Source organism: Sporofaciens sp. SGI.106 (assembly GCF_050314255.1).
Classification (GTDB): Bacteria; Bacillota; Clostridia; order Lachnospirales; family Lachnospiraceae; genus Claveliimonas.
This window is the reverse complement of sequence record NZ_JBNPMZ010000011.1, coordinates 1-105,621: the sequence shown is the minus strand read 5'-3', so window position 1 is coordinate 105,621 and position 105,621 is coordinate 1. Positions and strand designations below refer to the sequence as shown.

Annotated in this window: 91 protein-coding genes; 82 read left to right on the top strand and 9 right to left on the bottom strand. The window is 42.7% G+C overall.

Translation table 11 applies throughout. The features are described 5' to 3' along the window. Nucleotides 1-255 precede the first annotated feature (255 nt). The 9 genes from ACQRCC_RS09710 to ACQRCC_RS09670 all read left to right on the top strand — a co-directional run bounded on the left by ACQRCC_RS09710 (nucleotide 256) and on the right by ACQRCC_RS09670 (nucleotide 6,303). Nucleotides 256-1,545 (top strand): ATP-binding protein, encoded by a 1,290-nt coding sequence (locus ACQRCC_RS09710; RefSeq protein WP_427850620.1) that lies wholly within the window; start codon nucleotides 256-258, stop codon nucleotides 1,543-1,545. A gap of 156 nt (nucleotides 1,546-1,701) precedes the next feature. After that, nucleotides 1,702-2,514 carry an acyltransferase domain-containing protein gene (locus ACQRCC_RS09705; protein WP_427850619.1) on the top strand — a complete coding sequence of 271 codons (813 nt, stop codon included), beginning with the start codon at nucleotides 1,702-1,704 and terminating at the stop codon, nucleotides 2,512-2,514. A gap of 155 nt (nucleotides 2,515-2,669) precedes the next feature. After that, nucleotides 2,670-2,849, top strand: a complete 180-nt coding sequence (locus ACQRCC_RS09700) for a hypothetical protein (protein ID WP_427850618.1) — start codon at nucleotides 2,670-2,672, stop codon at nucleotides 2,847-2,849. A gap of 363 nt (nucleotides 2,850-3,212) precedes the next feature. Beyond that, a complete protein-coding gene (locus tag ACQRCC_RS09695) occupies nucleotides 3,213-3,548 on the top strand; it encodes a DUF6442 family protein (RefSeq protein ID WP_427850617.1) in 336 nt (111 codons plus the stop codon). An 8-nt stretch (nucleotides 3,549-3,556) separates the two neighbouring features. Next, complete coding sequence (locus ACQRCC_RS09690; RefSeq protein WP_427850616.1) at nucleotides 3,557-3,766, top strand: helix-turn-helix transcriptional regulator; 210 nt, start codon at nucleotides 3,557-3,559, stop codon at nucleotides 3,764-3,766. A gap of 57 nt (nucleotides 3,767-3,823) precedes the next feature. Continuing rightward, nucleotides 3,824-4,273, top strand: a complete 450-nt coding sequence (locus ACQRCC_RS09685) for a GNAT family N-acetyltransferase (RefSeq protein ID WP_427850615.1) — start codon at nucleotides 3,824-3,826, stop codon at nucleotides 4,271-4,273. A gap of 119 nt (nucleotides 4,274-4,392) precedes the next feature. After that, a complete protein-coding gene (locus ACQRCC_RS09680) occupies nucleotides 4,393-5,055 on the top strand; it encodes a phosphatase PAP2 family protein (RefSeq protein ID WP_427850614.1) in 663 nt (220 codons plus the stop codon). Between the two features lie 15 nt (nucleotides 5,056-5,070). Beyond that, the gene (locus tag ACQRCC_RS09675) at nucleotides 5,071-5,688 is read left to right on the top strand and encodes a helix-turn-helix domain-containing protein (RefSeq protein ID WP_427850613.1); all 618 of its coding nucleotides are present in this window, start codon (nucleotides 5,071-5,073) and stop codon (nucleotides 5,686-5,688) included. A gap of 126 nt (nucleotides 5,689-5,814) precedes the next feature. Continuing rightward, complete coding sequence (locus tag ACQRCC_RS09670) at nucleotides 5,815-6,303, top strand: hypothetical protein (RefSeq protein WP_427850612.1); 489 nt, start codon at nucleotides 5,815-5,817, stop codon at nucleotides 6,301-6,303. Here the strand turns inward: ACQRCC_RS09670 and ACQRCC_RS09665 are convergent. After that, a complete protein-coding gene (locus ACQRCC_RS09665; protein ID WP_427850611.1) occupies nucleotides 6,300-7,178 on the bottom strand; it encodes a DUF2877 domain-containing protein in 879 nt (292 codons plus the stop codon). The genes ACQRCC_RS09670 and ACQRCC_RS09665 overlap by 4 nt on opposite strands. A gap of 373 nt (nucleotides 7,179-7,551) precedes the next feature. Here ACQRCC_RS09665 and allB (ACQRCC_RS09660) point away from each other — a divergent pair, with 373 nt between their 5' ends. The 4 genes from allB (ACQRCC_RS09660) to ACQRCC_RS09645 are packed head-to-tail and all read left to right on the top strand — an operon-like array spanning nucleotide 7,552 to nucleotide 13,127. After that, the gene (gene allB / locus ACQRCC_RS09660; RefSeq protein WP_427850610.1) at nucleotides 7,552-8,955 is read left to right on the top strand and encodes an allantoinase AllB; all 1,404 of its coding nucleotides are present in this window, start codon (nucleotides 7,552-7,554) and stop codon (nucleotides 8,953-8,955) included. Between the two features lie 31 nt (nucleotides 8,956-8,986). Continuing rightward, nucleotides 8,987-10,342 (top strand): NCS1 family transporter, encoded by a 1,356-nt coding sequence (locus ACQRCC_RS09655; RefSeq protein WP_427850609.1) that lies wholly within the window; start codon nucleotides 8,987-8,989, stop codon nucleotides 10,340-10,342. 20 nt (nucleotides 10,343-10,362) lie between these two features. Further along, nucleotides 10,363-11,736 carry an allantoinase AllB gene (allB, locus tag ACQRCC_RS09650; protein ID WP_427850608.1) on the top strand — a complete coding sequence of 458 codons (1,374 nt, stop codon included), beginning with the start codon at nucleotides 10,363-10,365 and terminating at the stop codon, nucleotides 11,734-11,736. A 29-nt stretch (nucleotides 11,737-11,765) separates the two neighbouring features. After that, nucleotides 11,766-13,127: an NCS1 family transporter gene (locus tag ACQRCC_RS09645; RefSeq protein WP_427850607.1), complete on the top strand. Its 1,362-nt coding sequence runs from the start codon at nucleotides 11,766-11,768 to the stop codon at nucleotides 13,125-13,127. 114 nt (nucleotides 13,128-13,241) lie between these two features. On the opposite strand, the gene ACQRCC_RS09640 is transcribed toward ACQRCC_RS09645, so the two are convergent. Beyond that, nucleotides 13,242-14,126: an alpha/beta hydrolase gene (locus ACQRCC_RS09640; protein WP_427850606.1), complete on the bottom strand. Its 885-nt coding sequence runs from the start codon at nucleotides 14,124-14,126 to the stop codon at nucleotides 13,242-13,244. Between the two features lie 314 nt (nucleotides 14,127-14,440). On the opposite strand from ACQRCC_RS09640, the gene allE reads away from it, so the two are divergent. The 8 genes from allE to ACQRCC_RS09600 all read left to right on the top strand — a co-directional run bounded on the left by allE (nucleotide 14,441) and on the right by ACQRCC_RS09600 (nucleotide 24,595). Next, entirely contained in the window at nucleotides 14,441-15,235 is a 795-nt protein-coding gene (gene allE / locus ACQRCC_RS09635) for a (S)-ureidoglycine aminohydrolase (RefSeq protein ID WP_427850605.1), read from the top strand. A 64-nt stretch (nucleotides 15,236-15,299) separates the two neighbouring features. Next, nucleotides 15,300-16,352, top strand: a complete 1,053-nt coding sequence (gene allD / locus ACQRCC_RS09630; RefSeq protein WP_427850604.1) for an ureidoglycolate dehydrogenase — start codon at nucleotides 15,300-15,302, stop codon at nucleotides 16,350-16,352. Between the two features lie 27 nt (nucleotides 16,353-16,379). Beyond that, nucleotides 16,380-19,388 carry an acyl-CoA synthetase FdrA gene (fdrA, locus tag ACQRCC_RS09625; protein WP_427850603.1) on the top strand — a complete coding sequence of 1,003 codons (3,009 nt, stop codon included), beginning with the start codon at nucleotides 16,380-16,382 and terminating at the stop codon, nucleotides 19,386-19,388. Between the two features lie 20 nt (nucleotides 19,389-19,408). Continuing rightward, nucleotides 19,409-20,344, top strand: coding sequence for a carbamate kinase (gene arcC / locus ACQRCC_RS09620; protein WP_427850602.1), 936 nt, complete (start codon nucleotides 19,409-19,411; stop codon nucleotides 20,342-20,344). A gap of 28 nt (nucleotides 20,345-20,372) precedes the next feature. After that, nucleotides 20,373-21,986, top strand: coding sequence for an L-lactate permease (locus ACQRCC_RS09615; protein WP_427850601.1), 1,614 nt, complete (start codon nucleotides 20,373-20,375; stop codon nucleotides 21,984-21,986). Between the two features lie 57 nt (nucleotides 21,987-22,043). Next, on the top strand, nucleotides 22,044-22,235 hold the full coding sequence (locus ACQRCC_RS09610) for a hypothetical protein (RefSeq protein WP_427850600.1): 192 nt from the start codon (nucleotides 22,044-22,046) through the stop codon (nucleotides 22,233-22,235). A gap of 71 nt (nucleotides 22,236-22,306) precedes the next feature. Beyond that, nucleotides 22,307-23,548: a M20 family metallo-hydrolase gene (locus tag ACQRCC_RS09605; RefSeq protein WP_427850599.1), complete on the top strand. Its 1,242-nt coding sequence runs from the start codon at nucleotides 22,307-22,309 to the stop codon at nucleotides 23,546-23,548. Between the two features lie 42 nt (nucleotides 23,549-23,590). Then, the gene (locus ACQRCC_RS09600) at nucleotides 23,591-24,595 is read left to right on the top strand and encodes a FadR/GntR family transcriptional regulator (protein ID WP_427850598.1); all 1,005 of its coding nucleotides are present in this window, start codon (nucleotides 23,591-23,593) and stop codon (nucleotides 24,593-24,595) included. A 51-nt stretch (nucleotides 24,596-24,646) separates the two neighbouring features. On the opposite strand, the gene ACQRCC_RS09595 is transcribed toward ACQRCC_RS09600, so the two are convergent. Continuing rightward, on the bottom strand, nucleotides 24,647-26,176 hold the full coding sequence (locus ACQRCC_RS09595; protein ID WP_427850597.1) for a hypothetical protein: 1,530 nt from the start codon (nucleotides 26,174-26,176) through the stop codon (nucleotides 24,647-24,649). Nucleotides 26,177-26,387: 211 nt separating this feature from the next. Here ACQRCC_RS09595 and ACQRCC_RS09590 point away from each other — a divergent pair, with 211 nt between their 5' ends. After that, nucleotides 26,388-29,534: an ATP-binding protein gene (locus ACQRCC_RS09590; protein WP_427850596.1), complete on the top strand. Its 3,147-nt coding sequence runs from the start codon at nucleotides 26,388-26,390 to the stop codon at nucleotides 29,532-29,534. Between the two features lie 44 nt (nucleotides 29,535-29,578). Here ACQRCC_RS09590 and ACQRCC_RS09585 read toward each other — a convergent pair whose 3' ends face one another. The 4 genes from ACQRCC_RS09585 to ACQRCC_RS09570 all read right to left on the bottom strand — a co-directional run bounded on the left by ACQRCC_RS09585 (nucleotide 29,579) and on the right by ACQRCC_RS09570 (nucleotide 33,599). Continuing rightward, nucleotides 29,579-30,802, bottom strand: coding sequence for a pyridoxal-phosphate-dependent aminotransferase family protein (locus tag ACQRCC_RS09585; RefSeq protein WP_427850595.1), 1,224 nt, complete (start codon nucleotides 30,800-30,802; stop codon nucleotides 29,579-29,581). Between the two features lie 205 nt (nucleotides 30,803-31,007). Then, a complete protein-coding gene (locus tag ACQRCC_RS09580) occupies nucleotides 31,008-31,520 on the bottom strand; it encodes a DUF4364 family protein (RefSeq protein WP_427850594.1) in 513 nt (170 codons plus the stop codon). After that, the gene (locus ACQRCC_RS09575) at nucleotides 31,495-32,451 is read right to left on the bottom strand and encodes a TIGR01212 family radical SAM protein (protein WP_427850593.1); all 957 of its coding nucleotides are present in this window, start codon (nucleotides 32,449-32,451) and stop codon (nucleotides 31,495-31,497) included. The genes ACQRCC_RS09580 and ACQRCC_RS09575 overlap by 26 nt, the downstream gene beginning before the upstream one ends. Next, a complete protein-coding gene (locus ACQRCC_RS09570; RefSeq protein WP_427850592.1) occupies nucleotides 32,451-33,599 on the bottom strand; it encodes an NAD(P)-dependent malic enzyme in 1,149 nt (382 codons plus the stop codon). Before ACQRCC_RS09570 ends, ACQRCC_RS09575 begins: the two co-directional genes overlap by 1 nt. 226 nt (nucleotides 33,600-33,825) lie before the next feature. On the opposite strand from ACQRCC_RS09570, the gene rho reads away from it, so the two are divergent. The 19 genes from rho (at nucleotide 33,826) to ACQRCC_RS09475 (ending at nucleotide 54,363) form a co-directional block, all read left to right on the top strand. Further along, nucleotides 33,826-35,139 (top strand): transcription termination factor Rho, encoded by a 1,314-nt coding sequence (gene rho / locus ACQRCC_RS09565; protein ID WP_427850591.1) that lies wholly within the window; start codon nucleotides 33,826-33,828, stop codon nucleotides 35,137-35,139. A gap of 96 nt (nucleotides 35,140-35,235) precedes the next feature. Continuing rightward, nucleotides 35,236-35,439: a 50S ribosomal protein L31 gene (rpmE, locus tag ACQRCC_RS09560; RefSeq protein ID WP_427850590.1), complete on the top strand. Its 204-nt coding sequence runs from the start codon at nucleotides 35,236-35,238 to the stop codon at nucleotides 35,437-35,439. Between the two features lie 78 nt (nucleotides 35,440-35,517). Then, the gene (locus ACQRCC_RS09555; RefSeq protein WP_427850589.1) at nucleotides 35,518-36,504 is read left to right on the top strand and encodes a DUF1385 domain-containing protein; all 987 of its coding nucleotides are present in this window, start codon (nucleotides 35,518-35,520) and stop codon (nucleotides 36,502-36,504) included. Further along, nucleotides 36,446-37,309: a peptide chain release factor N(5)-glutamine methyltransferase gene (gene prmC, locus ACQRCC_RS09550; protein ID WP_427850588.1), complete on the top strand. Its 864-nt coding sequence runs from the start codon at nucleotides 36,446-36,448 to the stop codon at nucleotides 37,307-37,309. Before ACQRCC_RS09555 ends, prmC begins: the two co-directional genes overlap by 59 nt. Before the next feature lie 41 nt (nucleotides 37,310-37,350). Next, a complete protein-coding gene (prfA, locus tag ACQRCC_RS09545; protein ID WP_427850587.1) occupies nucleotides 37,351-38,424 on the top strand; it encodes a peptide chain release factor 1 in 1,074 nt (357 codons plus the stop codon). Between the two features lie 119 nt (nucleotides 38,425-38,543). Next, complete coding sequence (locus tag ACQRCC_RS09540) at nucleotides 38,544-39,449, top strand: DUF2156 domain-containing protein (protein WP_427850586.1); 906 nt, start codon at nucleotides 38,544-38,546, stop codon at nucleotides 39,447-39,449. Between the two features lie 32 nt (nucleotides 39,450-39,481). Further along, nucleotides 39,482-40,675, top strand: coding sequence for a pyridoxal phosphate-dependent aminotransferase (locus ACQRCC_RS09535; protein ID WP_427850585.1), 1,194 nt, complete (start codon nucleotides 39,482-39,484; stop codon nucleotides 40,673-40,675). 33 nt (nucleotides 40,676-40,708) lie between these two features. Next, complete coding sequence (hisC, locus tag ACQRCC_RS09530; protein WP_427850584.1) at nucleotides 40,709-41,767, top strand: histidinol-phosphate transaminase; 1,059 nt, start codon at nucleotides 40,709-40,711, stop codon at nucleotides 41,765-41,767. Nucleotides 41,768-41,783: 16 nt separating this feature from the next. After that, nucleotides 41,784-42,296, top strand: coding sequence for a COG2426 family protein (locus ACQRCC_RS09525; protein ID WP_427850583.1), 513 nt, complete (start codon nucleotides 41,784-41,786; stop codon nucleotides 42,294-42,296). Nucleotides 42,297-42,327: 31 nt separating this feature from the next. Further along, a complete protein-coding gene (locus tag ACQRCC_RS09520) occupies nucleotides 42,328-43,176 on the top strand; it encodes an AraC family transcriptional regulator (protein WP_427850582.1) in 849 nt (282 codons plus the stop codon). A 95-nt stretch (nucleotides 43,177-43,271) separates the two neighbouring features. Further along, the gene (locus tag ACQRCC_RS09515; RefSeq protein WP_427850581.1) at nucleotides 43,272-44,756 is read left to right on the top strand and encodes an L-fucose/L-arabinose isomerase family protein; all 1,485 of its coding nucleotides are present in this window, start codon (nucleotides 43,272-43,274) and stop codon (nucleotides 44,754-44,756) included. Between the two features lie 23 nt (nucleotides 44,757-44,779). Beyond that, complete coding sequence (xylB, locus tag ACQRCC_RS09510) at nucleotides 44,780-46,237, top strand: xylulokinase (RefSeq protein WP_427850580.1); 1,458 nt, start codon at nucleotides 44,780-44,782, stop codon at nucleotides 46,235-46,237. A gap of 163 nt (nucleotides 46,238-46,400) precedes the next feature. Next, nucleotides 46,401-46,985: a 50S ribosomal protein L25 gene (locus ACQRCC_RS09505; protein WP_427850579.1), complete on the top strand. Its 585-nt coding sequence runs from the start codon at nucleotides 46,401-46,403 to the stop codon at nucleotides 46,983-46,985. 149 nt (nucleotides 46,986-47,134) lie between these two features. Next, on the top strand, nucleotides 47,135-48,766 hold the full coding sequence (locus ACQRCC_RS09500) for a diguanylate cyclase (RefSeq protein WP_427850578.1): 1,632 nt from the start codon (nucleotides 47,135-47,137) through the stop codon (nucleotides 48,764-48,766). Nucleotides 48,767-48,967: 201 nt separating this feature from the next. After that, nucleotides 48,968-50,290: a TrkH family potassium uptake protein gene (locus tag ACQRCC_RS09495; RefSeq protein ID WP_427850577.1), complete on the top strand. Its 1,323-nt coding sequence runs from the start codon at nucleotides 48,968-48,970 to the stop codon at nucleotides 50,288-50,290. Nucleotides 50,291-50,302: 12 nt separating this feature from the next. Next, complete coding sequence (locus ACQRCC_RS09490; protein WP_427850576.1) at nucleotides 50,303-50,950, top strand: potassium channel family protein; 648 nt, start codon at nucleotides 50,303-50,305, stop codon at nucleotides 50,948-50,950. Between the two features lie 24 nt (nucleotides 50,951-50,974). After that, nucleotides 50,975-53,107, top strand: a complete 2,133-nt coding sequence (locus ACQRCC_RS09485) for an ATP-binding protein (RefSeq protein WP_427850575.1) — start codon at nucleotides 50,975-50,977, stop codon at nucleotides 53,105-53,107. Continuing rightward, nucleotides 53,100-53,798 carry a response regulator gene (locus ACQRCC_RS09480; protein ID WP_427850574.1) on the top strand — a complete coding sequence of 233 codons (699 nt, stop codon included), beginning with the start codon at nucleotides 53,100-53,102 and terminating at the stop codon, nucleotides 53,796-53,798. The genes ACQRCC_RS09485 and ACQRCC_RS09480 overlap by 8 nt, the downstream gene beginning before the upstream one ends. A gap of 82 nt (nucleotides 53,799-53,880) precedes the next feature. Continuing rightward, nucleotides 53,881-54,363: a superoxide dismutase family protein gene (locus ACQRCC_RS09475; RefSeq protein ID WP_427850573.1), complete on the top strand. Its 483-nt coding sequence runs from the start codon at nucleotides 53,881-53,883 to the stop codon at nucleotides 54,361-54,363. A gap of 47 nt (nucleotides 54,364-54,410) precedes the next feature. Here the strand turns inward: ACQRCC_RS09475 and ACQRCC_RS09470 are convergent, their stop codons facing one another. Further along, nucleotides 54,411-55,118: a hypothetical protein gene (locus ACQRCC_RS09470; RefSeq protein ID WP_427850572.1), complete on the bottom strand. Its 708-nt coding sequence runs from the start codon at nucleotides 55,116-55,118 to the stop codon at nucleotides 54,411-54,413. Nucleotides 55,119-55,350: 232 nt separating this feature from the next. Here ACQRCC_RS09470 and ACQRCC_RS09465 point away from each other — a divergent pair, with 232 nt between their 5' ends. From ACQRCC_RS09465 to ACQRCC_RS09350, 24 genes are all read left to right on the top strand, one after another. After that, complete coding sequence (locus ACQRCC_RS09465) at nucleotides 55,351-62,748, top strand: InlB B-repeat-containing protein (RefSeq protein ID WP_427850571.1); 7,398 nt, start codon at nucleotides 55,351-55,353, stop codon at nucleotides 62,746-62,748. Nucleotides 62,749-62,752: 4 nt separating this feature from the next. Next, complete coding sequence (locus ACQRCC_RS09460; protein ID WP_427850570.1) at nucleotides 62,753-63,220, top strand: hypothetical protein; 468 nt, start codon at nucleotides 62,753-62,755, stop codon at nucleotides 63,218-63,220. A gap of 19 nt (nucleotides 63,221-63,239) precedes the next feature. Further along, nucleotides 63,240-63,863 carry a hypothetical protein gene (locus tag ACQRCC_RS09455; protein ID WP_427850569.1) on the top strand — a complete coding sequence of 208 codons (624 nt, stop codon included), beginning with the start codon at nucleotides 63,240-63,242 and terminating at the stop codon, nucleotides 63,861-63,863. After that, nucleotides 63,853-64,170 (top strand): hypothetical protein, encoded by a 318-nt coding sequence (locus ACQRCC_RS09450; RefSeq protein ID WP_427850568.1) that lies wholly within the window; start codon nucleotides 63,853-63,855, stop codon nucleotides 64,168-64,170. The genes ACQRCC_RS09455 and ACQRCC_RS09450 overlap by 11 nt, the downstream gene beginning before the upstream one ends. A 251-nt stretch (nucleotides 64,171-64,421) precedes the next feature. After that, nucleotides 64,422-64,835, top strand: coding sequence for an EamA family transporter (locus ACQRCC_RS09445; protein WP_427850567.1), 414 nt, complete (start codon nucleotides 64,422-64,424; stop codon nucleotides 64,833-64,835). Nucleotides 64,836-65,087: 252 nt separating this feature from the next. Continuing rightward, complete coding sequence (locus tag ACQRCC_RS09440) at nucleotides 65,088-67,580, top strand: ATP-binding response regulator (RefSeq protein WP_427850566.1); 2,493 nt, start codon at nucleotides 65,088-65,090, stop codon at nucleotides 67,578-67,580. Between the two features lie 41 nt (nucleotides 67,581-67,621). Continuing rightward, nucleotides 67,622-69,463 (top strand): extracellular solute-binding protein, encoded by a 1,842-nt coding sequence (locus ACQRCC_RS09435; RefSeq protein WP_427850565.1) that lies wholly within the window; start codon nucleotides 67,622-67,624, stop codon nucleotides 69,461-69,463. A 68-nt stretch (nucleotides 69,464-69,531) separates the two neighbouring features. Then, the gene (locus ACQRCC_RS09430; RefSeq protein WP_427850564.1) at nucleotides 69,532-72,444 is read left to right on the top strand and encodes a response regulator; all 2,913 of its coding nucleotides are present in this window, start codon (nucleotides 69,532-69,534) and stop codon (nucleotides 72,442-72,444) included. A gap of 25 nt (nucleotides 72,445-72,469) precedes the next feature. Then, a complete protein-coding gene (locus tag ACQRCC_RS09425) occupies nucleotides 72,470-73,735 on the top strand; it encodes a cation:proton antiporter (protein ID WP_427850563.1) in 1,266 nt (421 codons plus the stop codon). Beyond that, the gene (locus ACQRCC_RS09420) at nucleotides 73,736-74,968 is read left to right on the top strand and encodes a helix-turn-helix domain-containing protein (RefSeq protein WP_427850562.1); all 1,233 of its coding nucleotides are present in this window, start codon (nucleotides 73,736-73,738) and stop codon (nucleotides 74,966-74,968) included. Nucleotides 74,969-75,271: 303 nt separating this feature from the next. Continuing rightward, entirely contained in the window at nucleotides 75,272-76,558 is a 1,287-nt protein-coding gene (locus tag ACQRCC_RS09415) for a sugar ABC transporter substrate-binding protein (RefSeq protein WP_427850561.1), read from the top strand. A gap of 17 nt (nucleotides 76,559-76,575) precedes the next feature. Beyond that, nucleotides 76,576-77,442, top strand: coding sequence for a carbohydrate ABC transporter permease (locus ACQRCC_RS09410; protein WP_427850560.1), 867 nt, complete (start codon nucleotides 76,576-76,578; stop codon nucleotides 77,440-77,442). Then, nucleotides 77,442-78,275 carry a carbohydrate ABC transporter permease gene (locus tag ACQRCC_RS09405; RefSeq protein ID WP_427850559.1) on the top strand — a complete coding sequence of 278 codons (834 nt, stop codon included), beginning with the start codon at nucleotides 77,442-77,444 and terminating at the stop codon, nucleotides 78,273-78,275. The genes ACQRCC_RS09410 and ACQRCC_RS09405 overlap by 1 nt, the downstream gene beginning before the upstream one ends. Nucleotides 78,276-78,422: 147 nt before the next feature. After that, the gene (gene dinD, locus ACQRCC_RS09400; protein ID WP_427850558.1) at nucleotides 78,423-79,274 is read left to right on the top strand and encodes a DNA damage-inducible protein D; all 852 of its coding nucleotides are present in this window, start codon (nucleotides 78,423-78,425) and stop codon (nucleotides 79,272-79,274) included. Between the two features lie 43 nt (nucleotides 79,275-79,317). Next, nucleotides 79,318-80,022: an SDR family oxidoreductase gene (locus tag ACQRCC_RS09395; protein WP_427850557.1), complete on the top strand. Its 705-nt coding sequence runs from the start codon at nucleotides 79,318-79,320 to the stop codon at nucleotides 80,020-80,022. 163 nt (nucleotides 80,023-80,185) lie between these two features. Further along, nucleotides 80,186-81,703, top strand: coding sequence for an IS1182 family transposase (locus ACQRCC_RS09390; RefSeq protein ID WP_427850556.1), 1,518 nt, complete (start codon nucleotides 80,186-80,188; stop codon nucleotides 81,701-81,703). Between the two features lie 235 nt (nucleotides 81,704-81,938). Beyond that, on the top strand, nucleotides 81,939-82,172 hold the full coding sequence (locus tag ACQRCC_RS09385) for a hypothetical protein (protein WP_427850555.1): 234 nt from the start codon (nucleotides 81,939-81,941) through the stop codon (nucleotides 82,170-82,172). Beyond that, the gene (locus ACQRCC_RS09380; protein ID WP_427850554.1) at nucleotides 82,165-83,535 is read left to right on the top strand and encodes an MATE family efflux transporter; all 1,371 of its coding nucleotides are present in this window, start codon (nucleotides 82,165-82,167) and stop codon (nucleotides 83,533-83,535) included. The genes ACQRCC_RS09385 and ACQRCC_RS09380 overlap by 8 nt, the downstream gene beginning before the upstream one ends. Next, complete coding sequence (locus tag ACQRCC_RS09375) at nucleotides 83,532-85,325, top strand: ABC transporter ATP-binding protein (protein ID WP_427850553.1); 1,794 nt, start codon at nucleotides 83,532-83,534, stop codon at nucleotides 85,323-85,325. Before ACQRCC_RS09380 ends, ACQRCC_RS09375 begins: the two co-directional genes overlap by 4 nt. Next, nucleotides 85,300-87,120, top strand: a complete 1,821-nt coding sequence (locus ACQRCC_RS09370) for an ABC transporter ATP-binding protein (RefSeq protein WP_427850552.1) — start codon at nucleotides 85,300-85,302, stop codon at nucleotides 87,118-87,120. The genes ACQRCC_RS09375 and ACQRCC_RS09370 overlap by 26 nt, the downstream gene beginning before the upstream one ends. A gap of 33 nt (nucleotides 87,121-87,153) precedes the next feature. Next, a complete protein-coding gene (locus tag ACQRCC_RS09365; protein ID WP_427850551.1) occupies nucleotides 87,154-89,772 on the top strand; it encodes an FtsX-like permease family protein in 2,619 nt (872 codons plus the stop codon). Then, nucleotides 89,769-90,479: an ABC transporter ATP-binding protein gene (locus tag ACQRCC_RS09360; protein WP_427850550.1), complete on the top strand. Its 711-nt coding sequence runs from the start codon at nucleotides 89,769-89,771 to the stop codon at nucleotides 90,477-90,479. The genes ACQRCC_RS09365 and ACQRCC_RS09360 overlap by 4 nt, the downstream gene beginning before the upstream one ends. Beyond that, the gene (locus ACQRCC_RS09355) at nucleotides 90,479-91,138 is read left to right on the top strand and encodes a YczE/YyaS/YitT family protein (protein WP_427850549.1); all 660 of its coding nucleotides are present in this window, start codon (nucleotides 90,479-90,481) and stop codon (nucleotides 91,136-91,138) included. Before ACQRCC_RS09360 ends, ACQRCC_RS09355 begins: the two co-directional genes overlap by 1 nt. Nucleotides 91,139-91,283: 145 nt before the next feature. Then, nucleotides 91,284-91,700, top strand: coding sequence for a YjdF family protein (locus ACQRCC_RS09350; protein WP_427850548.1), 417 nt, complete (start codon nucleotides 91,284-91,286; stop codon nucleotides 91,698-91,700). 31 nt (nucleotides 91,701-91,731) lie between these two features. Here the strand turns inward: ACQRCC_RS09350 and ACQRCC_RS09345 are convergent, their stop codons facing one another. After that, nucleotides 91,732-91,941 carry a hypothetical protein gene (locus ACQRCC_RS09345; protein ID WP_427850547.1) on the bottom strand — a complete coding sequence of 70 codons (210 nt, stop codon included), beginning with the start codon at nucleotides 91,939-91,941 and terminating at the stop codon, nucleotides 91,732-91,734. Nucleotides 91,942-91,984: 43 nt separating this feature from the next. Between ACQRCC_RS09345 and ACQRCC_RS09340 the strand changes: the two genes are divergently transcribed. The 17 genes from ACQRCC_RS09340 to tnpA form a co-directional block, all read left to right on the top strand. After that, entirely contained in the window at nucleotides 91,985-92,809 is an 825-nt protein-coding gene (locus ACQRCC_RS09340) for an aldo/keto reductase (RefSeq protein WP_427850546.1), read from the top strand. Nucleotides 92,810-92,927: 118 nt separating this feature from the next. Beyond that, nucleotides 92,928-93,104 carry an endonuclease NucS domain-containing protein gene (locus ACQRCC_RS09335; protein ID WP_427850545.1) on the top strand — a complete coding sequence of 59 codons (177 nt, stop codon included), beginning with the start codon at nucleotides 92,928-92,930 and terminating at the stop codon, nucleotides 93,102-93,104. Nucleotides 93,105-93,243: 139 nt separating this feature from the next. Then, nucleotides 93,244-93,708, top strand: a complete 465-nt coding sequence (locus ACQRCC_RS09330; RefSeq protein ID WP_427850544.1) for a hypothetical protein — start codon at nucleotides 93,244-93,246, stop codon at nucleotides 93,706-93,708. Between the two features lie 52 nt (nucleotides 93,709-93,760). Continuing rightward, nucleotides 93,761-94,138 carry a M48 family metallopeptidase gene (locus ACQRCC_RS09325; RefSeq protein ID WP_427850543.1) on the top strand — a complete coding sequence of 126 codons (378 nt, stop codon included), beginning with the start codon at nucleotides 93,761-93,763 and terminating at the stop codon, nucleotides 94,136-94,138. Between the two features lie 222 nt (nucleotides 94,139-94,360). After that, nucleotides 94,361-95,215: a HipA domain-containing protein gene (locus ACQRCC_RS09320; RefSeq protein ID WP_427850542.1), complete on the top strand. Its 855-nt coding sequence runs from the start codon at nucleotides 94,361-94,363 to the stop codon at nucleotides 95,213-95,215. A gap of 14 nt (nucleotides 95,216-95,229) precedes the next feature. Beyond that, nucleotides 95,230-96,123 carry a recombinase family protein gene (locus tag ACQRCC_RS09315; RefSeq protein WP_427850541.1) on the top strand — a complete coding sequence of 298 codons (894 nt, stop codon included), beginning with the start codon at nucleotides 95,230-95,232 and terminating at the stop codon, nucleotides 96,121-96,123. A 63-nt stretch (nucleotides 96,124-96,186) separates the two neighbouring features. Next, nucleotides 96,187-96,744: a M48 family metallopeptidase gene (locus tag ACQRCC_RS09310; RefSeq protein ID WP_427850540.1), complete on the top strand. Its 558-nt coding sequence runs from the start codon at nucleotides 96,187-96,189 to the stop codon at nucleotides 96,742-96,744. 33 nt (nucleotides 96,745-96,777) lie between these two features. Further along, complete coding sequence (locus ACQRCC_RS09305) at nucleotides 96,778-97,317, top strand: histidine phosphatase family protein (RefSeq protein WP_427850539.1); 540 nt, start codon at nucleotides 96,778-96,780, stop codon at nucleotides 97,315-97,317. Nucleotides 97,318-97,527: 210 nt separating this feature from the next. Continuing rightward, on the top strand, nucleotides 97,528-98,997 hold the full coding sequence (locus tag ACQRCC_RS09300; protein WP_427850622.1) for a PTS transporter subunit EIIC: 1,470 nt from the start codon (nucleotides 97,528-97,530) through the stop codon (nucleotides 98,995-98,997). Between the two features lie 124 nt (nucleotides 98,998-99,121). After that, nucleotides 99,122-99,649: a PTS sugar transporter subunit IIA gene (locus ACQRCC_RS09295; protein ID WP_427850538.1), complete on the top strand. Its 528-nt coding sequence runs from the start codon at nucleotides 99,122-99,124 to the stop codon at nucleotides 99,647-99,649. Between the two features lie 227 nt (nucleotides 99,650-99,876). Further along, nucleotides 99,877-101,562 carry an HD domain-containing phosphohydrolase gene (locus ACQRCC_RS09290; protein ID WP_427850537.1) on the top strand — a complete coding sequence of 562 codons (1,686 nt, stop codon included), beginning with the start codon at nucleotides 99,877-99,879 and terminating at the stop codon, nucleotides 101,560-101,562. Between the two features lie 172 nt (nucleotides 101,563-101,734). Then, entirely contained in the window at nucleotides 101,735-102,331 is a 597-nt protein-coding gene (locus tag ACQRCC_RS09285) for a TetR/AcrR family transcriptional regulator (protein ID WP_427850621.1), read from the top strand. A 119-nt stretch (nucleotides 102,332-102,450) separates the two neighbouring features. Further along, the gene (locus ACQRCC_RS09280) at nucleotides 102,451-103,275 is read left to right on the top strand and encodes a C39 family peptidase (RefSeq protein WP_427850536.1); all 825 of its coding nucleotides are present in this window, start codon (nucleotides 102,451-102,453) and stop codon (nucleotides 103,273-103,275) included. 216 nt (nucleotides 103,276-103,491) lie between these two features. Further along, nucleotides 103,492-104,403: a helix-turn-helix transcriptional regulator gene (locus tag ACQRCC_RS09275; protein WP_427850535.1), complete on the top strand. Its 912-nt coding sequence runs from the start codon at nucleotides 103,492-103,494 to the stop codon at nucleotides 104,401-104,403. 3 nt (nucleotides 104,404-104,406) lie between these two features. Continuing rightward, entirely contained in the window at nucleotides 104,407-104,757 is a 351-nt protein-coding gene (locus ACQRCC_RS09270) for a TIGR04076 family protein (protein WP_427850534.1), read from the top strand. A 7-nt stretch (nucleotides 104,758-104,764) separates the two neighbouring features. Beyond that, nucleotides 104,765-105,091 carry a TfoX/Sxy family protein gene (locus tag ACQRCC_RS09265; RefSeq protein WP_427850533.1) on the top strand — a complete coding sequence of 109 codons (327 nt, stop codon included), beginning with the start codon at nucleotides 104,765-104,767 and terminating at the stop codon, nucleotides 105,089-105,091. 164 nt (nucleotides 105,092-105,255) lie between these two features. After that, a partial coding sequence (gene tnpA / locus ACQRCC_RS09260) for an IS200/IS605 family transposase (RefSeq protein ID WP_427850532.1) occupies nucleotides 105,256-105,621 on the top strand: 366 nt, incomplete at its 3' end.

Below are 105,621 nucleotides of genomic sequence, written 5' to 3'. Positions count from 1 at the left end.
ATTAGAATCTCAAATTAACTTCATGTATATATTGTTACGACGAAGAGTCATCTTTTTAACACTATGCGCGTTCTCGTGGGTTCGGTCAAAATGAGCGATCGCATTATCAGAGAAATGATGGGATTTTAGTGAAAACTTAGGTGTAAATGCACCTAAGTTTTAAGTGATTGTTTGATATTTTGCAAAAACGGTGGTATACTATACTTGAAAGTTGGGGTAAAATACCCATAAGTTTTAAGTGATCGGAGGACTACTATGCAGAATATTATTAAGCGTGACGAATATCTTTGCAGAATTATTGACAGAAAGGAAAACGGACTGATTAAGGTTATTACCGGTATCAGAAGATGCGGAAAGAGCTTTCTCCTGTTTAATCTGTTTTATGATTATCTGATCGAAAGCGGAGTAAAAGAAGAACAGATTATTACGATTGCCCTGGATGATGATACCTTTGTAAAGTACCGTGATCCTGATGAATTGTCAAAATATATTCGCGGGAAAATCGTTAACTCGGACATGTACTATGTTCTCATTGATGAGGTGCAGTACGCAATCACAAAAGATGAACTTAAAAATCCTGAGAACATCAGGCTTTACAATGTACTCAACGGTCTTATGCGGCTTCGCAATGTTGATATTTATGTAACTGGAAGCAACTCCAAAATGCTTACGAAAGATGTATTGACCGCCTTTCGTGGCAGAGGTGACGAGGTAAAGATTTACCCAATCTCTTTCAAAGAGTATTATTCCTTTGTGGGCGGAGATAAATCCGACGCCTATGAAGAATACGCTCTGTACGGCGGTATGCCGCTTGTTTTAGCAAAAAAGAGCGACGCAGATAAGATGAACTATTTGCAAACTCTTTTCACCGAAGTATATTTCAAAGACATTGTGGAGCGTTACGATATAGAATTGCCAGATGTACTCAGCGAATTAACGGATGACCTGTGTTCTTCCGTTGGTTCACTTACTAATGCAAGTAAAATTTCAAATACCTTGCAGACGGTAAAAAACATTAAGGTTTCAGGTACAACCGTTTCAAACTATCTGAATTATCTGATTGAATCGTTCCTGTTCAGCAATGCGAAACGATATGATGTAAAAGGAAAGAAGTATTTTGAGTATCCGTCAAAGTATTACTGTGCCGACATCGGACTTCGCAACGCAAGACTTAATTTCAGGCAGCAGGAAGAGACTCACATAATGGAGAACATCATTTATAATGAGCTTCTGTGCCGTGAGTATTCCGTTGATGTTGGTGTTGTAGAGATTGTGGAAACCACCGCTGGGAAAAGATCAAAAAAGCAGTGTGAGATAGATTTTGTAGTAAACAAAGGTTCTAAAAAATACTATATCCAATCTGCACTGAATGTTTCGGAACCGTCAAAGCTTGAAACCGAACTCAGACCTTTGAAGAATACCAAAGATTTCTTCAAAAAGATTATAATCAGTAAAACCTCAATGAAGCCCTGGACCGATGAGGACGGAATTCTTCATCTCGGACTTTATGAGTTCTTGCTGAATGAAAATTCCCTTGAGTTATAAAATGAATAAAATCACCTATAAGATTGTCATCTGAAAAGGATGACGATTTTTTATACAGTATTTTCATGAAATTTTGTTAAAGCGGTTGATTATGGTGTTTTATAAAGTCGTGTGTTAGAATGATACTAGAAAACGTAATTGTAGAGGTAATGGAAAATGAATATATCTACATTGTGCGACAAAATAGAATTGCAACCTTATGTTAAAAAGCGTGTTTTATCGTTTGTGGAGGATTTTGATTTTCGATCAGTAGATGAGCTGCAAAAGGGTTATCTTATCTACAAAAATATGAATGAAGCATTAACTCAGACCCAGGCTATACTTGATAAAGATACGGATGGCATCAAGATTCTTTCTTGTATGCTCAAAGCCTCTTTGGACGCCTATGAGGTATATCAGGAGAAGGAGATTCCTGACGATATATATTTTGCTACTATGAGGTGCTTCACGCGTTTTATTGATGAAACTTACAAAATGACAGGAAGATTTTGTTTTGACCGCTATTGGTGGACAACTCGACAAGTGGGCTGTCATTTGTTTAGGATTGGTGAGTTGGAATATGAGATTAAACATATAGATAAAAATGTCGTTATAGGCATACATATTCCGTCGAATGCAGATTTTTCGCCACTTACTGTTGAAAAATCTTTGCAGGATGCACATAGGTTTTTTGTGAAGTATTATCCTTCATTGAGTGGCGCAGAGTACCGTTGTCATTCTTGGCTTTTAGATAGTCAGCTAAAGGGTATGCTTGGTAATAATTCTAATATTATCGATTTTCAAAATAGGTTTGAAATATTTGATGAAGGCGAAGCTGAAACTGAATTTATTGAGTGGGTATATAATACAAAGTCAACCGATTATAGTACCTTGCCTGAAAATACCTCTTTGCAAATTAATGTAAAAAAACATCTTTTGGCAGGTGGAGTAATTAGGAACGCTTATGGTAGAATAAAAGAAAAACGTTGACAAATTGAAATGATTTTATGTCTGTTTCTTTTTACTGCCTGCGGAGCGAAGCAATCTTTTTAGCAGTAATATGGATGACTATTTCGACGAAGAAGATGCGAAATTTGTGGCGATGAAATAGATATAACTTGGTTTTAGCAGATTGAGGTGATTTTATGTGTGATGTAAAAAAATACAATGAAATATATAAGGATATAGTATCATTGCAGCCAGAGGATACATTACAGTTAGTGTTAGAAGCTGAGACGGAGGAAGAAAAGATTTTTTATGAATTGATTGGAGATTTTCTTCTTCAGATGAAGCAGAAGCAGGTGATTGAAAGTAATTTGTTTTAAGTGTCCTTTCGTCCATCTAAAACCCCACAGGCTGCTATCGCTCAGAAGTAGTGCAACGATGGTGATAGATATAAGCAAATAATTAAATTTTAAGGAAACTCCCATTGCATTTATCGTGTGAGGGGAGTTTTTTTGCCATGCATACACAAAAATGGTTTAGTGCCCCCTTTTTTGCGGTGTGACCGGCGGCACAGAGCGAATTTATTAGATAAATTCACGGCTACATACTGGAAAAGTTATTTTTCAGCCGCGATGATAGAAATGTGGGCGGATGAATTATCGGATAAATCTATTGACAAGTTAACTTGGCGGTGCGATAATATAATTGCAAATAAAACTTGGCAATTGTTGGGAGGTTTTACCATGAACAAAGAGGAAATACTCGAAAGAAGCAGAAAAGAAAACAAGAATCAGGATGTCTATGAGAAAGAGGTCATCGTTCAGGGGAATCGGTATGCATGCATTGCGGCTGCTGTACTTGCAACGATATTTTTTGTGATTCAGATTTTTGTTGGAGAAGGAATAGATTACGGATTATATGCTGTTGTGTTCTCTATGCCAATGGCCGGATTTTGGGTGAAATATAAAAAACTACATAAAAAGCACGAATTGTTTGTCGCTGTTTGCTATACAATCGGAGTTCTCTCATTCTCTGTTGCACATATTTATGAGGTAGTTTCTGCATCGCAGATTTTATAAGGTGGCTTATGGAACAAGAATTAATACTTAAAAACCGATTAAAAGAAATCAGAACTGAACAGGGCTTATCTCAGGCAAAGCTTGCGGAAATCGTAGGCGTATCAAGAAATACGATTAGTTCCATTGAAACAGGTCAGTTCAGTCCGACGGCAAAACTTGCACTGGTGTTATGTATAGCACTGGACAAAAAGTTTGAAGATATTTTCTATTTTGACTAAGGAATAGAAAATATAGTTTTTATGCGAAAGTTAATTTTGAATTGGGAGTGAAGAATTATGGAAGTAATTAATTATTTTTCAAGCGATCGGCAGGGGCACTGGCTTGCTGAGATTGGAAAATGTGATTGGGGTGCCGGTCAATTTTTGTATAAGTTGCTGAAGAACGGAGAACTGCAGGACTATGTAGGCGAAAATCCGAAAGTGTTGCTCCTTGTAAATGATGATGAATTGGTGTCATTTTGTACATATGCAGAGAAAGATGATATTCAGCCAACTGATTTGACACCCTGGATTGGATGGGTTTATACATTTCCGCAGAGAAGAGGGCACTATTATGTGGGGCAACTATTCGCGGAGATTGAAAGGATTGCAAAGTCTGAAAATGTTAGTGAAGTTTTTATTTCAACGAATCATGAAGGATTGTATGAAAAATATGGATGTGAATTCTATCAAATGATGAATGATATTAATGGAGAACCATCACGTGTATACAGAAAATGCTTCTAAATTGAGAATGATACGATTCGTGTCACGCATGTGACAGTGCGATTCTTTCTGTTTTTTGCGTCTTTTGCTACTTTCGAATTAGCCTACGGGCAAAAGAGGAAGAGAAAGGACATAGAAAAATGAAAAAGAATGGAAAAAGATTATTGATTATAGGGATTATGTTGGTTGCAGCATTTGCTGTTTGGACATTATTAATACAGATTGTAGATGTGCAGCCTGTTGGACAAAACGGAACTGATATCGGTTTTGCGACATTTAACTGCTGGTTTCACAAATTAACAGGTGTGCATATGACAATCTATACCATCACTGACTGGCTGGGGCTTGTACCATTATTCATCTGCATGGTGTTCGGTGGAGTGGGATTTGTTCAATTGGTTAAGAGAAGAAGTCTTTTTAAAGTGGACTACGATATTATTTTCCTGGGAATATATTACGTTATGGTAATATTTGGTTATTTTATCTTCGAGATGATTCCCATCAATTACAGACCAATACTTATCGATGGATTTATGGAGTCTTCGTATCCATCCTCAACAACACTTCTTGTATTAAGTGTTATGCCAACGCTTATTTATCAGGTTAATCGCAGGCTGGAAAATGTTGCGGTTAAAAAAGTTGTTAGTATTCTTGCAATCATCTTTTCTGCATTTATGGTAATAGGACGACTGGTTTCGGGAGTTCATTGGTTTACAGATATTTTGGGTTCTATAATGCTGAGTGCAGGATTATTTTGTATCTATAAAGCAGCTGTTATGCTATGTTACAAAGAAGAAAACTAATATGGAGGTTCTGCTGTGGAATTTCATGAAAAACTTCAGGAGTTGAGAAAAAATAGAGGGCTTACACAGGAAGAATTAGCGGAGGCTTTATTTGTATCCAGAACTGCCATTTCAAAATGGGAATCAGGAAGAGGATATCCAAGTATCGACTCGTTAAAGGAAATATCCAATTATTTTGGGGTAACAATTGATGATTTGTTATCGGGAGATAGATTGCTGTCTATAGCTGAGAAGGAAAACAAATCAAATATTCGAAATATGTGCGACTTGTTGTTCGGAATTGTAGATTTATTATCCTTTACACTTATCGTTCTGCCGCTTTATCCAAACCCGGTTGATGGATATGTTTTCTCGGTAAATCTGTTTTCGTACACGGAAACAACATCATTTAATCGCTTAGTATACTGGATTATGTTTGTTGCCCTTATTGTGATTGGAGTTGTGAAAATTCTGCTGACACAACTCAAAATTGAAAAAGGACATAAAATTATGACGGGTAGTTCGATGGGGCTAAGCATTTTGACGGTGCTGTTTTTGGCAATGGCAACAGAACCCTACGCTATAACCGTGGCATTTCTGCTATTGATCATAAAAGGGGTACTGCTTTTAAAATATATAAAGGCAAGCAATTAAGTGCAGGCTCCCTTATGTAAGTGAAAACAGGGCGAATTCGCTCTGTTTTTTGCTGGAATTTTGCACTTTTGTAGCACTGTATAAGGTATAATATTAACAAACATGATAGAAGAAAGGAAAAAGGTTATGAAAAGATTAGCAGTGTTATTATGTGGATTGTGCCTGACAGGTGCATTGACAGCCTGTGGAGCAGCCCAGGGAGAGTCTGGCAGCGAAGGGCAGGATGAGACGGAAAATGTGATGATGATGGATCAGGATGACAGCTGGTATGAACTTACGGAAGAGACTGGCACAATTACGGTCAGAATTCCGATGGACAGTACTGCTCCATACGAATGGGATTTTTCCGTCGGAAATGACGGATCTGTGGAATTGCTCACACAGGAGGTTGTGGAAAATGATCAGGGTGAAGATGGAGAGAATGACAGTCTCTGGGTTGCTTCATTCAGAAGCATCAGTACACAGGAGGAAGAAGTTTCGTTATCATTTGCCTATTCTTATGAGGATCAGTTAAAGGAGATTCGTAACCTGCAGCTTAAGCTGAGTGCGGATGGAAAGATTACAGAGGTTACAGGAAATGCTGTGATTGGAATAGATTTAGCTGAGGAGAATTAAGTCTCCTCAGTCAGAGAAAGTGCCCAGAGGATACCACACAGGGTGTCGGTGCCGGAGGAGTGACCGATGGCAAGGAAGTCCTTCAGAATCTTCCCGGCATCCGGAAGACTGGTCAGAGAATTGACGGCAGCACTGAATTGCCCGTCCAGGGCGCATAGAAGAAATGCTGCACTGATCGCGTTGGTATCGGTCAGGTGTTCGGCAATCTGAGTATGCAGGGCCTGAGAAAATGTTTCCTCCTCTTTTCCGGTTAGAATCAGGCCGGCAAGAACGCCGCACAGAAAATCATCACCGCATGGCGTAAGACCGGTGCCAAGGCCGATCAGACCGCAAAGATCTCTGGCAGCCGGAATCATCTGGCTGTCTTTATAATGTGCATGGGCAGCAGTCATTCGTTTGTCTGCTGCCTGGAGCATGAGATTCTCCAGGGAATCCTCAGGATCACTGATTAACATGGAAAAACCTCCTGTGGAAGTTCTCCGTAGTGCCTGGTGGATTTCTCTGGCTAAATTGCTAATGCTTTCCCGTGTCAAATGGGCAGAGAGCCCGAGATCGCGGGTGAGAGCGTTATCAAAGCTAAAGACTGCCGCTGGTTCAATTGACGAAGCGTTTTCGTAAATCCCAAGAAGAGAGTGCGCCGGATCAACCCGTACCACCATCGCTGAAGTGACACCAAGGGATGCCATTTCTTCCTGAGAAAGATCTGTAATCAGGCTGATGGGAGACAGAGGAGAATGGATGGCCTGAAGAGCCATCAATTGTCCGTTTATCTGTATATTAATTGTTTTTCGATAAACAGAGTGAACCGTGCCCGAGCCATCTGTCTGTAAAAAATTTCGGGCAAAATCTGAGGTATGTAAAATAGGAAAAATCATGGTGATAACTCCTTCTGTTTATGATATAGTGTTGTAAAATCCATCATAGCAGAAAACGAAGAAACATACAACTGAACAGATATTATAAGCTGGTTTTATTAAAAAAATAAAATAAAGAAACCGGTTTTTAGATTTTAAGTGTAAAATGGTGGGTTTTCCACCATTTTTTTTGCTTATTTTCGACAAAATGTTCAAAAAATCAAAATTATGAATAAAAAAACCGCTTTAATTATCCAATATATACAAAAAAATGACAAAATATTTTATTTAAAAGGGTATTGTGCTTTGGGTATTTTTTCAGTAAAATACAGACAAGGAATTAAAATATGGTTGACCAGTACCAAAAAAACAAATTTACAAGGAGGAAAAAGCAATGTATGATTTAGTGATTAAGAATGGTAAGCTTGTAACACCGGACCGCATTTTTGAAGCAGATGTAGCCATTAAAGATGGTAAATATGCGGCATTTGTTACACCGGGAACAGAAGTAGAGGCAGAAGAGACCATTGATGCGAAAGGAAATTATGTATTTCCGGGAATCATTGACTGTCATGCACATTTAAACGAGCCTGGATTTGAGTATCGCGAAGATTTTGAAACGGGTTCACGCGCAGCTGCAGTAGCAGGATGTACGACTCTGATTGATATGCCGTTAAATAATGACCCATCTCTTATGAATAAAGAAATTTTTGACCTGAAGATGGGAAAAATCAGCAAGCACTCCGTTGTTGACTACGCTTTGTGGGGAGGAATCGTAGGAGACTATGATGACCAGCCGGGTTCTGTTAAGAATAATATGAATGATCTGGTAGATCTTCATAACTGTGGAGTTGCTGCATTTAAAGGATTTACATGTCCGAATGGAGACCTGTTCCCGACAGTAAATATGGGAAATGTTCGTAAGGCACTGGAAATTCTGAAACCATATGGTGCACTGTGCGGATTCCATTGCGAAGAATTTGGACAGGTTCTTGAGAGAGAAAAAGAAGCAAAGGCAAAAGAAGGAAGAACCAATGATGAAAAGATTCGTGACTTCCTGGATGCACATGATGTATGGACAGAGTATGTTGCTACAAAGAATGTCATTGATATGGCAAGAGCAACAGGCGGCCGCGTACATATTTGCCATGTCAGCCACCCGATGGTAGCTCAGGTTGTGAAAGATGCCATCCATGAAGGACTTCCGATTACAGCTGAGACATGTCCTCACTATCTTGGATTTACAGAGGACTTCGTATTTGAAAAAGGTGCTCCGGCAAAATGTACTCCTCCGATGCGCAAGAAAGAGGATATGGAGAAGCTTTGGGACTATGTTCTGGACGGAACTTTATCCTGTGTCGGCAGTGACCACTCTCCGGCAGCAGATGAAGAAAAAGATAACGCAACCAAAGATATCTGGCATGCATGGGGCGGACTTAATGCAATTCAGTTCTTCCTGCCAATGATGTTCGATATGGTAGTTAATAAGAAGGGCTTAAGCCCAAGCCTGATCGCTAAGGTTATGGATTACAATCCGGCAAAAGTGTTCGGACTGTATGGACGCAAAGGTGCGTTTGAACTTGGTTTCGACGGTGATATCGTTATTCTTGATCCGGAAAAAGCATGGAAATGTGAGCAGGAGAAGTTATTGACCAAAGGTCATGTGTCATGTTTCGATGGTCTGGAAGGAAAGGGAGCTCCGGTATGTACAATTATCAGAGGAAAGGTTGTAGCCGCTGATGGAATGTACAAAGAAGAGGCTATTGGCTATGGAGAGTACGTTACACCGGTGAAATAATACAACGCTTTAAGAAAAAAGGAGAGAGATTATGAGTGATGTAAACAACGAAAAGAAACAGGCCAGCTCATTGGCTCCAATCGCGCCAAAAGATCGTATCATGAGCTGGGGATCCAACACCATGCTCTGGCTTGGTGGATGTATTTCCATCGGAACTCTGACAATGGGTTCAGCTCAGCTGGAAAAGGGTCTTAATCTGGTGCAGCTGTTCATGGCAGTATTTCTCGGATCACTGATCCTGATTATCGGTATTGCAATGAACGACCAGTTCAGTTACAAAACAGGTGCTCCGTATGCAATTCAGCTGAAGAGTGCATTCGGTACAAAGGGAAGCACAATTCCTGTACTTCTCCGTGGACTTCCGGCTATCGTATGGTATGGTTTCCAGACATGGCTTGGAGGAGCAGCACTTAACAATATTTCCATTGTGTTCTTTGGATTTGATAATATCTGGGTATTCTTCATTTTATTCCAGATTATTCAGATTCTCCTGTCAATCAAGGGATTCCAGGGAGCAAAATGGGTAGGAAATGTCGGCGGTGTCGTTATTTCCATAGCTATGATCTATCTGCTTTACATCTGCCTTACACAGTACGGTGATGTAATCGGTGATAAGCTTATGAGCCACAGCGGAACATGGGGAATGCCATTCATCGGTGCTGTTATTGCTTTCTTCGGAAACAGTACAACAGTTATGCTGAATGCCGGTGACTATTCCCGTGAGGTGAAGGCAGGATATTCTTCCGTACAGCGTGGAGCATCCTACTTCCTGGCTATGGTTCCTGCAACAGTATTACTTGGTCTGATCGGTGCTATGGCTTCCACAGCTACAGGTATCGCTAACCCGATCAATGCATTTGCACAGATGGTAGATAACAAGGTAGTTCTTCTTGTAACATTAGGATTCATTATCTTTGCACAGTTATCAACCAACCTTGCAAGTAACGTTATTCCGCCTGCATATGCATTTATGGATGTATTTAAGATTAAGCACAGAACAGCAGTTATCCTGGTAGGTATCCTGGCAGTATGTACATGTCCGTGGATCCTGACAAATGACAGCTCAGCAGCAGGACTTGACCTGTTTGTTAAGATTTACTCTGCATTCTTTGCACCGATCTTTGCAGTACTGATCACAGACTTCTTCATTCTTCATAAGAGAAATATTACAAAAGAAGTTCTGGATGATCTGTATGATGAAAAAGGAAATCACGCAGGTGTGAACTGGGCAGCAATCATCGCTATCGCAGTCGGCGCTGTTATCGGTCTGATCAATGTAAACGTATCATTCTTTACAGCAACCATTCCTACAGGACTTATCTTCTACTTCCTGATGAAGAAGATGCCATCCTGTGAGCGTTTCAGAAAAGGAACAACATTAGAGTAAGATGTTAGGAGGATTCCTCTATGTATGATTTATTAATTAAAAATGGAAAAATTGTTACTGCTGATGCAGTATCAGAAGGAAATATCGCAGTAAAAGACGGTAAGATCGCAGCAGTTCTTGCAAAAGGAGAGGAGCCGGAAGCAGCAAAAGTCATTGATGCAGCAGGCAAATATGTATTCCCTGGAGCAATTGATACCCACGCACATCTGAATGATCCGGGATTTGAGTGGCGTGAAGATTATGAGCACGGCACAGCGGCAGCTGCATTGGGCGGATATACAACCGTTATTGATATGCCACTTCAGAATGATCCATGTATGACAAATGCAGAAGCTTTTGATTTCAAAGAGAAGAAAGTTTCTCCGAATGCATACGTAGACTACTGCTTCTGGGGCGGACTTACAAGCTATAATTTCAATGACTTAAAAGATCTGGATGAAAAGGGATGCGTATCCTTCAAGTCCTTTATCGGACCGGTATCTCCGGACTATGAGTCACTGAATTATGGACAGGCTTTAGAGGCTATGGACATTATTAAACAGTTTGACGGACGTGCTGGATTCCACTGCGAAGACTATGCGATCATTAAGAATCAGGAGAAGAGAATGAAGGAAGCCGGACGCAATGACTGGAAGGCATTCCTTGAGTCCCGTCCGGTAGTGGCTGAGATCGTTGCTACTGACGCGATCATTGAGATTGCAAAGGCTACAGGATGTAAGGCTCACATCTGCCACGTATCTCACCCGGCAGTTGCTAAGAAGATCAAGGCAGCTCAGGATGAAGGATATGATATCACAGCTGAGACATGTACACATTACCTGACATTCTCCAGTGATGATGTAATCGAAAAAGGACCTCTGTACAAATGTGCACCGATTCTTCAGCCGAAAGAAGCTGTAGAAGAGATGTGGGAGTATGTAAAGGCAGGAGTATTCAGCGGTATCGCTTCCGACCATTCTCCATGTTCTTATGATGAGAAGTACAACGAGATCCTTGGAAATAAGATCGAAACTGTATTTGATGTATGGGGCGGATGCTCCGGTATCCAGAGCGGTTTCCAGGCAACTTTCAGTGAAGGTGTTGTAAAACGTGGCGTATGCCCGACAGTAATTGCCAATGCAATGTCCGTACTGCCGGCTAAGGCTTTCGGAATTTACGGCAAGAAGGGTGATATCAAAGCAGGCTTTGACGCAGACCTCTTAATCGTAGATCCAGACAAAGAGTGGGAGATCACCAGCGATTCCCTCCTCTATGTAAATAAGATTTCAGCCTTCGTTGGTCTGAAAGGCAAAGGACTTCCGGTTGTGACTCTGGTTCGTGGTAATGTGATTGCAGAAGATGGCAAGATCGTTGCTGAGAAAGGTGTAGGAGAACTGGTTAAGAAAATTAAATAAGTATCGAAAGAGAAAGAGAGAGTAAAAGTATGAGTATGGTTGAAAACATGAAGCTGAATCCGGAACTCGTAAAAGATGTAGACCCGGATCTTCAGCCGACACAAAAACGTATCATGGGTACGCTGTCTTATACAGCAAGCTTTATGGGAGGATGTGTATCTATCGGTACATTCTCCATGGGTGCCAGCCTGATCGGTGTTCTGACTGTAACACAGGCCGTTATCGCTATGGCAATCGGATGTCTGGTTATCGCCATTGCACTGGCAATCATCGGTAACTGCGGACACAAATATGGTATTCCGTTCACTGTACAGCTTCGAAGCAGTTTTGGTACAACAGGTGTTAAGATTCCTGGTGTCCTGCGTGGACTTCCGGCTATCGTATGGTTTGGATTCCAGAGCTGGGTAGGTGCAGGAGCAATCAACAGCTGTTTCAAGATGCTGTTTGGATTTGACAATCTGCCTGTAGTATATGTACTGTTTACCATCCTTCAGGTTGCACTTGCAATCAAAGGATTCGAAGGAATCAAATGGCTGGAGAACATTTCATGTATCTTCATCATTGCAATCCTGATCTACATGCTGTATGTAGTAAATACACAGTTCTCAACAGAGATCGGTGATGTATTCTCGGGAATTAAAGGAACATGGGGCATGCCATTCTGGGCAGCAACAACCTCCTTCCTTGGAATTTATTCTACAATGATTATCAATGCATCTGACTATGCACGTAATGCAACAGATGATATTAAGCCGGTAAAAGCAGCAAGCATTTACACAATCGCAATCCTGCCTGTAACACTGTTCATGGGTCTGATCGGACTTCTTGTAACAGCAGCAACAGGAAACAGTGACCCGGTAGCAGTATTCTCTACAACAATGGACAGCAAATTCCTTACAATCGTAACACTGCTCTTCATTGCATTTGCACAGGTTACAACAAACGTACTGAACAACATCGTTCCTCCGTCATACGTACTGATGGAATCCTTCCACATGAAATGGTCACATGCAACCATCCTGGTAGGAATTCTCTCCATCTGCGTAATGCCGTGGAAACTGGTTACAGCTGAGTCTGCAGCAGGACTGAATCTCTTTACACAGTTCTACTCCGCATTCCTTGGACCAATCTTTGCGGTTATGGCAGTGGATTACTATATCCTTCGTAAGAAGAAACTGGATATCAACGATATGTACGACAAGCAGGGTGCATTTAAGGGAATTAACTGGGCAGCAGTTATTGCCATCATCTTTGGTTCTCTGTGTTCACTGCTGGTAATGCAGCTGTCATGGTATGTAAGTTTGATTCCTACAGGAGTTGCTTACTACTTGCTGATGAAGGTTATGCCATCATCAAAACCGTTCTGCAAAGGAACAATTTTCGACAAATAAGATATTATCATTCGTTTTTGTTGCCATGAAAAACGGGGCTGGGTGTAAGGTACAACCAGCCCCGTCAAAAAATTAACAGGGGACGTAGTAAAATGCATTTTACTACGTCCCCTGTTAATTTTTTCTCGAATCCGCAATTTTACTATATTTCGGCAGTTTCTCATCCAGAAATCGCACGGTTGCTTCCAGAAGTCTCCTGGTATAAGGACTTTCCGGATCGCGGTCGAAGTCGTGTTCGCTTGAAGCTGCGATAAATCTCTGGCAGGAATAGCGACCGCAGAGCTCCAGGAATTCTGAATAAGGTACGTCCGTGTCATTGATACTGTGTGCGCAGAACAGAGGACACGGGAATGAAGCACATGTCCGAAGGGAATAATCCAGGAAAAAGAATTTGTCACGCCCTTCATAAAAGAGGTCTTTCCAGGTTCCGGTCTGTCTTGCATATACATAGATGCTGTAGTGGGTATCCAGGCTTCCTTTTGCATGAATCTTATCCGGGATTCCTTTCAGGCAGGATTCGCCGACTGGCGGCAGCTTGCAGTAGAATTTGCTGGGAGCGTTATACCATCCGTCGCAGAGAAAACCATATCCGTAATAAGACAGGATTCCGGCGGGCGCTGTTTTCAGTTTCCCGCTGGCGGCGGCAATCAGGCACAGATATGCTCCGGCAGAACGTCCCCAGAGAAAATAGGGGATTCGGCTCTCTACGTAAGTAATGCTGTTCTCACAGTAGTCGTTAATGGATGCGCAGACATCCTCCAGGATCAGTTCAAGTTTGGCTGCGGGAGCCAGAGGATAATCGAAAGCAGCGATGGCATAGCCGGCCTGAGTCAGTGTGTGAAGATGTCCCTCGGGCAGGTCGTTTCGTGATCCGTACAGGAGTCCGCCTCCGTGAAAATAGAGGATGCAGGCCTTGGGCCGGGTATTGGATTCGGTGTAAATGGTGACAGATTTGTCATAGAGAGAATCGGATAAACGCAGTTCTCTTTTTTGCAGCATAATACTCTCCTCCTTCGTGAAATAATTGTTTTAAAAAGTGGTTGTTAAAATCATGCGAATATTTAAATAATTTTAAAAATAGTTTCAAAACGGAATCGAATAATCCCTCTTCAGAACAGTATATCACAATATAAAATGATTTCAATAGTATACAAAATGCGAAAAGGGGGAATTGTAGACAAAATAAAAACCGTGAATTTGTCTAAAATGTCCATTGAAAAAATGAGGATATCCTGTAATAATGATAATATAAAAAACTGGTTGACCACTAAAAGAAAAACTTTAAAACAAAACAAGAAAGAGAGGTACATGAAATGAGTTATTTAAACAATCAGATTGGATACCGCGATGCTATGCTGGAGACACGTTCCATTATTAAGAAAGAGAACTATGTTGTTCTGGAACCGGACGGACTGGTAAAAAACAGTATTCCGGGATTTGAGAACTGTGATGTAACAATTCTTGGTTCACCTGAGATGGGAGCTTCTTTTGCAGATTATCTTGTAACTGCACATGCAGGTGGAAAGAATGCAAAGGTTGGAGCAGAAGGAATTGAGACATTCCTGTATGTTATCGAAGGAGCAGTATCTGTAAAGAATGCTGACAAGGAAGCTGATCTTACACAGGGTGGATACATTTATTCACCGGCAGGAAATCTTGTTTCCTTTGAAAATAAAGGCGATGCAGATGCAAAGATTTATCTGTACAAACGCAGATACAATGCAATTGAAGGATACAGCGCTTACACAGTAGTGGGAAATGCAAATGAACTTCCATGGATTTCTTATGAAGGAATGGAAAACTGCTATGTTCAGAATTTCCTTCCTACAGATGATTTCGGATTTGATATGAACATGCATATCCTGAAATTCCATCTTGGTGCTTCTCATGGTTATATTGAGACTCACGTTCAGGAGCATGGTATGTATTTCCTTACCGGAAAGGCTATGTACAGACTGGACAATGACTGGGTACCGCTTCAGAAAGGTGACTATGTATTTATGGATGCATACTGCCCACAGGCATGCTACGCAGTAGGAGATGAGGGACGTGACGAAGCTCTTACATACATCTACTCCAAAGACTGCAACAGAGACGTAGAGCTGTAAGACGAATGCACTCTGCATTTCATATATCTTTTGTATGAAATAAAAAAGAAGGATGGTAGGATTAATGAAACTTTCAAGAGAAGAATTAAAAGGATTGATGAAAAATAAAATGATTCAGGCTGGTCTTCGCGAAGATCACGCTGAGCAGACAGCTGAAATCCTCACATGGGCACATGAGAGAGGATATGCATCTCACGGTGCAGTTCGTGTAGAGTATTATTGCGAGAGGATTTTCAAAGGTGGTATTACTCACGAGCCAAACATTACATGGAACCAGACAGGTCCATGCTCCGGAATTATGGATGGAGATAACGGAATTGGTTACTGGGTAGCTACAAAGGCTACAGAAAAAGCAATTGAGATGGCAAAAGAGAATGGTGTTGCAGTTGTAGGAATGGCTAACGTTTCTCATACAGGTTCTATCGGATACTACACAGAGATGTGTGCAAAACAGGGACTTGCAGCTATCACATTCTGCCAGTCTGACCCGATGGCAGTACCGTACGGCGGAGCAGAGCCATACTATGGAACAAACCCGATTTCTTTCGCAGCTCCTACAGCAGATGACCGTATTGTTGTTTTTGATATGGCAACAACCGTACAGGCATGGGGCAAGATTCTGGACAAGAGATCCCAGGGTGCAGAAATTCCTTCAGACTGGGCAGTAGATGAAGATGGTGCTCCTGTAACAGATCCTCACAAAGTAAATGCTCTTACACCAATCGCAGGTGCAAAGGGATATGGACTTATGATGATGGTAGACGTATTCTCAGGTGTACTTCTGGGTGTTCCGTTTGGTAAGCATGTAAGCTCCATGTATCATGACTGCTCTAAAGGACGTGAGCTTGGACAGATGATCATCGTTATGGATCCGGAGAGATTCTGTGGCGCTGAGCAGTTCAAGAAGAATATGTCTCAGACCTGTGATGAGCTGGATGCTATGAAACCGGCTCCGGGATTTGACAAAGTATATTATCCGGGCGAAAGAGCTGTTATGAGAAGAAATAAGAACTACGAAAATGGTGGAATTGAAGTAGTAGATGAGATCGTTGAATATCTGAAAGGTGATGCTATTCACTTCGACAGATGGGATCACAAGAACAGATTTGCGGATTAATAAAAGGAAAAAGAGAGGAGAAATGACATGTTAAAAACAGTTGTAAAAAAAGGCAGTTATCAGGATTCTGTTGTTCTGATGCTTCTGACAAATGAGATTTCTTCATTAGAGGGAGTAAACAAGATTCAGGTTATGATGGCTACTCCTGCTAACAAAGATATTTTCAAGACAAGTGGACTTGATACAGAAGAACTGATGGCAGCTACTGCAAATGACATGGTAGTTGTAGCTGATATTGAGGATGATGCAGTACTTGACGTAGTTATGGAGAAGGTTGAGGAATTCCTGAAGAAACAGGCTACAGCAAGCGAAGGCAAGAAGGGTGCTGAGAGTGTAAAATCCTGGGATTCCGCTCTTAAGAAAGCTCCGGAAGCTAATCTTGCAGTTATCTCCATCCCTGGAGCATACGCAGCACTTGAGGCTGACCGTGCACTGGATGAGGGACTGAATGTATTTATGTTCTCTGATAACGTAACAGTAGAAGATGAGAAGGCATTGAAAGAGAAAGCACACGCTAAAGGTCTTGCAGTTATGGGACCTGACTGTGGTACCGGTATCATTCAGGGAGTGCCGATCGCATTTACAAATAAAGTTTCCAAAGGTTCTATCGGTATTATCGGTGCATCCGGAACAGGTATCCAGGAACTGACCACTATTATCGACAGATTGGGCGAAGGTGTTACAAACGCTATCGGTATCGGCGGACGTGACCTGAACGCAAAAATCGGTGGTATCACAATGATGGATATGATCGATGCCATGGAAGATGACGATACAGTAAAAGTGCTGGTAATCGTTTCCAAGCCGCCGGCAAAGGAAGTAAGAGACAGAATTTCCGCAAGACTGTCCAACTTCAGCAAACCGGTTGTTACACTGTTCGTGGGTGAGAAACCAGAATATCACGAAGAGAACTTCTATCACTGCTACACACTGGATGAAGCTGCACGTAAGGCAGTAAGTCTGGTAAGAGGAACTGAGATTCCGGAGGCAGTTGCAGATGTAGATGAGTCCGAGTTCTACAAAGTAGAAGACGGAAAGACAATTAAGGCTTATTACTCAGGCGGTACACTGGCAAATGAGGCAGCTATGCTGATCAAAGATGCCATGAACTGCAAAGTTCCGCCGGAGGATATCGAAGGCTATATGCTTCAGTTAGACGGCAACGTTGTTGTTGACCTGGGAGATGACGCTTATACACAGGGTAAACCGCATCCGATGATCGACCCTGCAAAACGTATCGAATGCATGCAGGAGGCAGTAGATGATGAGTCTACAGGTGTTGTACTCTTTGACGTTATGCTTGGATATGGTTCCCATGCAGACATGGCAGGATCTCTGATCCCGACTATTAAAGAGCTTCAGGCAAAAGCAGAAGCTGCAGGAAGAAAAGTATTCTTCATTTCAACTGTATGTGGTACAAGAAGCGATTATCAGGGATACGACGAAGCAGTTAACAAATTAAAAGAAGCTGGTGTAATCGTATGTGAGAACAACAAACTTGCATGCCGTACCGCAATCCGTGCAATCGGAAGAGATTTCGAAGAGCCGATTAAAGAGATCCGTGCTAAGGAAGTAGTAGAGGTGGAGAAGGCAGCTCCTTCTGATAAACTCCGTGCATTACTTTCCGAGAAACCAAATATCATCAACATCGGTCTGAAGAGCTTTGCAGAGGTTGTAGAAGACTTCGGATGTGAAGTGGTACAGTATGACTGGCAGCCACCGGCAGGCGGAAATATCAAACTCATCAAGACTCTGAATTTCCTGAGAAATTATGAGGGAATCGATGAAATGAACCGCGAAGTTATCGCTAAGGTAGTAGCTTCTCAGCCGGTACTGAAAGACAATGTTCGTGCAAAAGAAGTTATTCCACAGTTCGCAGAGAACAACGGAAAAGTGATCCTTCATGCAGGTCCGCCGGTAGCTTACGCTGATATGCCGGATCCGATGCAGGGATCATGCGTTGGTGCTGTAATGTTTGAGGAATGGGCAGATACAGAAGAAGAAGCAAGAAGAATGCTTGAAAACGGAGAGATTAAATTCATCCCATGTCACCACTGTGATGCAGTAGGACCGATGGGTGGTATCACATCTCCGAACATGGCTGTATTCGTAGTTGAGAACGAGACAGGCGGAAACAGAGCATATTGTACAATGAATGAAGGTATCGGTAAGGTTCTTCGTTTCGGTGCATATGATGAAGAGGTTGTTAACAGACTTCGCTGGATGAGAGATGTTCTTGGCCCAACACTTGGAAAAGCACTTCGTTCCATGGAGAATGGACTTGCAATCAACCCGTTAATTGCAAAAGCAGTTGCTATGGGAGATGAGTTCCATCAGAGAAATATCGCTGCATCTCTTGCATTCCTGAAAGAGATGGCTCCAATCATCACAGCAATGGATATGGATGAGAAGGATCGTTATGACGTAATCAAGTTCCTGGCTGATACAGATCAGTTCTTCCTGAACATCATGATGGCTACAGGTAAGGCTGTTATGGATGATGCCCGCAAGGGAACAGACGGAACTATCGTTACAGCAATGTGCCGTAACGGACACGAATTCGGTATCCGTATCGCAGGTATGGGAGATGAGTGGTTCACAGGACCGGTTAATACTCCGCAGGGTCTGTACTTCACAGGATATGATGCAGATGATGCTTGTCCGGATATGGGAGACAGTGCTATCACAGAGACATTTGGTGTCGGCGGTATGGCTATGATCGCAGCTCCGGCTGTTACAAGATTCGTAGGTGCAGGCGGATATGAGGATGCTCTGCGTACAAGTAACGAGATGATGGAAATCGTAATCGACAGAAATCCGAACTTCACAGTTCCTACATGGAACTTCCAGGGAATCTGTCTGGGTATTGATGCAAGACTTGTAGTAGAAAAAGGTATTACACCTGTTATCAATACCGGTATTGCTAACAAAGTAGCCGGAAGAGGACAGATTGGTGCAGGTACTGTTCATCCGCCAATCGAGTGTTTTGAAAAAGCTGTCGTAGCATATGCTAAGAAGCTTGGATTCGAAGCATAAGAGACGAAGAGGAGGCAGCTATGGAAAAGAAAAAAGTTGTCATTGCTCTCGGGGGAAATGCCCTTGGTAAAGACGTAGAAGAGCAGAAAGAAGCCGTTGCTAAGACTGCAAAGGTTATTGTAGATCTGCATGAGCAGGGATTAGATATTATCATTACCCATGGAAATGGACCGCAGGTAGGTATGATCCAGAATGCGATGGACAACCTGGTGGTAATGCATGAAAATTATAAACAGGTTCCGCTTCCGACCAGCGTGGCTATGAGCCAGGGATACATCGGTATCGATCTGCAGAATGCAATCAAGTATGAATTGTACAGCCGCGGTATCGACGGAAAAGTATCCACGATTCTGTCACAGGTGGAAGTAGACAAGGATGATGAAGCTTTCAAAAATCCGACAAAACCAATCGGAAGATTTCTGACAAAAGAAGAAGCAGATGAGAATGAGGCAAATGGCGTCCGCTGTATGGAGGATGCAGGAAGAGGCTACCGTGTGGTAGTCGCTTCCCCAATGCCGAAGAGAATCCGCGAGCTGGAGACAATCAAGACTCTGGTAGGTGCCGGACACATCGTTATTACATGTGGAGGCGGCGGAATTCCGGTTGTCAGCGAGAATGGCAAGCTGGTAGGTGTAAATGCAGTTATTGATAAAGATAATGCAAGCAGCCTTCTGGCAGCTCAGTTAGGTGCTGACTATCTGGTAATTCTGACGGCTGTTGAGAAAGTAGCGATCAACTATGGTAAAGAGAATCAGGAGTGGCTCTCCGATCTGACTGTAGATCAGGCAAAAGAATATATTGCCCAGGAGCAGTTCGCAAAAGGTTCTATGCTTCCGAAGATTGAGGCTGCAATCCGCTTTGCAGAGTCCGGAGAAGGACGTCATACGTTGATTACTCTGCTTGATAAAGCCGCTGCGGGAATCGCCGGCGAGACAGGAACCGTAATACATTCATAATAAAGCATGAGTAATTAGGAGATGGAACATGAATATACCAGTAAATTTATTTATGTGGATAATGGCATTTTTGCCGATTGTCGTACTTTTAGTATTAATGATGAAATTTCAGTGGGGAGCAACGGAGGCAGCTCCGGTTGGTCTGTTGATTACAATTTTTACAGGAATGGTCTTCTATAAGGCGGATATTACCCTGATCGCAGCGGAAAGTGCCAAAGGTATCTGGAATGCTCTGACCATTCTGATTATTGTATGGACCGCGATTCTGATGTATCAGGTGGGAGATGAGGCGAAAGCATTCCTGGTAATCCGTAACGGAATGAGAAAACTTCTGCCAAATGAGCTTCTGCTGGTAATCGCAATGGGATGGATTTTTGAGAGTTTTCTTCAGGGAATCACCGGATTCGGTGTTCCGGTAGCGGTAGGTGCACCGCTTCTGATTGGAATCGGAGTATCTCCGTTATGGGCAGTTATCATTCCGCTTTTCGGTCAGGCATGGGGTAATACTTTCGGTACCCTTGCGGCTGCATGGGATTCCCTTGCAATGTCCGCAGGACTGGCAGTAGGAAGTGAAGATTATCTGGTAACAGCATTTTGGACTGCAGCTTTCCTGTTTGTATGGAATGTGATTACCGGATTTGCAATCTGCTGGTTCTACGGAAAAGGAAAAGCAGTGAAAAAAGGTCTGGTGGCAGTCGTTATTATGTCTGTCATCCAGGGTGGCGGTGAGCTGCTCTTAAGCCAGATTAATACGACACTTTCCTGTTTTCTGCCTTCCTGTCTGTCACTGATTGTGTTATTATTACTTGGAAGGATGAAGATGTATCGGGAAGAATGGAGTATAGAGGACAGCCCGATCATGAACCGCGATTTCACACAGAATACGGGAGATGATCAGGGACCTGCGGACATGACTCTGGTCCAGGCGTTTGTACCGTACTTCCTCTTGTCAGCAATCACATTGATTGTTCTGCTGGTAAAACCGATTAATGAATTCCTGGGTAAGATATCATTTGGTCTTGCATTCCCGGAGACTTCTACCGGTTATGGATATGTGAACGCAGCGTCCGAGTGTTTCTCTCCGCTGGCACCTTTTACACATGCAAGTATGTTCCTTTTTGTTTCTTCTATCATTGGTCTTGTATATTATAAGCGCCATGGATGGATCAAAGAAGGCGGAGTGAAGAGAGTGTTTGTAAAATCAGTTTCTATGACGATGCCTTCCGGTATTGCAGTCATTGGTCTGGTCATCATGTCCAAGATCATGAGCGGTACAGGACAGACTGTGGTACTGGCAAATGGTATTGCCAATGTTCTTGGTAAGATATATGTAGTTCTGGCACCATTTGTTGGACTTCTCGGAACCTTCATGACAGGAAGCAACATGAGCTCCAACATCCTGTTTGGAGATTTCCAGATGACTACAGCAAATCTTCTGAATGTAAATGCACCTGCAGTTCTTGGTGCCCAGTCAGCGGGTGGTGCAATCGGAAGTGCAGTAAGTCCGAGTAAGATTATTCTTGGAACCACTACTGCCGGTATTCTGGGCAGTGAGGGTCAGGTGCTTAAGAAAATCCTCGGAATCACTGTTCCGGCTACCATTGCAATTGGTGTAATACTGTTCTTAATGGTGTGCATCTAGTACATCATTTGAGGGAACGCCGGAAGGCGTTCCCATATGAGATAGGAGACAGACAAGATGGAAAAGAAGAGTTTTTTTAAAACAAAAGAAGGCGGACTTACGATTGCCTTCATCGTGATTATGATCGCGTTCGTCATAATTATGGCGGGAGTTAATATGTCTAGTGATTTAGTGTGTCTGATTGGATTTTTGCTGATTGTTGCAGCAATGCTTTATTCGCCGGTCAGAGTGTATATTTTGAAAAAATAGATTGGGAAAATACATTTTGATAAAGGCAGAAGACAAAGAAACCAATTTTAGATGAAGAGAGGAAAAATCATATGGGTATTGAAGAAATTACAGGCAGAGTCGCAAGAGATCTGGAGCATTTGAAACAGTTTACAGCAACACCGGGAGACGGATGTACAAGACTTCCATTTACAAAAGAGGCACGTGATGCTGTAAATTTCCTGACAGAAACAATGAAAGAAGCAGGTCTTACCGTGCATGAAGATGCAGCTGGTAATGTAATCGGTGTGCTGGAAGGAGAAGATACACAGGCTCCATGTGTTATGATGGGTTCCCATTATGACTCTGTTATTAATGGTGGTGACTTCGATGGTATCGCAGGTGTTGTATGCGGAATCGAGGTTGCAAGACAGTTAAAAGAAAATGGAATTAAGCCAAAACGCAATTTTGTTGTAGTAGGTTTCTGTGATGAAGAAGGTATGCGTTTCGGAACAGGTTACTTTGGTTCCGGTGCAATGCTTGGAAACAGAGACGTAGAATACTGCAAACACTATAAAGATACAGATGGAATTTCCATCTATGATGCAATGAAGGGTTACGGACTGGATCCGGAAAAGATTCAGGATGCAAAATGGCCGGAAGGTTCTATTGGTCAGTTCCTGGAAGCTCACATTGAGCAGGGACCGGTTCTGGATGCAGAGAATATCGAGCTTGGTCTGGTAGACTGTATCGTTGGTATCCAGAGATACATGGTAACGGTACACGGAAGAGCGGACCATGCCGGAACAACTCCGATGGATATGCGTCTGGATGCTGTAGATGCAGCAACTAAGGTTATCTCCAAGATTGCCGACTGGGCAAGAGAGAAGGCTGACGGAACAGTTGCAACTACAGGATACATTAATACAGTTCCTGGTGGAATGAACATTGTAGCAGAAAAGGTTGAGTTCACGGTTGATATCCGTTCCAGCAAAAATGAGAATATCAATGATATCGCAAACAGAATCCGTGCTGCACTGGATCGTGAAGTGAAGGCTATGGGCGGAAGCTATGAGATCGATACAAAACTTGTGATCACACCGGTAGCTCTTTCTGAGGAAATGCTTCAGATCATGGAGGATGACTGTAAGGAAAGAGGATACAGCTACAAGAGAATGCCAAGTGGTGCAGGACATGATGCACTGGAAATCGGACAGGTAATCCCAACCGTAATGCTGTTTGTTCCAAGTAAGGAAGGAAGAAGCCACTGCCCGGTAGAGTTTACCAAGTACAGTGATTTTGCCAAGGCTACAGTTATTATGACAGGTCTTGCGGAGAAACTTCTGACCAGATAATTGCAACTGACGTTTGGCTGACGGAAAGAAATGGAGAATGCTATGACTGGTGAAACTTTTAGTCCTACATATAAAAAGGATAACATTCGTCTCCTGAGAAGGTATCTCAGACTGACACAAAAGGAATTTATCAATCAGTTTCTGGTTGATGAAGACGGGAAAGCATCTATGAGTATTGCCACGCTGTCCAATCTGGAGGCGAAGGGCGGCAGCAGGATCAATGAAGTGATTCTGGCTGTGTCAGAAAGCCTGGCAGTGGATTCCATGATTTTTTCCATGCGGCCGGAAGAATTTGCAGAGAAGATTGATATGTTGCTGCCAAGCAGGGCAGATACGGAGCATATTCGCAAAAACGGTATGAAGAAGGGAAATATTAACCAGCTTCTGTACCGGCTGACCATGTATTTTGCAGAGCAGATTTTTGAGAAAAAGCTGAAAAAAGGCGATAAGATTGAATCTGACAGGGTGCTGGCAGCAAAATTGAATGTGGGACGTTCTGCAATCAGAGAAGCACTGAAGGTTCTGGATGTTCTGGGTATGATAGATATCCGCCCGGGGCAGGGAACCTATATCAGCAGCAATGAAGCGAATTTCTTTGTTATACCTTTATCCTGGTCTTTATTCCTGAACGGAAGCCAGATTGACAGTATCATTACAGTCCGCAATCTGCTGGAGGTCAAAGCGGCAGAACTTGCGGCGGGCTGTAAGAAACAGGAATGTCTTTCGAATCTTTATAGCATATCACATAAGATTCAGCAGGCATATATGAGCCAGAATTATAAGGATTTTCTGGAAGCAGACCTGGAATTCCATGTGTGTATTGCGGAATGCTCCGAAAATCAGGTGATATACAGTATGATCCAGACCATCCGTAACCTGATGAAGCATGTGAGTGGAACGGGTATGGTGGACAGTGAACAGCTGAAAGAGATTTATGAAGAACATCAGAAAATATACGGTCTCATTCTGGCACAGGATGGTAACGGGGCTGCGGAAGCGATGAGAGAGCATCTGCAGAAATCCCTGAAGAGGTATAATTACAGGTAAAAATAGGGACGGTTCTCTGTCCGGCAACTGGCCGGACAGAGAACCGTCCCCTTATTTTGTCAGCTCCTGGATCAGAGTCCGGATCCTGGATTTGATCTTTTCCCGGTAGATTCCTTTATATCCGATCTGACCTGCCTGGCGGTATAAATATTCCTGACAAGACTGAACGATGATCGGGCGGTCGATCTCCATGAAGAGCGCTGGTGGTGTGTTTTTTACCAGTATGGCAGTACCGCCTTCTGCGGTGACCAGGTTAAATCGATATTGCGATTCGTCATCAACCGGGACAAAATGATAATTCTCATATTGGTCTAAAAGTCGGAGAATGTTGCGCAGATGAAGGATATAACGTTCCGGCGTATAGCAGGGCTGATTCGGCATAATCATGTATGGAAAAACCACGGGAATCTCTGTTGTCAGGATATCCTGTGCGGAGGGGAGTCGTGAAAGATCTACATATGTATTGGTTTTCAGACGATTTTCAAAAAATTCTCCGGAATCCATATAGAGTTGGTAAGTTTCCTTCAGGGCGCGATTATCTGTGCTGTTTATGCACTCTTCTAAAAGGGTGGATGGTGCAGTCTGTGCAGATAATGGTGAGACCAACTGTACAATATCTCCACTCTTGTTCAGAATATTTCGAAAGCATTTGCTGGCGGTGTCCGGATCAGAAAAGATCTTAAGCGCCGGGCGGCACTGAGAGAGAAGGGTATAAAATTCTCTGGTCAGGCCCTCGATCAATTGTGGATTCGTCGTCAGCAGGGTAATATGATCTGTATAATCAGGTCCCAGAGAGGTGGATACCATAGCATAGACACCCGGAAGAATCACCAGACCTCTGGAATAAAGGTTGTCACGGAGCCTGGGATAGTAGTAAGCTTCTACCTGGCCGGTGGCATACAGAGGAAGCCACTGGCGGATAGAATCCACACACCGGCTTAACAGATTCATGGAGGGCATAATCTGCCGGATCCGCATACCACGCTGAAGGGCGGACAAAAATTTCATCATAAAATCTTTGCGCAGTATATAATCATCCATAAGCCAGTCTACGGACTCATCTGACGTTATCAGAAGTTCTGATGAGTATACATTTTCTGTATACAACTGGAGAGACTGGCGGAAGGCCTCCAGTCTGCCGTTATCGCCAAAGAAAAACTGTGTTTCCGGCATGGCATGTTCCCTGGGAAGAACCAGATTTTCGGAAGCTACTGGTGGTACAGCTACATCCGATGGAGATACAGGCACATCGGCAAGTACATTTAACAGGCGGGATACAGGATCAGATTCTCCGCACAGCCACTGATACATGGCCTGTTCCATCCTTGAGACCGGAATATCCGAACGCAGCACAGGCATGTCCAGCATTTCAGCTATAGCCTGACGCTGATAGTCGGCAGAACAGTGGCGGGCAAAGTAAGCTGCCATTTTCTGGATATGAGTGTGATTCTGCGGCATTTTTCTACGTCCTGTACGAAGCAGGCTGATCAGAGAAGGATCTACAGAAATACTTGCTGCAAGCTCTTTGTTTGAGGTCTGTGTAATTTTCATTAAAAACTGTAATTTTTCCTGAAAGGTCATAATCCGATACCTCCGAGTTGTTATCTTGTTATTATGATACAATGGGGAAATAGATATTTCAACCATAGTGTGTCATAATAATTGACAAAAATTACAGTGTAATAACAGATGACAAAAATGGGGATGCAATTGAACATCAGTTGGATAAATGATAAAATATATGATTAGGAAAACCAGAAGTGTAATCTGTGAAGGCAGGGAGAGACGACATATGATAAGAAGTTTTGATAGTATAAATGTTGTACAGGATATTCTGCATGGGTCTGGAATCGGGTTGTGGAGTATAGAGTTTGACGGGGAAAATCCTCCCAGATTGTATGGGGATGATACGTTTTTTAAAATACAGGAGATGGATCCTGACCTTACTCCGGAGGAAAGTTATTTATTCTGGTATGGACGAATCGAACCATCTGATATCGGGAGGGTGAATGATACTGTTGAAAAAATTATTGGAAATACCTATGCCGAGGTGCAGTATTTATGGCTTCATCCCTCGAAAGGAAGGATCTATGTACGTTGTGGAGGCAGGCTTGATGATACATACCACAATGGAATACGTATGTATGGAACGCATCAGGATATCAGTGAAATCACACAGGAACTGATTCTGGAAAAAGAGAGAAATCAGACCATATTAAATGCGATTCCGGCGGGCATTGCTGTTCTTCGCTATGATCCGGATGGGCATATTGAACCGGAATTCTTTTCGGAAGGGTTTGCAGCTCTTTCAGGTATGACCCGGCAGGAGGCAGAGGAGATGTATGGGCAGGATGCCATGTCGGGTGTACATCCGGATGACAGGGAAAGGCTGGGAAAAGAGCTGAGTGATTTTTTCAGAGCCGGCAAAGAATCCATTTCTCTGGTCTATCGGCTGAGATATGGAAAAGACGAGTATGTTACGGTCAGAAACAACCTTACATTGATGCAAAGTGAGGATGGCATCATGAGGGGCTATGCTGTTTATCAGGATATGACAGAGGAGTTGAAGGAGAGAGAACTGCTCCGTCAGCAGTATAAAGAGCGAATGATTCAGCATTACTGTACAGAGGGACCGGATGTGCTGGCAGTGGGGCACTGTAATATCAGCCGGAACCGAATCGTGAAGATGATTGATTATACAGGAACAGGAGTGTTCGAGAGCTTTGGAAGTGATCGTGAAGTCTTTTTCCGGAAAGTGGCTTCTCTGATGGAAGAAGAGGAAGAGAAGAAAGAGCTTCTGAACAAATTTTTTAATTCTTCGGTGCTGCACGCATATGAAGAGGGACGAAAGGAAATGGTGCACCGTTTCTTCATTCGTCTGCCACATGAAGGGCATGGGCGATACGTGCAGTTTAAGGTAAACCTGATGGAGGAACCGGATACCGGAGACGTGTCAGGTATCCTGACCTTAACGGACGTAACAGAGCAGGTGATCAGAGAGAGAATGACACAGAAGCAGATTACAGAAAGTCCGTCCGTGATTATAGATGTAGATTTATACCAGGACAGGCATACCATAGTGAACGGAGGGGATTTAGTAAATTATCTCGGCTGGACGCACAGTTATTCACAGTATCTTGAGCAGGGCATCTTGAATCATGTAGTGAAGCGGGATAAGGATTATGTGGCAAAAATGATGAATCCGGAATTTATGCTCAGTCGGCTGAAAGAGGAAGGAAATTATGCATTTTCCTATTCCATAGGAGGGCCGGATGGAGAAAGCCTGGTCATGAACATGTCTGTGCAGGCAGCGGATCTCCGTCTTGGCCGGGTGTGGCTGGTCATAACGAATATTACGGATTCCATGCAGGAACAGAAAAGACTTCTGAATGTTATAACATATACATTTGATAAACTGATATTTGTCAACACTGTTACTTCTCATTTGATGGAGTATACGGTTGAGATGGTTCGCGAGAACCTTCCGCCCTTTGAAACGAAGGAATATGAAAAATTTCTGGAGGAACGGCAAAAAAATTACAGTGAGGGAGAGGATGGCAGAACACTGTTCCAGAAACTGGCGCTGCCAGAATTGATTTCCGAGCTCTCCGAGCATCCAATGGGGTATGATTTTGTTCTGCCGTTTCATGGTGAGCAGGGCGTGGAATACAAACAATTAAGTGTTCTGTGGGCAGATGACAGTCACAGAACGGTGTGTGTGGTTCGTGCAGATGTGACAGACATGATGGAAAAAGAAAAGAAAATCAAGGATGATCTCAAATATGCGCTCACCCTGGCGGAGAAGGCGAATGCGGCCAAGAGTACATTTTTATTTAATATGTCTCATGACATCCGTACACCAATGAATGCAATTTTCGGATTTACAGATCTGGCAGAGAAGCATATAGATGATAAAGAGGCGGTTAAAAAGTATCACAGCAAAATTAAGCACTCCAGTACAATTCTTCTGAAAATTATCAATGACGTACTGGATCTGGCTCGTATCGAAAGTGGTAAGATAGGACTTGAGCCTGTGCCAACTGACATTGGGGAAGAAATAGATGGAATCCGGGATATGTTTTCGGAGAGCATGAAAAAGGAAGGCATTCATTTTGATATAGAAACGGATATCAGAAATCCATTTGTCCTCTGCGACAGTCTGCGGATGAATCAGATTCTCATAAATCTCATCAGCAATGCCGAAAAGTTTACCAAAAGAAATGGAAAAGTGAAATTTTCGGTTACTCAGATCAGTGATGCGGAAGATGGCAGGGCGGATTATCGATTGGTAATACAGGATACCGGTATCGGTATGAGTGAAGAATTTCTGGAGCATATTTTTGATGCTTTTGAGAGAGAAAGAACGTCGACGGTGACTGGAATTCAGGGTACCGGGCTTGGACTTTGCATTGTCAAGAAACTGGTAGATATGATGGGAGGAACCATCTGTGTGGAAAGTAAGCCGGATGTCGGAACCGAAATCACTCTGAATATAACACTTCAGGTGGTTGAAGATATAGCTCCGTGCAGTGGCGAAAAGATGATGCATCCGTTTGACTTTAGCGGAAAACGAATTCTTCTGGTAGAAGATAACGAACTGAACAGAGAAATCGCATATGAAATCCTGTCCGGAGAAGGGCTTCTTGTAGAAATGGCAGAGAATGGAGCAGAAGCAGTAGATAAGGTGGCAGCTTCCGAACCTGGTTATTATGATGTGATACTGATGGATATCCAGATGCCAGTTATGAATGGATACGAGGCAACCAGGAGAATCCGTGGACTGTCCGATCCGGAATTGGCTCAGATTCCAATCGTTGCGATGACGGCCAATGCCTTTGACGAGGACAGAAAGAGATGTCTGGAGGCGGGAATGAACGACCATGTTGGAAAACCGATTGATGTCAATGTATTGTTCCGGACGCTGTCAGGTGCAATATAGCTAAAAAAGGGAGTGTCGCAAAAGCGACAGCTCCCTTTTTCTATCTATGCCTGCTTATATACATCGAGTGCTGCAGCAACAGCCCCTCCGGCAGGAACCTTCACATGATTCTGAATCAGGACTGCTTCCAGTGCTCCAAGGGTGAAGAGAATGTTGCGTTTCTGGCTGGAGTAACCCATATTACCGATACGGATGACTTTTCCGTCCAGAGGACCAAAAGAAGTAGCTACTTCAATGCCGAAGTCATTTAACATCTGACCTCTTAAGGTTGGTCCGTCAATTCCTTCCGGGATGTTGATGGCTGTTACGACCGGCATCTTGTGTCGGCGGTCTCCGAAGATGGTAAGTCCCATAGCTTCCAGACCTGCACAGAGTGCCTTGTCATTCAGATTGTGGCGTGCAAACCGTTCCTGAAGCCCTTCTGTCAGAATGCAGCGAAGTGCTTCATGAACTGCATACTGCATGCTGGTTGCTTCCGTATGGTGATTCAGACGGCGCGGGCTCCAGTAATCTTCAAGCTGTGCCAGATCCAGGTAATTGCTCGGAATTCCGGGAAGAGTTCCGTCTACATCATCACTGGTACGGATGCCTTTTTCTACTTTCTTTCTTGCGCGGACGATGTTGCTGATTTTATCATTATAGGTAATCAGTGCAGAACCAGACGGAGCAGAGATACATTTCTGTGTTCCGGCAATACATGCGTCCAGTCCCCATTCGTCTACACGAATGTCAACACCACCCAGAGTAGCAACCGTATCTACAATAAGCAGTGCGTCGTATTTTTTACAGATCTTTCCGATTTCTTCCAATGGCTGCATCATAGAAGTGGATGTTTCGCCGTGAATGCAGGCTACAGCTTTATAGCCACCTTTTTTCAGTTCGGCTTCGATTTCTTCCGGCTCAAATACCGTACCCCATTCTCTCTCAATCAGAGTAATCTCTGCACCGCATCTTTCCAGAATTTCAGATAACAGGTATCCGAAACGGCCGAATGCCGGGATTAATACCTTGTCACCCGGGCAGATTGCGCCTGTTAAAACAGTTTCCAGACCACCTCGGGAGGTAGTGTCTACCAGATAGGTTTCTTCATTTCTGGTCTGGAATAACTGACGGCTCATCTCCATAGTCTCTGTCATAAGAGCAGTGAATTCCGGGTCGAACTGTCCTAAAATATGTGCAGACATAGCTCGAAGCACACGAGGATCAGCCTCTACCGGGCCAGGTGTCATGAGTGTACGTGGTGACGGGTTGATTTCTTTAAATTGCATTGTACTATCTTCCTTCCTTTGTGCTTTTGTTTTAATATGGAGATATTATATATCATCAAGAAAAAATTACAATATATAGAATTGTATTTTTATAAGAACAAAGAGGAAAATCCAGTAAATAAAGGAAATTTTAATAATAAAAACATTAAAAACAACGGTAAAAAGTGGTTGAATAGAAAAAAATTAGTTAAAAAAAGCTCCTGTTTTACAGGAGCTTTGTCATAATCAGGGCGTATATTTCCTGATTCTTTTTATTCCAGTTGCTGACAACAGCCTCGGCTTCCGCTTCGGTAGGTACGGTGATGGTCAGGTCGATGAGTGGGAGTTCGTTTTCCATGACCTGACAACGGACGGAATACTCCATATTCGTATTACGGTAATAATCCGCTTTTACAGCAGTCTCATTTTTCAGGTCGTACTGTTTCTCCTGCAAAAAACGGTTGATATCATCCTGAATGGCAGGAGAAATATTATTTTTAAAGAATACCAGAGTCTCTGCGCCGTCTTCGGTGAGATGGAAGAAGGTGCGGTTGTGCGCCGCTTCCTCTTTTATAAAACCTGATTCGATCAATTCAGAGATGGCCTGCTGGAGTTTGAAATAGGTGGTGTATCCCTTGTCCAGAATAAACTCGGAAATCTGGGAATTCGTCAGAGGGAAATCCACCTTATTCAGCATATAAAGTACAATTAATTTATAAAGTGTCAGTGGTTCTGCCATAAGAACAGCTCCTTCCCTGCCAGATATTCTGGCGTTTAAAATATGCCTGCATCTGATTCAATACATTTCGCTTATTGCCGGTCCATTTCGGCTCGATGAGGAGTGATTTGGGACCGTCTCCGGTCAGCCTGTGAATAACAATATCCGGTCTCAGGTGACAGATGCATTCTCCAAGAAGATGAAAATATTCATCCATGGTCGGAATCCAAAATGGATGCTCCCGGTAATAATCCGCAAGATCTGTATACTCTAAAATGTGCAGGAGTTGAAGCTTTATTCCCTGGATATCCCGGGTATTCAGATAGTCAACGGTCTGAAGCATCTGCTGCGTGGATTCGCAGGGAAGTCCGAGAATAACGTGAACGATCACATCGATTCCGGCATGGCGAAGTCCTGTCAATGCATGTTCAAAGACGGGCAGATCATAACCGCGGCGGATGAATGCGGCGCTCTCCGGATGAATCGTCTGAAGCCCCAGCTCAACCCAGACGGGTTTTTTACGGTTCAGCCTATCGAGAAGAGCGAGAATCTCATCATTTAGGCAATCAGGGCGTGTGGCAATGGAAAGAATCCGGATATCCGGGTGTGAGATGGCCTCTGAAAATAATTTTTCCAGCTTCTCTGCCGGGGCGTAGGTATTGGTATAAGCCTGGAAATAGGCAATATAGCCATTCCCGGTGTGTTTTCCTGCCACCTGCTTTTTTCCTGCCTCTATCTGCTTTGTAATACTGAAAGAACGGTCGGAGGCAAAATCTCCGGAACCGCCTGCGCTGCAGAAGATGCAGCCGCGGGTGTCCAGTGTGCCGTCCCGGTTGGGACAGGTCATGCCTCCGTCCAGTGAAATTTTATAAAGCTTTTCACCGTAAGTGTGTTTGAGATGATAATCCAGAGAATGATAGCGCTTTTCGTCCCAGTACTGTACCTGCTCCATTAAATCAGAGCCTTTACAGCTTTGCTTACCACGTCTGCAACACGTGGATCGAAAGCTTCCGGAAGAATATTGTTTTCATTCAGTTTCTCATCCGGAACGAGGCCTGCGATTGCATGAGCGGTAGCAAGCTTCATCTCTTCTGTAATCTTTGTGGCACGTCCCTCCAGAGCTCCCTTGAAGATACCCGGGAAAGCCACTACATTATTTACCTGATTCGGGAAATCAGAACGTCCGGTTCCCACAACTCGGGCTCCGGCTTCCTTTGCCAGGTCGGGCATAATTTCAGGTACCGGATTTGCCATAGCGAAAAGAATGGAATCTTTATTCATGGATGCCACCATTTCTTTTGTGACAATATTCGGAGCGGAAACGCCTACGAAGATATCTGCGCCTTTGAGTGCATCTGCCAAAGTTCCTTTCTTTCCTTCCAGGTTCGTGACTTCCACCATTTTCTGCTGCATCCAGTTCAGATTCGGAGAATCTTTGCCGAGGATACCGTTAATGTCACACATAGTAACGTGACGGAATCCATAGGTGAGAAGAAGCTTTGTGATCGCAACACCGGCAGATCCTGCACCATTGACAACGACTCTGGCTTCTTCTTTATTCTTTCCGGTAACCTTCATGGCATTAATGATTCCTGCCAGCACAACAATGGCAGTTCCATGCTGGTCATCGTGGAATACCGGGATGTCCAGAAGCTCTTTTAAGCGCTCTTCAATCTCGAAACAGCGCGGTGCACTGATGTCTTCCAGATTGATGCCTCCAAAGGCAGGGGCAATATTCACAACCGTTTTGATGATTTCCTCTGTGTCCTGTGTGTCCAGACAGATCGGAACGGCATTCACTCCTCCGAATTCCTTGAATAACACAGCCTTTCCCTCCATAACCGGCATGGCGGCAAGAGGACCGATGTTTCCAAGTCCCAGAACGGCACTTCCGTCGGATACGACAGCTACGGTATTTGATTTCATGGTATAGGTGTAGGCAGCCTCCTTATCTTTAGCAATTACTTTACATGGTTCTGCTACACCGGGAGTATATGCGATCGCCAGGTCTTCCCTGGAGTTTACGTGCGCTTTTGCTACGGTTTCTAATTTTCCGTTCCACTCTTCATGCATTTTCAGTGCTTTTTCGTTTGTAGTCATTTTTGTTCCACCTTCCTATTTAAAATATAGAATAGATATAGATACCATCTGCATCGTTTATAATCATACCATTCCTGCATGTTCAAATCAATATTAAAAAAAGGGTTTGAATTTATATGGAAATGATGTATAATAACATAAAATTCAGTTATAAGTCATGTCAGACTGTGAATCCCACTGTAGAAAATAATAAATATATTCCATAATTAATGAAAGGATAGGATGTATGAGAGAAAAATATGAATCTCTGCCTTTGGCCACGCTCAAGGACCTTGCGAAGGCAAGAGAGATTAAAGGCGTCTCTGCAATGAAGAAAGCGGAGCTTGTTGAGCGTATGCTGGAAGAAGATGAGAGAGATAAGGAGAGATCCGCAAACACCGGAGATCGCGAAATACATGATATTGACCGTCTGGACAGCGGGATCACCGCGAATGGTATTCTGGAGGTTATGCCGGATGGATTTGGCTTTATCCGCTGTGCCAACTATATGCCGGGAGAGAATGATGTGTATGTGTCACCGTCCCAGATTCGCAGATTTAACCTGAAGACCGGAGATATCCTGGAAGGAAATACCAGGATCAAGACGCAGCAGGAGAAATTTTCTGCCCTTCTGTATTTGACAAAAGTAAATGGAATCCATCCTGCAATTGCGGCAAAGCGCCCTAATTTTGAAGACCTGACTCCGATTTTCCCTAACGAGAGACTGTCTCTTGAATGTGGAAAGAGCAGCACTGCCATGAGAATTATGGACCTGCTTTCTCCGATTGGTAAAGGACAGAGAGGTATGATCGTTTCACCACCGAAAGCAGGTAAGACAACCCTTCTGAAACAGGTGGCTCTGTCTGTGCGCAGGAATAATCCGGAGATTCATCTCCTGATCCTTCTGATCGATGAGCGTCCGGAGGAGGTTACGGATATCAAAGAAGCAATCGAGGGTGAGAACGTAGAAGTCATTTATTCCACCTTTGATGAACTGCCGGATCACCACAAACGTGTGTCGGAGATGGTGATCGGCCGTGCAAAGCGTCTGGTCGAACATGGCAAGGATGTCATGATCCTTCTTGACAGTATTACACGACTGGCAAGAGCATATAACCTGACTGTACCGCCGTCAGGAAGAACCTTATCCGGTGGTCTGGATCCGGCAGCGCTGCATATGCCGAAAAGATTTTTCGGTGCTGCGAGAAATATGAGAGAGGGCGGAAGCCTTACCATACTTGCTACCGCACTTGTGGATACGGGAAGTAAGATGGATGATGTGGTATATGAGGAGTTTAAGGGGACCGGCAATATGGAACTGGTTCTGGACCGTAAATTATCAGAGAAGAGAATGTTCCCGGCTATCGATATCCCGAAGTCCGGTACCAGAAGAGAGGACCTTCTTCTTACCAGAGAAGAACAGGAAGCAGTGGACTCCATGCGCCGCGCACTGAATGGCATGCGCGCGGAGGAAGCAGTGGATAATATCCTGAATATGTTCTCACGGACGAGCTCCAATAAAGAATTGATTCAATTGGTAAAAAAGACAAAATTAATATAGACAAACAGGGTTTTTTGTGATACAATCAAAAAGCTGTTTAATAGAAAGAAAGTAATGATGCGCAAAGCGTAAGTTAATAAAGAAGAGGTGAAAGTAATGAAAGAAGGAATACATCCAAATTATCATCAGGCAACAGTAACATGCAACTGTGGTAACACATTCGTGACAGGTTCTACAAGCGAAGATATCCACGTAGAAATCTGCTCCAAATGCCATCCGTTCTACACAGGACAGCAGAAAGCTACACAGGCTCGTGGCCGTGTTGATAAATTTAACAAGAAATACGGATTGGATAAATAATACTGGCAGGTATCGGGTTGAGGTTGTTACAGATCTCAACCCTTTCTGTTATAGGGCAATCCTGAAAGGAAGAAGAATATGAAATCATCAAATATCGGCGGTCAGGCAGTCATGGAAGGAATCATGATGAAAAGTGGCGATGATTACGCTGTTGCTGTCCGGAAAGAGGACGGGGAGATCGTGGTAGATAAACAGACTTATCACAGCATCACCGGTAAGTTTCAGGGCCTTACGAAAATTCCTTTCGTGAGGGGTGTGTTTAACTTTATAGATTCTATGGTACTGGGGATGCGTACCCTGATGTTCTCGGCAAGCTTTTTTGAAGATGACGGGGAAGATGAGAAGGGACCGCTTTCAGAAGCAGAACAGCTTAAAAAGGAAAAACAGGAAAAATGGCTGATGGGAGGAACGATGGCGTTTTCTCTGGTTCTGGCAATCGGAATCTTTATGGTTCTGCCCTATTTTCTTTCAAGCCTTCTGAAGCCTTTGATACCTTCCTATAATCTGAGAACCGTTATTGAAGGCTTTGTCCGGGTAGGAATCTTTGTATTATATGTGCTTTTGATATCCAGGATGAAGGACATTCAGAGAACCTTCATGTATCACGGGGCAGAGCACAAGTGTATTAACTGTATTGAGCATGGGCTGCCTCTTACGGTGGAAAATGTAAGAATCAGTTCCAGACAGCACAAGAGATGTGGAACCAGCTTTTTGTTTTTCGTTCTGGCAATCGGAATCCTTCTGATGTTTATTGTTCGGGTGGAGTCCACTCTGATGCGTGTAGTCGTTCGTATCGCACTGCTTCCTGTAATCGCAGGGATTTCCTATGAAGTGCTGAAGCTGGCGGGAAGAAGTGACAATGCACTGGTGAATATCCTGAGCAAGCCGGGACTGGCGATTCAGAAGCTGACAACAAAAGAGCCGGACGACAGTATGATCGAAGTGGCAATCTGTGCCGTGGAAGCAGTATTTGACTGGAAAAAGTATGAAGAGGAGAACTTTTCGTATGACGAGAAAAGAAGCATGGGAACATGGACGGAAGATTCTTGCGGATGCCGGAATTGAGGAACATACCCTGGACGCGTGGTATCTTCTGGAATGGGCAGCAGGAATCAGCCGAACCCAGTATTATATGGAGCCTGATCAGGTGCTTGACAAGGAAGCTGAGAGCAGATATCTTGCCGGAATTAAGAAGCGCAGCGGGAGAATTCCCCTGCAGCATATTACCGGTGAGCAGGAATTTATGGGGCTTGCCTTCTATGTAAATGAGCATGTGCTGATACCCAGGCAGGATACGGAGACTCTGGCAGAGCTGGCACTGAAACACATCAGACCCGGAATGAAAGTTCTCGATATGTGTACCGGCTCTGGCTGTATCATCATCAGCCTGGAAAAGCTGTCACGGAAGCAGCGTAATATCTGCAAAGCGGAGGAAGAGTCCTTCTTTGTGGGGGTGGATATTTCCGGGGAAGCTCTTGAGATAGCGCAGGAAAATGTAAACCTTCAAGGGGCGGATGTTAGACTGATTCAGAGCGATTTATTCGATAAAATAGAAGGAAAATACGATATGATCGTTTCCAACCCGCCCTATATCCGGACGGAGGAGATACAGGAACTTCAGGATGAAGTCCGTCTGCATGATCCGTTTATTGCTCTGGATGGCCGGGAAGACGGCCTGTATTTTTATCGCAGAATTATATCAGACGGAAGAAAGTATCTGAATCCGGGAGGCTGGCTGATGTTTGAAATAGGCTGTGACCAGGGACCGGATGTTTCGCGGCTTATGAAGGAAGCGGGATACGAAGAGATAAGTGTAAAAAAGGACCTGGCAGGTCTTGACCGTGTCGTTTCCGGCATGTACAATATTTGAGAAGAAAATAGTGTGAAAACCGATAGAGTGGAGGAAATACCATGTTTGACAGATTAGAAGATTTAGTCATTCATTTAGAAGAAATATTAAATGAGCTGCAGGAACCGGATGTTGCAAGTGATCCGAAGCGCTTCCGGAAGCTCATGAAAGAGCAGAATGAGCTGACCCCCATCGTAGAGGCGTATAAAGAATATAAGGCATGTAAGCAGAACATTGAAGACAGCCTTCAGATGCTGGAGGAGGAGTCTGATGAAGAGATGCGTGAGCTTGCAAAAGAGGAATTGAATGATTCCAAGGCAAGAGTAGAGGAACTGGAGAAAGAGCTTAAGATCCTGCTTCTTCCGAAAGATCCTAATGATGAGAAGAATGTTATCGTGGAGATTCGTGCCGGTGCCGGCGGAGATGAGGCTGCACTTTTTGCGGCTGAGATTTACCGTATGTATCTGCACTACGCAGAGAGCCGCCGCTGGAAGGTAGAGATGGTGGAATGTGAGGAGATCGGAATCGGAGGTATGAAGAATGTAACCTTCATGATTAATGGTCAGGGAGCATATTCCGTAATGAAATATGAATCCGGTGTACACCGTGTACAGCGTGTGCCGGAGACAGAGTCCGGCGGACGTATTCATACATCAACGATCACAGTGGCAGTGATGCCTGAGGCGGAAGATGTGGATATTCAGATTGACGAAAAAGATATCCGTATCGATGTCATGCGTGCATCGGGAAATGGAGGACAGTGTGTCAATACTACCGATTCCGCGGTTCGTCTGACCCATTACCCGACAGGTATTGTTATCTACAGTCAGACCGAGAAGTCACAGCTGCAGAATAAGGAGAAAGCATTTGCCCTTCTGAGAGCCAAGCTTTATGACATGGAATGCCAGAAACGCCATGATGCGGAAGCAGAGGCAAGAAAGAGCCAGATCGGAACGGGTGACCGCTCCGAGAAGATCCGTACTTATAACTTCCCGCAGGGTCGTGTGACAGACCACAGAATCGGTCTTACCCTTTATAAGCTGGATAAGATTATGAATGGTGATATTCAGGAGATCATTGATGGCTGTATTGCGGCAGACCAGGCAGCAAAATTAGCGAAGATGCAGGATGAATAAGAATAAAAAAGTGTGCTTTATATCAGCCTGAAAGGCTGATATAGGGCGCTTTTTGGTTGTATGAAAAAAAGATTCATGATATACTAAAGGATATGTCAGAAGAAAAGAGAAGGTACAAGATGATTGAGATTAATTTCAAAAGAGCAGAACTGGAGGATAAAGAAGTAATTTCTCATTATTTTAAGCACCACACCAGTCGGAGCTGTGAGAGGACTTTTGTCAATGTTTATCTCTGGTCCAGACATTATAAAGTACAGTTTGCTATCGTGGAAGATACGCTGGTATTTAAAAGTGAGGATGATGGACTTGCGTTTGCATTTCCGGCAGGGGAACCTGAGAATGTGAAGAGGGCTCTGGAGGTGCTGATGGAGTACAGTAAAGAGCAGGGATATGCGTTCTGTATGTATAATGTGACACCGGATAATTTTGCCCTGCTTGAACACTGGTATCCGGGAAGATTTCAGATTGAGTATAATGAAGACGATGCAGACTACGTCTATGAATCAGAAAAGCTTGCTACTTTGTCCGGTAAAAAGCTGCACAGCAAGCGAAACCATGTAAATAAATTCAAGACAGAATATGAAGGACGCTGGAGTTACGAGCCGATTACAAAGGATAATCTGGAAGAATGCTTTCAGATGGGATTAAAATGGCGGAATGAAAATGGATGTGAAGAGGACATTGAAAAGAATGCAGAGATATGTGTGACGCTGAATTCCCTTCGCCTGTTTGAGGAGCTGGAGCTGGTGGGAGGTATCCTGAGAGTTGATGGGGAAATCGTGGCATTTACCATTGGAGAACCCATCTGTTCCGATACTTTTGTAGTCCATATTGAGAAGGCATATGCAGATATTCCGGGAGCATACAACATGATCAACCAGCAGTTTGTGGAGCATGAATGTATGAATTATAAATATGTAAACAGAGAAGAAGATACCGGATCAGAGGGACTCCGGAAGGCAAAACGTTCCTATCGGCCGGTGTTTATGGTGGAAAAAGGAGACGTAACGGAAATTCAACAATGACAATATATTAAAAAGACAGGAGAGAAAAGAGAATGATAGCTGAAAAAATGAAAGGTATGGTGGCAAACAGTTCCGCCATCCGTGCAATGTTTGAAGAAGGTAACCGTCTGGCAGGAATCTACGGGGCAGAGAATGTATTTGATTTTAGTCTGGGCAATCCGAATGTGGCAGCACCGGAGGCAGTTAAAAAGGCAATTATTGAGCTTCTTGACGAGGAAAATCCGGTGGTTCTCCATGGATATACCAACAGCAACTGTGGATACGCTGATGTGAGACAGGCTGTGGCAGATTCTCTGAATGAGCGTTTTGGAACGGCATTCGAGGGAAAAAATATTGTTATGACCGTGGGAGCGGCAGGCGGACTGAATGTAATACTGAAGACTCTGATCAATCCGGGAGATGAGGTTATTGCTTTTGCACCGTATTTTGGAGAATACCGTTCCTATACCAATAATTACGATGGTGTTTTGGTGGAAATCTCCCCGAATACCGTGGATTTTCAGCCAAAACTGGACGAATTCGAGCAGAAGATCACACCGAAGACCAAAGTAGTAATTGTAAATACACCGAACAATCCTACCGGAGTAGTTTATTCCGAAGAAACCATCAAGAAGCTGGCTGCCATTATGGAAGCAAAACAGAAGGAATTCGGTACAGATATTTATCTGATTTCCGACGAGCCGTACCGTGAGCTTGTATACGATGGAGTAGAAGTACCGTTCCTCACAAAATATTATGCAAATACCATTATCGGGTATTCCTACAGCAAATCCCTGTCTCTTCCGGGAGAACGTATCGGATATCTGGTCATTCCGGATGAGGTAACCGACAGTGAGACCGTTCTGTCTGCCGCAAATGTGGCAACACGTATTCTGGGATTTGTAAATGCACCGACTCTTCAGCAGAAGGTTGTTGCAAAATGTCTGAATGAGAAGACGGATATTTCCTTCTATGACAGAAACAGGGAAACCCTTTATAACGGACTGCGTGACTGTGGATTTGAATGCATTAAGCCGGAGGGCGCTTTCTATCTCTTTGTGAAGTCTCCGGTTGCAGATGAAAAGGAATTCTGTAATGCAGCAAAGAAATACAATATCCTGATCGTACCGGGAAGCTCTTTCGCATGTCCGGGATATGTAAGACTGGCATACTGTGTGTCTTATGAAACAATCGTAAATTCACTGCCGAAGTTCAGAGAGCTGGCAAAGGAGTATTCTTTAGTTTAATAAGACAGAAGTTACTGAAAAGGAGACGGATAAATGAAGGCATTTGAGAAAAATATACGAAAAGTGGAGCCGTATGTGCCGGGAGAACAGCCGCAGCGTAAGGTAATAAAATTAAATACCAATGAAAATCCCTATCCTCCGGCACCGGGGGTGACTCAGGCTATACAGAATCTGAGTGTGGACAGACTGCGCCTGTATCCGGATCCTACATCGAAGGTGCTGGTGGATGCGCTGGCAGAATATTATGGCGTAGGTCCGGATCAGGTGTTTGTAGGCGTGGGTTCCGACGATGTATTATCCATGTGTTTTCTTACATTTTTTAACTCGGAAAAGAAAATACTGTTTCCGGATATTACCTATTCTTTTTATAAGGTGTGGGCAGATCTGTACCGGATTCCGTACGAATGTCAGAAGCTGGATGAGAACTTCCACCTTGTAAAGGAAGATTATTATAAGGAAAATGGAGGAGTTATTTTCCCGAATCCCAATGCCCCGACAGCAATATATGAGGATCTGGATTTTGTGGAGGATATCATTGCCCATAATCAGGATGTCATAGTCATTGTGGATGAAGCATATATTGACTTTGCGGGAAGATCAGCGATAGAGCTGATTGATAAATATGAGAACCTGATCGTAGTGCAGACATTTTCCAAGGCCCGTTCCATGGCAGGAATGCGGATTGGCTACGCCATCAGTAATCCGAAGCTGATCAAGTATCTGAATGACGCAAAATATTCTTTCAACTCCTATACCATGAACCAGACCTCACTGGCATATGGTGTGGAAGCGGTGAAAGATAAGGCTTATTTCGAAGAAACTGTAGGAAAAATCGTAGAAACGAGGGAATGGGCTAAGGAAGAATTCAGGAAGCTTGGATTTGAATTCCCGGATTCAAAGGCCAATTTCATCTTTGTCACACATCCGAAATATGACGCCAGAGAAATATTCGAGGCATTGAAGGCCAACGATATATTTGTAAGATTCTGGGGAAGCGAGAGAATTGAACAGTATCTCCGTGTGACAATAGGAACCAGAGAAGAAATGGAAGTATTATTTGATTTCCTTAGAAAATATTTTGCAGAAAAATAAATGATTGGAGATAGTTATGACAGAAACATTAGTACAGAGTGTAATTGATGCACTTAGCGGAAGCTTTGGGAAAGAGGCAATTGTATTTATCATTTCCATGATTCCGATTCTGGAGCTTCGAGGTGCACTTCTGGTGGCGGGACCGATCCTTGGTGTTCCGGTGTCCACTGCCATCCCTCTTTGTGTGATCGGGAATATTATTCCCGTTCCGTTTATCCTGCTTTTAATCACACCGATTTTTAACTGGATGAAAGGAACGAAGATATTTAAGCCTCTTGTGGATAAGCTGGAGGCAAAGGCCATGAGTAAGAGTGATAAGATTGAAAAATATGAATTCTGGGGGCTGGTGCTCTTTGTTGGAATACCGCTTCCGGGTACGGGAGCATGGACCGGATCTCTGATTGCAGCACTTCTTGGCATTAAGTTCAAGAAAGCATTTCCGGCGGTAATCATCGGGATCTGCATGGCAACCGTAATTATGTGGTTCGTTTCTTATGTACTTCTCGGCGGCGTGAATCTTCTGGGATAGCTCCGGCAATATTGTCGGCAGGAGGTATTCTATGGATAACTTACATGAAATCATTATTCCAAATAGCGACCTTCCCTTTAAATTTTTCATATTTGAAGGGAAGGACGGTAATTATATACGGCAGAAACACTGGCATCGGTCTGTTGAGATATTTGCTCTTTTTGAGGGAGAACTTGAGTTTTTCATTGAAGAAAAGCAGTATTCTTTAAGGCCGGGGCAGTTTATGCTGGTCAATTCTAATGAGGTACATTCTGTACACTCACCGAAGGCAAATAAGACAATTGTACTTCAGATTCCCCTGGCAACATTTGAAAAATATTATACAGACGACAGATTCATTTATTTTACTCACAGTTCCAGACTTCAGGATGAGGAGATCATGTATCTGATCGGGGATATGTATGAGACTTATCTGGAGAAACCCTGTGGATATGAATTGAAGGTTCAGAGTCAGTTCTATATGTTGATCTATATTCTGGTTACCAGGTATCGGGAGGCAGAACCGGATCCGGAAAAGGTAAGGCAAAATCGAAAACTGAACCGGTTATCCGGAATTACGGCATACATAAAGGAGAATTATGAGAAAGAGCTGACGCTTGTGGATCTGGCGGGTATTTTCGGATATTCTCCAACCTATCTTTCCAGAATGTTCCAGAAGTATGCAAAAATAAATTACAAGACCTATCTTGATAATGTCCGGCTGGAACATGCCTATGAGGACATGGTTTTAACCACATATTCGATTGGGGAGATAGCCGGGCGGAATGGATTTCCTAACAGCAAGGCATTTGCAAAGGTATTTAAGGCCAGATACGGTGTCATGCCAAGTGAATTCCGAAAAAGTTCCGGAAAACTGAAAAAAGACAATTATTTGCCATAAATAAGTAAAAAAATCGGTAGAATGTACTGAAAAAAGTTGATATACTGACCTTATAAAGAACTTGAATGTATGAATATATAAGGAGGACAAGAAACATGAGTAATATGCCACAGGTAAAAATCGGAGTTGTTGCAGTGAGCCGTGACTGCTTCCCGGAAAGCTTATCTGTCAACAGAAGAGCAAATCTTATGAAAGCTTATACAGAGAAATACGGATCAGAAGGAATTTACGAGTGCCCGATCTGTATCGTAGAGAGCGAAATTCACATGGTACAGGCTTTGGAAGATGTGAAAAAGGCAGGATGTAATGCGTTAGTTGTATATCTTGGAAACTTTGGACCGGAGATTTCCGAGACTCTGCTTGCAAAGCATTTTGAGGGACCGAAGATGTTTATTGCTGCTGCAGAAGAGTCAGGAGACAATCTGCTCGATGGACGCGGAGATGCTTATTGCGGTATGCTGAATGCAAGCTATAATTTAAAGCTTCGCAACATTAAGGCATACATTCCGGAATATCCGGTTGGAGATGCAGAGGAATGTGCAGATATGATTCATGAGTTTCTTCCGATCGCAAGAGCAATTGAAGGACTGAATAATCTGAAGATCATCAGCTTTGGACCGCGTCCGCTGAACTTCCTTGCATGTAATGCACCGATTAAGCAGCTCTATAATATGGGAGTGGAAATCGAAGAAAATTCTGAGCTGGATCTGTTTGAAGCATTCAACAAACATGCGGGAGATGAGAGAATTCCGGCTGTTGTTGAGGATATGGCGAAAGAACTGGGAACAGGAAATAAGAAACCGGAGATCCTTTCCAAGCTTGCACAGTATGAACTGACACTGAAAGACTGGATCGAAGAACACCGCGGTTACCGCAAATATGTTGCTATCGCAGGAAAATGCTGGCCGGCATTCCAGACACAGTTCGGTTTTGTACCATGTTTTGTGAACAGCCGTCTGACCGCACAGGGAATCCCGGTATCCTGTGAAGTAGATATTTACGGAGCACTCAGTGAGTTTATTGGAACGGTTGTAAGTCAGGATGCGGTAACTCTTCTGGATATCAACAACTCCGTGCCGAAGGATATGTACGAGTCAGAGATCAAAGGAAAATATAACTATACTCAGAAGGATACTTTCATGGGATTCCACTGTGGAAATACAGCTTCAGGAAAACTGGTTTCCTGCGAGATGAAGTATCAGAAGATTATGGCAAGAACACTTCCGGAAGAGGTTACACAGGGAACTCTGGAAGGAGATATTGCTCCTGGAGATATCACGTTCTTCCGCCTGCAGAGCACTGCCGATAATATTCTGCGCGCATATATCGCACAGGGAGAGGTCCTTCCGGTTGCATCCCGTTCCTTTGGAAGTATCGGTGTATTTGCAATCCCGGAGATGGGAAGATTCTACCGCCACGTACTGATTGAGGGAGGTTATCCGCATCACGGAGCCGTTGCTTTCGGTCATTTTGGAAAAACATTGTACGAAGTATTCAAGTACATAGGTGTTCCGGTGAATGAGATCGGATACAATCAGCCGGCAGGCGTGAGATATCCGACAGAGAATCCATGGGGATAATCAAACAGGCAGGAGAAAAACAGATGTTATATATAGGAGTTGATCTGGGAACTTCAGCAGTGAAGCTGCTTTTGATGGATGAGACAGGTGTTATTAAAAATATTGTGTCCAAAGAATATCCTTTATTCTTTCCTCATCCGGGCTGGTCAGAGCAAAGGCCGGAAGACTGGTTCACCCAGTCTATGGAGGGAATCAAAGAGCTGACGGAAGGCTGTGACAAAGCTCAGGTGGCAGGAATCAGCTTTGGCGGACAGATGCATGGTCTGGTGGCACTGGACAGTGAGGATCAGGTGATACGTCCGGCGATTCTGTGGAATGACGGAAGAACCGGAGAGGAAACGGATTATCTCAATCAGGTAATCGGCAAGGATAAGCTTTCCGAGTATACTGCAAATATTGCATTTGCAGGATTCACAGCACCGAAAATTCTCTGGATGAAGAATAATGAGCCGGAAAATTTTGCAAAGATTGCAAAAATCATGCTGCCGAAGGATTATCTGGCGTATCAATTATCCGGTTCCTTCTGTACAGATGTATCGGATGCATCCGGCATGCTTCTGATGGATGTGAAAAATCGCTGCTGGTCTAAAGAAATGATGGATATCTGTGGAGTAACAGAGGCTATGCTTCCAAAATTGTATGAGAGTTATGAAGTGGTAGGAACTCTGAAAGAGGATATCGCAAAAGAACTGGGATTATCCCGGGAGGTAAAGGTTATCGCAGGAGCCGGCGATAATGCGGCGGCAGCAGTCGGAACCGGCACGGTAGGTGACGGAATGTGCAACATCTCTCTTGGAACCTCCGGTACTATTTTCATTTCCAGTAAGAATTTTGGAGTGGATGAGAACAACGCTCTTCATTCTTTTGCACATGCAGACGGCAGCTATCATCTGATGGGATGCATGCTGAGTGCAGCATCCTGCAATAAATGGTGGAATGAAGAAATATTAAAGACGAAAGATTTCGCAGCAGAGCAGGCAGGTATTACGAAACTTGGAGAGAACAATGTATTTTATCTTCCATATCTGATGGGAGAACGTTCTCCTCACAATAACCCGAAGGCAAGAGCTATGTTCATAGGAATGTCCATGGATACTACCAGAGAAGATATGACGCAGGCAGTGCTGGAAGGTGTGGCATTCGGTCTTCGTGATTCACTTGAGGTGGCAAGAAGCCTTGGAATCCGGATAGAGCGCACAAAGATCTGCGGAGGAGGCGCAAAGAGTCCTCTGTGGAAAAAGATTATCGCCAACGTCATGAACCTGAAGGTGGATGTGATAGAGAGCGAGGAAGGACCGGCACTCGGCGGAGCCATGCTGGCAGCAGTAGGCTGCGGCGAATATCCGGATGTGAAGGCAGCAGCTGATAGAATCGTTAAGGTAATCGATACGGTTGAGCCGGATCCGGAGCTGACCGCGAAGTACGAAGAGAGATATCAGAAGTTCAGGAAGATATATCCGACAGTGAAAGAACTGTATTAGAACAAAGTTGCATGAAAATCTTCTGAAAATTTCCTCATATTTGTGCAGTATTTATTTGTCTTGGGTGTTATAATACACATGTAACAAAAAGAAATACTTAACTGGACCTGCAGTCATTGTAGTACAGGCCCTCTAAGCATTCAGTTTTAGGAGGAAAAGATAAATGAATACTTTAAAAGCTGAAAAAAGAAACATGGAAATCAAGGCAAAAAGACTTAGACGGGAAGGATTTGTTACAGGAAATGTATTTGGTAAGAAAATTGAAAAGTCTATACCAATTAAGCTTGTAAGATCTGATGTGGATAAACTTCTCAAAGAACACGGAAAAGGCAGTCAGATTATGCTGGATGTAGATGGAGAGATGATGGATGTCCTGGTAAAGGAAATTGATTTTAACACCATAAAAGGCCAGGTGGATGAAATTGATTTTCAGGCTCTTGTAAAAGGAGAAAAGGTACACTCTGTTGCGGAAGTTGTTCTTTTGCATCACGAAAAAGTAACGACAGGCGTTCTGCAGCAATTAATTCATGAGATTTCTTATAAGGCAACACCGGATGCACTGGTCGAGAAAGTTGAGATTGATGTGAGCAACATGCGGGTAGGAGATACGATTTTCGTGAAAGATCTGGATATCGCTTCTGATAAGGATATTGATCTTCACACGGATCCTGAGGCAGCTGTGGTAACAGTCTATGAAGTACACGGCTCTGCTGCGGAAGAGGCGGAAACGGAAGAGACAGCTGAATAATCTTAAATGATATGAAAAAAAGCAGATTCAGATGTGAGAACATTTCTGAATCTGTTTTTTTGACAAAAATATTTGCTAAACCTATAGTTTTTTGACCTGAATTGTTATATAATGAGCTGTTCAATAAAACGAAAAGCAAGTGAGGCAATTTGAAAAATAATAACGCATTACATAAAATGGTTTTTCCTATATATCTGGTTGTTCTTTGCTGTACAGCTCTTCTTTTGATTCATCTGGGGGTTGATCATCATAATGATGTGATTCAGTTGAGAAAAGACACCGGTTACAGAAGCATAAAAGAGTTATCATATACAGAGATAAATAATTTCGATGCTCCGGCTGGTATTCAGAAAGAATACATACTGAATATAGACAATGTGGAAGGCGGTGAAAACTGTCTTGCCTTCTACCTGGTGCATTCTTATGCGCAGATATATATCGATGATGAAATGGTATACAGTCTGCAATGTAAAGATGGGGGTTCATCCGGTGAAACAGTGGGGTGCAAATGGATTTTTGTTCCGGTGACTCAGTTTGATTCCGGAAAGCAGATACGGGTTGTAATAACACCGGTGTATAAGGCTGTCAGTAAGAGAAGTGTGGAATTCTATGTCGGATCACGGTATGCGATTATCGCAAGCAGATTATTGGATGATCTGTCAGATATTATATTAAGTTTTCTGGCTGTTTTAATGGGTGGAATATTTATATTGATTTCTGTATTTTCGTGGATACAGAGGAAAAAAAATATAAGCCTGTTTTATCTGGGATTATTTTCCTGTTTTTTGGGTACATGGAAGATAACAGATATTCGGTCTGCTTCACTAATGTTTAAAAATAATCCGATGCTGGTTTCACAGATTTCGCTTATCATGCTGGGAATTTCAGTAGTACCGTTTGTATGCTTTATTAGAAAGCAATTCGAAAAAAATAAATATGTTTTTTTAGATGTAATTTGTTATATCTCCATTATTTCTGTCATGCTGCAGGTCATGCTTCAGTTTTTTGGGATAATGGATCTGAGAGAAACTCTGTTCATCAGCCATCTGGTAATCGCAACGGCAGCAGTAGCGGTGACTTTGGTGGTATTGAATGAATTTCGGAAGAAAAAAAGAAGTCGAAAGGTATGGATTACCCTGGGCTGCTTCCTGTTGTGTGTCGTGGGGGCAACTATTGATCTGATTTTTTTCTATGTGAATGGAACATCTCATGGGACTATGAGCATGATTGCAGTTTTTCTGATCTATATCGCTGTTATGGGGGCCGTATCCATAGCAGAATTAAATCAGCAGGCAACGATAGATTACAGTACCGGACTTTTCAATCGGAGCCGATGCAGAGAACTGTTGTCAGATCAGGCAATGATTCAGGGAGAAGTGTGCCTGATGATGTTCGATTTAAACCAGCTTAAGATGGTCAATGATACACAGGGACATGAAGCGGGCGACTACATGATCTCTCAATTTGCAGAAGTGCTTCGGAGAAATACTCCGGCCCGCGCGTTTTTGGGACGTTACGGGGGTGATGAGTTTATTGCTGTGATCAGGAAATGTGATAATGAACACGTATTAAAAATTTTAAAGAATATCTCTGATGAAGTGAAGAAGCATAATCAATCTGATATGAAAGTGAAGGTTGATTATTCGGTGGGCTACTCCATTTCGACAGAATTTGAAGAATGTACGATGGAAGATCTTCTGGAAAAGGCTGACTGTAGGATGTATGAGGACAAGAGAGCCTATTACGAAAAACTTGGTATGACTTATGAATCGCAGAAATAAAGAACATGGAATGACAAAGAAAGTGGTTTCTGTAGAAATACAGGAGCTGCTTTTTTTGTTGCGATTTTTATATAAATCTTTATACTATCTTAATCTCTTTTTTATCTTATTAATACAGCCTTTATAGCGGATGTGAGATGATTCATCTTAGAAGGAGTCCAATCTCCTTCCGGGATAAAGTGATATGAGGAGTAAGTGGAAATGAAAAAAAGGCGATGGACTTCATTTCAGATTATAATATGTGGTTTTGCATTGGTAATTCTCACAGGAAGTATTCTGCTTATGCTTCCTGTTTCAACGAAAGAAAGCGGAGGGGCACCGTTCCTGGATGCAGTGTTTACTGCTACGTCGGCGGTATGTGTGACGGGACTTGTGGTTCATGATACGGCAGCTTACTGGTCAGCATTTGGGCAGGCTGTGATTCTGGGGCTGATCCAGGTTGGAGGTATGGGAGTGGTGACCATTGCGGTGGCAGTTGCGATGGTGTCAGGAAGGAAAATAGGTCTGATGCAGAGGAGCACGATGCAGGAAGCAATTGCTGCACCTCATGTGGGTGGAATCGTACGGCTGACGGAATTTATCCTGAAAGCAACTCTGTTGATCGAATTGTTGGGTGCACTTGTTATGTTTCCGGTATTTTTTAAAGAATTCGGACTTGGAAAAGGAATATGGTACTCGGTTTTCCATTCCATATCTGCTTTTTGTAATGCCGGATTTGATCTGATGGGAATTCGGGCTCCACTCTCATCACTGACCGGATTTTCAGGGAATCCGGTGATTAATATTACAATTATGCTGTTGATTATTATCGGAGGAATTGGGTTCCTGACCTGGAGCGATATACGTACAAGAAAGTTTCATTTTCGGGAATACCGCCTTCAGAGCAAAGTGATTTTAAGTATGACAGTTTTATTAATCATCATACCGGCTGTGTATTTCTATTTTGGTGAATTCGGAGAACTGCCACAGAAGGAACGTATCCTGGAGTCGTTATTTCAGTCGGTAACTCCAAGGACAGCGGGATTTAATACGGCGGATCTTACGGCACTCAGTGAAACAGGGGTTGCGGTAATCATAATATTGATGATGATCGGCGGCTCCCCCGGTTCTACAGCAGGTGGAATGAAAACAACAACGGTAGCCGTTCTTGCTGCATCAGCATCAGCTGTATTCCGGAGAAGAGAAGATGCCCAGATGTTTGGACGCCGGTTTGCGACGGATACCATACGTTATGCGGCGGCGATTTTTATGATATATTTGATCCTTTTCTTAACAGGAGGAATGGTCATCAGTAAAGTAGAAGGAATTCCCATTCTGACCAGCTTGTTTGAAACAGCCTCGGCAATCGGAACAGTGGGGTTATCCCTTGGGATTACGGCACAGCTTGGGGTTCTGTCCCGTTGGATTTTGATTTTTTTGATGTTTTTTGGAAGAGTTGGGGGATTGACATTGATTTTTGCTGCGGTATCCGGAACGAAGATACATGGATCAAGATATCCTCAGGAAAAGATTACGGTAGGATAGGAGAGATAAGAAATGAAATCAATATTATTAGTAGGACTGGGAAGATTTGGAAGACATGTGGCTGTGAAATTACATGAACTGGGGCATCAGGTTATGGCAGTTGACAAACAGGAACAGAGGGTGGATGCAGTACTTCCATACGTTACGAATGCGCAGATCGGTGACAGCACGGATGAAGATTTCCTTGCATCTCTGGGTGTTCGGAATTTTGATGTGTGTATCGTAGGCATTGGAGATGATTTTCAGGGTTCGCTGGAGACAACTTCGTTATTAAAAGAGCTGGGAGCAAAATTCGTGGTATCCAGAGCAGCCAGGGATGTTCACGCGAAATTCCTGCTTCGAAACGGAGCAGATGAGATTGTATATCCGGAGAAGCAGCTTGCAACATGGACGGCAATCCGGTACAGTGCGGATCATATTTTCGATTACATAGAGTTAGGTGGAGAATATGCGATTTTTGAAATTGCTGTTCCGGATGCATGGAAGGGCAGAACGATCGGGCAGCTGGATATTCGTAAAAAGCACAACATCAATATCATGGCAACTAAGAGAAATGGAAAGCTGGATATGAATGTAACCCCGGATACGATGCTATCCGGAGAGGAAACCATGTTAGTACTGGGAAAAAATAAACATATACATAAGTGTTTTCATTTATAAATCAAAGATTTGCGGGGTGGGATTATGGAAAATGTACTATTGATCTGCGGATTGCTTGCTGCAGGAATGTGGGGATTTTCCCTTATGAAAAAAATAGATACATTTTTACAGGGAAATGAAGTGAATGAAGAGGTAAAAAGTGCTATAATTCTGGGAGAATCTACAACAAAGGATAGAATGACAAAAATGACAGCTGAAAATGAAAGAGAAGAACATGTTCTGGTCTGCCTTTCAACTTCTCCATCCAATGCAAAAAGCATTCGCACTGCCGCGCGTCTGGCACAGGCATTTAAGGGGACATTTACCGCACTTTTTGTGGAAACACCGGATTTTCAGTATATGGCGCAGGAAGACAAGCAGCGCCTTCGCTCTAATATCCGTCTGGCAAAAGAGCAGGGAGCCAGAATAGAAACGGTCTTCGGTGAGGATATTCCTTATCAGATTGCGGAGTTCGCCCGGCTTTCCGGTGTGACGAAAATCGTGCTGGGGCGCAGTATGGTAACAAGACGGTTTCCGTTTGGAAAGCCTCTTCTGACGGATAAACTGATTGCCTATGTTCCGAATACCGATATTCATATTATTCCGGATCAGTCGGTTAAGAGAATTTACCGGGGGAAGAGACAGAAGAGCAGACCTTTTATTGTCTGCTTTGCAGATATTCTGAAATGCGCAGCGGGACTCGCACTGGCAAGTATACTGGGACTTGTGTTTGAGAGACTTGGTTTTACCGAAGCAAATATTATTACGGTATATATTTTAAGCGTGCTGGTCGTTGCAGTGGTGACGACACACCGTATCTATTGCCTGATTTCATCTCTGGCAAGTGTGTTTGTGTTTAATTTTCTGTTTACAGAACCGAAATATACATTGTTTGCCTATGATCCGGGATACCCGGTGACTTTTCTTGTGATGTTCCTGGGCGCATTGATGGCGGGGACACTGGCTGCCCGTCTTAAGAACCATGCGAAACAGTCTGCACAGACGGCGTACCGGACTAAAATTCTCTTTGATACGGATCAGCTCCTGAATAAAGTAAAGGGGCGGGATGCAATCATAGATGTGGCGGCAAACCAGCTTGTGAAACTACTGGGAAGAAATATTGTAATCTATTTGTCTGAAAACGGTATGTTGAAAGAAGGACGAGCTTTTTATGTAAAACCGGAGACAGATACGGAGATTTATTCTACCGCCGAAGAAAAAGAAGTTGCAGAGTGGGTACTGGAGAATAATAAACATGCCGGAGCCGGAACCAGCCATTTTTCGAACGTCAGATGCCAGTATCTTGCGCTTCGGGTAAATGATAATGTATACGGTGTGGTTGGAATAGATTTGAAAGAGCAGGTACTGGACACATTTGAACACAGTATTCTTCTCTCCATCCTGGGTGAATGTGCCCTTGCTCTGGAGAATGACAAAAATGCCAGAGAGAAGGAAGAGGCTGCGATCGTTGCGAAAAATGAGCAGCTTCGTGCGAATCTTCTGCGGGCTATTTCCCATGATCTTCGTACACCGCTGACTTCCATATCCGGAAATGCAAGCAATCTGATCTCGAATGCGGAACAGTTTGATGAGCTGACAAAAAAGCAGTTATATACAGATATTTATGATGATTCCATGTGGCTGATCAATCTGGTGGAAAATCTGCTTGCGGTTACCAGGATAGAAGAGGGGAGAATGAACATCCGCATGTCGGCAGAGCTGATAGATGAAGTGATTGCAGAAGCACTGCGTCACGTAAACCGCAAAAGTGTGGAGCATGAGATCAGGGTGTGTGGTTCGAAAGAACTGCTGCTGGCGAAAGTTGATGCAAGGCTCATCGTTCAGGTTATCATTAATATTGTTGACAATGCTATCAAATATACACCGAAGGATTCTGTGATTGAGATTCGAACTAAGAAAGAGGAAGACCGTATTACTATTTCCATAGCAGATAACGGTCCCGGAATTGCAAAAGAAGATAAACCACATATTTTCGATATGTTTTATACCGGAGCCGGAAAAATCGGTGACAGCCGAAGAAGTCTGGGGCTTGGGCTTGCGCTCTGTAAAACAATAATCAATGCACACGGAGGAGAAATATGGCTGCAGGACAATGCGCCGACAGGATGTATTTTCTCATTTACACTGCGTGCTGAGGAGGTAAACTTACATGAATAAACCATTGATTCTGGTCGTAGAGGATGACGCGCCTGTGCGGAACCTGATTACAACTACATTGAAAGCACACGATTATCATTATTTGACTGCATCAACGGGTGAAACGGCTATAATGGAGGCCTCCTCCCACAATCCGGATGTGATTTTCCTGGATCTGGGACTGCCGGATATGGATGGAGTAGACATCATCCGGCGCATCCGTAGCTGGTCCAACCTTCCCATTATTGTGATCAGTGCGCGAAGTGAGGATACAGATAAGATAGAAGCACTGGATGCGGGAGCGGATGATTATCTGACCAAACCATTTTCTGTGGAGGAGCTTCTGGCACGTCTTCGGGTGACGCAGCGCAGACTTCTTTATATGGAGAATCAGGCACCGAGTCAGTCCGTATTTACCAACGGGGCACTGAAAATCGATTATGCGGCAGGGTGCGCCAGCATAGGGGAGAAGGAGCTACATCTGACCCCGATGGAGTATAAGCTTTTGTGCCTCCTCTCCCAAAATGTGGGGAAGGTATTGACGCACACCTTTCTGACGCAGAAAATCTGGGGCAGCAGCTGGGAAAATGATATTGCATCACTGAGGGTATTTATGGCCACCCTTCGGAAGAAGCTGGAGTCGGAGCCGGATTCACCCCAGTATATACAGACTCATATCGGAGTGGGGTATCGGATGTTGAAAGTTGAATAAGGGAAATTGTTAAGCAAGGCGGAGTGTGACAGGCACAACCGCCTTCTTTTTTTATATACTGGTTTAGAAGGAGTGTGATTATATGTTTTTAGAAAAGAAAATGCGGCCAAGTGCTACGGCAGAGATAAAGGGCAGTGAAAAATACAGATCGATTCGTGGAAAGGTGGATTTGTATGATACTTACGGAGGCACGATCCTTGTGGCGGCAATTTACGGAATTCCCGGCGAAATCACAGAAAAAAGCGGCGGTTTTCATGGTTTTCACATTCACGATGGGGGATCCTGCACAGGAAACGTAAGTGACCCTTTTGCAGATGCGGGGCAGCATTATAATCCGAAAAAGCTGCCCCATCCGGAACATGCAGGAGATCTGCCGCCAATATTAAGTAATAACGGTACTGCGTGGATGGCAGTTTATACAACACGGTTTTACCCGGAAGAAGTGATAGGAAAGACAATTATCCTGCATGATAAACCGGATGATTTTCATTCCCAGCCTTCCGGAAATTCCGGAGAAAAGATTGCATGCGGTGAGATCGTGGGCTGGGATAAGGATATGAGATAGATATGGACCTGTAAAGACGGAAATATGCATTTCCGGGGTGTTTTGCGTTATGCAGGAATCAAAACACAGGCACAGTATCCGGGACTGGGCTGGTAGCAATGAATGGTCAAAGTCCGGCCAATCTCCGGACTAAAGTCACAGATTACGCGTCTGGTACCGTTTAGAGCGACATCGGCGTAAGTTACCAGCCATTTTTTATCTCCGTTTTTGAAAACCTCGTAGAAAGAGTGATTGAGCATTTCGGAAACAGGTATGCCTTCAACAACAGCCATTTCGGCATTGCAGTAGCGGAAAATAAAGTCTACGCCGTGCCCGCATGCATCAAAGACCAGTTCAATGATACAAAAAGCCAATGGCATTTTGTCAAGCAGGCTACATTTTTCAAGAAGATCAAGCGGAATGTGACGATCCGTATCATCCTGCATTGCATGGGGCAGGTTCAAAGATTTCCTGACTTGTTTATGCTGGCTTACATTTCTCTTTCGCCCCTGAAAAATGCATCCATCCGTCATAGTATATAAACCCTCATCTGAAATGTTTACAATCTGATCTTTTCTCAGAGTGATACCTTTGGTAATATTCAGAAAATCATCTGTGGGTAAATACAATGCAATTTCTTTCATGGGAATTGTGGTAGTAAGTTTTTCTCCGTTAAGGAGAGTAATGATTGTATGCGGATTCTGGCGTGTAAGATACATGATGTCAGAATCCTTTATTTTTTTGCGCTCAAAATAGCGCGGCACATTATAATTCATAAGTTAACCATCCTTTACATTCTGAATTTATATTACTACAGATGATCTTAAATTACAATACAGGGAATTAAAACGCATAATAATAAACATATAATATGATGATAAATTAAATATGTTGTGTGTTTGATTCGAAAAATAAATAATTAAGAAGATTTAAAACGATGTAAAGTTGCACATAAATTGAATTTATGTTATTGTTAATATAAATGTTCTACGCGAAAGGAGGAGAAAAATGATAAAGATAAAGTATAAACGAAATATTTTTAAAAGATTTTTGGCTGTGATACTGACCATCGTGCTGGTGACGGGAAGTTTCTTTGCAATTCCGGCTAAGCAGGTGGAAGCCGGTATAGGCGCAAAAATTGCCGGAGTAGTTGTACACGGAGCGAAGAGAGGGCTTGTTATGGTGTGCAACCATGCAGCGGACTCGGGCACAGAACTTGGTGAGCTTTTGGGAAAGCTTGGAAATATGCTCAAATCACCGGAAGAAAAACGAGCGGATAAAATTATCGATATGTGCGAGGAGATTCTGAAAGATCTTGAAGTGATCGAGGAGGAACTTACATATATCGAAAAACAGAATAAAGATATGGAGCTTAAATTGGATCAAATAGCAATTAGCGATATCGCTGATGTTATGGATGATTTCAATGTTCGATATCACACGATCTGGTCTGAGTATGAGGCTTTGCTGGTTGCTGCCATAAATTATGGAGAGAATCCGACTCAGGAAAATTATAATGCCCTGAAATTGCAATACGATACAATTGAAAAGTTCTATAAAAATGAGTCCCTGGAAAACAAGGACTCCACAACCATATCCTTTAATTTTACGAATGATATTCTTGCTTATCTCCGTGCGGTCAGCCCTTATGAGCCGGCATCCACATACCAGGAGCCGGACCAATGGAAAGACAGGTTTAAAAATGGCGCAGTCGATAATACATATCTTACTGCTGTAAAGAACTATTATACAGATGCGACTGCATCCCAGTCATGGATGTACGAAGCAATGACCAATGGTCTGAATTACGCTATTATACCTATGTGTTATTATATGCAGGTGTTTCAGCTCTATACAGTGATGAAAGTGAATGCGATCAATGTAGATACATCCATGACCTGGGAAGAGCGGGCTGACAAAATAGCCCTTGCATGGTCAGAGCTTGAAAAGGGAAGCAATTATGTGGTGAATGCGATCAATCAGATGGCTTCTATCTGTGGTAATGTGACGACTGACTGTATGAGGCCTTATGACACACAACCCACAAGAGTCACAATGGATTATGAGGAATCAAGAGAGGTGGGTACACATCAATTAGGACATGGTCAGGAAGTATATACAGCTACAGCGAGTAAGACAAAAGACACTTTGGCATATTCCATTTTGAAATTAAGAGATGGAAGTACCTATGCCGTATATAGCGATGGAGGTATTAATCCGACATTTACATTGGGCGATATGGTTATGGTGACGGATAAGTGGGTGGCAACGAATCATAATCCGACCGGAGATTACTATAATCTTCTTCATGGAAAAGGTCACTGGGCAGCATTTAACCTGATTGCAGGGCCGGAGGAGTTATCGGAGATTACAGAATACGGTTCATATGATCTGGCTTCCAATAATCTGGCAGAATATCTTGTAAAAATAGAAAAAATGTCTCCTGTATTTGCCAATTATGAAAACACAGATCCTTTCTATGGTGTTACAAGAACCTATGATAATTATGACGCGCTTAATCAGACAGGGGATGCAAATGTAGATTTTTATGATTTGAAATCCGTGCAAAGATCGGATCTGGGCGCGTCAAGGAAAGATCTGGATCTGGAAGATGATATTCTGGAAGAGGGAATTGATGACAGAACTGCAGGATTTATCATGAAAAAAGATTCTGATAAGGATGTGCCTCTGGAATTCAGGGTGGTAAAGGACGAAGGGGCTGATGTCAGAATAGTAAATAATGATAAACTGGATGAGAATGGAGATCCAACAGTAATTTTTCCGGACGATAATGGTAATTACACTATTCCGGCAGGAGATTGCATTGATGTTCGGGTGAAGCTGGATGACGGCAAAGAAATCTCATCGGCTTATTTATACGGAGAAAATCAGGCGGGTCGTTTGAGAGAAGTGGATGATTTTGCTACTGTTGATGATATCGGTGATATCGAGGATTTTCTGGAGGTCAGTGATGATGGATATTACGTATTAAGCACATTTCCTATGCCTTTCAGAAATACAACGCTGCAGATTGTGACAAAGAATATAGAAGAGGAATGCATGGCAGTTTTGGAAGATGACGGGCAGAAAGCAAAACTGCAGTTTACCGGTACCCCCGGAATAGACCGGAAATCATTTACGGCCGAAAGTACGGTCAGTGTCAATGTATGGACGGAAGAAGGTATCCTTGCGGAAGGTATTGAAGTAACGGATGTATCCGGGAATCCCCTGTCGGATATAGAAGTGACAGAGGATAAAGATAGAGAAAGTACATTGCCTGATGGAGTGAAGGTCTATACGTTTACCATGACGAAAGAAATGGTAGAGAGTATGGGAACAAAAGAAGTAAAAATATCTCCAAAACTTGCAGAAGGTCATACAGTGACTCTTACGGAGTGCGAACACGGACAACTTGTATTTGCAGACAGTGATGGTCAGACAATTGAAAGTGCAGGTATGAGCCGTACATTTTATAGTGGCGAGCGGGTGTACGTTAAGGGAGTACCGAGTGATGCCGATTCATATTACTGCGAGAACATTACGGTGAAAAAAGAGGACGGCACAGAGGTTTTAGTGAGAGCTGACAATGATGCTAATTTCTTCAAAATGCCGGAAGGTGACGTCAGAGTATTAGCCGAGTTCGGTAAAAGAGATGGATACGAGGTTCAGTCTGTAATAGAGAATAAAAATGGTGCAGTCGGAACGGTAAAGTTTGATAATCAAACCAGTGCCCTGGCTGAGTATAACTCCGGAGAAACAGTTACTGTCAGTGTGATACCGGAAGAAGGAAGCGCGATGGAAAGCTATTCTGTTACAACAGCTTCCGGGGATGAAGTGGAGAGTCAGTGCAGCAGTATTACAGCACAGGACAGAATTCAGAAAATCACCTTTAAGATGCCGAGAAAAAATGTAACAGTAAAGGTAGTATTCAATAAATGCAGTGTTTACACGGGTACTTTAACTGTAGATCAGGGGCTGAAAGGAACCATAATAGAAAAGGCAGAAGCTCAGGAAGCAGGAAATGAAATACTCAGTGATGTGGTTCAGGGAAGTGCTTCATTTGCCGCAAGGACATCTTTTAAATATGAGTTAAAGGTCGAAGCAGTTGAAGAGGGCTCTTCACCGGTTGTGACCTATATTTGTGGAAGTACAGAAAAATCTTTAAGCGGTCAGGAAACAGGAGGACAGTATACCTACACTATAAGTGATATCACAGGAGATTTTAGTATTAAAGTAGATAACACAAAAGAACCGCAACAAGAAACGTTTGCGATTCCTGATTATGACACTCTTTGTTTCTATGCGGATAGAATAAATGAGGAATATGAGAATGCAGAAGGAAGCACAGAGGGAGTATATAGAAATGCAGACTATGTTGTTACGGCGGATATAACATCTACGGGGGATACCTTTTATCCTATAAAGGATTTCTATGGAACCTTTGACGGAGGCGGTCATAAAATCGAAGGGCTTTATGTAACCCAATCATTTTGCTTTATCAAAGAATTGGGAGGTACGATAAAGAACCTTGAACTCAGTAATTTCAAATCACCGGGACAGACAAGTGACGGAGCAGGTGCTTTTGCGAGGACAATGCTGCCGGGTTCACTGATTACAGATTGTAAACTATCCGGAGATTCCCACCTTTCGTCCGGACATGCCGGAGGAATTGCCTATACGGTGGAGTCTGGTGCAGTGATTCGAAACTGCGGTGTGGATACGAGCGTAAAGATATCGTGCGATGATAATTATTCAGAGTATAATTATGCAGGCGGAATTGCTTACTGTAATAATGGAAGTATTGAAAACTGCTATTTCGCAGGACAGCTGGATATAGGCTCATATGGAGGCGGATACCGCGGTAATATTTTAGGAGGTATCTGTGCAGAAGGAAGTGGAGGAAAAATCTGGAATTGCTATGTAAAGGATGGATTTGTATACGACTGGGTATTTGAAACAGCACAGCAGGGTGCCCGTGTGAATACCGTTTATGATATAGGAAACTGCGATTCCATTTCCTGCTCTTATATATCAACAGAAACGCAACAGACACTGAATAGCGCGAAAAAGCAAGATGGGCAAAATGGAATAACCTACAGTTCAAACAGCAGTGTAGACTATACAAAGACGGTTTCTGAGATGAAAAGCAGTGGCTTTGCTGATGTGTTGAATGAAAATATTACAGATACAGATCAGTATGCGGTTTGGAAACAAGATGATACCATTAATGATGGATATCCGTATCTGGAGGTTTCCGGATCCTCTGAATCGATTAAAACATACACTGCTAAAATAGGAACTGTTGCAGAAGGTGCAGAGTTAGACATACTGGATGAATTACATAACCAGAATGTGAATGAGCTTTCAGGTATTCCAGCCGGAAATACAGTTAATCTCACGGGAAGTACGACGTTTCGGAAGGTTCAGATTGAAGTTCAGGATACAACTTCAGGAAAAACCATCGTAAAGACGGAATGTGTGCCTGATGAAAATGGAAAGATCGCAACCAGTTTCAGGATGCCGTCAGGAGATGTTGAAATTACAGCCTCCAAAGGAAGTGTGCACGTTGGAAATATACCGGTTGACGCGGAAGTTCTCCCGGCCTTCAGGGCAGAGGCATCTCTTCAGAATGAAGCCGGAGAGGTGATTACAGAGGCAAAACTGACAGATACCGTTTATCTGAAGGTGGATGAAATCGAAGAAGGATATGGCGTCGGCAGGATTATGCTCAAGAGTAATTTTGAGTATGAACCATTTCAAACAATTGATGATCCGGGAGCAATCCGTCAGGAAGATGGAAGATACGCAGTTACACTGGATGATATTACAGATCTGTTGAAAGGAAAAGTGACGATATGTGTTGTAATGCAGGAGAGCAGTTATAATATTACAGCGACAGTATCTCCGGAAAACTCAGGAATTATTGAATGTGTTCAGAATGCATCTTATAAGGAGACCGTTAATTATACAGTGACTCCAAATGAAGGATACTACTGCAGTTCTCTTCTGCTTTGTGGAGCTAACGGTGACGTATTACAGAGCTTAAGTCTGGATGGTGGAGCAGGAAGCTTTACAATGCCGGCACAGGATGTTAACATTAAAGCAGCCTTTAGAAAAGCAACTTATGAAATTGCAACAAAAGACAGTGATAATATGAAGCTGTCGGTTTCTGATTCATCCGGAAACAGTATCCGCTATGCGTCTGAAGGGGATGTTGTGACAGTTCACTATTCGAAAGATGCATGGAGTGCTGATGAGAATATCTTTGTATACCAGGCGGGTGAGGCGAATCCGGTTGCACAGTGGGTTGCACAGGGAGAGGCCGATAGTGAGGACAGTCCTCTGACATTTGTAATGCCGGAAAGTGCAGTGGAAATTGTGGCATCTCAGATGGAGGGTTCCGACTATTCTATTTCTAAAATAATTGAAGGAAGCGGAACTATAGAAATCAGAGATTTGGCAACCGACAGTAAAAACAGTGCAAAGCAGGGAGAGAAAATTATTGTAGCTGCATATGCAGACAGGGGATGCTCTGTAGATCAGGACAATACAAGAGTATATGATTCTCAAAATAATATCATCGATGTGAATGCAAATATTGAAGAGAACTATGCAGTATTTTCCATGCCGGCAGAGAACATCACCGTAAAGGGAGTATTTGTTCAGAATAACTACTCCATTACTGTGAATGAACCATCCGAGGGAACGATAAGTGTGACCGATGAAAATGGAACTGATATAGATTTGAATGCTGTTCATTATGATGACAAATTAAAAATAAAGGTTGTCGGGCTTAATATTAGTTCGGTGAATTACCGAAAAACAGATGCTGAGAACAGTTCGGTTATCAATATCCCGCTTGATGAAAATGGAGAAGCTGTATTTTACATGCCGGATATGAATATTACCATTAGTGAAGGGTATCACATGGATCAGGATGAAAACGGAAATTATAAAATCTCTGATTTTTCAGATTTAAAAGAGGCAGCAGTGATTGTACAGGACAATCCAGGTGCAGATTTCATTCTGACAAATAGCATTACCGGCAGCGGCGAATCACTGACAGCTCAAATTGGAACAGCAGAAAATCCATATACGGGAACCTTTGATGGACAGGGATATTATATTTATAAATTTAATATTGATAATCAGACAGGAGATGCATCTCTCTTTGGAACAATAGGAGAGGGCGGAACTGTAAAGAGATTGGGAATTTTCTTCCAGGATGCAAAGGGAAACCGGGCAGCAGGAATTGCGGCAGTAAATAATGGACTTGTAGATGAATGTATCAGTGGTTCTAATATGGTGGGCTCTTATACAGACAGGGAAACCGGAGAACGCCATGATCTGTCAGAAACAAATACCGTTATTACAGGAGAGGAAATGGCCGGAGGCGTGGTAATTGAGAATAATGGTATGATCCGGAATACCAGAAACTATGCCGAAACCAATGTTTCTTCTATAGATGGAATTGCAGGAGGAATTGCTGCAATTAACAGGGGTATTATTGAAAACTGTTTCAACAGAGGAAATCTGAAGGCAGGAGGAATTACAGGAGGAATTGCCGGCATCAATGACGCCGGTGCTCAGATAAATATAGCCTACTGTTCATCTGCTACATTAGAAGGAAGCCAGGCGGGAGCAATCTACGGTCAGAATGCCGGTGCAATAAGCAGCACATACTACCTTGACGAGCTGTCTAATGCAACTGATCAGGGTACGAAGATGACTGTAAATGAAATGAAAAATGATACTTTTACATCAACTCTGAATAGACTGGCAGAAGGAAATGATGATCTGCGTGAATGGATTCGGGATGCGGACAAGAATGGAGGATACCCAAGAATAGCTTCTTCTATGATGGTAACAAAAGAGTTATCTGCGGAGCGAATCGGTCTTTCCGTTACAGGAACCATGCATAGAGATGCAGAATTGAGTTTTGAAACTCTTGGCAGTAGTGATGCTGTTTACAAGGCATTTGAAAAATATGCGAAGGATAATGGCATGCAGGTTCAATTCGCAGTTGATCCTGAACTCTATTATGGAAAAATCCGGGAGCATGCAGAATATGAGGGACTTTTGAGCTGCAGGATGGATGTATCAAAACGTGATGGTAAAAATTATAAAGTTCTGGTATATCAGGATGGAAAAGTAAAAGAAGTAGAACTGAATAAACAGATGCTTGCGTCTATTAAAGTTTCAGAATTGCCACAGTTTGCAGTTGTCTCCGTAAAAACCGCTGCAGACAATGGAACAGGTTCTGATAACTCAAATTCTGTTATAAATAAAGTTGTAAATTCAATCAAAACAGGAGATGGGGCTAACGTATTTATGTGGGCTGTTTTTTTGATTGCAGCAGCGTTGGGAATTGGAGTCGTTATCAGAGTCAGAAGAAAAAAAGGATAGTAGCATGAAAAGAAAAAAGTTAATTATTATTATAGTTGCCGTGGCTGCGCTTGCAGCCGCGTGCATCGCCGTTTTCGTTCTTAAAGAAATGAAAGGCAGCAAAAATTCATCTGCAAATGTAGTTGCATGGGATGTTGATATTGAAGAAAACGAGCTTCCGGAGACGGATGAAATACTTATTCCGGGGTATGACAGCATGACTATGGCAGCAAATACAAAAAAGCAGGCGGTAAGTATGGGGAATCCGGCAGATAATAATTGCTATTTCGTAATCATACTGAGGCTTGAAGACGGGACAAAGCTATATGAATCAGAGTATTTGAAGCCGGGAGAAGGGTTAAACGAGATTACTATGGAACAAGAACTGGAGTCGGGAGAATACCAGGCCATTATAGAATACAAATGTTATTCTCTGGAAGATAAAAGTTCACTAAATGGCGGAAGTGCCCAATTTAATCTTATAGTAAAGTAGTAAAGCAGGAGGAAGAGAGATGAAAAATGCAAAGGTAAAAAGATGGCTTACAGGTTTATTTGCAGCAGCGGTGGTTGCAGTTACACCGGTATATGCATTGGCAGCTGAAGGGGATGAAAAGGATCTTGATAATGTTACACCAAGAGGTGAAACGAGTGTAACAGCTTCCGTAGATGGAGAGAGTCCGACTGAACCGTCCTATGTGATAGCAATACCAAGTAAGGTTGATTTTGGTACGATCAAGCAGCCGGCTTCGGAGGCAAATTCTTACGTTACAAGAGACATTACAGTAAGAAGTGTGACAATCACAAACCTGCCAACCGGAAGTGCTGTTGCAGTTCTGGTGAAAGACAGCGCTGCAACCCAGCAGACAGATCCTTTTAAACTGGTCAAGGATGATAATGATGGTATCTACCTGACATATCAGATTTTAAATCCTTCCGGCAATTCCATTCAGGATGAGCAGTGGTATACAAATGGATTCCTTTTTAATGCGTTTACAGCTTCTGATCAAACGGCAACAAATACTTTAAGACTGAATCAGAAACAGCTTTATGGTAAAGATTTAGCTACGTATGCAGGCTCCTATACCGGTACCTTAAATTTCTTCACGAGAGTAGCTGATATCAACGATGTACAGTAGCAATGTCACAGGCAATAAAAGGCGGCATACGTCGGTCAGAAGAATAATGGTTTGTCTCTTGTTATGTATGGGCATTACCGGGATGACTCTTCCTGTTTCGGCGCAGGATGAAAGCCGGTCTGAATATGTTGGAAGTACAAAAGTAGTAGCATATGTATCTGAGGAGGCGGCTGATGCACCAGCTTCTGAAAATGATAAAAATGCGAAAACAGGAGATGAGAGCAATACAAGCTTTTTACTCATTTTGTTTATGAGTTCGATCATAGTCATAGTATATGGAGTAAAAAAATTGTATTCGGAAATCTAAAAATGAAAAGTGTGCAGTTATCGGTCTGAATTTCAGCCGAAGCTGCGCACTTTTTTACTCTATAGGAAACTGCGTTTCCATAGAGCAAAAACCCTCCGGGGGATGCGCACTCCGGCGTAAGCAGAAGATGTCGCAGAGCGACCGCCGGAGGCGCGAGAGTTCCGCTCGCGGAACTCTTTGTTCTATACGGCATGAGAGTAGTGTGATAAGATAATAAATGGAAAAATATTACAGAACGGGAGATGAAAAATATGTGGTTTGTATTTGCGTTACTGTCTGCGGTGTTTGCTGCTTTGACCTCCATATTGGCAAAGATCGGAATTGACGGAGTGAACTCCAATCTGGCAACTGCAGTTCGGACCGTGGTTGTGGTAATTATGGCATGGGGAATGGTGTTCCTGACACATACACAAAATGGTCTTTCTGAAATCAGCAGAAAAAGCTGGCTTTTTCTGGTTTTGTCCGGTCTGGCAACCGGTGCATCCTGGCTGTGCTATTATAAAGCATTGCAGATCGGTGATGCTTCAAAAGTAGTTCCGGTAGACAAATTAAGTGTAGTCATTACCCTGGTATTGGCATTCATATTTTTACATGAGGAATTTACAGCAAAATCATTAATCGGATGTATTCTGATCGGTGCGGGAACATTGATTATGGTTTTATAATTGTCAGTGTCATTTTAAATGTAACAGGTGTAATTATAAATGACGGGTGCGGGATGAAAATATTTTACGCACCCGCTATTTTTCTTGTTTTTTTGTATATTAGTATGATATAATATAAAATTGACTAGGATTATATTTTTTGAAATTTCATGTCATTTCGCATTTCAAAATATAGTTGTGAAACAGAAATCATTTTCATAAATACATGGTACAAATTGTCACAGATAGAAGAGAAATCGGGAGGTTGTTGCAGTGGGGAAAACTGTATTGGAGAAGCAGCTTGAAACTTACAGGAAAAAAATAAAAATCATGGAACATGCACTTTCCGCGAGTGCTGGAGCTTATTACAATATTAACATTACGAAAAATCTTGTTCCCGGAACGATGTATCAGGTGATCGACGATGTTGAATACAGCATCAACGAGGTAATTGGATTCCCGAACGACTGTAAATACTGGGATGTAATTGAATACTGGGGAAATCAGCTATCAGAAGAACAGCAGCCGGAATATTTTGCTTTTTTTGATATCAATCATCTGACAGAGTGTTTTGAGAACGGAGAAGATCATATTTTCCACCGTTATTGGACGAAGGATTCTCTGGGAGAGTCTATGTTGGCTGAGCAGCATGTGGTGATGTATCGTGATCTGACAAACAATGATCTTCTGGCAATTACTTATATCCTTGATCTTACAAAAATAGAAGAGATGAATGCCAGGGAGGCAGAGCATAGAAGAATCCTTGATGAAGATATAAAGAAAATTGAGGGACTGGCCGGCCAGTATTCGACTTTGTATTTTGTTAATCTCGATACAAAAGAGTATTCCAGATATAATATTAGTAAAACAGCTTTTGATGAAGATATAGGGAATGATAAGAAAAATTCAGATGATTATTTTAACAGATTCAGAGAGTTAGTGCTTGCCTATACACATCCGGATTTTCGTGACGAATTACTTAAACTGGCTGATGAGGATTATATCAGGGAACTGCTTCGGGATAAGAAAAGATATGCTTATCGGTTTCTGAATGCCGGAATAAGCGGTGAATATCAATGGCTGGAGATCATACTGATTAAGTTCGCTGATGTTAAGGAAGAAGCATCAAATATTGCGGTTGCTTTTCTGAATGTTGATGAAGAAGAACGCGAGAAAGAGGCACAGAGGAAAGCACTTGTTGATGCGCTTGCTGCTGCAGAGCATGCTAATAAAGCGAAGACTGCTTTCCTGAATAATATGTCCCATGATATTCGTACTCCTATGAATGCTATTATAGGGTTTACAGCGCTTGCGGCAGCTCATCTTGATAATGTGGAGACTACCAGAGACTATCTTGACAAAATTTCTACATCGAGTAATCATTTGCTAAGTCTTATCAATGATGTTCTGGATATGAGTCGTATTGAGAGCGGTCGGGTAAAGATCGAAGAAAAAGAGGTGCATCTCCCGGATGTGCTCCATGATCTTAGAACAATCATTCAGTCAAATATTTCTTCAAAGCAGCAGGATTTGTTTATTGATACACAGGATATTTTGAATGAAGATATTATTACAGATAAACTCCGCCTCAACCAGGTGTTATTAAATATTGTCAGTAATGCGATTAAATTTACGCCGGTTGGCGGAACCATCAGCATAAGAATTTCCGAAAGGCCTTGCAAATTAAATGGATATGCGACATATGAATTCCGTATAAAGGATAACGGAATTGGAATGTCCGAGGAATTCCGGAAACATATTTTTGAATCATTTTCAAGGGAACAGACAACAACTGTAAGCGGTATCCAGGGAACCGGGCTTGGTATGGCGATTACGAAAAATATCGTCGATATGATGGGAGGAAGCATTGACGTAAAGAGTGAAGAAGGAAAAGGTACAGAGTTTATTGTAACCCTTGACTGTAAGCTGTCAGACAGTGTTGTAAAGTACGAACCAGTTCCGGAACTTCAGGGGGCGCGTGCATTGGTTGTTGACGATGATACGGATACCTGTATGAGTGTAAGTAAAATGCTCAGAAAGATCGGAATGAGGGCTGATTGGACTGTCTCCGGCAAGGAATCTATTGTCAGGGCAAAAGAAGCTTATGATGAAGGTGATGAATTCAAGGCTTATATCATTGACTGGCTTATGCCTGATATGAATGGTATTGAAACGGTTCGCCGAATCCGCAAGGTGATAGGAGACAGTACACCGATTATTATCCTGACGGCATACGACTGGTCGGATATTGAAATTGAAGCCAGAGAAGCCGGAGTAACAGCATTTGTGTCTAAACCGCTATTTATGTCAGAGTTACGGGAAGTACTTACAAGACCTATCCGTACAAAAGCCGTGAAAAAAGAAGTGGCGGAGGAAGTTGATTTTACGGGGAAGAAAATTCTTCTTGTGGAAGATAATGAACTCAATCAGGAAATTGCGACAGAGATCCTCGAGGGGGCAGGATTTATAGTAGATGTGGCGGATGATGGTATCGCTGCAGTTGATAAGATGGCCAGTGCAGCATCTGACTGTTACGATCTGATTCTGATGGATATTCAGATGCCGAAAATGAACGGATTTCTAGCAACAAGGGAGATCCGGACCTTAAGCGATAACAGAAAAGCCAACATACCAATCATAGCGATGACTGCGAATGCTTTTGATGAAGATAAGAAGAAGGCTTTTGAATCCGGAATGAATGGATTTATATCGAAGCCGATTAATATTAAGAAGCTGATGAAAACTTTAGCAGATATTTTTAAATAGTGAGTCTTAAATGTAAGGAATGAAAATGAGAGGGAAAGAAAATGAAAAACAAGAGAGGAAAACGTCTGATATCAGCCGGGCTGACTATGGCAATGACAGCTTTGTTGTTTACAGGATGCGCAGTGCAGGATAAAAGTGAAAAGGAGGATTCGATTTCGGTATATCTGTGGAGTGCCGGTTTGTACGATACATATGCCCGTTATATCCAGTCTCAGCTTCCGGATATGGATATTGAATTTGTAGTGGGAAATAATGATCTGGATTTTTACACATTTATGAAAGAAAACGGGGCACTGCCGGATATCATCACCTGTCGCAGATTTTCTCTGCACGATGCGGCTGATTTACAGGATCAGCTGATGGATCTGTCTACTACAGAGGAAGCCGGTGCGATTTATGAGTCTTATCTGAAGAACTTTACCAATAGTGACGATACGGTAAACTGGCTGCCGCTCTGTGGCGAGGTGGATGGGATTGTGGCCAACAGAGAAGTGTTTGAGAAGTATGATATTCCTCTTCCTACAGATTATGAGAGTTTTGTTTCTGTCTGCCAGGCGTTTGAAGCAGAGGGAATCCGCGGATTTGTTGCCGATTTTGAATATGATTATACCTGTATGGAGGTTCTGCAGGGGTTGTCAATTCCGGAGATAAACTCTCTTGAGGGACAGGAATGGAGGCATAGATACGAGGATCCTTTAGATTCTCTCACGGGTCTCGATGGTGTGATCTGGCCGGGAGCTTTTGAGCGGATGGAGCAGTTCATCAAAGATACACATCTTGAAGAGGAGGATCTGAATCTCTCCTATGATCCGGTTATTGATATGTTTATGGAAGGAAAGGCTGCAATGATCCGTTCAGGTGGATCGAATGTCGTTGCGTTCCAGGAAACACTTGAAACCGACGCAGTATTTCTTCCTTATTTCGGACAGAATGGAGAGGAGTGGCTGCTTACCTATCCTGCATTTCAGGTGGCTCTGAACAAGGATCTGGAGAAAGACAAAACGCGCCGTGATGAGGCACTTAAGGTTCTGAGTGTAATGTTGTCTGATGAAGGACAGAATACGTTGGCCAAGGGAGAAGACGTGATCACGTACAGTCAGAATGTTGATCTGAAATTATCACCACACCTTGAGAACCTGGAAACATATATTAAGCAGAATCATTTGTATATTCGTGTTGCTTCCAATGATTTCTTTTCCACGTCAAAAGATGTTGTTTCGAAGATGATTCGTGGAGAATACGATGCACAGCAGGCATATGAGGCTTTTGACGCACAGTTACAACAGTCTAATGATGATTCCGCAGAAACTGTACTGACGGTCGAAGAGGGTTATTCCAATGAGTTCCATAAAAAGGGTGGTAATGCATCTGCTTCTGCCATGGCAAATTCCCTGCGGTCTTATTATGGGAGTGATGTGCTGGTAGCGCCGGCTTACAGCTTTACCGGTTCCACTTTCAAAGGAGAATATTCGGAGACGATGGCAGGCTACATGGTGATGCCGAATTCACTGGAGGCATGGCAGAGCGAAATGACGGGAAAAGAGCTGATCGATTACCTGAAGGCATCTGTGGAAGGTATGGAAGGTGGTTTTTCGCCGTTTAACCGCGGTTCTCTGCCTGCAGTCAGCGGAATATCAATGGAAGTTCAGGAGGAAGATGGAAAATATGTCCTGGTACGTGTTTTGAAAGATGGCAAGGAGATCGGAGATGAGGATACATTCCAGGTAACATGTCTGAATACAGGGGGGTATATGGGACCGTTCCTGAATGATGAAAGCAGGACATTTGAAAAAATGGAAGATAGAGTAAGGATTGCCTGGACAGAATATGTCAAGAACGGAGGAAGCCTGGCAGAGCCTGAGAATTATATTACATTGAAATAATTGTCTTTGTGGATACTGTTAGAAGAGATTTCTATAAAGAAATCTACATAAAAAAGGAGAGTGATTTTATGCGAAAAAAGCTGATTGCTGTCTTTGGTGCTATCATTCTGTCTCTGGGGATTGTTGCGGTCAGCGTTCGGTATTATTCCTTTGTTTCGCAGACGATCTACACAGAGAGTATTGTACATCTGACAGAGATTTATCATCAGGCTAACCAATCCCTTCACAATCTGGTAAGCAGAAACTGGAGTAACATGCATCTGTGGGCTGAGTATATTCATGACATTGAGGATGAAGAACAGATTGGATATTTCATTACTCAGGCGAAGGAGGAGGTTGGGTTTACTGACTTTTATTTCATCTCCCGGGAGAGCAGTTATCAGACTGTCAGCGGAGAAACCGGATATCTGGATTTAAAGGAAAATCTTTTCAATCTAATACTTAATGGTCAGGATGTGGTGGTGAACTCCGTAATACCCGGTCAATCACAGATGATGATGTTTTTTGTGCCTGTCTTTCCGGGGACTTATCAGGGATTTGCATATGAAGCCATTGCTATCAGTTTCAACAATTCCGACCTGGTGGAAACGCTGAAAATATCAGCCTTCGATGGTCAGTCCAGCAGCTATGTCATCCATCCGGATGGCCGGGTGGTTGTGGAAAGCACCAGTGATCAGCAGTCCAGCATCTATAATTTTTTAGCTATGCTGAAGAACAACTCTACCATGAGCAGCGATGAAATTGCTGCCCTGAAGGAGGATTTTACGCAGGGACGTTCCGGTGCCACTTCATTCTGTGTGGGAAATACGGAGTACTATCTGATCTATGAACCGGCGAATTTCGATGACTGGATCGTGCTTGGTTTCGTGCCGACCGGTGTTGTAAATGACAGCATGAATAATCTGCAGTCGACTACTCTTTTGCTGGTTGCAGGAATTATGATCTGTCTGGGTATAGTGATCCTTGCATTTATCATCTGGCAAAACCGGCAAAAACTGAAGAAGAAAGACACGGAGATTCTCTACAGGGAGGAATTGTTCTCCAAACTGTCTGTTAATGTGGATGATATTTTCCTGATGCTGGATGCTGATACTTTCCGGGTGGATTATATCAGTCCCAATATAGAAAAGCTTATAGGTGTTTCAGAAGCGGAGGCCCGTGCAGACATCAGGGCGATGGATCATCTTGTTAAAGAAGAGGATACGGTTCGTGTTCTGGATCAGCTTTCCAATATCCTTCCCGGTCAGCAGGGCGAATGGGATCGTGAATATATTCATCAGAGGACTGGTGAGATTCGCTGGTTCCACGTGATTGCACTGTGCAGTGATATTCAGGGGGAGAAAAAGTATATTCTTGTAATGTCTGATCGTACCAGGGATAAAAAGATCAATCAGGCACTTGAGGATGCGGTCAATGCCGCTCAGAGTGCGAACCGGGCGAAGAGTACTTTCCTCAGCAATATGTCCCACGACATCCGTACACCGATGAATGCCATCATCGGTTTTGCCACCCTGGCAAGTGCCAATGTGGGAAATACTGAAAAAATGAAGGATTATCTGTCTAAGATACTGTCCTCAGGGAATCACCTCCTTTCTCTGATCAACGATGTGCTGGACATGAGTCGCATTGAGAGTGGAAAAATCCATCTTGAGGAGTCGGAAGTGAACCTGTCTGATGTCCTTCATGACCTGAAGACCATCATCAGTGGTCAGATACATGCAAAGCAGCTGGAGCTGTTTATGGATACTCTGGATGTGGTAGACGAAGACGTGTTCTGTGATAAGATACGGCTGAATCAGGTACTATTGAACCTGTTGTCCAACGCCATCAAATTCACTCCGCCCGGCGGTGCGGTTTCAGTCCGTGTGGCACAGATTCATAATGCACCGGAAGGAAAGGGTCTGTACGAATTACGGGTAAAAGATACCGGTATTGGTATGAGTCCGGAATTCGCAGAACGGATATTTGAGCCATTTGAGCGGGAGCGTAACTCGACTGTCAGCAGGATTCAGGGAACCGGTTTGGGAATGGCCATTTCTAAGAACATCATCGACATGATGGGTGGTACCATTGAGGTTCACACGGAACAGGGCAAGGGTACAGAGTTCATCATTCGCCTGGAACTGAGGCTGCAGTCGGAACACAGGGCTATCGAAACCATCAAAGAACTTGAGGGATTGAAGGCACTGGTGGTGGATGATGACTTCAACACCTGTGACAGTGTGACAAAGATGCTTCTGCGAGTAGGTATGCGGTCAGAATGGACGATGTCCGGTAAGGAAGCGGTGCTTCGTGCTAAACAGTCTATAGAGATAAACGATGTATTCTATGCCTATATCATCGACTGGAGACTGCCGGATATGAACGGTATTGAAGTTGCAAGACGGATTCGAAGACTAAACGATGAGGTTCCAATTATTATTCTTACCGCTTACGATTGGAATGATATTGAGGCGGAGGCGAGAGAAGCCGGTGTGACGGCCTTCTGTTCAAAGCCCATGTTTATGTCCGAGCTTCGGGATACTCTGCTGGCTGCTCTTGGACATCGTGAGATTAAGGAAGAACAGATCCTGCCCGGTGTCGATGAAATGAACAGATTTGAAGGCAAGCGATTACTGGTGGTTGAGGATAATGAGCTGAACCGGGAAATTGCAGTTGAGATTCTTGAAGAATATGGTTTTCACATAGACACGGCGGAGAACGGTGCAGAAGCACTGAGTATCATAACATCCTCCAGACCCGGTGAGTATGAACTGGTGCTCATGGATATTCAGATGCCTGTTATGGACGGATATGAAGCTACCCGGTGCATCAGAGAACTGGATAATCCAACCCTGTCTGCGATTCCTGTTGTAGCCATGACGGCCAACGCTTTCGATGAGGATAGAAAATCTACTGCAGAGTGTGGTATGAATGGGTTTATATCTAAACCAATCAATATGGATGAGGTTATTCAGGTGTTGAAAAATGTTTTGCCGTGAGTAAACTGAAAGGGAGATAAATATTATGTCTGGTTTTTTACCGCAGGCGGTAATACTGCTTTTTTTAATTGTATTATTAGGATTTTTTAACGAGAAGGTTACAAAATTTCCTTATGAAATTTCATTGATGTTGTATTCTGTTGTAATTGGAGCAGGAGTTTTGATTTTTGTTTCCGTGCTGAGCGACACTCCTGTGAGAAAAATGCTTGAGAATCTGCAGGTATTTAATCTGGAAGAACTTTTGATGGAAGGCGTCCTGTGCTTTATGCTTTTTGCAGGCTCCTGCCATATGCGGCTTCTGGATTTCAAAAAGCATGCTCGGCCGATTACATTGCTTTCCATTGTTGCTACACTGTTGGGGGCTATATTTTATGGTGTTCTGTTTTATGCAGGGGCATCTCTTCTGGGGTTGCCGTTTACTTTTCCAGTCTGTCTGATGTTCGGAAGTATTACGGCTCCGACAGACCCGATCGCAGCAACAAGTATTCTGAAGAAATTCAATCTTCCAAAGGATATCAGTTTCATCATGGAAGGAGAATCTCTTTTTAATGACGGCGTGGGCGTCGCACTGTTCGTATGTTTTTCCGGAATGGTGACGATGCAGGAAAATGGCAGCTTTTTAGCTGTTATGGGAAAAGAGCTGTTCGGAGCGGTGTTAGTCGGAGTTCTGGTAACAGCGGTATGTTTCCCGATCTTTGCGTTAACCGGAGAGGGAAACAGAAGGATTTTTGTTAGTCTGCTGGCTGTTTCCCTGGCATATGTTCTGTGTGAACATTTTGGATTTTCCGGTGCCATCGCTTCTGTAGTGTGTGGAATTCTGTTTTCAGCACTTCGAAATCACAGAGAGCAGAAAGGGAAGCCGATTGATCTGCAGGAGTTTGATACTTTCTGGGAAATTCTGGATAATCTGCTGAATTCGATTCTATACGTGATCATGGGCCTGACTTTTGTGCATATTCTGCAGATGCCACAGGTACTTTTGATATCCTGTTTTGCCATCATATTCAATCTGATCGGTCGATCCTCAAGCGTAGGCCTTGCAACTTTATTTGCAGGAAAACTTCCGAACGGATACGATAAGCTCAGCTTTATAAAGCTGCTTACATACGGTGGTCTGCGAGGCGGACTGAGTATTGCGCTGGCAATGAGTACCAGAGAAATGGTAGGTACCGAGACTTACAATATTATTCTGGGCAGCACGTATGCGATTGTATTCTTTACGACGGTCGTACAGGGAATGACGATGAAACAGGTATATCAGAGAATTGAAAAGAAGATAAGTGAAGGATAGATGGATATAGAAATTGGAAAAGCTATTTGTTACAGTATATCAAAAGCATATACAACAGGAGTAAGGTTGTATCAAAATGAAACGCGTTTATGTTATTATTCGCCTTACAATATAACCCCGGATCCATTACAGCCCTTTTTGCATCAGATTCTGGATTCTGACAGAGAAGCTGGAATCATTACGACTCCATTGTTTCAATTTTATGCTTTCCTGACACTGGAACCAGAGCTTCGCATTATTATTGGACCGACGTGTGCGTTAAAAGATAACGGAAAAGCAATGGATGAGTTGCTGGCAATGCTTAGAATCAGAAAAGAAGAAAGAGAAAACTATATGCGATGGTTATGCAGTGCGCCAGTCATTCACATAGACAGGCTTGCATGGTTGCTGGTTTCTCTGGAAACAATATTGAAGCAAAGAATTTTTTCAGTAGAGGAAGTGTGGATAGATAATGTGTTTCAGGGTGACCGACAATCAGTTCAGATTGAATATGCTGAGAATCGGATGAATAATGTGGAGGATATGGGAATATCTCAGGCAATTAAACAACGATATAGCTGGGAAGGAATAATATTTTCCTATATTGAAAATGGACGAACTGAGAAACTTCGGGAAATATTCACTGCTCCACCAAAAGTTTATGCAGGAAGTAATATCTATGATGGGTTACGGCAAATGAAAAACCGGGGAATCAGTATGACAGCCTGCGCATCGCAGGCCGCCATACGGGGAGGAATGGAGCTGGAGCAGGCTTTTTTAATGGAGGAGTTGTATACAGAAAGGTTAGAATTAGTACAGGAACTCATGGGTGTTGAAAGGTTGATTCAGGAGATGATCCTTGATTTTGCCGGGGAGGTAGAAAAATTGCATTGTCCGGTTGACAACAAAGATTCTTTTTGCAAAATGTGTATTCAATATATTTCCCGTAATGTATTCTCACATATTCAGATTGAGAATATGGCAAAAGAACTTGGGTATAGCAGGCCGTATCTATGCAGTCGGTTCAAACAGGAGATGGGGATTACTTTGACGCAGTATATTCAGCAGGTAAAAGTAGAGGAGGCAAAACGGATGCTTCAATTCAGTGATTATAATCTGAGTGAAATTGCAGGGTTGCTCAGTTTTTCCTCTCAGAGTCATTTTCAGACAGTATTTAAAAAAATTACAGGGCTGACGCCATTGGCTTACCAGAAACAGGTAAGAATAATAAAACATCAGATGAAACGAGATTGATTCATATAGATATAATCAATATATAGAGAACATATATGTGAAAAATCAATAAGAGTGTTAGTGGATAGAATACATATTTGAAATCCAGATGACATATACGAAATACTGTTGGGATAACGTATGATAAAATACAAATATTCGAGATATTTCGATTATCGTAGTATTGCATCAAATATTGAAATATAGTATCTGACAAGGGGAAATATATTTGCAGAAGCCAATAAAAGTAATGCACGATTAGAAAAGATTTTTGGAAAGGGAGGAATATGAGATAGGAAGCTTCTGGTATTTCATATAAGTATTATGAAAAAGAAACTGATAAGTATTTTATTGATTTCTTCCATGACACTTGCACTGGTGACAGGATGTGGTGGAAACAAGGAAAGCAATGAGAACAATGGAAGCGGGGAGACTGCAAAAGAGGAATCTGCAGGAGAGAAGATTACATTTATGGTTCCTGATTGGGGTGTTCCAACAGATGACCAGCTTGCTGCATTTACAGATGAGACCGGAATCGAAGTAGAGATTGCAGAAGTGGGCTGGGATGATATTCGTGAAAAACTGGCTACCGCAGCTGCAGCAGGAGAATGTGCGGCAGACGTAGTAGAGGTTGACTGGTCATGGGTTGGTGAATTTCAGGCAGCAGACTGGTTAGAGCCATTGGAAGTATCCGAGGAAGACAAAGCTGATATGCCAACGATTGAGACATTTTCAATTGATGGAAAGGTTTTGGCTATGCCATATGCGAATGATTATCGTCTGGGCTATTATAATAAAAAACAGTTTGAAGCAGCTGGGGTTACAGAAGAACCTCAGACATGGGATGATGTACTTGAAGCATGCAGAAAGTTAAAATCTACCGGAACTGTAGACTATCCGTTTGCAATTGCCCTGAATGCTGAGGAAAAGACATCCACGTGTCTGATGTGGCTTGCATACACAATGAATGGCGTTGTATGGAACGATGACGGAACATTGAATAAAGAATCTGTGACAGAAGCATTGAAATATATTGAGACATTAGTAAAAGAAGAACTGGTAGCACCGGAAGATAAGACTTCCTCAGGAATGGATGCATATATGCGTATCTGTGGAGGAACAGCAAGTTACCTTACAGGACCGACTTCTTTTGTATCCAGAAGCCAGAATGAAGAAATCTGCAATGTTGTCGGAGAAATTGAACCAATCCTTGTTCCGGGTAAGGAAGCCAAGGCAACACAGACAATGGCATTACCGGAAGCAATCGGTGTAACGAAAGCATCAGAAAATAAAGAAGCTGCAAAGAAATTTGTAGAATGGTATACATCTGCTGATATGCAGAAACAGTTAAATGAGACAAACAGTGCAATTCCTACACGTAACTCTGTTTTAGAGGAACTGATCAATAATGGTACTATCCAGAATGCCGGAGCAATGTTAGAAGAGGCAAAATTAATTGCTTCTCCATTCCCGAACGGAGTTCCTTCTTACTATGCTGAGATGAGCAGTGCAATGTATAATGCAATTAACAAGATGGCACTTGGACAGCTTTCAGCAGAAGAAGCCTATGATGAGATGGAAACAGCATTAGAGAAACTGATTAACGAATAATATAGGAAAACAAATAAATGAAAAAAAAGATATTACCTTATCTTTTACTAACACCCATGATTCTCATCATGGGTGTATTAGTATTTTATCCAATTATTGCAACATTTTCATACAGTTTGAAGAAATGGAAACTGACGGCGCCGGGAGATATTCATTTTGTAGGATTAAAAAACTATCTGGATATTTTCCAGTCCGATTCTTTTTGGTACAGTCTGCAGAATACTTTGTTTATTCTCATCGTTGTTGTGGTGCTCACAACAATTATAGGATATCTGACAGCAATGTTTTTAAATATAAAAACGAAATGGTCAGGAGTGTTACTGGCACTGGCTGTTCTTCCGTGGGCGTTACCACCGTTTGTTAATGGTATTTTGTGGAAATTTGTATTTTTTTCAGGATATGGATTTCTTAATAAATTACTGATTGGATTTGGGATTATTAGCAAGCCGATTGAATTCTTAAGCTCAAGATGGACACTGTTATTTGTAGTTTCCATCGTTGTTGTCTGGAGAAGTATTCCTTTTATGGCACTGGTCTGCCTGGCCGGGCGTCAGTCAATTCCGGAAGAACTGTATGAGGCGGCAAAGATGGATGGCGGAACGATGACAATTATATCACGGTACATTACAATGCCGCTTATGAGACCGTTTCTTGCAGTTGGCATCACGTCAGCATCGGTAACCGCAATTAATGTATTTGATGAAATAGTAGCTCTTTCCGGATACAGTGATCTGGGAAAAAATATTTTGATGGAAAGTTATCTGACTACCTTTACATTTTTGAATTTCGGAAAAGGAAGTGCAATGACATATATTGTAATGTTTTTTGCACTGATATTGGGTGTGTTTTATTTACGAAGCCTTAACAGGGAGGTGGAGTACTGATGAAATATTGGAAAAAAGCAGGATATTTTTTGGCAACAGCTCTGTTTCTGATTTTTACGGTTGGTCCGTTTGTGTGGACATTTATCATATCCATTACACCGGATTTTGCAATGTTTGCCCCGACAAGTGATCTCATACCGGATAGTATTACATTTGCAAATTATACAGAACTTTTTTCGGGAACCAGAAGAGGGAAAACTTTTTTCCTGAGTATGTCTAATTCTTTGAAGGCAGTGGCTATAACACTTTGCATTGGCATTCCGATTGCAATTGTGAGCGCATATGTTTTGAGCAGGATGGAGTTTAAGGGAAAAAACGTAATTCGAAATCTTCTTCTGGGTACGATGGTAATACCGGTGATGGCAACGATCATACCATTGTATCGCATGTTTGCGGCAGGGAAGTTTCTGGATGACATTTTCTGGCTCAGTGTGGTCTATGTCAGCTCATATCTGCCAATGGCAACCTGGCTGGTTATGAATTATTTTGCAACAATTCCAAAAGAGCTGGAAGAAGCGGCTCAGATTGACGGATGCGGAAGGGCAGCCTCCTTTTTTCGGATTATACTTCCTCTTTCTCGCCCAATTATACTATCAATTGCATTGATTATGTTTCTGAATACATGGAGTCAGTTTCAAATACCGTTAATTCTTGCATCTTCTATGGAAACAAAGCCGATGGCAATTGTGGTGTCGGAATTTATGACGAAAGATTCTATACAATACGGTCTGATTGCGGCAGCGGGAATGATTGCATTAATTCCGCCTGCTGTCACTGCGTTGATTTTCAGAAGATATTTGATTTCAGGAATGATGAGAGGATCTGTGAAATAGTGGATATGGAATGTTGAGAGGAGTAGTAGGATTTATAATATTTGTCTCGATAATATTTCTTCAAAATATGTTGACCAAAGAACAAACGTTCTGTATAATGTAATTGATACAAAATGATGTATAAGCTAAGAAATTGAGAGGAAGCATATGGATAAAAACCGTATCATGGCAAAAAAGGCACAGTTTGATGATTTGATTCATGTAGATGAAGATGCTCAGGTTGAATATTGGTTGGCAAGAGAATTAATGGAAGCTTTGGGATATGAAAGATGGGAAAATTTTGCCAAATCAATTCGAAGAGCTATGGAATCATGTGATATACAAGGAGTCACTGTTAACGACCATTTTCGTGAGGTCACGAAAATGGTTGGAATAGGCAGTTCGGCTAAAAGAAAAATAAAAGACTTCATGTTAACGAGATATGCATGTTATCTTATTGCGATGAATGGAGATCCGCAAAAGGAAGAGATTGCCTTTGCACAGAGTTATTTTGCAGTTCAAACTAGAAAACAAGAATTGATTGAGGAAAGGATTGCTTTAATAGAAAGAACGCAAGCAAGAGAAAAGCTTAAAGAGTCTGAAAAACGTTTATCGCAGAATATTTATGAAAGAGGAGTTGATGATGCGGGGTTTGGAAGAATACGATCAAAAGGAGATTGTGCATTATTTGGTGGCAGATCAACGCAAGATATGAAACGTAAGTTGGGTGTTAAAGATAATCGTCCGTTAGCAGATTTTCTTCCTACATTAACGATAGCGGCAAAGAATCTGGCAACAGAGATGACAAATTATAATGTTGAAGATAAAGATTTGTATGGTGAGGATGCAATTACAGGTGAGCATGTTCAAAATAATACATCTGTTCGTGAAATGCTTGGACAAAGAGGAATAAAACCGGAAGAATTACCACCAGCGGAAGATATTAAAAAACTGGAACGTCGAGTTAAATCGCAGGAGAAAAAGTTAGAGAAGCAAGTTGAACGGTTGCCTGATAGTTAAACGATACAGAATATCATTATGTATTAAAAGGAGAGGGCGTTATATGGAATTTGAAAATAAAGTGGTCGTGATTTCCGGTGGAGCACATGGAATTGGTAAGGCAATTGCAGAGTCATTTATAAAAGAAGGTGCCTGCGTAGAAGTGATTGATATTGCCAAAGGTTCTCGCTATGTAGGAGATATTAGTAAACAGGATACGTTGGAGGATTTTGCATCATATGTTATAGAAAAATATGGTCATGTTGATTTTTTGATAAATAATGCGTTGCCGCTTATGAAAGGAATTGATGAATGTACATATGAAGAGTTCCAGTATGCATTGTCAGTAGGTGTGACAGCACCATTTTATTTATCAAAGTTGTTTGCAAATTATTTTGCAAAGGGAGCTGTCATTATCAACATGTCTTCCTCAAGGGATAGAATGAGCCAGCCACAAACAGAGAGTTACACAGCTGCAAAAGGTGGTATTGCAGCATTGACACATGCTTTAGCTGTCAGTTTTTCCGGCAAAGTACGTGTTAATTCAATTTCGCCAGGATGGATTGATACAGATTATACGGTTTATAAAGGATCAGATGCAATTCAGCAGCCTGCGGGAAGAGTCGGAAATCCTATGGATATTGCGAATATGGTTTTGTTTCTGTGTTCAGAGAAAGCAGGATTCATTACCGGAGAGAATATCTGTATTGATGGAGGTATGACAAAGCAGATGATTTATCATGGTGATTATGGATGGAAGCTGAATTAATTTCAGGGAGGAGAGTTATCTCCTCCCTCAGACTGTAGACAAAGTCCCGCACTTCTGTGCGGGATTTTTCTATACCAAATGCTGTAAATATAGTATTTATGCGGACTTTTGGGTGTTTTTCTGGTACAATAGAAGTATCAAATCAAGGCAGGTACTTTTACTTATGATGACCCAGAATGCAGATAAAAAAAGAGAACAGGTGCAGTTTTTTTGCATGGATGACATGGTACCACAGGATCACCTTTTACGAATCATAGACAAGGCAATTGACTGGAACTTCATTTATGACCTTGTAGCCGAAAAATATTCGCAAGACAATGGTCGTCCCAGTATGGATCCCGTGATGCTGATCAAGATTCCTTTTATTCAGTATCTCTATGGAATCAAAAGTATGCGGCAGACCTGCAAAGAAATCGAGGTAAATGTTGCCTACCGGTGGTTTCTTGGCCTGGATATGATGGATAAGGTGCCGCATTTTTCTACATTCGGGAAAAACTATACCAGACGATTTAAGGATACAGACCTTTTTGAACAGATATTTTCCCATATCCTGATGGAGTGTTATAAATTTAAACTTGTTGATCCCAGTGAAGTTTTTGTGGATGCCACTCATGTAAAGGCAAGGGCCAACAATAAAAAGATGCAGAAACGCATTGCCCATGAAGAGGCCCTGTTCTATGAGGAACTTTTAAAAAAGGAAATCAACGAAGACAGGGAAGTTCATGGAAAGAAACCGCTGAAGGAAAAGAAAGACAAGGATGATGATAATGACAGCACACTATCAGCCGGAGGCGATTCCAAAGAAGTCACAGATAACATCCCAAAAGATGCGAAAACAATAAAGTGCAGCACTACTGATCCTGAAAGCGGATGGTTTCGCAAAGGGGAGCACAAGAATGTATTTGCCTACGCAATAGAAACTGCCTGTGATAAGAATGGCTGGATTCTTGGTTATACAATCAACCCGGGGAATCAGCATGACAGCAGAACTTTTAAGGGGCTGTATGATAAGATCAAGGATATCGGTATAGAAACACTGGTTGCAGATGCAGGATATAAAACTCCGGCGATTGCAAAGCTTTTGATAGATGCTGGAATCAAACCTCTCTTACCTTACAAAAGACCAATGACCAAAGATGGATTCTTCAAGAAATATGAGTATGTGTATGATGAGTATTATGATTGTTATATCTGTCCCAACAATCAGGTGCTGACATATCGTACAACAAACAGGGATGGATATAGGGAATATAAAAGCTGTGGAGCAGTCTGTGCACAATGCCCGTATCTTTCACAGTGTACTGAGAGCAGGGATCATGTAAAAACAGTAACCCGGCATATATGGGAATCATACATGGAAATTTGTGAAGACATCCGTCAGACATTGGGAATGAAGGATTTATATGCTCAGAGAAAAGAAACCATAGAAAGACTCTTTGGAACAGCAAAGGAGAATCATGGTTTTCGATATACACAGATGTACGGAAAAGCCCGGATGGAAATGAAAGTCGGGCTTACGTTTGCGTGTATGAACTTGAAAAAGTTAGCAAAGATAAAGGCAAAATGGGGATTGCTGGAGGAGAGAAAACCGCATAAAAATACAATTTTGGATGCAATTCGTTTGATAAAAGAAATATGGCTCTGGGATATAAATCCCAGAGCCGCTTTGTCTACAGTCTGAGGGAGGAGAGTTATCTCCTCCCTGTTATGCTATTTTCTAATACTTTCCATATTATCCTATTGTAGGATATAATAATAATTGTTACAATTATAGAGGAAAAGGTTAGTTGAAAAATAAGAGGATTCATAATATGGTGGAATTAAATGAAAATGCCATTGCCTACATGAAAAGGCTGGGCTATACAGATATTGTTCTGGAGACAATAGAATTTACCAGTTGATGTGCGCCTCCACATATGGAGATGTCAGTAGGTTTTGCTGATGAGGAGGAAGCGTATTACACCGGGCTGGGATTTGTCTGTGATGAGAGTGTGATGGGAAAGGTATATTATCCGAAAGACGGAGTGAAGATAGAAGGGGCGATCATAGTACGGTATATGGAATATCCATGGATCAGTGCATTTGAAATCGATGGAATTTATGCACTGCCATCGGAAGAAAAGAATAAATCGGAGGGTAATAATGAGTAAAAGCAAACAGGTGAATTTGATTGAGGGTTCGATATTAAAATCGCTGGTGATGCTGGCGATGCCGATCGTGGCATCGTCTTTTTTGGGTACAGTTTATAATATTACGGATATGGCATGGATTGGAATGCTGGGATCGAAAGCGGTTGCGGGAGTCGGAGTCGGCGGTATGTATATCTGGCTGTCGCAGGGACTTTCTTCTCTTGCCAGAATGGGCGGACAGGTCCATGTGGCGCAGGAGATCGGAGCAGGAAGACGAAAGGAAGCAGGAGAGTATGCGAAAGCTGCACTTCAGCTGGTAACGGTATTTGGCATCCTGTTTGCTTCCATTAGTATCCTTTTTACCAGAGAACTGGTGGCAGTGTTTGGGCTTGGTAATGCTCAGGCAGAGACTTACGCAGTCAGCTATACAAGAATCACCTGTGGGATGATTCTGTTTTCCTATCTGGCAGTAGTGTTGACGGGAATCTACACTGCTCAGGGAGATTCAAAAACGCCCCTCAAGGCGAACTTTATCGGGCTGGTGACCAATATGATCCTGGATCCGGTTCTGATCCTTGGGCTGGGGCCGTTTCCAAGACTGGAAGTGACAGGGGCTGCAGTGGCAACCGTGGTGGCACAGTGCATTGTAATGATAGTCATGATTCTTGGCATTGTGAAAGATAAGAGCGGACAGAATGTGCTGCGTGGAATATGTCTTAATAAGATGACTGGCAAAAAATATTATGGAGGAGTGTGCCGGATCGGCATACCAACAGCGATACAGGGAAGCATGTACTGTATGATTTCTATGGTGCTTACCAAAATGGTTGCATCTTTCGGTGCGGATGCCGTGGCAGTTCAGCGCGTGGGCGGACAGGTGGAGGCGCTTTCGTGGAACATGGCAGATGGATTTGCGGCAGCGATTAATGCGTTTGTGGCTCAGAATTACGGGGCTGGTAAAATGGACAGAGTCCGCAGGGGATACCGGATATCCTTCTGGGCAGCGGCTATATGGGGAAGTATGATTATGCTGATGTTCCTGGTTTTGCCGGTACAGATATCTCATGTCTTTTTCTATGAGGAAGACGTTATTCGGTTAGCCGTGGATTATCTGATTATTCTTGGATTCGGTGAAGCGTTTATGTGTGTGGAACTGATGACAGTCGGAGCTTTGTCAGGGCTTGGGAAAACAAAGCTTTGCAGCGTGATCAGCATATTGTTTACCGGTTCGCGGATTCCGCTGGCGATTCTGTTATCGTCTTCCGTGCTGGCACTGAATGGAATCTGGTGGGCGCTTACATCTACATCCGTTGCCAAGGGAATTGTGTTTACATTGACATTTTTAGCAGTTGCAGGCAGATATAAGAGAAAGGAGCTCGTATGAAAAAACATGGAAGGTTGCATTTGATCCTGCGTTTTTCACAGCAGGTCAGAGGCTATTTTTTGATTGTTCTGCTGGCCTCTTTTATTTCTACAATACTGAATGCTCTGATTCCCAGAATTTTCAGTTTCACCATCGATCAGGTGCTGGTTCCGGGCGGCATTTCTTATCTGAAGGAGCATTTATGGATACTGTCACTGGTAGTGATCGGGATTGCGCTGGTAAATGGAGTCGCCATTTATCTTTATCGAAGTAATACCGCCAAAGCGGGCGAGACATTTGCAAAGACCATGAGAGATATGCTTTTTTATCATGTACAGCGGCTTCCTGTGAAATGGCATGCGCAGAACCAGACGGGCGACATTATCCAGCGGTGCACAGCGGATGTGGAGACGATCAGAAACTTTGTGGTTACCCAGGTACTGGAGGTATTCCGTACCGTATTTCTTCTGGTGACATCCCTGGTCATGATGTTTTCCATGAATGTGAAGCTGACCTTTGTGGCACTGGCATTTACACCGGTCATCGTGCTCTATTCGGGAGTGTTCTATCATCTCATTGCAAGAAACTTTACCGCGGCGGACGAGGCGGAGGGGGAACTCTCTACGGTTGTCCAGGAAAATGCTACCGGTGTACGTGTGGTCCGGGCATTTGGACGGGAGAAATTTGAGATTGATCGGTTTGATGAGAAGAATGATATCTTTGCCAGACTGTGGATCAGGCTTGGGACGCTGTCAGGACTTTACTGGGCAGTTGGTGACCTGATTACAGGATTCCAGGTTCTTTTTATCATCACTCTGGGCGCAGTTGAGGCGGTGCATGGAGGAATCACAGCCGGAGAATTTATTGCATTTGCTTCTTATAATACAACACTTGTGTGGCCGGTCAGAAGTCTGGGACGTATTCTCTCAGATATGAGTAAAGCAGGTGTTTCCTTTGACCGTGTCAATTACATACTGGATTCGGAAGAAGAGGACATGTCGGAGGAAGGAAAAAAGCCAGAGCATATGGACATTACCTTCGATCATGTGACCTTTGGTTATGGAGACGGACAAAATGTGCTGAAAGATGTGAGTTTCCACATCAAAGAAGGGGCAACCTATGGAATTCTGGGAGGCACCGGTAGTGGAAAGTCAACGCTGGTGCATCTTCTTGACAGGCTGTTTGTGCTGGAAAAAGGCAGGATTCAGATCGGAGGAGTCGATATTCAGGATATTCCCGTGGGATGGCTGCGTGAGCATGTAGGGATGGTCATGCAGGAACCGTTTCTTTTTTCCAGAACTATCCGGGAAAATATTGCGGCAGCGAATCCTGAGGCAACGATGGAAGAAATCCGGGAGGCGGCAAAGATTGCCTGTGTGGATGAGGAAATCCTTTCATTTCCGGATGGGTACGATACTATGGTGGGCGAGAGAGGTGTGACCCTGTCCGGCGGTCAGAGACAGCGGGTAGCCATTGCCAGAATGCTCATCGCAAAAGCGCCGATCATGGTGTTTGATGACTCTCTGTCTGCGGTAGATGCAGAGACGGATACCAGAATCCGGCGGGCATTGAAGGAGAAAATGAAGGATGCAACGGTGATTCTGATTTCCCACCGGATTACGACACTTATGGAAGCGGACCGGATTCTGGTGCTGAACCATGGAAAAGAAGAGGAAACCGGAACCCATCGGGAGCTGATTGAACGGGATGGTATTTACCGGAAGATTTATGAGATCCAGATGAATCAGGATGATCGAAGATTACTGGAGGAGGGAGGAGAGGTAGATGAAAGAATCAGTGACAGACAGTAAGACATTCAGCTTTGGAATCTGGAAAAAGATGCTGCCTTTCTTCAGACCTTACTATAAATATTTTATCACGACCATCAGTCTGAATGTACTTCTGGTACTTGTGGATGTGGTAGTTCCGCTGTTCCAGAGTTATGCCATCGATCATTTTATTGTGCCGGATACGCTGGAAGGAGTGGGACCCTTTGCATTTGCCTATGCTTTTGTAATTATTATGCAGACAGTCTGCGTGTTCATAAGCGTAAGGGCGGCAATCAATATTGAAATGAATGTGGGAAAAGATCTGAAGCGGGCGCAGTTTGTACACCTGCAGAAGTTATCATTTTCCTATTATAATACGACCCCGGTGGGTTACATCCATGCCAGGGTCATGAGTGATACCCTGAAAATCGCAACCGTACTTGCGTGGGGACTGGTAGATATGTTCTGGGCGCTGGCCTATGTGGTGGGCGTATTTGTAATCATGTTTGTCCTGAACTGGAGGCTTGCATCAATCGTAATCCTTGTGGTCCCGTTTATTGCAGTTCTTACGGCATTTTTCCAGAAGAAAATGCTGTTCTGGAACCGGAAGATCCGGGAGACCAATTCTGAGATCACAGGAGCCTTTAATGAAGGAATCACGGGAGCTCAGACCAGCAAGACACTGGTTATGGAAGAATTGAATGACAGATCATTTCGGGAAATCACCGGAAGAATGAAGGAAAGTTCCATGACACTGGCGAAACTAACAGCAATCTACATGCCGCTGATTCTGTTTTTCAGCTCATCGGTGACAGCGTTCGTGCTGGCAAGAGGAGGTTACTTTGTACAGAATCAGGTGATTGCCCTTGGAACATTATCCGTATTCCTGTCATACGCGGTGAGCATCTTTGAGCCCATTCAGCAGCTGGCAAGACTGATGTCGGATATGGTGGCTTGCCAGGCAAATATCGAGCGGGTAGTGGGACTTCTGGAACAGGAGCCGAATGTGACGGACTCCCCGGAGGTTATAGAAAAATATGGAGATGCGGTGCATCCGAAAAAGGATAACTGGGAACCAATCAAAGGAGAAATCGAATTTCGAAATGTAACATTCTGTTATCCGGACGGAAAGGAAAATGTGCTGGAAGATTTCAATCTGAAGATTCCTGCCGGAACGAAGGTGGCAATTGTGGGAGATACCGGTGCCGGAAAGTCTACCATTGTCAATCTGGCGGGACGGTTCTTTGAACCGACGAAAGGACAGATACTGATTGACGGCAGAGATTACAGAGAGCGCTCTCAGCTGTGGCTTCACAGTCAGATTGGATATGTGCTGCAGAATCCTCATCTGTTTTCAGGAACAATCCGTGAAAATATACGATACGGAAGGCTGGACGCCACAGACGCGGAAGTAGAAGAGGCAGCGAGAAAGGTATCGGCAGATCAGGTCATCGCAAAACTGGAAAAAGGTTATGATACAGACGTCGGCGAGGGCGGTAACCGGCTGTCTACCGGAGAGAAACAGCTGATCTCATTTGCCAGGGCTATCCTTGCGAATCCAGCCATCTTTGTGCTGGATGAGGCAACCTCTTCCATCGATACCTGGACGGAACAGCTGATCCAGAAGGCAACGGACAGACTGCTTGCGGGACATACCTCATTTATGATCGCTCACAGGCTGTCAACGGTACGGAATGCCGACATCATTCTGGTGATGAAGGACGGCAAGATCATAGAACAGGGAAATCACCGGGAACTGATCCATAAAAAAGGACAGTATTACCGGCTGTATTCCAGACAATTTGAGGAAGAAAAGATGCTTAAGGTATTTGGATAAGCGAAAGATAGAGGAAACGAAGGCGGATTGCAGATGAAAAAACGAAGAAGAAAATCGAGTGTGTATTATGTTCAGGTAATCATAGGATTACTGGTTGTTCTTTCCCTGTTTTTTGTGAAATACTATATGGAAGGGCAGTATTATTTTTGCTGGGAAATTATTTCTAAATGGATAACAGAAAAAAAATTTTGCCCGGAGTATCTTCCTTTTCTGGAAGAAAGCTTTTTTGCATTTTTATTTGGCATAAGAACACTCCTGCTGATTACAAAAGGACATGCGGGATTGCTTTATCATTTGTCCGGATTCAGTCTGTGGTTTTCCTGTGCGCCCTTTCTCATTTTTACGCAAATGCAGGATCCATTGCCCTATGTCGGACCCTGCGGAATCCTGCTTATTCTCTTCCTGATAGAATTTTTGGGATTGAAATTTCTGGAGCAGAAGGAAGAAATTGAAGAAATATATGAGACTTCCAGAAAAAGAGAACGGGAGGAAAAAGAACACAGAAAAAGGGCAAATGATTTTCCGGGGCAATATCCAAAAGAATTTTACGGGATTGTAAGAAGCCATTTCCGGTATTACTGGAAAGAGCAGATGACTGTGCTTCTTGCAGCAACTCTGATTTCTGCAATCACACAGACGGTTTTGGCGGTCTTTCTCATGACACAGGAAATATACAGGAAAGACGGAACTTTCAATTTCTTTATTGGTGAGGGAATATATAAGCTGTTTCGGAATCTGGGGTTAATATTAATTGTGCTTTCCATCTGCATGATGTATATGATATGCTCATGGTACATACGGGAACAAAGAAGATCGTTTCGCCTGCTGGTCATTCTTGGTATCCGGAAACGGACGGCTTACCTGATCTTTCTGTGCGGGTATACAGCCAATATATTGGGAGGCGCGATCCTCGGCACACTGGCGGGAATGGCCGCATCAATACTTGCTAAAAATGCACTCCTAAAAGGTTTTCAGGAGAGTATCGCATTCACAGGAGGACTTAGTTTTACAAGTATCGGCATTGGCCTCCTTCTCTATCTGATAGAAATGCTCCTCGCATTAGCCTTCAATCAGGATAGTTTTCTGGCTGTTGGAGAATCAACAGATATGACAGATGATGTCAGGGCAGATTATTTTCCGCAGAAGAAACTGCCGGTGTATATTTTCCTGGGCGTCTGTTTCTACGGACTTGGATGCATCTGGTTCTCAATCAGGGAATGGGCAGAAATGGACTTTATTCATATATTAACAGTGTCCGGCTGTGTGCTTCTAATCATAGGAGTTTTTGCGTATTTCCTGAAAAAAAGAAGAGAAAAAGAGCAGTATTACGAAAAATTATTTCATTGGAATACATTCTATTACCGTTTTTGGAAAAACATGGGCTCCCTTTGCTTTTTGTCAGTGTTACATTTCTGTGTTCTGGCGATTTTTGCAGTACAATTGATTGGAGCTGTGACAAAACAGGATGTAGAAGAAATGTATCCCTATGATTTTGTATATAAGGCTTACGAGTCGGAAATCCCAGAGCTGGAAACGATCATACAGGAAAATGAAATTCAGGCAGAGCAATATCCCATGATGGTGATGACTTCCATCTACGGAAGTGATAAATTAGCCAACTGGGGCAGCACCAGACCAATCCAGTGGCCCCAGGGTCAGCACATAGCGGTATCGGAATCCACATATTATAAATTGAAAGAGGCAAAAGGAGAAGAAAGCAGGGAGCTTGATTTGGACCAGGAAGAGATGCATGTGGTCTATCAGCAGGATCTGTCTGCGAAAGCACATACGATTGACTGGGACAGCACGCGAATCCAGAAACATCTCCGTTTCGGTCAGCCACTGATCTATTATAATACTGCGGATTATCAGAACGTATTTCCGGGAAGAGAGATAAAAAGCGAAGAAAAATCAAGTCTTACAGGCATCTTTTGTCAGGGAATGCAGGAAAATCTGATCGTTATGACGGATGAATATTTTGAAAAGAACTGGAAAATGATCTCCTCCTATAATCGGGAACAGTGGAGTACGAGGGAACAGGCAGAACTGGCGGAATGGAGAAATTATACGCGTTCACACAACCTGAATATGACAGAGGGACCCACCGTATTGTTTTGTATGAATGTACCGGAAGGCAGAAGAGAAAATGTGGAAAATGAACTAGCAGTGCTGGCAGAAGCGCGTGCATTTGACCAGACCTGGGATAGTCAGATTCAACCTTTTTATGCGAAGGTACAGATGATGGACAATCTGAAATCAGAGATTCTGTTTACCGGAATCGCATATGGATTTATTGTGTGGATACTCACACTTATCTCATTTTTTCAATATTTTGTATATGTAAGAAAAGAAGAAAAAGGCTGGAAATGGGATGATGTTTTTCTGAACAGAATGGGAATGCGGCAAAAAGAGAGGAAGGAAAAGATAGATTTCCAGTTAAAAATATATATGTTTGTGCCATTGCTGATTGGGATAGTCAGCGGAATTATATTTACAGCACTGACATTAAAAGCCAGATTATTTACACCGGGTGAAGTAGTACAATACGCGGAAAAGATGGGAATCGTGTATGCAGTATATATTTGCATCCATATAGGTATATATAAGCTGGAGAAAAAGCATATAAAACATTTGGTAGGGGAAGAGAAATGAAGATATTAGAAGTCAGCAATTTAGTCAGGAATTATCAGATCCCCGGGAATGGGGAAAAGAAAGAAGTTGAAGTATTGAAGAAGATAAGCTTTTCTGTGATGGAGGGCGAGTTCGTAGGGATTATGGGGAAATCCGGATGTGGTAAAACGACTTTGCTCAAAGTGCTGGGATTGATTGATAAGCCAACGGAGGGAAGCTATATCCTGGGAGGGCAGGATACCGGGAAATGCTATCCGGATGAACTGGCAGATATAAGAAGGAATAAAATAGGATTCATTTTTCAGGACTACTATCTGATGGACAGCCTGACGGTGGAAGAGAATATTATGCTTCCAATGATCTTGGGAAAAGGGAAATCTCAGGTTATTAAAGAAAAGGTACATATGCTGAGTTCCAAATTCCAGATAGAAAAGCTTCTCTACAAACATCCCTATGAATTATCAGGAGGAGAGAAGCAAAGAACTGCGATCTGCCGGGCTCTGATGAATGAACCGGATCTGATCCTGGCAGATGAACCGACCGGCAATCTGGACTCACAGTCCGGAAAAATCGTGATTGACGCCTTAACCCAGATAAACAGGGAGTTGAACAAGACTATCATAATGGTCACACATGATCCGGCAATGGCAGAATATTGCAACAGGATCATATTATTAAAGGATGGAAAGATTGCTTCCGAGACGGGTGGCAATGGGGAGGTAACCTAATGAAGATTCGAGTTAGTCATGAATTAGTGTATATTCTGGGGGCAGCCATATTATCTCTGGCAACGGCCATGCTCGCGGCGGCAGATTTTGGCTTGTCTGTCATTGTGTCTCCGGCATATCTTGTCAGCGTAAAAACAGGATTATTAACCTTCGGGCAGGCAGAATACGTGGTACAGGGGATATTATTTATCCTTTTCTGTATCATAATGCGGAAAATAAAACTTCTGTATTTCGGAGCATTTCTTTCCGGAATCATCTACGGATTCATTCTGGATCTGTGGAGAACATGGATTCCCCATCTGAACCCGGACATTTACCCGACGGGAACCCTTCCGATACAGCTGCGAATCGTCTATTTTGTAGTCGGGTTTTTTATAAATGTATTAGGCGTTACACTCTATTTTAAAAACCGCTATTACCCGCAGGTCTATGAATTCTTCGTGAAAGGGGTAAGTGAAAAATACCACATAGAGCTGCCCAAATTTAAATTAGCATTTGACCTGGCCTTCCTTGCGCTTTCTCTGATACTTACTTTGGTTATGTTCCACAAAATCGTAGCGATCGGTGTGGGAACACTGATTATGGCGTGCTGTAACGGGCCGCTGATCGGGGCATACAGCAGATGGTTTGATAAACATTTTGAATTGAAATCAAGGTAACAATCACAAAGATAAAAACGCAATGTACATCTGAAGATGTGCTAGAGCCGGTAGGTAGCCCGGCCGTCCTATGAAAATAGGGTAAGTAACCTGCCCCTCCGGGTTGTCCATTCTTTGTTCATTATCTATTATAGGAGGGATGATTATGGACCATGTAAGCGGAAAACTGACCGTGTATTTTGATGATCCGTTCTGGGTAGGTGTCTTTGAAAGATGTGAAGAGGGCAAGCTATCCGTTGCAAAAGTAACTTTTGGTGCAGAACCAAAAGATTATGAAGTGCAGGAGTTAATTTCAAAATGCTATTTTAGTTTACACTTCAGTCCGGCTGTTGACACTGTTGTAAAGGAGATAAAAAAGAATCCAAAGAGAATGCAGCGTTATGCAAAAAAGCAGATGCAAGAAACCGGCATTGGCACAAAATCACAGCAGGCGTTGAAATTACAGCAGGAACAGAACAAACAGGAACGCAAAGCTCGAAACCGAGAGAAAAGAGAGGCTGAAGAACAGCGTCTGTTTGAACTGAAGCAGCAAAAGAAAAAGGAAAAGCACAAGGGGCATTAGTGTCCCTTGCATGCTTTTTGAAATGATTTTGCTAATTATCTGTACTAATCAGGTTGCTGTAATACCTGGTTTTTCCAGACAGAACATCATCATAGAAACCCTGTTTCCAGTCAATATAATCAATACATTCCTGAACCTGTTTTAATTGCTCTAATAAAGCATTTCGCTTGATATCAAGAATCCTTTTTCGTTCCGGAATAGTAGATTCCCCTGCAAGGCAAAGATTGATGTATTCTTTCATTTCAGAAATACTCATGCCGCAGTTGGGATATGGAGTATATCAGGTGACAAAGGCAGAGTGCGAACATTGTGTGTTGGATGCTCTGAAAGCAGGCTATCGCCTGATTGATACAGCACAGTCCTATTTCAATGAAGAGGAAGTGGGTTCTGCCATCAAAAAAAGTGGAATTCCCCGTGAAGAGATTTTCCTTACAACAAAGGTATGGATTGAGCATTATGGATATGAGAATGCCAGACAGTCTGTTCTGGAATCCATGAAGAAACTGCAGACAGATTACCTGGATCTCGTACTCCTTCATCAGCCATTTGGTGATACGTATGGGGCGTGGAGAGCGCTTGAAGATTTGTATGAAGAAGGAAAAGTCAGAGCTATTGGTATTTCCAATTTCTATGTGGACAGAATGGTGGAGTTTGTGAATTTCAATCGCATTAAGCCAATGATTACGCAAATGGAAGTTCATATATTCAATCAGCAGAAGCAGCTGAAAGAGTATGCTGATAAATACAACGTGCAGTTAGAGGCATGGGCACCATTTGGAGAAGGACGTGGAAACACATTCGAAAATGAAGTGGTTAAGGCTATTGGTGATAAATATGGTAAGACCGCAGCGCAGGTAATGCTCAGATGGAATCTCCAGAGAGGAGTAGTAGTAATTCCTAAATCTACCCACTATGAAAGAATGGTAGAAAACATCAATGTATTTGATTTTGAATTGACAAATGAGGAAATGAATACGCTTGCCGGGCTTGACACTGCAACCTCAAGCTTCTTCTCGCATCAGGATCCTGCTATGGTCGAATGGTTTGTGAAGATGGTTGAAGAACGAAAGAAAAATAATCGTAGCGAGAAGGAAAAGAAAAATTGGTAAGAAGAAGGAATTCAAATCCTATTTCCTTTGATCCTTGTAATAATACATACACAGGGCTTGGTGGTGTTGTAGGTAAAGCATTTAGTGATGGATTGAAGTTGAAGTAGGTGGCATTGGGATGGAGTTTGGACTAAAACTTAAAATGTACAAGAGAAAAGGTCTTTATGGACGGCAGTTTATTATACCAGTTGGGCGGTTGGATCTTTTGTGTGAAGATGATGAGGGCAATTTGTATGTTATTGAATTAAAGAAGGATTCAGGTTATGATGATGCATACAGACTGCGAATTATTTAGATTGGTTTGAACACAGTACGGAATACAAGGACAAAAAAGTTTATGGAATAATTTGCCTTAATTCTCCTACCAGGGAATTAATTGAGAAAGTACATAATGGTAAATGTATGAGAATTTACGCTTTCAGGAGAGAAAACAAATGATAGATACAAGTAAATCGAATTCCGCAGAACAACAGGAAGCAGAGAACTTTATTGCAAATGCTGTTGAAGAGTGGCTGGGATGTTTGTTTGAAAGAAATACAAAAGTATATTTGTCAGATGGGGTTCATATTGAGCCGGATATGTATTCGGAAAAAGATAAAATAATATGTGAGATATATGCTCATATCGGGAAATTGAAGGTTGGACAGCAGCATAAGATTTCGCAGGACATTTTAAAAATGCTGTTGCTTGAAAAAAGCAAAGGAGTGCAATTTAGGAAAATTATTGTTGTTGCTGATGAACGAGTGGAGAAGTATCTAAAGGGAGAATCATTTATCGCAGAAAGCATAAGGCAGTTTGACGTTGAGATAAAAAGAATCCCTTTGGCACGAGAAATACATGATAGTGTTTCGAAGGCGCAGATGAGGCAGGTAATGATTAATTCAAACTTTATAGAATAAATATACTTTCTTTGATTGATAAGATCAATGCCGAGTTGTAAGGAGGATTCACGTGGAGGTTACAGTTATCAGATCAAATAGAAAAACGATGGCAATCCAGGTGAATTCTGACCTGACAGTAACGGTAAGAGCGCCAATGCGCGCTTACTCAAAAGAGATAGACCCATTATCTTATGCTGAGATTCAGGAACTGTCAGATAAGGCTTTGGAGTATATACCCAGTGGAGTTGCTTATTTTTCGAAGCAGGTAGGAGTGGATTGCGGCAGAATCACTATTCGTAACCAGAAAACGAGGTGGGGGAGCTGCAGTAGAAAGGGAAATCTTAATTTCAACTGTTTGTTAATGCTGACTCCACCGGAAGTCATCGATTATGTAGTGGTTCACGAGCTTTGCCACAGGAAAGAAATGAATCATTCAAAAGATTTCTGAAGAGTATGGAGAATGAAAAATTGGACATTATGGCTGGGAACAGTAAAATGATTCAATAAAGATGATTTTATACGAGCCTTGAGGAAGCGATTCTTCAGGGTGTTTTTTAATTTGGGAGTTCGATATATGAGCTGAATAAACATCTTGATAAGTGTCAAAATTAAAACTAAACCTATTGACACTAAAAATATTGACTCATATAATATAAATGGGGTGATGATTATGCTGGATTATTCCAGATATCCAGATGGAAATCGATATTATTCCGGTGCTGAACGAAAAAAATCTATTCTTATATCTGAGAAGCCTTATTTGGTTAAGTTTCAAAAGAATTCGCGAGAAGGCTTACGTTTTAATCATGTTTCAGAGTATTTAGGAAGTCATATTTTTTCGTTGCTTGGAATTGAAACACAAGAAACATTTTTGGGAACATATAAGGGGGAGCATGTCGTGGTGATACAAGATTTCCTTGGAGAAGATGAAGTGTTTGTACCATTTAATGGCGTTGGTGATAGTTCCCTTGAGCAGGATAAAGAAAAGTATCAATATTCTTATGAAGATATCATTAATATGCTTCAGGAGAATGTAAAACTAACAGATGTTGAGCAGACTATAGATTTGTTTTGGGATATGTTTATTGTAGATGCCTTTATTGCAAATTTTGACCGTCATGGAAGCAATTGGGGATTCATCAAAAAGGACAATAAATATAGACTTTCACCTGTTTTTGATAATGGTTCCAGTTTATTTCCACAGTTAAATACGGATGAAAGAATTGAGGCAGTTCTTGGTAACCAGGAAGAAATAGATATGCGTATTTATAAATTTCCTACCTCACAAGTGAAGTATAAGGGAAGGAAAAATTCGTATTATGAAATTATATCGAGCCTGGCTTTTGAAGAATGCAATAATGCGCTTATCAGAATTGTAGAGAGAGTTGATTTTGACAAAATTAATAAATTGATTGATTCAGTGGAAAATATAAGTGAGAAACGTAAAGAATTTTATAAAACGATTCTTAAACAGAGATATGAAAAGATATTGCTCAAATCATATAATGGATTAATGTCAAGATAAAGGAGGTTAGTGATATGCGAGCAGTGGTTTCAGATTGGCAGCCAAGAAATAGAATAACGACACCGCTTGCAGGTAATCCTTCCTATGTTAATTCTGGAATTATTAAGGCAGTTATGAAGAGCGGTGAAAAGATTAGTGTCGCTCAAATTGATTATCAGGAATTTGACGAAGAGAATTTCCAGTATGTTATTAGTCCATATTGGGAGATTATTGACGGACTTCCTGCAAGTGTATTTCAAGGGATACCGGGAATCGATATGGATCTTCGGTTAGAACGATATTACAGAGTAAACTATATTCCAACTTTTATTGCAGAAAGAACTCCTTCGGAAAACAGAGAGGATCTTTGGGATATTCTTGACGCGGTTGGTCTTGATTATTATGATCGTTTTGAATGGCTGCTCAGGACTACGATGTGTTCTGCGAATGATAATTTGATTGTTGAAAGAAGAAGAGCGTCACAAGTGGTGGAAGAATTCACATCTGGAATGCTATCGACGCTGCAATATGGAGATAGGATCATTGTGGATTCTCTGGAAGCAATTGCAGATACTACAGCAGGATTTACCGATGGAATATTTACAGTAATCACAAATGGAGTGGATATCATTAATCAAAGTGGCCAGATATTAGTTGACACAATGACACGAGCAGCAATGGTTCCTGTTGTAGTGACTCAAAGGATTATTACAAGACGTGAACATGCATCGAATAGAAGAATGGGAATTGAGCATGCAAAAAAGGAAGGAAAATATACTGGCAGAAAGCCAATAGTAGTTGATGAAATGGTTCTTCGCCAGGCAAATCAAGAACTGAAGGAAGGTCTTATAACTGTGGAGGAAGCAATGAGAAGGACGAAAATCAGTTCGAAATCTACTTTTTATAGAAAAATCCGGGCGTTAGATTGATAGGCAGGCATATTTGCTCTGTATACTATAAATGCCATAGATAATTTTTTTAGGAGGATTCATGTGGAGGTTACAGTTATCAGATCAAATAGAAAAACGATGACAATTCAGGTAAATTCTGACCTGACAGTAACGGTAAGAGCGCCAATGTGCGCTTCCTCAAAAGAGATAGAACGAATTTTACAGGAAAAGGAAAGCTGGATTCGAAAATCTATAGATAAGATTCAGGAAAAGAAGGCATTATACGAAGCGGAAAATATAGAACCATTATCTTATGCAGAGATTCAGGAACTGGCAGATAAGGCTTTGGAGTATATACCTGGTAGAGTTGCTTATTTTTCAAAGCAGGTAGGAGTGAATTATGGTGGGATCACTATTCGTAACCAGAAAACCAGGTGGGGGAGCTGCAGCAGCAAGGGCAATCTTAATTTTAATTGTTTGTTAATGCTGACTCCACCGGAAGTCATCGATTATGTGGTGGTTCATGAGCTTTGTCATAGAAAAGAAATGAATCATTCCAAAGCATTCTGGGATGAGGTTGCGAAGATTCTTCCGGATTATAAGAAACAGGTTCAATGGCTAAAAAATGAAGGCGGAAGAATTATGCGGAGGCAGGAATAAAGGTAATTCAGAAAAGAGAATGGAGAATGAGTAATGGGACATTTTTATTTTGTTCGCCACGGCCAGACCGTGTGGAATGTTGAGAATAAGATTTGTGGAGCTACCGACAGCCCGCTGACAGAATATGGGCGCGAGCAGGCCAGAGAAACTGGTCGTAAGATTATTGCCGAAGGAATTAAAGCTGATGAGATTCTCTGCTCTCCGCTTAGCCGGGCTGTGGATACAGCGCAGCTGATTTCCGAAATGACAGGGATTCCATGGCGAGTGGAACCGAGATTGATCGAGCAGAACTTTGGTAAGTGGGAATCCACTCCTCGTGATGGACAGGATTTCAAGAAGGCCAAGGAGTTCTTTGCCTGCAGCCATGAGGGCGGTGAATCAACACTTCGTCTGGCTCAGAGAATCTACAATCTGCTTGATGAGATCAAAGCAGAGTCTGATGAGAAGACATACATTCTTGTGGCTCACAATGGAATTGCCAGAGTGGTGCAGTCATATTTTACAGATATGACGAACGAAGAATATGCTGCGTGGGGTGTGAAGAACTGTGCAGTAATTCGATATGATTTTTAGGATAAAAAAGCGGGAAACCTCGGTAATTCAATTGCTGAGTAGTTCACATTTGGATGTTGTTACTCGCCAGCAAATCACGAAATTTTGAAATGTGCTTATGTTTTTATGAATAATATGTTAAAATACAGTTATCCTTGTTTGGATAGTACAGAGCCAGTGTACTTTCTGAACAAAAAGTTAAGATTTTAGAACTGGAGGAAGAATCTTATGATGAAACAACTGCAAAAGCTCGGCAAGGCAATGATGCTGCCTGTCGCCGCGCTGCCCATTTGCGGTATTCTGATGGGCCTTGGCTATGCTCTGGCACCCGCCGTTATGGGTGCTGAGGGTGCCACTACTGGTGCCGCTTACACCATCGGTTTCCTGCTAATTAAGGCTGGTTCCGCTCTGATTGATAATATGGCCTGGCTGTTCGCCGTCGGTGCTGCTGTTGGTCTGGCTGATGACCACGACGGCACTGCCGGTTTGGCCGGTCTGGTCAGCTTCCTGATGATGCAGACGCTGCTCAACCCTGGTGTTGTGAGCGCCGTCCGTACTCTGGAGGAAGGTTCCGTTGACTACATTGCGTTCTCCAAGATTGCGGGCAACTCCTTCATTGGCATTCTGGCTGCCATCATCGGTGCTACCTGCTACAACAAGTTCAAAGGCACCCAGCTTCCTGACTGGCTGGCCTTCTTCTCCGGCAAGCGCTTTGTCGCCATTGCCACCGGCTTGGCCTCTATCATCGTTTCTGTGATTCTGGTCTTTGTCTGGCCCATCATCTTCGGTGTTCTGGTTGCTCTGGGCAACGGTATCGTCAGCCTCGGCGGCGTTGGCGCTGGCATTTACGCCTTCCTCAACCGTCTGCTCATTCCCACCGGCCTGCATCACGCTCTCAACAACGTGTTCTGGTTCGACACCATCGGTCTGGGCGACCTGTCCAACTACTGGGCCGGCAAGACCAGCGCCGACGTAGGCTGGAGTCTCGGTATGTACATGTCCGGCTTCTTCCCTTGCATGATGTTCGGTATCCCTGGCGCTGCTCTGGCGATTGTTAAGAACGCCAAGAACAAGAAGGCTGCTATCGGTCTGGTCGTTTCCGCTGCTATCTGCGCTTTCATCTGCGGCGTTTCCGAGCCTTTCGAGTTCGGCTTCATGTTCCTGTGCTTCCCACTGTACGTTGTGTACGCTGCCCTCTTCGGCGTTTTCACAATCATCACCTACTACGTTGGCTTCCGAGGCGGCTTCTGCTTTTCCGCTGGTGCTACCGACCTGATCTTCTCCTCCTCCCTGCCCGCCGCTGCCAAGACCTGGATCATCATTCCGCTGGGCATTGCTGCGTTCATCGTGTTCTTTGTCGTGTTCGACTTTGCTATCCGTAAGTTCGACCTCAAGACTCCCGGTCGTGAGGTCGAGAATGAGAAGGTCGAAAGCGAGAAGACGATCACTCCGAAGAACAACGACTACACTGCGCTGGCTTCTGCCATTCTGGAAGGCGTTGGCGGCAAGGACAACGTGACTGGCCTCGATTACTGCGCTACTCGTCTGCGCTTTGAGGTTAAGGACTCCACTACCGTTAAAGAAAAGGAAATCAAAGCTGCCGGTGCTGCGGGCGTTATTCGTCCCAGCAAGACCACCTGCCAGGTCATTATCGGACCCAAGGTGCAGTTTGTCTACGACGAAGTGAAGAAACTCATGTAATCCTGCAAGGTGTCTGGCTCACACCTTACACACTTTTGCCTTTTTCCCTCATAGTATAATTATTAAAGCAGAAGAAGTAGCAGAAGCATAATTTATTATAAGTTTATGATGAAGGAGAAGAAGTATGTTTAATTTTTTAAAGAAAAAACAGAGTGAAGAACCAGAAATTCAGATTGCTCCGCTTGCGGAAGAACCGGGAAAAGAAATTATCTGCGCACCGATTTTTGGGGAAGCGGTGGCAAGTGCAGAAATCAGTGATCCAACTTTTCAGCAGGAAATGCTTGGAAAAGGCATTGCAATAAAACCGACGGTGGGAAAGGTATTTGCACCGGTTGACGGAAAAATCGAAATGCTCATTGATTCCCTCCATGCAGTCAGCATGACCTCTGATCAGGGTGCTGAGATTCTGATACATGTAGGTATTGATACTGTAAAGTTACAGGGGAAACATTTTAAGGGCTTCGTAAAAGAAGGCGATCAGGTAAAACGTGGCGACTTGATGATGGAATTTGATATCAAGGCAATTACAGAAGCCGGCTATGATGTGATTTCTCCGGTGATTATCTGCAATTCTTGTGATTATGCGGAAATTGAACGTGTGACAGGAAAACAGGTTCAGGTTGGTGAAATGATCATGAAGCTTAAGAAATAATCATAATTAAAGTATTTTATTACTCAATGATTTGATGTCAAGTGTATCAATTGTAAAAGATTACTGTTCCGGGTGGTATAATTATGAAAGAACAGGAATGGCGCTCTGCGGATGCAGGGCGTTTTCTAAATTGCAGAATGTACTGGGATATGATAAAATAACAAAATGGGAAAAACGAGAACGGATTCCACCCCAGATGCTCTGAAAAGAAAGGAAGGAGAAACGTGATGCAGGCAGTATATTTTGCAATGTTAATGATTTCCATAGGCTATGTTTTTTTTCTGTTAAGCAGATTTCAAAGGCATATTTCAGTGTATTATATTCTTATGACGGTTGCGGTTGTCATCGTAAATCTGGGTTATCTGCAAATTGCCGGAGCCAGGACGGAAGAGGGGGTTCTGCTGGGGAATCAGGTGTATTGCCTGGCATATCCTTTTCTGCTGCTGTTCACAATCCATACCATTGCAGATTTGTGCAAAACTCGCATCCCGCCAGTTGTAACTGGGCTGTGCATTTGCATTAGCTTAATTATATTCCTGGGAGCATCATCCGCTGGACACGTGGACTGGTACTACCGCAGTGTGGAGATGGTGATACGTGACGGCTACACCTTCCTGAAAAGGGAATACGGCCCACTTCATAAGCTGAGCCCAATATACATCGTAATAACACTGGGTTGCGGACTGTGTATTGTTGCCAATGCGCTTCGCAAGAAGAAGCATGTATCACATTTTGTCAGCGTGGGATCTCTGTGCCTGCTGATTCTGTGCAGTGCTACCTTCATGGGAGAGCGAATGGTAGGTCTGAAGGTAGAACTGATGCCAATTGCTTATACCGTTTGTGCAGGTGGAATTCTCTTGATGCTGAACCGGGTGGTCACTTATGATGTAAAAGGTATTTCCAGAGAAGCCATTGAGGAGAGCCGGGAGTATGGCTTCGTGATCTGTGATGGTAAATTCCGTTTATCCGGTGCAGATGAACAGGCCAAGCACTGGTTTCCTGAGCTGAACAAACTGAAGATTGATTACCGAATTCAGGATTTTTCTACGGATTTCCTGCTTCAGCTAAAAAAATGGGTTCTGACAGAGGATTCTCAGGATGTTGTCTACTTTGAGCGTGAGGGTAGAATTCTGGAAGTCTGCCACTCTGTTCCCGAGATGTACCGGAAGAAACTGCACTGCATTCGTATTAGGGATGACACTCCACAACAGCAGTACCTCAAATTGGTGGAGCGATATAATGAAGAACTGGGCGCGCAGGTGAAGGAGAAAACTGCCCGGCTGGTGGAGGTACAGAACGATATCATCGTCAGTATGGCAAGCATCGTTGAAAACCGGGATAACAACACCGGCGGGCACATCCGTCGCACCAGTGACGTGGTGCGTGTGTTCGTAGAGCATCTGCTGGCCACTGACTATTCTTCTGTGTTGACCCGGGAAACTGCGGATCAGATTATCAAAGCCGCACCTCTGCATGACTTCGGAAAGATTGCCATTCCCGACAGCATTCTCAATAAACCGGGTAAATTCGTTTCGGAGGAGTATGAGATTATGAAGCTCCACGCCCAGAAGGGTGCGGGAATCGTGGCTCGGATTCTACAGAATTCCGACGATCTTCAATTTAAAAACATTGCGGTGAATGTGGCTCACTATCATCACGAAAAGTGGAACGGTACGGGTTATCCCTGCGGACTTGCCCAGGAGGAGATTCCTTTGGAAGCCCGGATTATGGCGCTGGCGGATGTGTTTGACGCATTGGTGAGCAAACGGGTATACAAGGAGCAGTTTAGCTACGACAAGGCATTCGGCATTATTGAGAAGTCCTCCGGTAGCCATTTTGACCCGTCTCTGTGTAGAGCGTTTCTGCAATGTCGTCTTCAAATAGAGACATTGTACAACAGCAACCTGGATTGAAACAGAAATGCACAGAATGAATAACGCAAAAATATTTAAAGTGATGATCTGCTTGGAGAGCTTCTGCGTAAATTGTGTTTGAGTAATCTGATTGACTTTGCATGCAGAAATTTATATAATATAAACGATTATTTATTTTTTCGCCGAGAAGGGAGGGAATCTATTGCGCACCGTGAATGAAGAAGCCCGCAGGGCAAAGAAAATCGAGATCATGGAAAAGTGTTACGATTGCTATGCCGATCAAGGGTTCTACGGAACAGGGATAAAAGCCATTGCGTACGCTTGCGGCTGTAATGTTGCGAGCTTGTATCAGTATTTTGAAAATCTGGATGACCTTATCATCCAATCCACCGAATACTGTATGAGTAAGGTGGAAGATGATTTTATGGCGAAAGCCCCCGCAGATGTTGAGGGCTTGTGGCGGTTCATTGACGAGGTACCATACTGGACGGCGGAAAAGCACGGAAAAAAGTACCGTTTGATGTATCAGGTGTACACCCACCCGAAATATCGGGAGTACGGTCAGAAATTTTTTGCCGGTGTTAATGAAAGATATACGGAATATGCGAAACTCTTAGAAGGCAAACTGGGTATTCCCTATCAAAAACTGACACCATTGATTTTTATTCTGATTCGAGCGTGTGTGCATTACGCATTGTTTGAAGATGAGTTCTATCTAAAATCACAGATTGATGTACTAAAAGAAAGTTTGGAACTCTTCATTATGAAATATAACCCGAAAGCAAGATCGGGTACTCTGACAGAATAAAGAGAAATATCACTGCTTGGGAAGCTGCGGAACCGGGAGAGTATCAGGAAACGATTACCTACACTGCAGTAATTAAGCAGAAGTAATTGTTGGAGAATGAAAATTAGGAGGTTACTCACATGAAAAAGTTTTTATCTATTATTTTATTGCTGACATTTTTAGTGGGCATGAGTGTTGTAGCATATTCGGAGGAACAGGCGGACAGTGATATTGCTGAACAAATGGAGGAATATTACAAGTCAGACGATATAGTACCACAGGGGAATACCTTTATAGTTTCAGATGTTCCAAAAGAGGAAATACCTGAAACGGACAAACAAGGGGAAAGTAAACTTTTACGATTACCTTTATACAGACAAAGTCATAATTTTACCTGTGGAGTAGCCTGTGTTGCTTCTGTTCTTCGTTATGCGGGTTATGACTTTGATACCAGAGAAGATAAACTACTTTTGGAACTTGCAGCAACCCCGGAAGATGGAACTAATAGTTCGACGATTGTTGAATATTTAAGTAATATAGAACATTCGGGTAAGACGGAAAAAGTTCTTTCAGTGCAATCTGGTTTATATGATTGTGAATTGGAAAAAGATGAACAAAGTGTATTAGACATACTTAAAGGTTTCAGGACTAATCTTGATGAAGGAAAACCGATAATCTGTGCGATTCAGGCATGGAGAGATGGAGGCGATTATAAAAGTAAAACCGAAGAAGATGGTCATTACGTTGTATTGATTGGATATAAGAAAGACAAAAACAACAGCAACAAGTATATTTACTATTTTATGGATCCATCGACTTCCGGTAGCTATACATATCTTACTGAGGATGAATTTATTTTGCGTTGGCACGACGAGGTAAATAAAAAATCTGTACGGTTTTATATTATTATTGAATACCTTGATCGAAAAGAAGAACTGCTTGATATTGCTTATCATCTGGGATAATCATTTTGGGGAATAGAAAAGCCGATCAACCGTAAAAAGTTGGTCGCTTTTGTTTTACCCATTATTGCGCGAGGAGTTATATAGATCTACATAGTGTACCATATACTTTGGATGCATTCAGATGTAACACCTTTTATTTTGAGTATAATATAAATTGAACATGACACATAGGTGACGTGTTACAGATGGTATAATGAATCAGGAAGTGAAAGTGATATGAAAATAGATAGGCTTATCGGCATTCTTTCCATTCTTTTACAGGAAGAGAAAGTAACTGCTCCGGAATTGGCAGAAAGATTTGAGGTTTCAAGAAGAACAATAAACAGAGATATTGAAGATTTATGCAAAGCTGGTATTCCAATTTTGACATCACAGGGTGCAGGCGGTGGTATTAACATAATGGATGGCTATAAGATGGATCGGACGATTCTGACATCTAAGGATATGCAGATGATCATGGCAGGTCTTCGAAGTCTTGACAGTGTAAGCGGCAGCCATTATTATGGGCAGCTTATGGAAAAACTTAAGGCTGGATCATCTGATTTTGTCAGTGGAAATGAGTCTATTCTTATCGACCTGTCATCATGGAATAAAGATTCTCTGTCACCAAAGATTGAACTGATTCAGGATGCGATCGAGCTTGGGAAGACACTAAAGTTTAAGTATTATGCTCCGGGCGGTAATACGGAGAGGGAAATGGAACCGTATTTTCTGATTTTCAAATGGTCAAGCTGGTACATCTATGGATATTGTCTGCTAAGGAATGACTATCGAATGTTCAAACTGAACCGAATGGCAAATATGGTGCATGCCAGAAATTTCGAAAGAAGAAGTGTGGTGCCAATGCCAGACTTATCAAATGAGAAGGTGTTTCCGCCACGGGCAAAAGTAAAAGCAGTTTTTCATCCGTCAATGAAATGGCATCTGATTGAAGAATACGGTATAGACTCTTTTACAGAGATGCCGGATGGAAAGCTTCTATTTGAACATGATTATGCTGATGATGAGGGGCTGTTGTCCTGGGTACTTTCATGCAGGGACACGGTAACTGTTCTTGAACCAGAGTCTATAAGGGAGGAACTGTTTCGTATCGCTTCTGAACTTGCAGAAAAATATAAGGAGGTCTAATTAATGAAGAAATGGTATGATGAAGAATATAGATTTTCAATAGAGGTAACAGGTTTTCTGCGAGGTGACCATACAGAACACTTATGCAGGAATGGTGAAGAAATAGGTGATAAATACACCTGTACCTACGGCTGTCCCGTGAATGAGCAGGGCTATGGAATATGTTCTAAAATGATGCAGATCCTTTATGGTGATATGCAGGCTGTTAGAAGTGGCGGAGATTTAACACTTGTTGGAGGAATTGAAGAGAATGTGAAGGACTATGTTTGTCCGGACGGATGTGTATGCTTTCGAATGACAGTCGAAAAGACAGGCGCAGAGAATTTTTACAAAGGTAAATATTATCAGGAGTAAAGAGAAAATGGCATCAAAGAAAGAATATCTTAATTTTGTTCTGGACCAACTATCTGGATTAGAAGGAATTTCATATCGAGCGATGATGGGTGAATATCTGCTTTATTATAATGACAAATTATTTGGTGGAATCTATGATGACAGATTACTGGTGAAGGTAACGGCATCAAGCTTAGAACTTCTTCCGGATGCACCTCAGGAAAAACCGTATGATGGAGCTAAGCCAATGCTCTTAGTAAACGAAATAGAAAATAAGAGTTATCTGAGAGAACTAATTCTGGCTATGTATGAAGATCTTTCAGAGACAAAGAAAAAGAGTAAGAAGAAAGGATAAAATTATGGCATTTGATTTCAAGAAAGAATTTAACAATATCTAGCAAGAATTCCCCCTCCTCTTAGGTGGTTGGGATGAATTGTAAAGAAAGAACGTATGTTCTTGAAACTCGGTGAGCATTGTGGTATAATATACTCAGTCGATAAGAAAGGAAGTCTTTTATTATGCGAGAGTTAGACCATAATGCTCATTCGGTTTTTCTGTTGTATTATCACCTGATTTTGGTTGTAAAATACCGACGATATGTCTTTGATGATACTGTTTCTGACCGTGCTAAGGAAATTTTTTCTTATATCGCACCCAGGTATGGCATTGAGGTGGATGAGTGGAATCATGACGGTGATCACATCCATGTTATGTTCAGAGCCCAGCCCAAAAGTGAACTCAGCAAGTTTATCAATGCTTACAAGAGTGCCAGCAGCAGGCTCCTGAAGAAAGAATTCCCTGAGATTCGAAAGAAGCTGTGGAAGGAGACTTTCTGGAGTCAGAGTTTCTGCTTGATAACAGCCGGTGGAGCACCAATTGAAGTA

Bases quoted from the DNA above. Each gene is read 5' to 3' on its own strand.
- ACQRCC_RS09710 (WP_427850620.1), top strand. From the start codon at position 256: ATGCAGAATATTATTAAGCGTGACGAATATCTTTGCAGAATTATTGAC.
- ACQRCC_RS09705 (WP_427850619.1), top strand. From the start codon at position 1,702: ATGAATATATCTACATTGTGCGACAAAATAGAATTGCAACCTTATGTT.
- ACQRCC_RS09700 (WP_427850618.1), top strand. From the start codon at position 2,670: ATGTGTGATGTAAAAAAATACAATGAAATATATAAGGATATAGTATCA.
- ACQRCC_RS09695 (WP_427850617.1), top strand. From the start codon at position 3,213: ATGAACAAAGAGGAAATACTCGAAAGAAGCAGAAAAGAAAACAAGAAT.
- ACQRCC_RS09690 (WP_427850616.1), top strand. From the start codon at position 3,557: ATGGAACAAGAATTAATACTTAAAAACCGATTAAAAGAAATCAGAACT.
- ACQRCC_RS09685 (WP_427850615.1), top strand. From the start codon at position 3,824: ATGGAAGTAATTAATTATTTTTCAAGCGATCGGCAGGGGCACTGGCTT.
- ACQRCC_RS09680 (WP_427850614.1), top strand. From the start codon at position 4,393: ATGAAAAAGAATGGAAAAAGATTATTGATTATAGGGATTATGTTGGTT.
- ACQRCC_RS09670 (WP_427850612.1), top strand. From the start codon at position 5,815: ATGAAAAGATTAGCAGTGTTATTATGTGGATTGTGCCTGACAGGTGCA.
- ACQRCC_RS09665 (WP_427850611.1), bottom strand. From the start codon at position 7,178: ATGATTTTTCCTATTTTACATACCTCAGATTTTGCCCGAAATTTTTTA.
- allB (WP_427850610.1), top strand. From the start codon at position 7,552: ATGTATGATTTAGTGATTAAGAATGGTAAGCTTGTAACACCGGACCGC.
- ACQRCC_RS09655 (WP_427850609.1), top strand. From the start codon at position 8,987: ATGAGTGATGTAAACAACGAAAAGAAACAGGCCAGCTCATTGGCTCCA.
- allB (WP_427850608.1), top strand. From the start codon at position 10,363: ATGTATGATTTATTAATTAAAAATGGAAAAATTGTTACTGCTGATGCA.
- ACQRCC_RS09645 (WP_427850607.1), top strand. From the start codon at position 11,766: ATGAGTATGGTTGAAAACATGAAGCTGAATCCGGAACTCGTAAAAGAT.
- ACQRCC_RS09640 (WP_427850606.1), bottom strand. From the start codon at position 14,126: ATGCTGCAAAAAAGAGAACTGCGTTTATCCGATTCTCTCTATGACAAA.
- allE (WP_427850605.1), top strand. From the start codon at position 14,441: ATGAGTTATTTAAACAATCAGATTGGATACCGCGATGCTATGCTGGAG.
- allD (WP_427850604.1), top strand. From the start codon at position 15,300: ATGAAACTTTCAAGAGAAGAATTAAAAGGATTGATGAAAAATAAAATG.
- fdrA (WP_427850603.1), top strand. From the start codon at position 16,380: ATGTTAAAAACAGTTGTAAAAAAAGGCAGTTATCAGGATTCTGTTGTT.
- arcC (WP_427850602.1), top strand. From the start codon at position 19,409: ATGGAAAAGAAAAAAGTTGTCATTGCTCTCGGGGGAAATGCCCTTGGT.
- ACQRCC_RS09615 (WP_427850601.1), top strand. From the start codon at position 20,373: ATGAATATACCAGTAAATTTATTTATGTGGATAATGGCATTTTTGCCG.
- ACQRCC_RS09610 (WP_427850600.1), top strand. From the start codon at position 22,044: ATGGAAAAGAAGAGTTTTTTTAAAACAAAAGAAGGCGGACTTACGATT.
- ACQRCC_RS09605 (WP_427850599.1), top strand. From the start codon at position 22,307: ATGGGTATTGAAGAAATTACAGGCAGAGTCGCAAGAGATCTGGAGCAT.
- ACQRCC_RS09600 (WP_427850598.1), top strand. From the start codon at position 23,591: ATGACTGGTGAAACTTTTAGTCCTACATATAAAAAGGATAACATTCGT.
- ACQRCC_RS09595 (WP_427850597.1), bottom strand. From the start codon at position 26,176: ATGACCTTTCAGGAAAAATTACAGTTTTTAATGAAAATTACACAGACC.
- ACQRCC_RS09590 (WP_427850596.1), top strand. From the start codon at position 26,388: ATGATAAGAAGTTTTGATAGTATAAATGTTGTACAGGATATTCTGCAT.
- ACQRCC_RS09585 (WP_427850595.1), bottom strand. From the start codon at position 30,802: ATGCAATTTAAAGAAATCAACCCGTCACCACGTACACTCATGACACCT.
- ACQRCC_RS09580 (WP_427850594.1), bottom strand. From the start codon at position 31,520: ATGGCAGAACCACTGACACTTTATAAATTAATTGTACTTTATATGCTG.
- ACQRCC_RS09575 (WP_427850593.1), bottom strand. From the start codon at position 32,451: ATGGAGCAGGTACAGTACTGGGACGAAAAGCGCTATCATTCTCTGGAT.
- ACQRCC_RS09570 (WP_427850592.1), bottom strand. From the start codon at position 33,599: ATGACTACAAACGAAAAAGCACTGAAAATGCATGAAGAGTGGAACGGA.
- rho (WP_427850591.1), top strand. From the start codon at position 33,826: ATGAGAGAAAAATATGAATCTCTGCCTTTGGCCACGCTCAAGGACCTT.
- rpmE (WP_427850590.1), top strand. From the start codon at position 35,236: ATGAAAGAAGGAATACATCCAAATTATCATCAGGCAACAGTAACATGC.
- ACQRCC_RS09555 (WP_427850589.1), top strand. From the start codon at position 35,518: ATGAAATCATCAAATATCGGCGGTCAGGCAGTCATGGAAGGAATCATG.
- prmC (WP_427850588.1), top strand. From the start codon at position 36,446: ATGACGAGAAAAGAAGCATGGGAACATGGACGGAAGATTCTTGCGGAT.
- prfA (WP_427850587.1), top strand. From the start codon at position 37,351: ATGTTTGACAGATTAGAAGATTTAGTCATTCATTTAGAAGAAATATTA.
- ACQRCC_RS09540 (WP_427850586.1), top strand. From the start codon at position 38,544: ATGATTGAGATTAATTTCAAAAGAGCAGAACTGGAGGATAAAGAAGTA.
- ACQRCC_RS09535 (WP_427850585.1), top strand. From the start codon at position 39,482: ATGATAGCTGAAAAAATGAAAGGTATGGTGGCAAACAGTTCCGCCATC.
- hisC (WP_427850584.1), top strand. From the start codon at position 40,709: ATGAAGGCATTTGAGAAAAATATACGAAAAGTGGAGCCGTATGTGCCG.
- ACQRCC_RS09525 (WP_427850583.1), top strand. From the start codon at position 41,784: ATGACAGAAACATTAGTACAGAGTGTAATTGATGCACTTAGCGGAAGC.
- ACQRCC_RS09520 (WP_427850582.1), top strand. From the start codon at position 42,328: ATGGATAACTTACATGAAATCATTATTCCAAATAGCGACCTTCCCTTT.
- ACQRCC_RS09515 (WP_427850581.1), top strand. From the start codon at position 43,272: ATGAGTAATATGCCACAGGTAAAAATCGGAGTTGTTGCAGTGAGCCGT.
- xylB (WP_427850580.1), top strand. From the start codon at position 44,780: ATGTTATATATAGGAGTTGATCTGGGAACTTCAGCAGTGAAGCTGCTT.
- ACQRCC_RS09505 (WP_427850579.1), top strand. From the start codon at position 46,401: ATGAATACTTTAAAAGCTGAAAAAAGAAACATGGAAATCAAGGCAAAA.
- ACQRCC_RS09495 (WP_427850577.1), top strand. From the start codon at position 48,968: ATGAAAAAAAGGCGATGGACTTCATTTCAGATTATAATATGTGGTTTT.
- ACQRCC_RS09490 (WP_427850576.1), top strand. From the start codon at position 50,303: ATGAAATCAATATTATTAGTAGGACTGGGAAGATTTGGAAGACATGTG.
- ACQRCC_RS09485 (WP_427850575.1), top strand. From the start codon at position 50,975: ATGGAAAATGTACTATTGATCTGCGGATTGCTTGCTGCAGGAATGTGG.
- ACQRCC_RS09480 (WP_427850574.1), top strand. From the start codon at position 53,100: ATGAATAAACCATTGATTCTGGTCGTAGAGGATGACGCGCCTGTGCGG.
- ACQRCC_RS09475 (WP_427850573.1), top strand. From the start codon at position 53,881: ATGTTTTTAGAAAAGAAAATGCGGCCAAGTGCTACGGCAGAGATAAAG.
- ACQRCC_RS09470 (WP_427850572.1), bottom strand. From the start codon at position 55,118: ATGAATTATAATGTGCCGCGCTATTTTGAGCGCAAAAAAATAAAGGAT.
- ACQRCC_RS09465 (WP_427850571.1), top strand. From the start codon at position 55,351: ATGATAAAGATAAAGTATAAACGAAATATTTTTAAAAGATTTTTGGCT.
- ACQRCC_RS09460 (WP_427850570.1), top strand. From the start codon at position 62,753: ATGAAAAGAAAAAAGTTAATTATTATTATAGTTGCCGTGGCTGCGCTT.
- ACQRCC_RS09455 (WP_427850569.1), top strand. From the start codon at position 63,240: ATGAAAAATGCAAAGGTAAAAAGATGGCTTACAGGTTTATTTGCAGCA.
- ACQRCC_RS09450 (WP_427850568.1), top strand. From the start codon at position 63,853: ATGTACAGTAGCAATGTCACAGGCAATAAAAGGCGGCATACGTCGGTC.
- ACQRCC_RS09445 (WP_427850567.1), top strand. From the start codon at position 64,422: ATGTGGTTTGTATTTGCGTTACTGTCTGCGGTGTTTGCTGCTTTGACC.
- ACQRCC_RS09435 (WP_427850565.1), top strand. From the start codon at position 67,622: ATGAAAAACAAGAGAGGAAAACGTCTGATATCAGCCGGGCTGACTATG.
- ACQRCC_RS09430 (WP_427850564.1), top strand. From the start codon at position 69,532: ATGCGAAAAAAGCTGATTGCTGTCTTTGGTGCTATCATTCTGTCTCTG.
- ACQRCC_RS09425 (WP_427850563.1), top strand. From the start codon at position 72,470: ATGTCTGGTTTTTTACCGCAGGCGGTAATACTGCTTTTTTTAATTGTA.
- ACQRCC_RS09420 (WP_427850562.1), top strand. From the start codon at position 73,736: ATGGATATAGAAATTGGAAAAGCTATTTGTTACAGTATATCAAAAGCA.
- ACQRCC_RS09415 (WP_427850561.1), top strand. From the start codon at position 75,272: ATGAAAAAGAAACTGATAAGTATTTTATTGATTTCTTCCATGACACTT.
- ACQRCC_RS09410 (WP_427850560.1), top strand. From the start codon at position 76,576: ATGAAAAAAAAGATATTACCTTATCTTTTACTAACACCCATGATTCTC.
- ACQRCC_RS09405 (WP_427850559.1), top strand. From the start codon at position 77,442: ATGAAATATTGGAAAAAAGCAGGATATTTTTTGGCAACAGCTCTGTTT.
- dinD (WP_427850558.1), top strand. From the start codon at position 78,423: ATGGATAAAAACCGTATCATGGCAAAAAAGGCACAGTTTGATGATTTG.
- ACQRCC_RS09395 (WP_427850557.1), top strand. From the start codon at position 79,318: ATGGAATTTGAAAATAAAGTGGTCGTGATTTCCGGTGGAGCACATGGA.
- ACQRCC_RS09390 (WP_427850556.1), top strand. From the start codon at position 80,186: ATGATGACCCAGAATGCAGATAAAAAAAGAGAACAGGTGCAGTTTTTT.
- ACQRCC_RS09385 (WP_427850555.1), top strand. From the start codon at position 81,939: ATGGAGATGTCAGTAGGTTTTGCTGATGAGGAGGAAGCGTATTACACC.
- ACQRCC_RS09380 (WP_427850554.1), top strand. From the start codon at position 82,165: ATGAGTAAAAGCAAACAGGTGAATTTGATTGAGGGTTCGATATTAAAA.
- ACQRCC_RS09375 (WP_427850553.1), top strand. From the start codon at position 83,532: ATGAAAAAACATGGAAGGTTGCATTTGATCCTGCGTTTTTCACAGCAG.
- ACQRCC_RS09370 (WP_427850552.1), top strand. From the start codon at position 85,300: ATGAAAGAATCAGTGACAGACAGTAAGACATTCAGCTTTGGAATCTGG.
- ACQRCC_RS09365 (WP_427850551.1), top strand. From the start codon at position 87,154: ATGAAAAAACGAAGAAGAAAATCGAGTGTGTATTATGTTCAGGTAATC.
- ACQRCC_RS09360 (WP_427850550.1), top strand. From the start codon at position 89,769: ATGAAGATATTAGAAGTCAGCAATTTAGTCAGGAATTATCAGATCCCC.
- ACQRCC_RS09355 (WP_427850549.1), top strand. From the start codon at position 90,479: ATGAAGATTCGAGTTAGTCATGAATTAGTGTATATTCTGGGGGCAGCC.
- ACQRCC_RS09350 (WP_427850548.1), top strand. From the start codon at position 91,284: ATGGACCATGTAAGCGGAAAACTGACCGTGTATTTTGATGATCCGTTC.
- ACQRCC_RS09345 (WP_427850547.1), bottom strand. From the start codon at position 91,941: ATGAAAGAATACATCAATCTTTGCCTTGCAGGGGAATCTACTATTCCG.
- ACQRCC_RS09335 (WP_427850545.1), top strand. From the start codon at position 92,928: ATGGAGTTTGGACTAAAACTTAAAATGTACAAGAGAAAAGGTCTTTAT.
- ACQRCC_RS09330 (WP_427850544.1), top strand. From the start codon at position 93,244: ATGATAGATACAAGTAAATCGAATTCCGCAGAACAACAGGAAGCAGAG.
- ACQRCC_RS09320 (WP_427850542.1), top strand. From the start codon at position 94,361: ATGCTGGATTATTCCAGATATCCAGATGGAAATCGATATTATTCCGGT.
- ACQRCC_RS09315 (WP_427850541.1), top strand. From the start codon at position 95,230: ATGCGAGCAGTGGTTTCAGATTGGCAGCCAAGAAATAGAATAACGACA.
- ACQRCC_RS09305 (WP_427850539.1), top strand. From the start codon at position 96,778: ATGGGACATTTTTATTTTGTTCGCCACGGCCAGACCGTGTGGAATGTT.
- ACQRCC_RS09300 (WP_427850622.1), top strand. From the start codon at position 97,528: ATGAAACAACTGCAAAAGCTCGGCAAGGCAATGATGCTGCCTGTCGCC.
- ACQRCC_RS09295 (WP_427850538.1), top strand. From the start codon at position 99,122: ATGTTTAATTTTTTAAAGAAAAAACAGAGTGAAGAACCAGAAATTCAG.
- ACQRCC_RS09290 (WP_427850537.1), top strand. From the start codon at position 99,877: ATGCAGGCAGTATATTTTGCAATGTTAATGATTTCCATAGGCTATGTT.
- ACQRCC_RS09280 (WP_427850536.1), top strand. From the start codon at position 102,451: ATGAAAAAGTTTTTATCTATTATTTTATTGCTGACATTTTTAGTGGGC.
- ACQRCC_RS09275 (WP_427850535.1), top strand. From the start codon at position 103,492: ATGAAAATAGATAGGCTTATCGGCATTCTTTCCATTCTTTTACAGGAA.
- ACQRCC_RS09270 (WP_427850534.1), top strand. From the start codon at position 104,407: ATGAAGAAATGGTATGATGAAGAATATAGATTTTCAATAGAGGTAACA.
- ACQRCC_RS09265 (WP_427850533.1), top strand. From the start codon at position 104,765: ATGGCATCAAAGAAAGAATATCTTAATTTTGTTCTGGACCAACTATCT.